At 36.9% G+C, this 82145-nt stretch carries 83 protein-coding genes and 1 tRNA gene (1 of these 84 running past the window's edge); 40 read left to right on the top strand and 44 right to left on the bottom strand.

Annotated elements, in window-relative coordinates:
- The 6 genes from M899_RS04920 to M899_RS18780 all read right to left on the bottom strand — a co-directional run.
- A partial coding sequence (locus M899_RS04920; protein ID WP_155897093.1) for a hypothetical protein occupies window positions 1-228 on the bottom strand: 228 nt, incomplete at its 3' end.
- Between the two features lie 270 nt (window positions 229-498).
- Entirely contained in the window at window positions 499-909 is a 411-nt protein-coding gene (locus tag M899_RS04915) for a hypothetical protein (RefSeq protein ID WP_021270177.1), read from the bottom strand.
- A 409-nt stretch (window positions 910-1318) separates the two neighbouring features.
- Window positions 1319-1996: an RES family NAD+ phosphorylase gene (locus tag M899_RS04910; RefSeq protein ID WP_196801726.1), complete on the bottom strand. Its 678-nt coding sequence runs from the start codon at window positions 1994-1996 to the stop codon at window positions 1319-1321.
- Between the two features lie 23 nt (window positions 1997-2019).
- The gene (locus tag M899_RS04905) at window positions 2020-2391 is read right to left on the bottom strand and encodes a hypothetical protein (protein WP_021270212.1); all 372 of its coding nucleotides are present in this window, start codon (window positions 2389-2391) and stop codon (window positions 2020-2022) included.
- A gap of 274 nt (window positions 2392-2665) precedes the next feature.
- Window positions 2666-3067, bottom strand: a complete 402-nt coding sequence (locus tag M899_RS04900) for a hypothetical protein (RefSeq protein WP_021270276.1) — start codon at window positions 3065-3067, stop codon at window positions 2666-2668.
- A gap of 69 nt (window positions 3068-3136) precedes the next feature.
- Window positions 3137-3385 carry a tyrosine-type recombinase/integrase gene (locus M899_RS18780; protein WP_369795320.1) on the bottom strand — a complete coding sequence of 83 codons (249 nt, stop codon included), beginning with the start codon at window positions 3383-3385 and terminating at the stop codon, window positions 3137-3139.
- On the opposite strand from M899_RS18780, the gene M899_RS18520 reads away from it, so the two are divergent.
- A complete protein-coding gene (locus tag M899_RS18520; protein ID WP_196801730.1) occupies window positions 3318-3551 on the top strand; it encodes a hypothetical protein in 234 nt (77 codons plus the stop codon). The genes M899_RS18780 and M899_RS18520 overlap by 68 nt on opposite strands.
- Window positions 3552-3583: 32 nt before the next feature.
- Here the strand turns inward: M899_RS18520 and M899_RS04890 are convergent, their stop codons facing one another.
- The gene (locus M899_RS04890; RefSeq protein WP_021270196.1) at window positions 3584-4141 is read right to left on the bottom strand and encodes a hypothetical protein; all 558 of its coding nucleotides are present in this window, start codon (window positions 4139-4141) and stop codon (window positions 3584-3586) included.
- A 124-nt stretch (window positions 4142-4265) separates the two neighbouring features.
- Entirely contained in the window at window positions 4266-4760 is a 495-nt protein-coding gene (locus M899_RS04885) for a GNAT family N-acetyltransferase (RefSeq protein WP_021270221.1), read from the bottom strand.
- A gap of 58 nt (window positions 4761-4818) precedes the next feature.
- On the opposite strand from M899_RS04885, the gene M899_RS04880 reads away from it, so the two are divergent.
- On the top strand, window positions 4819-5289 hold the full coding sequence (locus M899_RS04880; protein ID WP_021270289.1) for a GNAT family N-acetyltransferase: 471 nt from the start codon (window positions 4819-4821) through the stop codon (window positions 5287-5289).
- Between the two features lie 172 nt (window positions 5290-5461).
- Window positions 5462-5881 (top strand): PH domain-containing protein, encoded by a 420-nt coding sequence (locus M899_RS04875; RefSeq protein WP_021270223.1) that lies wholly within the window; start codon window positions 5462-5464, stop codon window positions 5879-5881.
- A 39-nt stretch (window positions 5882-5920) separates the two neighbouring features.
- On the opposite strand, the gene M899_RS04870 is transcribed toward M899_RS04875, so the two are convergent.
- Window positions 5921-5996, bottom strand: a tRNA-Ala gene (locus tag M899_RS04870).
- Between the two features lie 154 nt (window positions 5997-6150).
- On the opposite strand from M899_RS04870, the gene M899_RS04865 reads away from it, so the two are divergent.
- A complete protein-coding gene (locus M899_RS04865; protein WP_021270296.1) occupies window positions 6151-6486 on the top strand; it encodes a hypothetical protein in 336 nt (111 codons plus the stop codon).
- Here M899_RS04865 and M899_RS04860 read toward each other — a convergent pair whose 3' ends face one another.
- Both M899_RS04860 and M899_RS04855 read right to left on the bottom strand, forming a co-directional pair.
- A complete protein-coding gene (locus M899_RS04860; protein ID WP_021270292.1) occupies window positions 6487-7773 on the bottom strand; it encodes a hypothetical protein in 1287 nt (428 codons plus the stop codon). It abuts the gene before it with no gap.
- A complete protein-coding gene (locus M899_RS04855) occupies window positions 7773-8555 on the bottom strand; it encodes an outer membrane lipoprotein-sorting protein (RefSeq protein WP_021270186.1) in 783 nt (260 codons plus the stop codon). The genes M899_RS04860 and M899_RS04855 overlap by 1 nt, the downstream gene beginning before the upstream one ends.
- Before the next feature lie 169 nt (window positions 8556-8724).
- Between M899_RS04855 and M899_RS04850 the strand changes: the two genes are divergently transcribed.
- Window positions 8725-10098, top strand: a complete 1374-nt coding sequence (locus tag M899_RS04850) for an HAD-IG family 5'-nucleotidase (RefSeq protein ID WP_021270255.1) — start codon at window positions 8725-8727, stop codon at window positions 10096-10098.
- Here the strand turns inward: M899_RS04850 and M899_RS04845 are convergent.
- The gene (locus tag M899_RS04845) at window positions 10095-11051 is read right to left on the bottom strand and encodes a histone deacetylase (RefSeq protein ID WP_021270227.1); all 957 of its coding nucleotides are present in this window, start codon (window positions 11049-11051) and stop codon (window positions 10095-10097) included. The genes M899_RS04850 and M899_RS04845 overlap by 4 nt on opposite strands.
- A gap of 45 nt (window positions 11052-11096) precedes the next feature.
- On the opposite strand from M899_RS04845, the gene M899_RS04840 reads away from it, so the two are divergent.
- Window positions 11097-12161 carry a hypothetical protein gene (locus tag M899_RS04840; RefSeq protein ID WP_021270241.1) on the top strand — a complete coding sequence of 355 codons (1065 nt, stop codon included), beginning with the start codon at window positions 11097-11099 and terminating at the stop codon, window positions 12159-12161.
- A 5-nt stretch (window positions 12162-12166) separates the two neighbouring features.
- On the opposite strand, the gene M899_RS04835 is transcribed toward M899_RS04840, so the two are convergent.
- Both M899_RS04835 and M899_RS04830 read right to left on the bottom strand, forming a co-directional pair.
- Window positions 12167-13744, bottom strand: coding sequence for a methyl-accepting chemotaxis protein (locus tag M899_RS04835; protein ID WP_034727870.1), 1578 nt, complete (start codon window positions 13742-13744; stop codon window positions 12167-12169).
- A 106-nt stretch (window positions 13745-13850) separates the two neighbouring features.
- Entirely contained in the window at window positions 13851-14783 is a 933-nt protein-coding gene (locus M899_RS04830; RefSeq protein WP_021270217.1) for an aldo/keto reductase, read from the bottom strand.
- Window positions 14784-14862: 79 nt separating this feature from the next.
- On the opposite strand from M899_RS04830, the gene M899_RS04825 reads away from it, so the two are divergent.
- Both M899_RS04825 and M899_RS17510 read left to right on the top strand, forming a co-directional pair.
- Window positions 14863-15891, top strand: a complete 1029-nt coding sequence (locus M899_RS04825) for a hypothetical protein (RefSeq protein WP_021270303.1) — start codon at window positions 14863-14865, stop codon at window positions 15889-15891.
- On the top strand, window positions 15881-16900 hold the full coding sequence (locus M899_RS17510; RefSeq protein WP_021270285.1) for an SPL family radical SAM protein: 1020 nt from the start codon (window positions 15881-15883) through the stop codon (window positions 16898-16900). Before M899_RS04825 ends, M899_RS17510 begins: the two co-directional genes overlap by 11 nt.
- Here M899_RS17510 and M899_RS04815 read toward each other — a convergent pair.
- Window positions 16873-17796 (bottom strand): hypothetical protein, encoded by a 924-nt coding sequence (locus tag M899_RS04815; RefSeq protein ID WP_021270211.1) that lies wholly within the window; start codon window positions 17794-17796, stop codon window positions 16873-16875. The genes M899_RS17510 and M899_RS04815 overlap by 28 nt on opposite strands.
- Window positions 17797-17860: 64 nt before the next feature.
- Here M899_RS04815 and M899_RS04810 point away from each other — a divergent pair, with 64 nt between their 5' ends.
- Window positions 17861-18340 (top strand): 2OG-Fe(II) oxygenase, encoded by a 480-nt coding sequence (locus tag M899_RS04810; protein ID WP_021270226.1) that lies wholly within the window; start codon window positions 17861-17863, stop codon window positions 18338-18340.
- On the opposite strand, the gene M899_RS04805 is transcribed toward M899_RS04810, so the two are convergent.
- The gene (locus M899_RS04805) at window positions 18341-19789 is read right to left on the bottom strand and encodes a lipoxygenase (protein WP_021270282.1); all 1449 of its coding nucleotides are present in this window, start codon (window positions 19787-19789) and stop codon (window positions 18341-18343) included.
- A gap of 253 nt (window positions 19790-20042) precedes the next feature.
- Here M899_RS04805 and rpmB point away from each other — a divergent pair, with 253 nt between their 5' ends.
- Entirely contained in the window at window positions 20043-20279 is a 237-nt protein-coding gene (rpmB, locus tag M899_RS04800; protein ID WP_021270203.1) for a 50S ribosomal protein L28, read from the top strand.
- Window positions 20280-20338: 59 nt separating this feature from the next.
- Here the strand turns inward: rpmB and M899_RS04795 are convergent, their stop codons facing one another.
- Window positions 20339-21604, bottom strand: coding sequence for an acetyl-CoA hydrolase/transferase family protein (locus M899_RS04795; protein ID WP_021270305.1), 1266 nt, complete (start codon window positions 21602-21604; stop codon window positions 20339-20341).
- Window positions 21605-21733: 129 nt separating this feature from the next.
- Window positions 21734-23437, bottom strand: coding sequence for a S8 family serine peptidase (locus tag M899_RS04790; RefSeq protein ID WP_021270224.1), 1704 nt, complete (start codon window positions 23435-23437; stop codon window positions 21734-21736).
- Window positions 23438-23636: 199 nt separating this feature from the next.
- Here M899_RS04790 and M899_RS04785 point away from each other — a divergent pair, with 199 nt between their 5' ends.
- The gene (locus tag M899_RS04785; RefSeq protein WP_021270179.1) at window positions 23637-24413 is read left to right on the top strand and encodes a PilZ domain-containing protein; all 777 of its coding nucleotides are present in this window, start codon (window positions 23637-23639) and stop codon (window positions 24411-24413) included.
- A gap of 47 nt (window positions 24414-24460) precedes the next feature.
- Window positions 24461-25474, top strand: coding sequence for a DUF4340 domain-containing protein (locus M899_RS04780; RefSeq protein ID WP_021270275.1), 1014 nt, complete (start codon window positions 24461-24463; stop codon window positions 25472-25474).
- On the opposite strand, the gene M899_RS04775 is transcribed toward M899_RS04780, so the two are convergent.
- A complete protein-coding gene (locus M899_RS04775) occupies window positions 25455-26906 on the bottom strand; it encodes an HD domain-containing phosphohydrolase (RefSeq protein ID WP_021270178.1) in 1452 nt (483 codons plus the stop codon). The two genes, M899_RS04780 and M899_RS04775, sit on opposite strands and share 20 nt — an antisense overlap.
- A gap of 131 nt (window positions 26907-27037) precedes the next feature.
- Complete coding sequence (gene rpmG, locus M899_RS04770; RefSeq protein ID WP_021270268.1) at window positions 27038-27214, bottom strand: 50S ribosomal protein L33; 177 nt, start codon at window positions 27212-27214, stop codon at window positions 27038-27040.
- A gap of 152 nt (window positions 27215-27366) precedes the next feature.
- Here rpmG and M899_RS04765 point away from each other — a divergent pair, with 152 nt between their 5' ends.
- Together M899_RS04765 and M899_RS04760 are read left to right on the top strand one after the other, a co-directional pair.
- Window positions 27367-27648 (top strand): hypothetical protein, encoded by a 282-nt coding sequence (locus tag M899_RS04765; protein ID WP_021270170.1) that lies wholly within the window; start codon window positions 27367-27369, stop codon window positions 27646-27648.
- A 112-nt stretch (window positions 27649-27760) separates the two neighbouring features.
- Complete coding sequence (locus tag M899_RS04760) at window positions 27761-28024, top strand: type B 50S ribosomal protein L31 (RefSeq protein ID WP_021270242.1); 264 nt, start codon at window positions 27761-27763, stop codon at window positions 28022-28024.
- A 36-nt stretch (window positions 28025-28060) separates the two neighbouring features.
- Here M899_RS04760 and M899_RS04755 read toward each other — a convergent pair whose 3' ends face one another.
- The 5 genes from M899_RS04755 to M899_RS04735 form a co-directional block, all read right to left on the bottom strand.
- Window positions 28061-29116 carry a small ribosomal subunit Rsm22 family protein gene (locus tag M899_RS04755; RefSeq protein ID WP_021270287.1) on the bottom strand — a complete coding sequence of 352 codons (1056 nt, stop codon included), beginning with the start codon at window positions 29114-29116 and terminating at the stop codon, window positions 28061-28063.
- A gap of 41 nt (window positions 29117-29157) precedes the next feature.
- A complete protein-coding gene (locus M899_RS04750) occupies window positions 29158-30432 on the bottom strand; it encodes a citrate synthase (RefSeq protein ID WP_021270245.1) in 1275 nt (424 codons plus the stop codon).
- A 177-nt stretch (window positions 30433-30609) separates the two neighbouring features.
- The gene (pyrE, locus tag M899_RS04745) at window positions 30610-31245 is read right to left on the bottom strand and encodes an orotate phosphoribosyltransferase (RefSeq protein WP_021270172.1); all 636 of its coding nucleotides are present in this window, start codon (window positions 31243-31245) and stop codon (window positions 30610-30612) included.
- Window positions 31246-31317: 72 nt separating this feature from the next.
- Window positions 31318-32577, bottom strand: coding sequence for a sensor histidine kinase (locus M899_RS17505; RefSeq protein WP_021270251.1), 1260 nt, complete (start codon window positions 32575-32577; stop codon window positions 31318-31320).
- A 108-nt stretch (window positions 32578-32685) separates the two neighbouring features.
- Window positions 32686-33585 carry a class I SAM-dependent methyltransferase gene (locus M899_RS04735; protein WP_021270191.1) on the bottom strand — a complete coding sequence of 300 codons (900 nt, stop codon included), beginning with the start codon at window positions 33583-33585 and terminating at the stop codon, window positions 32686-32688.
- A 147-nt stretch (window positions 33586-33732) separates the two neighbouring features.
- Here M899_RS04735 and M899_RS04730 point away from each other — a divergent pair, with 147 nt between their 5' ends.
- Window positions 33733-35097 carry an HD domain-containing phosphohydrolase gene (locus M899_RS04730; protein WP_021270207.1) on the top strand — a complete coding sequence of 455 codons (1365 nt, stop codon included), beginning with the start codon at window positions 33733-33735 and terminating at the stop codon, window positions 35095-35097.
- Here the strand turns inward: M899_RS04730 and M899_RS04725 are convergent.
- On the bottom strand, window positions 35094-36434 hold the full coding sequence (locus tag M899_RS04725; RefSeq protein WP_021270272.1) for a hypothetical protein: 1341 nt from the start codon (window positions 36432-36434) through the stop codon (window positions 35094-35096). The two genes, M899_RS04730 and M899_RS04725, sit on opposite strands and share 4 nt — an antisense overlap.
- A gap of 103 nt (window positions 36435-36537) precedes the next feature.
- On the opposite strand from M899_RS04725, the gene sfsA reads away from it, so the two are divergent.
- The 4 genes from sfsA (at window position 36538) to M899_RS04705 (ending at window position 40595) form a co-directional block, all read left to right on the top strand.
- Window positions 36538-37266 (top strand): DNA/RNA nuclease SfsA, encoded by a 729-nt coding sequence (gene sfsA, locus M899_RS04720; protein WP_021270254.1) that lies wholly within the window; start codon window positions 36538-36540, stop codon window positions 37264-37266.
- 75 nt (window positions 37267-37341) lie between these two features.
- The gene (locus M899_RS04715; RefSeq protein WP_021270204.1) at window positions 37342-38235 is read left to right on the top strand and encodes a polysaccharide deacetylase family protein; all 894 of its coding nucleotides are present in this window, start codon (window positions 37342-37344) and stop codon (window positions 38233-38235) included.
- 136 nt (window positions 38236-38371) lie between these two features.
- Window positions 38372-39640, top strand: a complete 1269-nt coding sequence (locus M899_RS04710) for a hypothetical protein (RefSeq protein ID WP_021270175.1) — start codon at window positions 38372-38374, stop codon at window positions 39638-39640.
- Between the two features lie 52 nt (window positions 39641-39692).
- Window positions 39693-40595: a hypothetical protein gene (locus M899_RS04705; RefSeq protein WP_021270270.1), complete on the top strand. Its 903-nt coding sequence runs from the start codon at window positions 39693-39695 to the stop codon at window positions 40593-40595.
- Window positions 40596-40713: 118 nt separating this feature from the next.
- On the opposite strand, the gene M899_RS04700 is transcribed toward M899_RS04705, so the two are convergent.
- Window positions 40714-42135: a L,D-transpeptidase gene (locus M899_RS04700; protein ID WP_021270216.1), complete on the bottom strand. Its 1422-nt coding sequence runs from the start codon at window positions 42133-42135 to the stop codon at window positions 40714-40716.
- Between the two features lie 241 nt (window positions 42136-42376).
- Here M899_RS04700 and M899_RS04690 point away from each other — a divergent pair, with 241 nt between their 5' ends.
- From M899_RS04690 to M899_RS04680, 3 genes are read left to right on the top strand one after another with little or no spacing between them, the layout of a single operon-like run.
- Complete coding sequence (locus M899_RS04690; RefSeq protein WP_021270290.1) at window positions 42377-43975, top strand: ABC transporter substrate-binding protein; 1599 nt, start codon at window positions 42377-42379, stop codon at window positions 43973-43975.
- Window positions 43975-44994, top strand: a complete 1020-nt coding sequence (locus tag M899_RS04685; RefSeq protein WP_021270240.1) for an ABC transporter permease — start codon at window positions 43975-43977, stop codon at window positions 44992-44994. Before M899_RS04690 ends, M899_RS04685 begins: the two co-directional genes overlap by 1 nt.
- A gap of 13 nt (window positions 44995-45007) precedes the next feature.
- Window positions 45008-45871 (top strand): ABC transporter permease, encoded by an 864-nt coding sequence (locus tag M899_RS04680; protein ID WP_021270281.1) that lies wholly within the window; start codon window positions 45008-45010, stop codon window positions 45869-45871.
- Here M899_RS04680 and M899_RS04675 read toward each other — a convergent pair whose 3' ends face one another.
- Entirely contained in the window at window positions 45872-46819 is a 948-nt protein-coding gene (locus tag M899_RS04675; protein ID WP_021270194.1) for a hypothetical protein, read from the bottom strand.
- 182 nt (window positions 46820-47001) lie between these two features.
- On the opposite strand from M899_RS04675, the gene M899_RS04670 reads away from it, so the two are divergent.
- Window positions 47002-48024: a hypothetical protein gene (locus M899_RS04670; RefSeq protein ID WP_155897089.1), complete on the top strand. Its 1023-nt coding sequence runs from the start codon at window positions 47002-47004 to the stop codon at window positions 48022-48024.
- A gap of 160 nt (window positions 48025-48184) precedes the next feature.
- Window positions 48185-48403: a hypothetical protein gene (locus tag M899_RS04665; RefSeq protein WP_021270173.1), complete on the top strand. Its 219-nt coding sequence runs from the start codon at window positions 48185-48187 to the stop codon at window positions 48401-48403.
- A gap of 39 nt (window positions 48404-48442) precedes the next feature.
- Here the strand turns inward: M899_RS04665 and ggt are convergent, their stop codons facing one another.
- Window positions 48443-50206, bottom strand: coding sequence for a gamma-glutamyltransferase (gene ggt / locus M899_RS04660; protein WP_021270294.1), 1764 nt, complete (start codon window positions 50204-50206; stop codon window positions 48443-48445).
- A 156-nt stretch (window positions 50207-50362) separates the two neighbouring features.
- On the opposite strand from ggt, the gene pstS reads away from it, so the two are divergent.
- Genes pstS through M899_RS04625 form a run of 7 tightly spaced genes read left to right on the top strand, consistent with a single transcriptional unit; the run spans window position 50363 to window position 57171 of the window.
- Window positions 50363-51349, top strand: coding sequence for a phosphate ABC transporter substrate-binding protein PstS (gene pstS, locus M899_RS04655; protein WP_021270279.1), 987 nt, complete (start codon window positions 50363-50365; stop codon window positions 51347-51349).
- A 10-nt stretch (window positions 51350-51359) separates the two neighbouring features.
- The gene (gene pstC, locus M899_RS04650; RefSeq protein ID WP_021270237.1) at window positions 51360-52355 is read left to right on the top strand and encodes a phosphate ABC transporter permease subunit PstC; all 996 of its coding nucleotides are present in this window, start codon (window positions 51360-51362) and stop codon (window positions 52353-52355) included.
- Complete coding sequence (pstA, locus tag M899_RS04645; protein ID WP_021270261.1) at window positions 52352-53209, top strand: phosphate ABC transporter permease PstA; 858 nt, start codon at window positions 52352-52354, stop codon at window positions 53207-53209. Before pstC ends, pstA begins: the two co-directional genes overlap by 4 nt.
- A gap of 2 nt (window positions 53210-53211) precedes the next feature.
- Window positions 53212-53976: a phosphate ABC transporter ATP-binding protein PstB gene (gene pstB / locus M899_RS04640; RefSeq protein ID WP_021270264.1), complete on the top strand. Its 765-nt coding sequence runs from the start codon at window positions 53212-53214 to the stop codon at window positions 53974-53976.
- Between the two features lie 10 nt (window positions 53977-53986).
- A complete protein-coding gene (phoU, locus tag M899_RS04635; RefSeq protein ID WP_021270195.1) occupies window positions 53987-54604 on the top strand; it encodes a phosphate signaling complex protein PhoU in 618 nt (205 codons plus the stop codon).
- 12 nt (window positions 54605-54616) lie between these two features.
- The gene (locus M899_RS04630) at window positions 54617-55333 is read left to right on the top strand and encodes a response regulator transcription factor (RefSeq protein ID WP_021270228.1); all 717 of its coding nucleotides are present in this window, start codon (window positions 54617-54619) and stop codon (window positions 55331-55333) included.
- Between the two features lie 2 nt (window positions 55334-55335).
- Window positions 55336-57171, top strand: coding sequence for a PAS domain-containing sensor histidine kinase (locus tag M899_RS04625; RefSeq protein WP_021270218.1), 1836 nt, complete (start codon window positions 55336-55338; stop codon window positions 57169-57171).
- Here M899_RS04625 and M899_RS04620 read toward each other — a convergent pair.
- Window positions 57163-57990: a flagellin gene (locus M899_RS04620; RefSeq protein ID WP_021270295.1), complete on the bottom strand. Its 828-nt coding sequence runs from the start codon at window positions 57988-57990 to the stop codon at window positions 57163-57165. The two genes, M899_RS04625 and M899_RS04620, sit on opposite strands and share 9 nt — an antisense overlap.
- A gap of 165 nt (window positions 57991-58155) precedes the next feature.
- Window positions 58156-58446: an HPF/RaiA family ribosome-associated protein gene (locus tag M899_RS04615; protein ID WP_021270262.1), complete on the bottom strand. Its 291-nt coding sequence runs from the start codon at window positions 58444-58446 to the stop codon at window positions 58156-58158.
- A gap of 180 nt (window positions 58447-58626) precedes the next feature.
- Here M899_RS04615 and M899_RS04610 point away from each other — a divergent pair, with 180 nt between their 5' ends.
- The 3 genes from M899_RS04610 (at window position 58627) to M899_RS04600 (ending at window position 60000) form a co-directional block, all read left to right on the top strand.
- Window positions 58627-59007 (top strand): CBS domain-containing protein, encoded by a 381-nt coding sequence (locus M899_RS04610; protein ID WP_021270238.1) that lies wholly within the window; start codon window positions 58627-58629, stop codon window positions 59005-59007.
- Window positions 59008-59088: 81 nt separating this feature from the next.
- Window positions 59089-59607 carry a MotA/TolQ/ExbB proton channel family protein gene (locus tag M899_RS04605; protein ID WP_021270301.1) on the top strand — a complete coding sequence of 173 codons (519 nt, stop codon included), beginning with the start codon at window positions 59089-59091 and terminating at the stop codon, window positions 59605-59607.
- Window positions 59608-59610: 3 nt separating this feature from the next.
- Complete coding sequence (locus M899_RS04600) at window positions 59611-60000, top strand: ExbD/TolR family protein (RefSeq protein WP_021270220.1); 390 nt, start codon at window positions 59611-59613, stop codon at window positions 59998-60000.
- Here M899_RS04600 and M899_RS04595 read toward each other — a convergent pair.
- From M899_RS04595 to M899_RS04585, 3 genes are all read right to left on the bottom strand, one after another.
- A complete protein-coding gene (locus M899_RS04595) occupies window positions 59997-61136 on the bottom strand; it encodes a glycosyltransferase family 4 protein (protein ID WP_021270176.1) in 1140 nt (379 codons plus the stop codon). The two genes, M899_RS04600 and M899_RS04595, sit on opposite strands and share 4 nt — an antisense overlap.
- A 6-nt stretch (window positions 61137-61142) precedes the next feature.
- On the bottom strand, window positions 61143-62537 hold the full coding sequence (locus tag M899_RS04590; protein ID WP_021270168.1) for a lytic transglycosylase domain-containing protein: 1395 nt from the start codon (window positions 62535-62537) through the stop codon (window positions 61143-61145).
- A 98-nt stretch (window positions 62538-62635) separates the two neighbouring features.
- A complete protein-coding gene (locus M899_RS04585; RefSeq protein WP_021270222.1) occupies window positions 62636-63628 on the bottom strand; it encodes an enolase C-terminal domain-like protein in 993 nt (330 codons plus the stop codon).
- An 83-nt stretch (window positions 63629-63711) separates the two neighbouring features.
- Between M899_RS04585 and M899_RS04580 the strand changes: the two genes are divergently transcribed.
- Entirely contained in the window at window positions 63712-64734 is a 1023-nt protein-coding gene (locus M899_RS04580; RefSeq protein ID WP_021270190.1) for a J domain-containing protein, read from the top strand.
- Between the two features lie 11 nt (window positions 64735-64745).
- On the top strand, window positions 64746-66380 hold the full coding sequence (locus tag M899_RS04575; protein ID WP_021270271.1) for an adenosine/AMP deaminase: 1635 nt from the start codon (window positions 64746-64748) through the stop codon (window positions 66378-66380).
- Here M899_RS04575 and M899_RS04570 read toward each other — a convergent pair.
- Window positions 66370-67392 carry a glycosyltransferase family 9 protein gene (locus tag M899_RS04570; protein ID WP_034727916.1) on the bottom strand — a complete coding sequence of 341 codons (1023 nt, stop codon included), beginning with the start codon at window positions 67390-67392 and terminating at the stop codon, window positions 66370-66372. The genes M899_RS04575 and M899_RS04570 overlap by 11 nt on opposite strands.
- A 108-nt stretch (window positions 67393-67500) precedes the next feature.
- Here M899_RS04570 and M899_RS04565 point away from each other — a divergent pair, with 108 nt between their 5' ends.
- The gene (locus M899_RS04565) at window positions 67501-68577 is read left to right on the top strand and encodes a type IV pilus twitching motility protein PilT (protein ID WP_021270277.1); all 1077 of its coding nucleotides are present in this window, start codon (window positions 67501-67503) and stop codon (window positions 68575-68577) included.
- Here M899_RS04565 and M899_RS04560 read toward each other — a convergent pair.
- From M899_RS04560 to M899_RS04535, 6 genes are all read right to left on the bottom strand, one after another.
- Window positions 68563-69264, bottom strand: coding sequence for an RDD family protein (locus M899_RS04560; protein ID WP_021270229.1), 702 nt, complete (start codon window positions 69262-69264; stop codon window positions 68563-68565). The two genes, M899_RS04565 and M899_RS04560, sit on opposite strands and share 15 nt — an antisense overlap.
- A gap of 6 nt (window positions 69265-69270) precedes the next feature.
- Window positions 69271-69519, bottom strand: coding sequence for a hypothetical protein (locus M899_RS04555; RefSeq protein ID WP_021270234.1), 249 nt, complete (start codon window positions 69517-69519; stop codon window positions 69271-69273).
- 6 nt (window positions 69520-69525) lie between these two features.
- The gene (locus M899_RS04550; protein WP_021270288.1) at window positions 69526-71748 is read right to left on the bottom strand and encodes a carboxy terminal-processing peptidase; all 2223 of its coding nucleotides are present in this window, start codon (window positions 71746-71748) and stop codon (window positions 69526-69528) included.
- 118 nt (window positions 71749-71866) lie between these two features.
- Complete coding sequence (gene thiI, locus M899_RS04545; RefSeq protein ID WP_021270225.1) at window positions 71867-73057, bottom strand: tRNA uracil 4-sulfurtransferase ThiI; 1191 nt, start codon at window positions 73055-73057, stop codon at window positions 71867-71869.
- Window positions 73058-73069: 12 nt separating this feature from the next.
- The gene (locus M899_RS04540; RefSeq protein WP_021270280.1) at window positions 73070-74209 is read right to left on the bottom strand and encodes a cysteine desulfurase family protein; all 1140 of its coding nucleotides are present in this window, start codon (window positions 74207-74209) and stop codon (window positions 73070-73072) included.
- Window positions 74210-74292: 83 nt separating this feature from the next.
- Window positions 74293-75705 carry a sensor histidine kinase gene (locus M899_RS04535; protein ID WP_155897086.1) on the bottom strand — a complete coding sequence of 471 codons (1413 nt, stop codon included), beginning with the start codon at window positions 75703-75705 and terminating at the stop codon, window positions 74293-74295.
- Window positions 75706-75917: 212 nt separating this feature from the next.
- On the opposite strand from M899_RS04535, the gene M899_RS04530 reads away from it, so the two are divergent.
- Both M899_RS04530 and M899_RS04525 read left to right on the top strand, forming a co-directional pair.
- Complete coding sequence (locus M899_RS04530; RefSeq protein ID WP_021270219.1) at window positions 75918-76307, top strand: hypothetical protein; 390 nt, start codon at window positions 75918-75920, stop codon at window positions 76305-76307.
- A gap of 43 nt (window positions 76308-76350) precedes the next feature.
- Window positions 76351-76626 carry a barstar family protein gene (locus tag M899_RS04525; protein ID WP_021270286.1) on the top strand — a complete coding sequence of 92 codons (276 nt, stop codon included), beginning with the start codon at window positions 76351-76353 and terminating at the stop codon, window positions 76624-76626.
- Here M899_RS04525 and M899_RS04520 read toward each other — a convergent pair.
- Window positions 76619-78022 carry an aminotransferase-like domain-containing protein gene (locus M899_RS04520; RefSeq protein WP_196801725.1) on the bottom strand — a complete coding sequence of 468 codons (1404 nt, stop codon included), beginning with the start codon at window positions 78020-78022 and terminating at the stop codon, window positions 76619-76621. The genes M899_RS04525 and M899_RS04520 overlap by 8 nt on opposite strands.
- A 106-nt stretch (window positions 78023-78128) precedes the next feature.
- Here M899_RS04520 and M899_RS04515 point away from each other — a divergent pair, with 106 nt between their 5' ends.
- Window positions 78129-79106, top strand: coding sequence for a YceI family protein (locus tag M899_RS04515; protein ID WP_021270256.1), 978 nt, complete (start codon window positions 78129-78131; stop codon window positions 79104-79106).
- A gap of 39 nt (window positions 79107-79145) precedes the next feature.
- On the opposite strand, the gene acnA is transcribed toward M899_RS04515, so the two are convergent.
- The gene (acnA, locus tag M899_RS04510; RefSeq protein WP_021270283.1) at window positions 79146-81812 is read right to left on the bottom strand and encodes an aconitate hydratase AcnA; all 2667 of its coding nucleotides are present in this window, start codon (window positions 81810-81812) and stop codon (window positions 79146-79148) included.
- 150 nt (window positions 81813-81962) lie between these two features.
- Window positions 81963-82145, bottom strand: the 3' end of a protein-coding gene (locus M899_RS04505) for a response regulator transcription factor (RefSeq protein ID WP_021270208.1). 492 nt of this gene lie beyond the right edge of the window; the window shows 183 of its 675 coding nt (coding positions 493-675); its start codon lies beyond the right edge, outside the window; the stop codon is at window positions 81963-81965.

Raw genomic sequence — 82145 nt, 5'->3', positions numbered from 1 at the left:
ACCAAAGCCGATACTTCTGCATGCCTGTATTTTTTCAATAGTTGCATTAGAATTAATACATCTATTAACACCACCTGCATTATCGTATCCAATAGCACCACAAAGGTTAATCTTCTCAACAGATGCATTGCTAAATAAACATGCTTCGATATCCGATCCAATATAGCCAATATTTGCACAAGCTAAGTACTTCTCATCTGAGATTCCATTTCCTAAAGCTTGTGACATGGACTGATTTGAAAAAAGCAAAATAACTACAAGTAAAAATAATTTCATATACTCTCCCTTTTTGTAAAAAGCTGACGCTACAACACAAAAGAAGAATCGTCTGTTAATTGTATGAACATCTCTGAACACTTTTTGTCTAAAAAGTACCAAAATTTATTCAAAAAAATTTAATGAATGTATTTCTAGCAAGTTAAAAAGATGAAGCGATATATTAGTACCATGACCTCAATTCAGCTGAATTCTAGGCCATGGTACTTGTTCTGCATATATTTAATTATTAATTTCTACTTCTAGAGCTGGTCTATTCACACATGAAACTTTACCAATATACTTCTGGTAGTTGTACGGACCTGAATTAACTTGCGTATCGAATATTGTATTCTTCATATGAGCATAAAATTCATGCTCTTCGCCCAGCATATATGCTCTATAGCTAACAAGAGTCTTATATCCAAGAGCTGCACAAATTTCATCTGCCACTCTATAAACTAATTGCTCTCCTCCCAAACTTTGAGTACCAAGAAAATAAGCTTTATCTTCGATCACAATTTTAGGGTTGATGAAAGTTGTAATACCATTTCCACTTTCTAATTTTTTGTCCACTTGAATGTACATCATCGAAGCTTCGGCCGACATAATGATTGATGAAAGTAGTGTTAGGCCTAGTAGTAAGTTTTTCATTTTCTATTCTCCATTTGAATAAGGTGTTTTTAAAACCTAGTTGTTATCTGTTGATGTGGCAGATATAACGCACAGGCCCGTGGCGCGATACATAAATTTAATTAAAAAACTAGAGAATTTGGAATAATGAAATTAACATTAAGCCATAAACGCTTGATTATATAGAATTTTTCAGACTTGAAAAATATTGTCTTTAGCTCAAAATATTTATAATTATCGGCCAAGGGAATCGGCTGAGTCCTCGTTAGAACAGAGCTTTCTCTCTAAAAACTTGAAATAAAAATTGGATGAAGATTGCTCTACCTCGTTTCCAAAGTAGAAATGGTGGAAAGAACTAAAAGCCTTTAATTCCGGCCACCTATCTATAAATATAGCCTTACATAGCAAACTACAGAGATGAAGAGAGATTTTAAATAGCTCCAAGTAACTGCATTTTCTCTTCGGGAATCTCTTTATAATTCCCAACGATTTGCAAGCTTGAGCCCTTTACAAGTTTATCAGGGAATATACACAAGCACTTATTCCCTTTTGACCGAACTGATTCGTATAAAAAGCCTTCAATCGGAAGAACTCTCAAAACATCTGAAAGATATTGAGTATAGAATTTAATATCGATGTTATTAAACTTCTTCCATTCTTCATGAAAAAGAGTTTTATCAATTTTGTAGTTGGTTGATAATTTTTTAGTGTCTGATAGGTCCAGCACCAATTGAAGTTTAACATTAACGCCAAAAACAGTAGTCGCATTAAAATAATTTGGGAACTGAACTTCATTCAAGGCCACGTCTTGACTCTCGCCTAAGTAAATTGTGGGTTGACCTCGAGTCCCAAATCTAGAATCACTTAAGAGTGAGCCTGTAAAACTAAGTGGCTCTTTAGAATAATCAAATGAAACAGCTCTTACCCAATTGGAATCTTTAATACTAATGCTGCTAGCGCCTGAAAGTTTCTCTTTGGATTTTTCAGCCATGGTCTCAAACAAAGATTCAATATCTTTGCTTCTTGACTGTATTTCAGACAAAGCCTTTGCTATTGTCTTCTCTTGTTGCGTCTTTTCTTGAGAAAAAGCTTTAAGCACATCTCTCACAAATTCTCTTTGCGAAGGCTTGCTCATGCTCCCATCGCCTCACCGTATTTAATTTCCTGTAGGTTCCTTAAAACAGCTTGCGCATTTTTTTTATCTATTTTCATAAACTGTATAGGGCTAAGTCCCCAGTATTGATCTTGAGACTCATGAAGCCATCTTTTAATTTTAGCTTCATCACCTTCAAGTAATTTCCAAAGGACAGTATAAATAGTTACGAGTTCACTTAGCTTCACTCTTGTTGAAGATGAAACAGGCCCCTTCCTACTTAATAGGCTTTTACTGACCCCTGAAATCTCAGAAAAAAGGTCTCTTGTAATTCCAAATGCATCTACAAGCTTAGGTAGAGATAATTCAGAACCCTCATAGATAGGTGCTGTTGAAAATTGTAATGCCATAACTTCTCCTCCATTGGAGTTCTTATCGACTATTATAGCACATTTATTAAACCTTTCATGCGTTTTATTTGCATTTTTTATGCACACAAAAAGCAAGATCATCTATTTAATTGAAATTACTATCATTTAAAACTGATCCAAAACTTAGATTGTGTAAGTTAGAATTGTTAAAGGTTCTAATTAAGCTTTTAAATACAATCAGTTAGAAACTATGAAAAGATTATCTTAAAATCAATACATAGTGAGTTTTTGATAAAATTTTAAATCTATGGAATTAAACACTTTCACATTTTATAAATATAATGAATCGATCCTTTGAGCTTTTACTAGAGATTATGAGTGAATTCTGATTTTTTTCACCCTTCATACAGCTTACAGATATGTTTGCAACCACGTCATTTTTACTTCTATAACAACCAATTGACCTAAAATAAGTAGCCTTTCCAGTTGCTACATGAGTTGCTCCCCATCCATTTGAGACATCGCAAGAAATTTTTTCAAAATTGATATCCTTTATCACTCCTTCTGGAACAGTTTTGCACACTTCAACATCTTTGGATGAAAAGTCTGTAAAGCACACCTTCCACAAACCAAAGAAGTTATTTTTTACTTCTTTTGAAAAGCTAGAACTAGAAAAAAACAAAAAAAGGATAAAAAATAATATTTTAATCTTCATAATGATCCCCTATCTAAAAGAAATTAAAAAAAAATGGATTTGCATTTAATACAAACCCATTCTAAATCACTAACAATATAAAGTAAGTACATTCTTTATATTATTTTCAGACGGCAATACGTCCAACGCCTCAGCCACGCCTCGAACATCCACCCCAGACATTCTGAGGTAGATTTGAAAGGTCTTAAGAACACTCCATCCCCCCATTCTCATGACCTTCAAAGGCTCAACGCCAGTTGAAAGTAAGTGGGTGGCAAAGCAAGCTCTGAGCGCATGGAATACGACTTCTTTTCTTATCCCAATTCGCTCAAGAAACATTCTTAAAATCTTCCTCCTTGGCGATTTTTCCATTCCTGAAATTGAGGGAGCATATGTCGCTCATTACGACGTTCTCGTCGTCGATGTCACCCCATTCAAGGCCATGAGTTCGACGCTTCTCATTCCCGCTAGAACCGTAAAGACCCAAATGGAATCACCCTCTTAAATATGTATTTAACAGGGGCAACAAAAGAATCTTTAAAATAAATTTAAAAACGTCTGCTCCTTTATTTTATTGATCAATTTTAGTCTCTTATCAATAAACTTCATCCTGTCATAATTTGGTCGATGCAAAGAAAACAATTTCAAAAACTTTTCACCTTCAACTATAAACTTATTTAGGAATACTTTAAAATTACAAGAAGCCCTAAATTCACCATCAAAATAAAAGCTAATCATATCATCTTTTTTATTAAGCTTTAAAACTCCATTAGTCTCTCCAAAAGAATATTCGAATACATCAAAAGATCCTCTTGATAAAATACCATCTATTAGGAATAACCACAAAACATCGAGTTGTTCGGTATTTCGAAAATCCAACACCCTTACGCCATCAACCATAAAGACAATTGCTCCTTCTAAATATTCATAAATATAATGTTGCGGTATACTCTTAGCATCTTCAAAAAGTATAAAGTTTTTTGCGTAATCCTCATTATATTCATAGACGACAGTATTGCGCCTAACTTCTTTGACGGATAATGCATAGGAGTAATCACTAGAAATTTTCACATATGTTTGGATGCTTACACTCATAATATATATTTTCTACCAATTCGGAACAATGACCTCAATATAGATCTGCAATAAATTAAAACAAGGTCATCGTTCTTAAATAAATAGAACATAGTTCAATAATGCTAAAACGGCAGGCAAAACACTAAATTAAATGTAAAATCATAGGATATGATCTTACAGGATAACCACCTATGTTTACAAACCTCTCCCCACCATTGTCTACAAAACCCATTTTTTTATAAAAATTGTAAGCTGTAATCGTAGAACCTAATTCAATTGTGTGAACACCTCTATTTTTAGCAAAGTTAATCATTTCGAGCAGAAGAATCTTGGCAAATCCCTGGCCGATGATCTCAGGAGTTAAATAGAGAGCATTAATATATCCATATTCCTCATTTTCATTTCGAAGAAAGACAATATGTCCCAAACCAAGTATGGATGAATTACTATCAATGACCCAAACATCTTCTTCCTGAATAGCCCTCACCCAACGATCTCCAAGAGGACGATATCCCCATCCTCTTATCTCTTCCTCCCCATGATCTATTACGCAAATTTCACGAATTGATCTCATATGGGCTTCATGGATCTGGGCTTCTTCACCAGGTTTTGCTTTTCTAATAATTGTGTTCATCATAAACTAATTGTAATCAAGAAATTAACTTAATCAAGCAATTCAATTTCAGTAGAAAAATATGGAATATAGAAATCTTAAAAGTACTGATTATCAAGAATTCTCTACGTTAAATAGAGAAATTCAAGAGATTCATTATAAAGCAGAACCTGAAATTTTCAAACCCTCAAAAGAAATAATCACTGTTCATGAATATGAGAAAATCATGAATGATCCAAAGAGAAAAGTTCGATTAGCATTTTTAAATAATAAAGTAATTGGCTATTATATGTACGAAATTTTAGACAAAGAAGAAAATTATTATAGATACAAAACACGAGAATTATATATTCACCATTTTGGTATTGGAAAAGAGTTTCAAGGCAAAGGACTCGGTGAACAAATGATTCAAGATATAATACTTTTTTCTAAGTCTGAAAATATATCATTATTAACAATAACAGTTTGGACCTTTAATCAAATTGCAAAAAAGTTCTATCAAAAGAATGGGTTCGATGTATTTCATGAAAAAATGAGATTAAAAACAAACTAATCTAACTTTTTTTTTGAAAAATTCCAATTCGATACCAAATACACTAAAACAAATCATCCCTTCATGATAATTCTATAACATCGACTACAATTCTTGTTATAATCTACTTAGTATTTTGATCCGACACATTTTAGATCAAGATTTCTTAACTCTCATACCAAAAGAGTAGAAAATGAAATTCAAAAGCAAAATAGACTATTCCATTCTAATCGTAATTCTCACACCAGCTCTCTACTTCCTCTATGAAGTTGGGAAAAAATACGTAGAAGCAAATACTATTAACTACGGTGGGATTATTACTTTTATCATCTATAGCGCTTTAATATATACGGCCTATTTAGGGACTTCCTACTCTATTCAAAATGATAAGCTGATCATCACGGCACTTTTTTTAAAAAGCTCATTCTCGATTGCCGAGATCAAAGAGATTAGAAAAACCAAGACCATTCTTTCTGCGCCAGCTCTCTCGCTTGATCGAATTGCAATCACATTTGAAAATTACGACAGGTTGGTTATTTCTCCACGAGATTTGGAAAAATTCATACGAATGCTGAGGGAAATTAATTCAAAAATTGAAGTATCTTTGGATTAAATAAGACTATTCTGAATTTAGGTCATAGTACCTAAAAAATGGTGGACCCTAGCGGGATCGAACCGCTGACCTCTACGCTGCCAGCGTAGCGCTCTCCCAGCTGAGCTAAGAGCCCTTATTGAATTGGTCTTAAGAAATTACTGAAATCTCTGAGCTTTGACAACATTTTTCTAATAAAAAAGAATAATTTTCGGCCAACACGATCCTAATTTGACGGACTTAGGAGCGATCAGTATAAGTTGGCCAACATCAAAAACATTGGAGAATGAATGAAAGCACTTCTTATGACTCTTATGCTAACTTCACTAAACACTATGGCACTTGATCTTAACGAGAGAGCGCTACAATGCGAAAGTAAAGTTGCTCGTTTCTATGAGTACAATGGTTCAAGATCAGATCGTCCAAAAGAGATCAGATCAGGAGAAGTTCTTCTTGCAGGAAATCCACTTCTTAATACTTTCGGAAATGTTGTGACAACATTTGATGCAGACAAAATCGTTTATGAAGGTCACGGATCTTTTTACAGCGGTTATTTTATCGACGCAATTATTGTAAACCCAAGCAACTGTAAAGTTGAGAAGATCTACAATATTTACGGCGAATAATTAATAGAAATATCTCAGATTAAAACTGAGATAATGATCGTCCTTAAGGGCCCTTAGACCAAAGTTATCTGTCTCTTGGGCCCAAATATATCTGCCAGCAACTTCATAACGAATTCTCTCATTAAAGCGCCTTGAGAATTTGGTCGACACAACACCCTCTTCTCTCCCAGAAAGATCACCAAGAATAAATGTATAGAACTCAGTTCCCGCAATATCGTTGAGAGCGTATCGAAAGCCTAGCGCCAAATCATCTTGAAAAGGAATGGCCATTTTTTGATATGAATTTTTCTCAAAAATAATTTTCTGCCACTCTGCAAATAGAGTGACATCATGACCATTTTCTAGAGAAATAAGATATTCGAGTCCAAGGGCCCCTTCCATATAGTTCTCTGGAGCAAACAACAAAAATCGTGCCCCATCGTAGAGAAGGGCCTCTTTAGGTTTAGAAAAATCGTGATAAACACTTTCAAATTTCAGCAAAGTACCAGAGATTTCCCCGACAAGAGAAAATCCATAATCTTGAACCTCATATAAGTGAGGCACAATGGCCTTTGAGTTTTTTGGCAGTAGCATGGGAGAAGTGATGTAATCATCAAAAAGAAATAAAGGATGATTGCGGTCAATATGCTTGAAGTAGAAAAAGCTTAAATCAAAATCAGAAATTTTTGTATTTGCCTTAACACCATATTGAGGATGAAATCTCTTATTGGTAATGATCTCATCTTCAGTGGCCACTTTATAGGTGTCAAATGTACGATCATAACCAAAACGAGACTTGGCCCCTGGATAAATATTTTTTTCGACAAGAGGAAAGTAGTAGAAGCTCAACGAAGAAGTGAGAGAATAGAGACCATACTCTAAAGACATCTCTCCTCTTTTTTCTAGACGTTCAAAATCACCATCAAAGTTGCGTGAATTTAAAATATCTGTTGGATGAAATATTTCAAGAACTGAGAAGTTATAAACTTTGTAACCAAGAGAAAGTTTCATTACTTCAGAAAAACTTTTTTCAAGATACAAATCTTCAATCGAAAAAAAGCGACGTTTTTCATCGAGAGCATCAAATCGGCCAAAGGCACTTAACTTATAAGAAAAGTTTTCATTTGTGTTCTCAAGATAAAAACGCCCATAGGCCGAAAGGTTATAATCTTCTTTTTCAGTCCCCGTAGAATTGGCAACATTTTTGGGAAAATAGCGATTCTCAAAACTAATTTCACCGCCTAAATCTGCAATGGCGCTGTTTGCTAAAAATACCGCAAAAAGAGTTATATGAAAAAACTTGTTCATTATTTTAAGGCCTTCTCAGTTAATTCACTCTTGGAAATATTTACTCCAACTTTTCTATCACTCCACTCAAAAATTGATTCTTTTTGAGTCTGAACATTCTTCATTGTAATTCTATTGGCCTTATGAAAAGTCTTTGCTCCAACTTTGTAATCTTTAAATTCAAAAAACTCAGAAATTTTTAGAAGTTCATTTTTGCGATCAAAGTATTCTATTTTTCTAACAGAATAATTTTTTTGATCTACATAGATTATTTGCTTCGAATAACCACTCTCTTCCTTAGACACTCGCTGGACAACGTGATTTTTACCTTCATCGCGAAGCCAAGTGAAGTTATACTTTTCAATATCCTGACTTCCTAAATCCTCATAACTGAATTCACTCCCCATAAAAGAAGAATAGCGAGATGATGAGCTAATTCTTTTCACCCTTTTTATGGCCGGAAGATACAACCACTGCTTATCGCTTTCATTTTTAAAAGACCACGTAAGCATCTTTGTACCTTTAACATCCAACGGGCTTAGAAACTCTGATAAACTCCAATCGCCGTCACCTTGGATTTCAAGCACCTTGCCAGTCATCTTTCTTTCGATTTTTTCTTTATGTGCGTTAATTAAGGTCATTGTCATAGAGCTTATTTCTCCTTTATAACCTTCAGAGCGCTCTTGCATTATCTTAGCGATCTCTAAACCTTTTTCGCTAGGTGTCTTAGCGAAAGTTTGCGCCAAGTTAGGAAAAATACTAACGTAAGAAAAAATGAACAGAAATTTGACAAGGTTTTTCATAAGTTCCTCTTAAAATTTAGATTAGCTTTATCTTACATAAGGAAAACTCTGCTTGGCCAGAATTTATGAGTGTGTTAAACATTTGACTAGAAAGCACGCAGATTGATAAACTAGTCTTTCTCCCCAAAATGAATAGAGTTTTTGGGAGTCATTTTTTAAGGAGTAAAAATTGAGAGTTTTTGTAAACAGAACATTAAACATGAAAAAAATCAAAGCAATCGGCTTTGATATGGACTATACGCTAGTTCGCTATAAAACAGAAAACTTCGAGCGTCTTGCCCACAAAGAAACTTTAATCAAAATGGTTGAAGTAAAAGGTTATCCAAAAGAACTTCTAGACCTACCTTTTGATTTTAATCTTGTTATTCAAGGTCTTTGTATTGATAAGATGAGAGGAAATCTTCTTCAGACAAATCGTTACGGCAAAGTAAAGATTGCACGTCACGGAACAAAAGATATCCCTTTCAAAGTTCAACAACAAGTTTACGGTAACCAAGTTATTGATCTAAACGACAAGATGATTCAATCCCTTGATACAAACTTTTCTGTATCAAATGGTATCATCTACTCACAGCTCGTTGATATGAAAGAACAAGGTTTCGATATCCCAGATTACGAAACACTTGCTCACGATATCAAAGAGGCCATTGATATTTGTCACTCTGACGGCTCTATTAAAAATAAAGTTCGCGACAATATCAGCGATTACATTATCCAAGACCCAGAGCTTGTTATGCTTCTTGAGCGTTTTAAGCGTTTTGGGAAAAAACTTATCGTCATTACGAACTCAGAGTTTCACTATTGTAAGCTTCTTCTTGATTACACTATTACGCCTTTCCTAAAAGAACATAAACACTGGTCAGAGCTTTTTGAAATCGTATCTGTAATGGCGAGAAAGCCCCGCTTTTTCACTTACCAAAACGACTTCTTAATCGTTGATCCTAAGACTGAACTTATGAGTAACCTAGAAGGAAAAATCGTTCCAGGTGTATACCAAGGTGGATGGGCAGGAAAACTTGAAAAAGACCTAGGTCTTGATGGTGATGAAATCCTTTATCTTGGAGATCATATTTACGGTGACGTTCTTTCAATTAAAAAGACATTTAACTGGAGAACGGCCCTAATACTTGATCCTCTAGAAACTGAGATTGAGGCCATTCACAATAGCCGTCCTATTCAAAAAGAAATCGATGTTCTTATGGATAAAAAAGAAGATCTTGAACATCTTCTTAATACTCTCGATCTTCAAAAGAATGAGGGTGCGACAATTGATAAAGATGAAGTAAATAAGTGCTACATGGAAATCGATAAAGTGAACTCAAAGATTTCTGAACTTCTTGAGAAATACCGTCAGCATTTCAACCCATATTGGGGAGAGCTTATGAGAGCTGGTCTTGAAGAGAGCCGTCTTGCTGATCAAGTTGAGAAGTATGCCTGTGTATATATGACGAAAGTATCTGATCTTCTTCAATACTCTCCACGCACATACTTCAGACCAATTAAGAGAACTCTAGCTCACGAAATTGACGAAGTTAAAAACTAGAGGAATCTTTCCTTTATAAATTGTTCATAAATTTCATAGCTTCTTTTACCATATCCCCCGGCCATCAAATAACACTGGGGGATTTTTTTTGTCTTAAAAAAATCAAATAGTATTAAATCACGGGCCAGCATTTGCTCTTTCGTAAGTTGAATCAAAGAAGCACTTTCCAATTCATCGTGTTCGTAGGGGTCTGCACCATCGGCAATCACAACAAGATCAAATTCATGCTCTTCACAGGCCTTCTTCAGTGCGGCCGCCAGTTTCGTTAAATAGGACCCCTCTTCACCAACATCAAATTCAACATCCATATCACTTGGAATAAGCCATGGGTCTCCTTCGCTAGCGTCATCCAATGGCCAGCCACGCTTCATATGTAGACTTATCGTATAGATGGTTTCATCACCAAAGCACAATTGGGCCGTACCATCTCCTTTGTGAGCATCAACATCGACAACTAAGGCCTTTTTAATTTTTTTATCCTTTTGCAATTTTCTAATACCAATCACAATATCATTCACAAGGCAAAAACCGCGTCCACCAAAACTCATTGCATGGTGCATGCCTCCGCCTAAAAAGTAAGTGGCGCCTTTATCCAGAGCACTCTTCATAGCATAGTGACTTCCTCCACATTGCATCAACACGCGGTCCCTAAGCTCACTTAAAGGAAATTTTGCACTTGTCGGATTATATCGGTGATACGTACCATCAGCACGAACTAACTCATAGGCCTCCATCAAAAGAAGCTCAAGCCTATCCTTATCAAAAAGCCCAGATATGTAATTTTCAGTATGGGCCAAAAGAAGATCTTCTTTAGTGATTGAAGAAAAGTTATCAGTATTTGTAGAAGCTATTCCAAGAGCATCGACAACCTTTGAACTGCGATCATCCACAATAGGAATCTCAATTCCAAAATCAGTAAAACGTTGATCCATTTTGCTGTTATAGATGATCACTTTTTGCCCTTTGTTACATCGAATTGCTAAAACTATACTATTTATATGAAACAATTTACCATTTTGACTGCTATTTTACTATCCTTTGCCACTGATGCTGCAAGCACAACAAGAAATAGTATTGGTCGCTATATTCTATTAAGAGATCGCTCATTGACTGATAATCTCTTTTTCAATGGCCCCCATCAAGATTATTTTAAGATGCGTACAAATATAAGCTCTGGTCTTAAAGACCTTATCGGAGATATTAAATCAGGTACCGACAGTAGCACATCGAGTTCTCAAAAAACGACAAATGTCCTTTCTATTTTGAATAAGAATATTAACACTGAAAAGTTCATTGATATTGGACTTGAGTTGAATATTCCTCTACCAAGTTTTAAATATTCACGCTTTACTTTCTTGCCATCACTCTTTGCTTCTGGAACCTTAGGTGGGCTTGTCACAGTGGCCAATAAAGTCGATGGAACAAATCCTAATGCTGATATTTATCTCAATAAAGAAATTCGCTATGGTGTTGCCAGCACACTTTTGTGGAAAAATCGTTTTAACGAATCACTACAAGTGGCCCTTTACAAAAAAAGTGTCTCTGATCTTTTCATTTCAAAAGATGCCACTTCTATCGCCACAGGTGGATCGTTAGTCGAAACGAGTGAGCTGAAAGACGAAGACAATTCATACTCTGTGGATTTTTCATATAAGAGGGAGAACGAAAAGTACGCTCTCATAATTGATCTTTGGGATTTAAAACTCATGAAGGCCTCGGGTTCTAAGGAAAGTAGAATTGGAAACACTCCCTTTCTCCACACTCGTTATGATTTCAAAAATGATTCTACAGGAGCATTTAAATTCACTCCGTTTCTAGGGGCCCACTACAGAAAACGTCATACAATAGCAGAGTCGCTCTATCTTGGAACGAATATCGCCTATCAAGGTCATATACCGGTTTCAACAATTTTTAAAATGGATAATCAGTTTTTAACATTTCTGCCGAGAATTGAGTTTAGACATTTTCATTTTAGTTATGGGTTGAGGACTCCTTATAGGAATCCTCAGGATGATATTTGGGTGCCGACAATACATTCGATTCATATCGGCATCCCGTTTTAATTGACTTAAGATACTTTCTTTTCGTTGCCTATTACGACGGCCCTAATATCTCTTGTTAGTGTCGATACCTTATTGGCCTGGCTTTTTAATCGACCAGAAATATCTTTTATCGTTTGAGCTTTGATATTATTCTGTCTATTAATATCTGTAAGCTGATTCATGGCCTCATTGATATTTTCTATTCCCAGCCCTTGTTCTTTTGCCGCTTCAAAAATTTCATTTGCAATATCATTAACCTCTCGAGAGTTTTCTAAGATTCTCTTTAAAATATTAGTACTCTCATTCGATTTTGATATTCCATTTTCAACATTATATACGGTCTCTTTGATTGAGCTTTCAACCATATTTGATGTGGAATCTAAATTATCCCTGATCTCTTTATCACGAACCACAACCATGTCATTAATCTCGTGAGCGGCCTTACCACTATTCGTTGCCAGACTTCCGACTTCTTCTGCAACTACCGCGAACCCTTTACCATGATCCCCTGCTCTGGCCGCTTCAACGGAAGCATTAAAAGAGAGAAGCTTCGTTTGAAATACGATGTCATTTATCACTTTTGTTTTATCAGTAACTTCTCCGATGAAGCTATTGAAAACTTCTGTAATCGATTTATTAGAAGTTTGAATTGTATCAATGAAGTTTTGATTCTTTTCTTGGATTAAGTTCATTGCTCTAATGAGTTCAACGTTCACAGAAGTTGCTTCTTCCGCAATTTTATAATTCACCTGTGTTTTATCAGTTGATACTTTTACCCTTTCAATCGAATTACTAACCATCGTTTTAATTTCTTCACTGGCAGCGCTTGTTTCTTGAATGGCAGCTGCTTCTGAATTACTCAGGTCATTTAACTCATCCGCTTGTTTTAGTGACTCATTGATTAATTTCTCTGTTTCAATAACAGAGTGATTCAATTCCATTGTCATTTGCGCTAAGGCCTTTCTTATAGAATAAACGTAAAAAGCTACCGCGCAGATAAATAGTATTACAAATAAAAAGGCCGTAATGAGAAGAGTATTTCCAAGTGAGCGATGAAACTCTGCTTTATCATTAGTTCTATGTTCTAAAAGATTAAAAAACTCATTAATGGGCTTCATGATAAAAGCAACATTCGAATGATAATCATCGTTAAACATAAGCTTAATAGGCATGGTCTGACTTACCTCACCTTTAATGGCCCCCATCGCTTTTTCTTCAATTGAAACAAGTTCATTTGAATTCTTTGCTGCCTCATCAAGCTTTGCAAGCTCATCTTTTGAAAAGCCTAATTCAATCATTTTTTGTCTTAGATTAACTTTTTGACCTTCTTCATTTGGAATCTCACCATTTCTCATTTTAATGACATCCCAATACATCTTTTCATACTTCTTATCGCCAGTGGCAACAAAAGTACGTGCAAGTCTTGTAAGATCTGCAGAGCTTTGTCTTAGAGCATCTGCTACGAGATATGAACTATATCTTGACTCAAATGATTCATTTAATTTTTTCTGATTAAAAGAAAGACTTAAAACGGAAACGACTAAAAATGTCGCACACACCACGATAGACACCACGATCAACTTGAACTTCTTATCCAAACTCATACACACCCTTTGTTAATTAAACCGTGCGTACTATTTCGTTTTATAAATGAAATTCATAAGTAAAAAGAATTCATTAAGAATGATCTATTCCAATAAAAATATTTAATTAGATTTCACATTCTAATGCGGCAAATTCTATCAGTTCTTTAGCGGGTAGATTGTTAATAGATTTTAATAGTTGTTGAAGTTGCTCTGAATTTCTTGCTCCACAAAGAACTAAAGATACTTCTTCATATCTAAGGTTGTGTGACAGTGCCATTTCTAAAAGTGAAAAGCCTTGTTCTTCACCTATTGTCTTAAGTCTTTGCGCTAATTGATATTTTTGATCTTTCTTTTGCGACTTCCACCATGGGGCCCATGAACGACAATCACTTTTATCAAAAGTTCTTTTTTCATGAACGCGACCAGTGAGGATTCCTTTATCCAGAGTTCCCCAACTCATAAAATCGATATTCTTATCTTTGAGATAGGGAAAAATTTGTGTGACGACATCACGATTAAAAAAGTTAAGTTCAGATTGTACCGCCTCAATTTTATCAACTTCAAAGGCCTTTTCACACTCTTCAACATTAGTATTACAAAGTCCGATATGATGAATTTTTCCTTCATCTTTAGCACGCGATAAAACTTCCATTGTTTTTCTAATATCAACATTTTTATCAGGCCAGTGAATCATATAAAGATCGATATATTCTGAATCAAGAGTTCTAAGTGATTCTTCAATCATCTTTTTTGCAGTGGCTGGATCATTAGTCATATTAACACGTCTATTGTCGTGCCAAGTGACTCCACACTTAGAAATAATTTTTACTTTTTCACGATTTTTTTTAAAGGCCAATCCAATTCTTTTTTCGGACTCACCAAAACCATAGATTGGTGCTGTATCGAAAACGCGAATTCCAGAATCGAAAGATTCTTCTAACAAAGATATAGCATTTGATTGGGAAATCTCCCCAAAGCCATAGCCCCCACCTTCTCCAGAAATACTGGCGCCCCCAAAACCTAATGGGATAGGACTCCAATCTCTTAAAATTCCCATACTTTAAACCTTAAAACGAAATGGATATGGCCACTTTTAACTCATTAAGTTATTGTTGGCCACAACTAGGAAGATTAAATTGAAACTATTGACGCTGGCCCATCGCGCCGAGGCCCACACATTCTTTAAAGAACTTAAACTCAGTGCAGTTGCCGAGGTTGATGGCCTTTATCAAGATGACAATATTTTTCTTCTCATTACTGGCGAAGGTAAAGAAGAGGCCTTGGCCCAAGTGTCTTTTGTTCTAGGTCGATTTCCAGAAATAACAGATGTTTTCAATACTGGGTTATGTGGTGCACTTGATCCAAACCAAGAAATTGGCAGCACTCATTTTATTCGCACAATTTACTGCGAAAATGACGGCGAAATGATCTTTAAGTCCTATACAACAGTTGATAAAGGCCTTGATATCATCACTTCTAATAAACGCGTGTTAGAAAAAGAATATGCAGACCACTTGGAATGCTTCGCCCCTCTTGTCGATAGAGAACTATGGGCAATTGCTCATGCTTGTAAACTCTTTCATAAACCACTGCGATCAGTGAAACTTGTAAGTGATCATGCTAATGGCAATGAAATTTGTAAGATGGTACGAGACAAACAAGAAGAGTATGCAGAATATCTTTTTGATAAAATGATGCCTCTTTTAAGTGATTCTCTCGTTCAAAAAATAGAAAGTCCTGAAAACGATATTTTTTCGAAGGCGCATTTTTCTTTATCAATGCAAAGAAAATACAATTCAACACTTCATTCTCTAGAATTGAAATACAATTTCACTGAACAAGATGTCTTCAATGAAATTAAAGTCAATGAAATCCTAGAGGAAAATTGGGCCCCAAAAAGAAAGGCCTTGGCCATTTTGGAAAAAATGAATGCCCTTTTAAGTCCCTATAAAATAAAATTAGAAGAAAAGACTAAGATTTTTCTTTCGCCTTTATCAAAGTATGACATTGTCGCAAGACCTGATAAAGATTTTGATAATGTAAAACTCCAATTTACTTTTACGGCCACAAGCTCTGAAGAATTAGAGCTCAAACTACACGCTCTTAAAAAAATTGACTACAACCAATATAAGTCAATCATCTTCGGAGAAGATGATGTTTTCTAGAATTTTTGTTGAAAAGAATCTTCAAGAAAACACAAGAGTTCAAGCTATACTTGAGCGTTTTTCAAATGTGCCCGTCAAAGAAATCGATAAAGTAGAAGATGTCTTTGGACGTGTGAAGAAGCCCTATTTACAAAAAAGAGATAATCTCAATTTATTTTTAGGTGAAAAGAAAGGACAACTCGTAAAAGAGGCACCTGATGCCTATGGTCTTAAAGGCGATCCTCATTACTATTTCATTCACGCCTACAATTGTATTTATGAGTGCAACTACTGTTACCTTCAAGGTTATTTTAATTCTCCAGATATTGTTCTTTATATGAATCACGATGACATCGCAAAAGAGATTCTTAAGACGGCCTCTATTGCCCTTGAAAGCGATCCAAATTGTACACCATGGTTTCACGCTGGAGAATTTAGCGATTCCTTGGCGCTCTCCCATATTACAGGTGAAGTTCCTTTTTATTTTGATGTCTTTAAAAACCTTCCCCAGGCCATGCTGGAACTGCGAACAAAATCGGCCAACACAAAGGCATTAGAAGAGGTTGTGGCCCTTCCCAATGTGGTCATTTCCTTCTCTCTTTCTCCTGCTGATAAAATTAAGAAAAATGATTTAAAAACGCCTTCATTAAAGGCCAGACTTGCGGCCATTAAAAGACTCTATGAACTTGGTCATCCAATTGGTATCCATTTAGATCCCATTATCTATGACAAAGATTTCTTACAAAAATATGAAGAACTCATTACACAATTAGCTCATCATATTCCTCTCGTTGATATTGAATATATTTCAGTTGGCGTAGTCCGATTTACTAAAGACGTCTATCAACAAGTGAAAATGAACTACCCAGATAGCGAACTCTTGGCAGAAGAACTTATTAAATCCGACGATGGAAAAGTTCGCTATTCCAGACCTATGCGATTTTGGATGTTACAAAAAGTGAAAGAGGCCCTAGTGGGGGCCGGTGCGATCGATAAGAAAGTTTATCTTTGTATGGAAGAGCTAGACTGAGTTCTCATCATATCATCTACAATTGAAAGAACCTGATCCGAATACGTTTCATACTGTGTTAGATAGTCTTTTAACAGGCCATAATTTTGTTCATAAGTTGAACGTCCGCCGAATTGATCCATAAGCGTAATTTCAAATTGAGAGATATCTTCCATCAAAGAATCCATATCACTTGTAAATTCTGGACCAATAAATTTTTCAGCCTCTAATGATTTTAAAAGTCCTAAAGAAAGTTGAACGGCATCGGGCATTCCTCTGTTGGCCGCAATTGTTTCTCTAATATGTTTCAAAATAAGAGCAGACATTGAGGCCTTTAATTCTGGTGACCATTTCTGACCAGCAGCGGCCTCCATGACAGTTTCAAGAAAGTTAAAGATACGAGAATCGAAACAAATCATATATGTTTCTACACGACTTTTATAAGCAACTGGATCTATTTTAACATCGTTATAAACAATCTTTTTCAACTGGGCCATTGAGTCTGTGGCCTCTTTTCTTTGTAAAACATTTTTTAGAACATCTTCAACAGTAGCAAAAACATTTTGTGGAGACTTATAGAAATCGATTTCAGGATCAATATAATTATTGTCTTTGAAATAAGAATCGGCCTCTTTAGAACAATCTTTAGCACGTCTTTTTAATTGGATTTCCAAACGGTTGAGTTCATACAGATCCGCCTTTACTGCCTCATCTGCATTTGAGTTCGCGATGGCCTTAACCTGCTCTTTTAAGTCTTTTTTTGCCTCTTCTGAAATAGGTGCATTTTCAATTTCGACCTCGCTCACACCATAATGGTCTCTAAGTTGATCTGGGACCAACGTAAATTTATAAATCCCATAAATGAGGACCAAAACCAAAGCACCAAGAGCAAAAAACTTTAGCGAGTTATTTTTCATTTACATCTTTCTTCTTTCAAATTAGTAGTTAACTCAATATTAATGGAACTTCACAGAAATAACAATGCACATCATTAAAGATCAAGAGCTCCTAAAGAACGGACATCTCGTTAAAACATTTCCCATGGGAGATGAAGTTATCTTAATGATTAAGAAACAGGATTATCTTGAATTGGACCGTTGGATCCAAGAAAAGTTACAAAAAGATGGTGCTCTGTTCAATGAACTCTATCAATACGCAAACTTCAATTCTATTGAACATATAATTGCCAAACGAGAAGCACAAACTGACGAGGAAGGAATTTGGCATTGTGATGGTTCTCGCAACCTGGCCTTTACTCTCTCACTTAATCTCAATCCTAATCATATTGAGGGCGGCGAGCTTTTCTTTCGTAAAAAAGGTGAAGAGCAATATCTAACTTTCACTCCTCCTCAACTAGGTACCCTCATTATTTTTTGTACAGGTATGAATGGTTTTGAGCATCGTGTTGGTAAGGTCACAAAGGGAGAGCGCCTAACCTTTGCAGGCTGGTGCTCCCTTTAGTTAGTATTGAATACTCGCTGCAATTTCATTTAACGGAATATACTTTAGACCTTTGCTGTCTAATTTCTTTTCTAGCTCAAGAAGCTGCGATTTGAATTCGGTCACAATCTTTTTATACTCTTTATTGTGATCACCAGTGAAATCATAATCACAATCAATAAGCCTTGTTACGTTTGTTGGGCCAAAAAACATTTTCATACACATTAAGTACTTCATCTGATCTATCGTCGTGACAAGATTTTTGCGAGAGATCATAGCATCACCTTTTTTTGGTGGGGACTGGCGCAGTCGAACGGGAATTTCTTGAACTGATTGTTGGGCATAATTGTAATGATCAATGGAATGGCCAATAGTCACACTCCAAATATAGCTTGTGATACATTGATAAAAAGTATCTCCTTTAAAAATGTCCTTTCCTTTTGGAAATCCCGGCACATGATGGGCAATGTAATCTGCCCAATTCAACACGTGAACGTCATCGCTTTTAACATTTTTTAAAACAGATTTCACAAAGGAATAAATCACTTCATAGTAAGCATTTTGAAAATCTCCATACTTCCCATAAACTTTTGGTGGCGTTAGAGGAAAATGATAAGGTGGATAGCTCTCGTTGCCTGGAATACCTCTAAATCCCTCCACAAGTAAGTCCCTAAGACCTTCATATGCTCCAGGATAGGGAGCATAACTCATCCACTTTTTATTGCGTATCACAGAAGTTTTGAATGTGAGAACGGCATTTTCCAACATCAGTGTAAACCGTAAATGAGGTTTTAGAAGTTTGAAAAGAATATGTTTCTTTGGTAGGGCCGTTTTTGTAATAGCATTTATTGAATCCAGTGGAAAATGCAAGTTGGGATGAACAACTAAAGTCGCGCATATTGCTCCACCTTGAAGTACAAAATACTTTGCAAGCTCCCACGCCTGCCCATCTTCTGGCGTTAAGAGGGCCTTTGTTTTAAAAACATAAATCCCTACGACTTCATATTCTTCATGACCTACTTCTCTCATGAGAGTCTTAGTTGGACAAACGTAGAGACCTTTATAAGCTTTTACTGTTCGCACTGCTTGTAAATCTGTAATGACATAACTCTCTCCTTGTTTCATAAGCTCTTTGAAGTTTTCATAATCTTCTTCATCAAGTTTTGGAGTGATAAACTTGCTCATCATCGTGTTGGTTAAAATCTCATGAAACTTTTGGTCACTCACTGGTTTTAGACCACCCATAAAAAAGGCTTTTAAAAACATCCAAGGAGTCAGCCCCAAAGAGACGACATAGCGAAGACCCACATGAAACCACCAATCCAACTGTTCAACAAATGGCAGATGGATGACGGCATAGGCCTCGCCGTGAGGATGATCGGGGGAAGGCTGTGGCCACGGGCCTTTTCGGCCATATAAATAGTCATCAGGTCCTAGTTCTTCATTACGAAATAGTGGTCCAAAGTCCATTTTTACTCTCTTTTTTTAAACAAAATTTAATTCATTCATTTTGCCATCCCATTTTTTATAATCAATGGACTAAAAATGACCCTATCAAAGGTCGTGAAATTAATACGTTACAATTCTTGTGGCCAAAAGCTCTTGTAATATCTATTATTTTTAGGTCGGCCCTTGCTAAAAGGGAGGGAAAAGTATATATTTTCCAACCTGTACGCTTACTTAAAGTTGAGACAATTTTATATATTTCAATGAGGATGGATTTATGGCACGTGTATGTGATTTAACAGGAAAGAGAAGACTTGTTGGTAACAAAGTTTCTCACGCAAACAACAAGACAAAAATGACTCAAAAACCAAACCTTCAGACAAAGAGAATCTTTGATCCTGAAACTGGTGAAACTGTAAAACTTAGACTTTCTACAAGAGCAATCAGAACTCTTGATAAAGTTGGTTCACTTTCTAAATTCATCAGAAAGTACAAGCACCTTTTCGAAGCATAAGATTTTAATTAATTGCTTAGATATTAAAAGGCCCACTTTTTAAGTGGGCCTTTTTAGTTTTAGAGCATTTTTTTGATTTCAAACCACTGTCTCTCAAGACCTTCCCTATCATCAGGGTGAGCAACTTTAATAAGCTCTTTTGCCCTTTGACCAAGAGTCTTTCCGAAAAGATCAGCGATACCATATTCAGTCACAATATAATGTGCATGAGATCTTGTTGTCACAACACCTGCGCCAGTTCTTAACATAGGAACCAACTTTGGCATCCCTTTAGCTGATCGAGATGTAATCGCTATAATTGGTCTACCCCCTTCAGATAAAAAGGCCCCTCTCATAAAATCCATTTGCCCACCAACACCAGAAATAATTCTCGACCCAACACTATCTGCACATATTTGTCCTGTAAGATCAACTTCAACAGCACTATTGATAGCGACAACTTTTGGATTCTTACGAATCACTGAGGGGTCATTCACAAAGCTTGAAGCGAGTTGAATGACTGTTGGGTTGTCATCAATAAAGTCATAAAGCTCTTGTGAACCAATAACGAATCCCGAAACAGTTTTTCCAGGATAAATCTTTTTATATTTATTTGTCACGGCCCCAGACTTTAATAATTCAAGCACACCATCCGACCACATCTCAGAATGGATCCCTAAATCTTTATGGTCTTTTAAATAAGTACAAACGGCATTAGGAACGTTTCCAATTCCCACTTGGATAGTTGAGCCATCTTCAACGAGTGAGGCCACTTGCTTACCAATAGCAAGCTCCTCAGCAGATAAAGGCTTACACTTGCTTTCGTATATAGGACGGTCAATTTCAAGAGCAAAATCTATTTGCGATGTATGAATGAAACCATCTCCATGAACTCTAGGCATCTTCTTATTAATAAGAGCGAATACTTTCTTCGCATGTTTAAGAGCACTCAATGTAATATCCACACTTACACCAAGAGAACAATAACCATGTTTATCTGGTGCTGAGACTTGAATAAAGGCTGCATCAATAGGTCTGTTGCTATGACGAAGGTAATAACTTGCCTCAGATAAAAAGCATGGCAAGTAATCAATATTTTCATAATTGATATGCTTTCTGATATTGCTGCCACAAAAAATATTTGTCATTGAAAACTTGTCACCCAAGTCTTCAAAAAGATGCTCATAACTTCCTTCTGTATGAATTTGTACAAGTTCAACTTTTTTATCGATGCCCACAAGCATATCTAAAAGTTCAAATGGCGTGGCCGCCCCACCTTGAACAAAAACTCTCGCTTCATTCGGAAGTTCACTGTGAATAATTTTATTTGATGAAATACTTTGCATAACCATTCCTTTTTTTATGACAAATATAATTCTATCACGGACCAGGAACCATGACTTGTATCAATTTTTTAGGAAATAAAAAAGGCCCCGAAACTCGGGGCCCTCTTTCTTATTTGGATTTCAGACTAATTAGTACTGAACTTCTACTTCTTCAATTTCAAATCCCCAGCCTTGAACTGAACGATCTGATGTGAAACGTACTTTCATAGTATCACCTTCAACGTACATTGATTTTACGCCTTCAGCTTTACCAGAAACTTTATCAGAAACAGCGCCATTAGCATCCATAACTGTTAGGAAGTCGTATCCTTTTTCAAGGTCAATTTTCTTAACAACTAGTCTAACATACTTAGCACCTGGGAAAGAAAAAGTTCTTTCTTCAGATGAGTTTTCTGCGTAAGGGTGAGTTGATTCCCAAAGGTCAACAGATACTACTTGCCAATCTTCTGGCTTAGGCTCTTTTCTTTCTGGTCTTGTATCAGTTAGAAGGTTGTAAGCATTTAGACGACCACCATTAATAGTTTTCCCTCTAAGAGCTGGAACTGGATCTGAAGTCATCATAATTCTTTCTCTAACTGCAGAAGGATTCATTCTTCCTTCATGAGCAATTAAAAGACCAATTGCACCTGAAACATGTGGAGTCGCCATCGACGTCCCAGAGTAAATATCATAACCACCGTTTTTAACAGTAGAAAGGATATTGTGCCCTGGAGCCGCGATGTGAACAGTTTGAGCACCATAGCAAGAGAAGCTTGCAAGTCCGTCATGCGAAGTTGAAGCTGCTACTGAAATTACGTTTGGTACTTCATAGTTTGAAGGATAGTGTGGTCTTGAATCGTTATCAGTACTTGAGTTACCTGCAGCTGCTGTGAATACGATTCCTTTTGCGTTTGCTCTTTCAATTGCTTCTTGAAGTGCTTGTGAGCGTCCGCCCCCACCCCAAGAGTTTGACATAATATCAACGTTCAACTGAGTTGCGTAATCTATTGCTTTGATAGCAGCTTCAGTAGAACCTGAACCTGAATCACTTAAGAACTTAACTGCTACGAATTCAACGTCGGCCATAACACCAGCAACCCCTAGGTCATTGTGTTCAGCACCGATTGTTCCTGCACAGTGAGTACCGTGAGAGTGACCGTCCATTGGATCACCATCATTATTAGCAAAGTCATATCCGTGAATATCGTCAATGTATCCGTTACCGTCATCATCAACACCTGGTTCACCATTTAACTCAGCCTCGTTAGTCCACATTTGGTTAACAAGATCAGGGTGTCTGTAATCAATACCTGTATCGATAACTGCAATTCTTACAGCTCTATCACCTTTTGTGATTTCCCAAGCCTTAAGAGCGTCGATATCGGCACCGGCAACACCATTTCTTGATGAAGGATCATTAGATCCAGTATTTTGAAGACCCCATAGTTGACCAAATTTTGGATCAGCTGGAGTATAGCTATACTCTTCATTTAAGTTCGTAGCAGTATAAATCATTTGATCGACATCAAATGCTTCTTTAACTGGCTTTACGATATCATAGATATAGTTTGGTTCAGCGTATTCAATTTCAGGATTGTCTTGAAGAAGTTTCTGAACACCATCAATTGATTTTTGTCCTGGGAACTTAACAACAAAAAGATTTCCAGAGCTCAACTTGATTGTTCTATCAAGTTCAACACCAAGACTTTCGATACCATTAAAAAAACTTTTGTTGGCCGAGTCTTTTAGTTTAACAATTAGCTCACCCGGTACATACTTTACAGAGTTTGCTTGAGCAGGGGCCATCATGGCCAAAGCTGACAGTGATGCGCCAATTAAAACGCTTTTTCTCATAGGATTCTCCTTCCTTAAATAATTCCCGTTCTGCTTCATCATCCTGAATCCACAGCTAGATTCTTACTAGAGCTATTAACCCATTAAAATAAGAGATATGTATTTAGCGTAAGGCCAATGGCGTCAAAAACTGAGAGGGCATTTTTTGCCAATAAACTCTAAGCTCCCGAAAACTGAAAGTGTGTGAGAAAATGTTAGAATGATACACGGAAGCTCAAACGACCCAGTTTTAATTAAAAAAATCGCTCTTAAAATATGGCGCCTTCGCGATGAATTGGAAGCTGTCATTGAAGAGAGAATTAAAAACATGCCTGAAGGTGAGAATCGCCCTAACCTAGATGATTTGTATGTTGAATACAAAACACAAGGTCACGTTGGTGATAGCACAACCCAAGAAATGTCATTAAAAGATGCGTCTGAGCTAGATGATTCAGGTGAAGCAGAGATGCTTGCGGCCATGCAAGGTGGTTCTGATGAAGAAGAAGCGCCTGAAGCTGAAAGTGTCACTACTGGAGATAGACCTCAATTAAAGATTATCACTTCTCCAGAAACAACGGACGATGGAAACGTCATTATTCGTCAACGCTCTCCTCTTTTACCAGAGAATAAAATCTATAAAGGAAGAACAATTCTTGCAGAAATAAACATGAATGAAATGTATTTTTTTGCGAGTGAAAACTTTCTTGTTGGTCAATCTGTTGTATTAGAATTTTTAATTCCAAAAAAATTCATCGTTAATGCCGATATTATTTATTGCCGTACTTTTAACATGAAAAGTCGCATTATTAGTCAAAATAAAATGCCTTTTAGAGTCGGAGTTAAATTCACCTTCTTAAAAGAGGGAGAACGCACTCTACTGCGCCAATTTGTTGAATCTATTGAACCTGATGTACCGGCCCCTGTAGAGAAAGAATCAAGCTCAGGTGGAGATGGTGACGAAGACCTATTTGAAGGTCTAGATGATATGGAAATCTAGTGACGAAGCCCTAATCAGGCGCTATCCTTATTAGATAAGGATAAATTATGTTACTAAATCTTCAATTAAATAAGAGTTCTATCTCAACATGGGTTTTATCGTTTTTTGCATTCGTACTTGTGATTGCTGGTCTTGCTAGTGAATTTTTCCAGGCCCCTGTATCAACGACAAAAGAACTTGAAAAATACCGCCAACTTTTCAATAAAGAACAACTTCAAAATGTTAGAGAGCTAACTTTTACAAATAATATTGGTAGCTTCACATTAAAAAATGAAGGCCGTTGGATTCTTACAGAACCGCGCCATATTGATGCTAATAAAGAAGTTATTTCTAAGATCATTGCGACAATTCAAGAATTAAAAATCAGAAAGATTTATCCAAAAGATGCGATTAATATTTCAAACTTCTCTCTTGATACTCCTTCACTGAGTGTATCGTTCAATATGGGAGATGATGTTAAGCACTTACAATTTGGTCTAATCAATCCTATCGATAGCTCTACATACGTTACTCTTGATGATATTGATGCCATTTATCACGTTGAGAATAGCGGTCAAGATCTTGAAAAGCTCTCTTTATCGGATTTCGTTGACTCGAGAATTTTTACAGCGAAGGCCAATGAAATCACTTCTATTAAGCTTTACCGTCAAAATGAAAAAACACCAAGAGTTCAATTAAATATTGAAGATGGTTTATGGAGAGATTCAAAAAACCAAGTTAACAATGAAACGGTTGAATCATTTATCTCTGAAATGCTGGCCATTAAAAGTAGTATTATTCTCGATAGAAAAACAGATGATCTAAGAGAGAAAGTGACAGAGGCCATAAACAATCCTCTTTATCGCTTAGAATTTACGAATCAAGACAATGAAATTATTCACTATGAAATTTCATCTATCGTAAATACTCTACCCGATCTAAAAATTGAAAAAAGACAAAACTTCATCATTAAAGCGTCAAACCGACAGCACCCGTTTCTAGTGAACAAAAGCTTTATTGAAGTCTTCAATAAAAATCAAAGACAATTTCCACCATTATCAATTAAGAAGCTTTTTTACTGATAATCTTAGAATTCGAAGGGAGTACGCTTACTTCCTTCTGAATTTTAGCAGGATCAACAAATACGCGAATAAAATTTTCTACAATATTTGAATTATAGCGAGAAACCATTTCTGGGTTTGTTAGAATCTTTTTAAGTGCATCAGTAGGTTTAAGTTCATCATCCAACATATAATGAACAAAATCATCGGCCAGTTTAACGATATTAGCGAGCGTTAAAATCTTTGATCCTTTCTTGCCATGAGGAAATCCTGTACCGTCATAACACTCATGGTGTTGAAGAATGATTTGCTTTACAGAATTACTGATATAGCGATTTTGCTCAACGATCTCAACTCCCCACTCAGGGTGCATTTTATATTGTTCAAATTGTTCATCACTCATATCAATTGGGCTCATGCTACAAAGCTCTTTAGGAAGACGAGTCTTACCTATGTCGTGAAGCAGACAAGCAAGTGCTGTGGCCTCAATTGTAATTTGAGACTGCCATTCAAATTGCTTAATTATAGCTGTGGCATAAAGGCTTACGAGAAAGCTGTGAGTAAAAAGATTGGGGTCACTATTTTCCAGATCTTTTAAAACTTTGTAGAGCTCTTCTTGTTTTTCAACAAATCTAAAAATGGTAGCACAAACTTCTTTTCCTTGTTCAATAACTTGCGGTTTTACACCTTGGGTATGAACTTCTTGAACAAATTTATCTCCGACATTCTTAAGCATCGAAATTTTTTGTGATCCAGGAATGGCCTTATTCCCTAATATTTTTTTAGTCAGATAGTTATTATATTGAATGAATTTTCTTCTATCACTATTGTGAAAAAAGAGTTCCTTTACGCCTTTATCATTTTTATATTTATCAATTCTCTCTTTGGTGAATGCATCACCAGCATGGAGAATTTTAACGTATCGACCACTGTCGAGACGAATAAAAATATCAAAGAGAACGGCCTTAGTAGAATAGAATTCATCAATTTTTACAGAAGTGAACTCTTCATCTTTCAAAGCGACTTCAACTTCTGGACTCGCCCCTTCTTTTTTTGGAAGATTACTTACAAGATCACCCAAGCTCTGATGTCCTTCTAAAACATCGCGAAGTGCATTGATCTCAAAAGGCCTAATAAGAATTTCAGTCGCACCAATTTTTTTCAATTTCTCTTCATCGTAAGTACCCGATGAAATAATTGAATCGTTATCTAAAATGAGAACAACTTTCTGAGCGGGATAATTAGTTCGGATGAATTTTAATACCTGAGAGCCGGCGTGATTTTTAACATCCCAGTTAATTAGAACTGCAAAGTACTTGTCGTTATACAAAGCGAGCTGGGCATCTTTACCGTTATTGACAGACTTGACCTCATAAAATTGAGACGTCAAAAATTGATTGGCCGTATCTAGCCATTCAGGGTCATGATCAACGAGTAAGATTTTTAGTGCCAAGATAAACCTCTAAAAGCATTTTAACACTAATCTTTATCGGCATTTCCCAAGCAAAAATTTAAGGAATAATAGACAAAAAAAAAGGCCCAAGAAGAACTTGGGCCTTATATCTCAACTTTAAAGTAAGAAGATTACTTAATTTCTTTGTGAATTGTGTGTCTTCTCAAGAATGGATTGTACTTCTTGATTTCAATTCTATCAGGTGTCGTCTTTTTGTTTTTTGTTGTAGTGTAACGTGAAGGTGACTTTCCTTCTTTTCTTGCTTCTGTACACTCAAGTGTTACTACTACTCTAGGTCCTTTAGCCACAACTGCCTCCAATATATCTTATTTAATTTCAGTTAGTTATCTTAAAAATCAAAACAATAGTCCAGACAAATTACTAAATTCCCATTGGCATGACAACTAAAAATTGATAAAACCTGAAAAAAAGTTGGCCACACCCATCCTCTAGGAGCCCCATGAGCACAGTGATTAACTCAACTAATTGGAATTATTGTCACTTCAAAAGTGCCAAGCTGAAGGCCCAAATAACTTTTGGTGCTGACTGGATCGACAATACTTGCCACGAGCTTTACTTTATCACGGTTACCGATCATGATGAGGTGGAAGTTTTCCAAGAATCTTATCAGGACTTCAAAAATGCCCAAGAAGAGCTTCATAAGCGCTACGGTCATTGGGAGTTTGTAGATTTGTCGAAAGCGGCCAAGGCAGAGGGTTGCGACAGCTGCGCTGCTCACTAAAAATTGCGGCCGAATGCACAAAGGCATTGACATTAGGCCAAAAATTAGCGAAATTCCTAGGACTTTGACAATTGAATCATTGTATTAAGCAATGTAACAAAATGAGGTTTATATGAAACAAGGTATCCACCCAGAATACAGAGAAGTTGTATTCCTAGATGTTTCTTGTAACGAGCAAATCATTACAAGATCAACAATCGAAACTGATCAAACGACTACAGTTGACGGTAAAGAGTATCCACTAGTAAAGCTAGATATCTCTTCTATGTCTCACCCATTCTATACTGGTAAGACAAAAATTCTTGATACAGAAGGACGTATTGAGAAATTCAAGAAGAAATTCGGAAATTCTTACGCTGCTCTTAAAAAGAAATAAGATCAAAAATAAGGCCTTCGCAAGAAGGCCTTTTTTTTATTCTTCGTCGACGATCAACTTCACTCGAAAATGATTCTCACCTAATTGCTTATCGATCTCGAAATTAAATCCAATACCAACACTCTCCTTCTTCAAAGACTTTTGCATTGATTTAGAAAGTGATCTTTTTTGAATTTCAAATTTCGCAAGTTTATTCTCTCCTTCTTGAAAAAAACAAACTTGCCACTCAAATGAAAATTTTGTCTCACCAAGAAATCGAAATAAACGGGCCTGTACTTTTTGATGGCGCATTTCTTCTTTACCATAGACATGAGCAATCATTGGCATAATTTTGCGATCGAGCTCAATAAGCTGTGATAGACGCTCTATTGAAGGGTCATGAGTCATGCGAATAACTTGGTGGCACCATTCAATATTTCCCGCTTCAATGGCCTTTTTAACAGGACAAGGGCCAGAGTTCATACACGGATACAAAGCAGAGAAATTCTTATCAATTAGATAATCTCTAATTTTTATGGCCTCTTTAAAAAAATCAGAAGTACCTGGTTCAATAAATAGAATTAAATCGGGTTTATGAATTTCTAGCATCTTTTTAAGTGACTCAAATCCAATTTCATTAAGACTATTTCCAAAAAAGAAAGCTTTCTTCTTATTTGAAGGAACAACAATTCCTGAATAGTGAATACGATTTTCTGGATGATAGTGATCGAGAACTTTCTTGGCCTGATTAAGCATAAGCTCAGAACTATCGACAACGTGGACTTCACCTTTAAATGCCTCATTGAAGTAGTCCAAAAACGCCAAAGAATAAGTTCCTGGCCCTGAGCCAATATCATAGAAGTCATATTCACATAGAGTACTCTTTAATTCTTCGGACAATGAATCTAAGACAAAAGAAAGCTTAGGATGATTCGTCGGCAAATAGAAAGCTGTATATGCACTGACAAGAGATTCATCAAGAACATACTCTTTAATCTTCTCTCTTTTACTTGTGAAGTTTTGACTAATGAGTTTCAACTTCTTTATAAGCTCACTTTCTTTAATAGAACTATTGAGAAAAAGTGGTCTCAACTCCTCTAGCGAATAAGTCATTTACATCCCCAAAAAAAAAAGGGCCCGAAGGCCCTCTTTAATTATCTTTTATTCATTTCAACGTAATCGCGAGCTGTCTCACCAGTGTAGATCTGACGTGGACGAGAAATTCTCGCACCTGATTCACGTAGTTCTTTCCACTGAGCTAGCCAACCAGGAAGACGTCCAAGAACAAACATTGCTGTGAACATATTTGTTGGAATTCCAAGCGCCTTGTAGATGATCCCTGAGTAGAAATCTACGTTTGGATATAGCTTTCTTTCTACAAAGTATGGATCTTTAAGAGCTTCTTCTTCAAGACCTTTTGCAATCTTTAGAAGAGGATCGTTTACATTAAGTTTAGTTAGAACTGTATCACATGCTTTTTTGATGATCTTAGCTCTTGGGTCAAAGTTTTTATAAACTCTGTGACCAAATCCCATAAGACGGAAAGAGTCGTTCTTATCTTTTGCTTTCTCAAGGAACTTCTTATAGTCCCCACCATCATTTTGAATCTCTTCAAGCATTTCAAGAACTGCTTGGTTCGCTCCACCATGTAGAGGTCCCCAAAGAGCATCAATACCTGCAGCGATAGTTGCAAAGATATTAGCGTGAGAAGAACCAACCATTCTCACAGTTGATGTAGAACAGTTTTGTTCGTGATCAGCGTGAAGAACAAGAAGGATATCTAGAGCATTAACAACTTCCGGATCGATTGCATCGTTAGAGTTGAACATCATGCTTAGAAAGTCTTCTGAGTAGCTTAGAGCTGCATTTGTAGCTTTTGGTGCTTTACCAACAGACTTGCTAAAGAAGTAAGTCATAGCAACTTTTACTTGTCCCATTAGTTGAGCAATCGATTTATCTTGTTCTGACTTAGAAAGCTCTGCCCCAAGAAGTTCTGGGTAAAAAGCAGTAAGAGCAGAAACCACAGAAGAAAGAACACCCATTGGGTGAGCATCTTTAGGGAATGCATCAAGAATTGTTTTAACTCCAGCTGGAAGCTCAGAGTTGTCAGCAATTGCTTTATCAAAAGCTTTTAATTCAGCTTCAGTTGGTAGTTTTCCATTTAATAGAAGGTAAGAAACTTCTGTGAAGTTAGACTTCTCAGCAAGTTGCTCAATTGGGTAACCTCTGTAATGAAGAATACCTTTTTCACCATCTAGGAATGTAATAGCAGATGTACATGAACCCGTATTACCGTAACCACTATCAATAGTTACATAACCAGTTTCACCACGTAGTTTTGTGATATCGACGGCCTTTTCTCCTTCAGTTCCTTCGATAACTGGGAACTCAAAGACTTTTCCATCTAGTTCAAATTTGGCATTGGACATAAATCCTCCACATATGGGTTTTAAAAATTAAACGATAAGAATCTTAGATTTCTTCGTGTGACATTTACCTGTGTATGAACTGGATTTTATCACACAAGACAAAGATTTAACGGCTGGCCTGAGCTTACGCTTATCTCTACAGTTTGTCGTTATTAGGTGCGTCTAACTAACTGGAATTTATAACGACTCATGCCATCCCGCAGGATCTTTTTGCCAAGCGCGTAGCAGCTCAACCTCATCTTTGCCTATTTTTCCAAGAACACATGCCGTATCGGCCAAATGGGAAAAATTTGTTAGAGAAAAAAGGTCAAGATTTAACTTTTTTAGAATATCGCGAGACTTCGCCATTTCATAATCGACAATGCTTAGACATCCAACAACATTCAAACCTGCATCCACGGCCCCTTGCACGGCCTTCTCCAAGCTTGAGCCCTGATTGACGAGATCTTCAATGAGTAAAACTTTTTGACCAGGAATAAAGTCCCCTTCAACTTGGTTTCCTTTACCGTGACCTTTGGCCTTGTCTCTAATATAGATCATTGGTAAATCAAGCTTACTAGCAATAAAAGCAGCATGAGGAATCCCCGCAGTTGCGAGTCCTGCCAATTGATCAAATTCCAAATTCTTTTCTTGGATTAATTTTACGAATGCATCAATGATAATGTTGCGCTCTTTTACATGGGAGAGGACTTTGCGATTATCGCAATAAATTGGTCCTTTCAAACCGGAAGCATAGGTAAATGGATCTTTTGGTTTTACTTGAACACAACCAATTTCAAGCAAGATTTTTGCAACTTCGTTTGCAATGCTCATGAAGACATCTCCTAAAAGTAAAAGTCATCTTCAATTTAACATCGCACTCAATTAATGAAAAGCGGATAGATTTTATTCGTATTGCAGCATTGGGAGATCAATGACAAAACGCACATTCTCGCAATCGGAATCAATAAAAAGATCACCATCGTGTCTCTTCAAAATTTCGCGAGAAATACTAAGTCCTAAACCTGTCCCTTTACCTGGACCCTTGGTAGAAAAGAATGGCTCCATAATTTTTTGTGCAACATCATTATCGAGGGCCTCTCCTGAGTCGGTAACAAGAATCTGGCAGCGGCCATTGCCTTGAGCACTAGTTATCTTGATCCAACGCTCCCCTCTACTTGCTTCAAGAGCATCGTAGGAGTTGTTTAATAAATTTGTGAGAACTTGAACGATTTGACCCGGTCGACATTCTACAGGAAGTTCATCTGTAAGAAGATCAATCTCTAGATTTATTTCACCTAGGCGAATCTTCTCTTTGGCAAAATCGAGAGTGTTATTAACGATCTTATTTAAACAAGTCACCTCAAACTCATCCCGACTTGAATCGCGCATGATCATTTGCAGACCTGTGATGATACTATTGATACGCTTAACGTTGCGACCAATCATAGATGAATACTCTTTTAATTTATCTAAATTAAACTCATCTTTCTCGATCATTTGTTCAATTTTTGAAGAATAACCATAGATGACAAACATCGGATTATTGATCTCATGAACAATTCCTGAAGTCATCTTTCCAAGGGTCGCCAGTTTTTGCACCTGTTCGTCTTGGGTGGTATTATTGTTTAAATTCTCATGCCTATAAAAATGCATTTCAATTAAACGAGCGATAAAAAGAAGGACTTTTTGTTCAACTTCAGTGTTCACTCTTTCATTATAAACATCATTGATTCCTACGAGAGCACACATTTGCCCATGCTTAAAGACTGGGGCCAGTACAGTGGTCTTTACATTTGTTCCCCTATAAAAATCAGTAAGAGAATTATTCATGTGATTAATTTCAGTTTCAGTCGCGGTAAAACACAACCCTTTACTGAACTTATCGAAGTACATGGCACTCGTATCTTGAAAATCGAGACGAATCATTTTCTGATAACGATGGCTAGGTTGAACAGAGCTATCGCTAGTGTGCTCAAAGAACTCATCAACAATAAAACCTTCACTGCCGTGAAAGTGATATTGAATCATAAAAAATCTTTGTGCATCTAGAGAATCGCAAATATCTGCAGCGATCTTATCTAATGCCATTGTTGAATTGACTTCATCATTAAAGGCTTCAGAAATTTTAATGAGAAGCTCACCATTTAATTCTAAATTTTTCATAAATTTGACCTGTTATTTGGTCATTATAATTTATAAGTTAACATCGTCTTAATATCTGTTTAACTTATTGAATATTTATTAATGATTTAATGGTGTTTTGCCATTTTTTCAAGCTCTAAGATAGATAAGTCCCTTTAATCCTTGATCTTTTTCACGCTCTTCAAAATCGGCCCCAGAATGGAAAACTTCGACAAAAACAAGGCCTGTTGCATGTTCTTGAACCATTTTTTTGACGTCTTCAGTAGATAAAAAAGGTGAATTTGCACAGATCATCAACCATGCTCCAGGGGCGCACATGGCCTCTACGCGCTTTAAAATCTTTGGATAATCTTTTTCAAGATAAAAACTTTTTCCCTGATTACTAGGAGGATCAATGATCACACCATCAAAAGGACCAAGCTTAGTGAGCTTACCAAAAGATTTCAAAACATCATGACCTAGAAAGCGAACTTTAGTTAAGTCGATATCATTGATTACATGATTTCTTTTACCTTTAGAAAGGGCCCCTTTACTCATATCGACATTAACAACTTCATGCGCACCATTTTTAAGTGCAATTACAGATAGAGCACAGGTATAGCTAAATAGATTTAAAATCTTTTTGCCACTGGAATTTTTTTTCAAATACTGTCTGCCATTTTCAATATCAAGAAAGTAACCAATATTTTGATTTTCTTTGAAGTCCAATTCAAATTGAATATCTTCCCAATGGGCCACATGGGAAAGTTCATTTCTCATACGCCAAGGCTGAACTCCCTCTTTAGCATATCTTTTTTGAAGGAAGATATTTTCCTGACAAAAACTCTTTGAAACAAGCTCCATTAAGTCATCAATAGATTCTTCTTCCTTAAATAAAGTCACAAGAATGTCATTTTTAAACTGATCAATGCAAATATGTTCTAACCCTTCATATAGACCACCTCTACCGTGGAAAATACGACGGGCACGATCACTTGGACCAAGTTGTTTAATTTTATTTTCTATTGGAGAAAACTTAATATCTGACACAAATTATTCCCTTATTACTAACATCGCTATGGGGTAAATTTCCTATTTTCAATTCTTTACTCTAGTGAGCTTAAGTAATCAAATCTTTTGATCGAATAGTGGTAAAATGCCTAATTATCAGTAGATATAAACAAAAAAGGGACAAATTTGAAAGTATTGTTTGTTTGCGATGAGAAAGATGACTGGAATTATTACCGCAATCTCTTCGCAGGTAATTTTAGTAAAATTGAAGTCGCCTTCTCCCTCGATAAAGAAGACGCTCTTGATAAGCTCAACTTTGAAGGGCCTTTTGCCCTAATCATTGTTGATGCCAGCTTAAAAGGTGAAGAGCCTAGTGACATCGCCGATGCCGTGGTTGAAATTGCTGGTGAAAGACCAATCATGTTCATAGGAGAGAAAATTCACATCAGTTCCAGAATTCGCCCAAACCTATATGAAGACAACGATATAAACGAGATTCTGATCAAACCATTTCAACCTGAAGATTTCGTGGCCACAGTTCAAAAAGGTCTTGAATGGGTAAGACAGGAAGAATTTGAACAAAGTATTATCGAACTTGATCGTTCAGAAGTTCTTCCTATGAGAATTAGAAACTTCTATCTCTTTGATAAAGTTCCCTATGAAGTTTACTTGGAACTGACCTCTACAAAATTTGTAAAAGTCCTTGGAAAAAATAAAAAATACTCGCAGGCAGATATCAATGCCTATGCAAAAAGAGGTATCAAGCAACTCTATCTTTTTAAGAATGAATATCTAAAACTTCTTGAAGAAGGAATTAAAAAAGTTGTTTTTGTTCTCAAACAAAAAAATAAGCAAAGCCCAAAAGTTTTGATGGCCGCCCAAATAAAAGGCGTTCTCTTAGTTCATCAATATATTAAAAGTGTTGGTGTAACGAAATCCCTTACTGAGCTTTGTTCAGAAATTATCGAGACTACAAGTATCGTTTTTAGAAGTTATCAAAAAATTAAAACACTTCTGAATGATTTTCCATTCAATCAGTATGACACTGCAGAGCAAGCGGTTTTCACTTCTTACCTCTGTGAAGCAATGCTCTGTGGGCTTGGATGGGCCAGTGATACATCAAGAAAAAAACTAGGTCTAGCGTCAATTCTCTACGATTCTATGTTGACCAATGAAGACCTCGCAAAAATTAAGGCCCTTGATGATAGAAATCTTTTAATGTTCACTGAAGATGAGCAAATTGAATACAAAGAACATCCACGTTTGGCGGCAGAAATGGCGCGCCAATTTCAAGGCTATTCTGATGTTGACTTTATTATTGTTCAACATCATGAAAGGCCCAAAGGAGATGGATTTCCCAATCGCCTGACTTCAAATAAGTTAACTGCGCATAGTTGTGCTTTTATTTTGGCCACCGCATTTTCAACTCGCCTTGCTCTCCTACCAGGAGAACAAGGGAATCATTTAAAAGTTTTTAGAGAAATTAAAACGCTCTATAACGTTGGAAATTTCAAAGAGCCACTAGATGCTCTTCAAAGAACGACTTTTTAGAAAGGAAAGTCTTCGAGAGTTTCAATGATTTTAATATAAGTGTGCTTAGGGAATTTTTCTTTAAGCTCACTTATAACATCGGCCTTGTTCGCCTTTTTCCCCTCTTCTTTAAGCGCTTTTAAAATATACTCTGTAAAGGCCTCGGCAATAATGAGAACTTTTGCCAATGGAGAAATATCGTCTTTATAAGTAATCGCAAAACCAAGTCCATTAGTTGTTCCATGATGCTGACGGATAATGGCATCAACTCCCATGGGTGCTTTTGGAAATTTTGCCACAGCTTCTGCCGCCTTTGCAGCATGGGCCAGTACAATTTCTTTTTCTTCGTCAGATAAACGCTTATCAAGCACCAATTGATCTTCATAAGCAAGGTCAGGAAACTTTGTATAAATTTGTCCAAGATAGAGATCGTGGAAAAAGAGTACGAATTTTAATTTGTCTTTATGAGCATTTGAGCCCCAAGAAATATTCGATAGAATAAAGTCAGAAACAAAGGCAGCGATAATTGAATGGGCATATAAAAAACCAGACTTATTTTGCGTCAGTAAAATTATAAGGCCCTTTAGATCAGGAACTTCTGTCACCACTTCTTGCATCATATTCATACATTCATTTGAAAGGGCGACAACCTCTTTAGTTGGTCCATTTTTATCAAAGAATGCCTGGGCAACCGTTTCGAAACCTTGTTCTGCGACATCAATTTTTTCTAATGTTGCATTACCATCACGCTTTTTATGAAGCTCTTTAATAATTTTTTGAGTCGCATTATTAATGAGCAATAATCGATCACTAGCATGAACGTAGAAATTTGAAATATCTTTATCAACGTACTTTCTAATCTCGGGCCAAATTCCTTGATCCTTAGTGAAAATTAAATTGAAATTCTCATCAGATTTTAGATACACATCGCAAGGAGATTTCTCAAGACTAAAAAACATTCGAATTGAAAAGGGAAACATTTGCGGAACATCGAGCAAGGCCATATCGCGGGCCTTTACACCCAACTTTTCTGCACACAAGCGAATGAGTGCTTGCATATTCATTGGATCACCAATGACATTTACTTCCTCGGGCACATCTTCTTCACGCCCCAGAATAATGCATTCACTATCAATATCATTTTCTAAAATGTGTTGGTAGATTAAAACACCTGCGTGATCTTCACCGATGGTATTTTGACAAATAACGACATTAAAATGTTCACCAGAATCGAGAATTTCAATTCCTTCATTGTGGTGAGTACAGACCTTCGTTTCACTATTCACATACACTTGTAGGTTTGCTACATAAAGAGCACGCAAAAGGTCGTTGTCGCTAATCAATAAAACTTTGTGCATATTTTCGGATCCCAAATACTAAATTATAGTATTTCCAAATTTTAACAAAGAATAGCGTACAATCCCACCCCTATTTTCAATTATTTATATATGAGAGGGCCAAATGAAATTTGATAAACCCATAGTTAAAGGCACGTTTTTAAAACGATATAAAAGGTTCTTAACTGATATTGAGCTCACCGAAGATCACAATGGGAATAAAATCGGTGAAATTATCATTGCCCATACGGCAAATACTGGAAGCATGAAAACTTGCGTTGCCGAGGGCTGGCCAGTTCTTTTGAGCTTTAATGACTCTCCTACACGTAAACTAAAATACTCACTGGAGCTTACTCACAATGGAAAAACTTGGATTGGCGTCAATACCTCAGTCCCAAACAAAATCTCATTAGAGGCCATTGCAGACGGCACCATTTCTGAGTTGCAAGATTATGAAAATATCAAACCTGAAGCAAAGATTGGTGAAAGTCGTATCGATATCTATTTATTTGATGGCGATAAAAAATCACCGACTAATGAATGTTATGTCGAGGTAAAAAATGTCTCTATGATTGAGGGAACTACTGGTGTTTTTCCCGATGCTGTAAGTGAGCGTGGCCAAAAACATTTACGAGAGTTGATTTCTTTAAAAGAAAAAGGCATCCGTGCTTGCATGCTCTACATTATTCAACGAGAAGATGTTGAAAGTTTTGCACCAGCAAAATCCATTGATCCTGAGTACGCAAGACTTCTCAAACTTGCTTATGACAAAGGTGTCGAGATTCTTCCTTATAGATGTAGGGTAAGTGAAAAAGGCGTTGAGGTTGAAAAGCTTCTGCCTTTTCAATTGTAATTTGTACAGGCCTAGTGGTGTCGCCCATAATCTATGGTAAAAATCCATAAATTTCGCATAATTCGGGGGGAAAGTGTGAAAAAGACGATTATCGGGCTATCATTGCTAGGGGCCTTAACAGCTAGCGCAGGTTTTACTGACAAACAATTTCCAATAGATTCAAAGAACTACAGACCAAAAGTTGATACTGGTTTCGACCAATACAAATCATCATCTCTTAAAGGGACGAAAAAAATCGTGCTTACTTTTGATGATGGTCCACACGAAACAAGAACACCTCGCCTTCTCGATATTCTTAAGAAGAATAACGTTAAAGCGACTTTCTTTGTATTAACTAAAAACATCAATTCTAGAACAATGCCAATTGTGGAGAGAATTCTTCAAGAAGGACATATTCTATCAAGTCATGATCACGACCATGAAAATAATAATTCAGAGTCGGCAGATGAATTTAGAGCTGAATTAAGTGAGTCAGTATCACTACTTAAAAATATTGAAAGGCTTGCAGGCGTTTCCCAAAACAATGCTTATTATAGATTCCCATACGGGGCCTATGGGGCCAATAGTTTTTATCACCACTTCAATGTAATGAAAGATGTTTCAAACGATCTTTTTGCTGAAAACTGCATCAACTTCGCTTTTTGGGATATTGATTCAGAAGATTGGATGCAAGACCTCTCAAGCGAGCAAATTGCTTCAAATGTTCTTGCTCATATCGTTGGTGGAAAGGCCTACAAACACAAGGCCAAGAAATCAATTTTTGGTAACGTGAAATATAAAATTGAATCCTATAACATTTCAAGCCCAAGAGGTGGTGGTGTTGTGCTTATGCACGATATTCACGATCGCTCCCTAGAGGCGGCCGAGTTGATTATCAAGAAATCAAAGCAGCTGGGAATTCAAATCGTACCTTTAGATACGGTTAAAGAATATGCCTACGGGGCCAAAGATTGTCGTTACTTAAGATAGTAATTTTAGGGCCTTAGGGCCCTTTTTTATTTGCCATTCGTATTTATTTCATGGTTTCCAAACACTAATTGACGCAAAGCAATATAAATTATAGATTTTCGCCCAAATACATCAACCAACAATCGGAGTTGCTACTATGAAGCTACCTCAATTGAGCGCTACAATTATGGCCCTTAGTTTAATGGCCGCCTGTGGGAATGATAAAGAACTAACTATCAACTCACCTAAAGTTCAAAACAAGACAAGTCTTGCACAAATGGCAGACAGTGCGAGCTCTAACGAATCTTTTGCTCCTTATGCTACAAGAGTCACGATTCTTGATAAAATGACTTTTGCCTTAAGCCCAGGACAAAAACTTGATGGTCCACACTTTTTAAATACTGAAGAAGGTAGAAATAAGTACGGATCAGTTTATCTTTCGACACTCTTACAAGAGGCGCACAAAGTTGCAGCTCCTTATCTACAAATGGGTGACGAAAAGGCCTACTATTCATTTATGGTTCTAGCTCTTACAGTTCCTTTACATGAAGGTCTGTGGATGCATTTTGTAAGAACAACAGATGAGGCCGGAGTTTGTAATCCTTATGCACAAAGTGGAAAAACGCTAATTGCACCTAAGGAAGAAGACTACTATGCAATGAGTGAAGAGCAACTTGAAAAAAGAAAAGAAGAAGTTCTTCAGACATATTTGAATTTCTATAAGTCTCTTAAGTCAGGTTCAAGGCCATTTCTTGCAAATTGTAATGATCTAGCTAATCAAACGGACATCATGCACATCATTCGTGGATATGATGGTTCAGACGTTGGGGCCATGCAATTAAGTATCAGATGGCACTTGGATGAATTCTTTGCAAAAGAAGAATACAAGAGTCTAAGAGAAACTTTTAAATACGGTCTAAACTTCATATATAAAGATTCATTTTCTCAATTGTACAAAGTTGCAACAATGGGAAAACCACAATCTAATTTTGAAAAAAAGCTTTATAAGAACGCGAAGAAATGTCTTTTTGATGGTGGACTATTCAAGAAGAAAGAATTCTCTTATGAAAACCTAATTCGTGGTTCATGGGCAGGAAAGTATAATTCAGGAAGTGTATTCAATGCTTGTCGTTTTGACAAAAGAGACTCAAAACATGACATTGGCTTCATGAAAAACTTAAATAAAGTTTACAATTTTTTACTTAAAGATAAAGTTGGTTACATGAATGACTTATCATTCAAAGTCGATGCAAATGTGAAAGGTGCTTTAGATGAAATCATTTGTAACTACAACAATAAAGTTTCTAATGTCGCTAAAAACGTTGAAAATAAAGACGAAAAAGAGCTTTTAGAACGAGAAGTCGCACTGAAATGTTCAAGTGTTCTTGCTAAAAACAATAGAAACTTGAAAATCCTTCTAAAATAGAAAAAAATAGAAAGGTGGACAATGAAGTCCACCTTTTTTTTGCGACTATTTTATGAAAAAATGGATTTTACTTTTAATTGTTATTTCTATTGCTGGCCTTATTGTATTTAAAAATAAATCAAATCATGCCACGGCCAAAGATCATCTAAGCGAAGATGAGCAAAGCACACCTAAAGTTGAACTGAATATCCCAACACACAAACATCAAGATGAAGACCCATTAATGGGTAAAAATGCTGATGCCAATGATATGGTGGCCATCGAACAGGCCGATCTTGCGATTACAGACCTTAAAGTCTGGAAGGATATGGCGCGCTTTGATCAAACCATTACAGAGCTTGAAAATGAACACGGCCTAGAGGTTTTGGCGGCCGAACTTCCGGCCATCGCCACTCACCTAAAGTCTTGTTTACAAAAAGACCTCTGTGGCATCAAAAAACGCCCTGAGGAAGATTATTTTGACGAGACCAATACAACGGCTCACCAATTGCTTGGCAGAAGCTTAAAACTCATGACAGAGCTTTTAAAAGAAGGTCATTCGATAAACATGTCAAAAGAAGAACTACTCTCCCTTTTTGATCTAGAAAGTCCAAAAATCGATACGAGAAGTGTTGAGCTATATCTTCTGAAGGAAGAAGATGAAAGGGATCTTCTCCAAAAATCAAAGGATATCACACCAGAAGGTTTTTCAACCTTAATGAATACCTTAATCGATAATCCAGACAAGAAACCCTTGGCCCTTGCAGAGTTAAACGATAGACCAGATCGTTTTTCAGGCCTATCAATAAGCAATATGCTGGAGAAAATGAACCCTAACGCCGTTGTTTCTAATGAAGTATCGCAGCTTATTTCAAGTGTTTGTAAGAGAGAAAGTGACTTCGGGGAAGTGCTTTTTAATATGATTACCTATAACCTTAAGCGCGTGGCCTCAGATTGGGATTCGTGCTCTAACTAAAAGTATTTTTGAGATGTTAATATAAAAAAAAGGGCCCTGAATTTCAGGGCCCTCATTTATTTAGGGGTATTTCTAATCTTAACCTGGAGTTTGTCCCTCTCCCAGTAAGGCCAGAATCTTATTTTTGGTATGACTTTTTCTTCACTTCAGGGTCATCAAAAGAAACTCTATCAAGTGAAATCTTATTCTTGTTTAAGATCATGTATGATGGTGCAACTTCATCGCTAAATCCACCAACTCTAATCTTATTTTTTTCCTTATCAGGGTTAACCGGGTGCTCGTAGTTATAAATAAGACCAGCATCGATAAAGTAAACACCTTTCATTAGGTCTTTTTCTACTTTGTACACGTTTCCTGAACCCGCTACGTTTGCTCTCCAACCCCAAAGCTTCTTAGCTGGTGAGTAGTAAACTAGGTTTGGATACATATCGTACTCATAAGTACCTTGCTCTAACCATTTGTCTTGAGGAACACCTCTGTCTAGAACTTTCTTCTCATCAATTGAATAAGCTTCTTTAGTTCTATCGGCAGTTAGGATGTAATCCCATGCTCCTGTTCTTTGTGTATACTTAGTTCTATTTCCATCAAGAAGTGCTTCACGAGCGTAAATCTTAATGAATGGAGTTCCTACAGGAAGAAGCTCTCTTAAGTATGCAATCGACTCATTATCAAGTCTTGAACAACCATGACTTCTTGGATCCGAGAATACGTTTGCAAGAAATCCTTTAGTTCTATCAATGAATTCTTTCTTATTTTGACCCCAACCAATAGTACCGTGTGTCCACTGACTATCGTGATTAGGACCCACTAGAGCAGCAAACCAACCGAAAGCACCTCTAACCGATGGGTTTTCGTAGCTCTCTGGCATATACTTGCTTCTTGTCCAGCTCAATACACCTTTATCTGCAGAAGGTACTTCTGGGAAACCTTCTTTCCACCATGCTGGGTAAGCTTTTGATCCATCTTCATAGAACTTTACCCATTCAGTAACACGGTAAGAACCTACTCTTGTACGAGTGTTTCCTTCTTTAGTATCTTCACCTACAACCATTTCTGTTTCAAAAACCATTTTGTGGTTACAAAGATTAGTTTCTGAACATTGTTTTTCATATACTCTTAGTCTTTCAGTCGCTAAGTTTTGAATAACGAAGTATTTCCCTTCGAAGTTCTTATAATCAACGCGTCCAGCACTTAAGTACTTATAGCTAACAAGGAATTCTTGTCCTTTAATTTGCTTGTTTGATCTATCGTAGTTCCATGATTTGATAACTTTTACTTTTACATAGTCATCAGTTCTGTCAGTAAGAAGGTCTAGAACAATAACCTTATCAGAACGGCTTAGGAAACCCTGAGCTGCCTTAGATTCATCTCTTACAGTTAGATTGTTTGTTGAATTAAAGTATTCTTGTCCAACAACGAGTTCTTCTTTAGAAGAGTTTGCAATTTCTTCCGAATATGCAGCTGTTGAATAAAGTGTAGATGCTGTGGACAAAGTGATTGAACTTAACGCCAATAAGGCATTTAACGTAGCTGTTTTCATTTCTACCCCCCGATAAAGTGAAAACATTTTTGAATTGGCGACAAAATAGAACGGCCAGAAAAAAAGTGTTAACAAAAAATACGGCTCATGTATTTTTTATATATTCAACGACTTCACGCACTGCCGCAGACAATTCGGCCACAAAATTCCAAGAACTTAACCCAAGACAGTTGTCTTTATGTGTTGGGCCTGTCAAAATATATTATTCACACACATTGCATGAAAACATGGAGAGAGATCAATGCTTCACAAATCTTTAATGACACTTTTTGTGGTGAGTTTGCTTTTTTCTTGCTCAAAAGGAAAATCAGACAAATCTACATTTGTTTATTGTTCAGAAGGAAGTCCTACGGCCTTCAATCCACAAGTAATTACAGATGGAACATCTGACAACGCCTCAGCACAAACTGTTTACAACAGACTTGTTCAATTCAAGTACGGAACAACTGATATTGAACCAGGTCTCGCAACTGACTGGGAAATTTCAGAAGACAAGTTGATCTACACTTTTAATTTAAGAAAAGGTGTAAAATTTCACACGACAAATTTCTTCACACCGACACGTGAAATGAACGCTGACGATGTTTTATTCTCAGTAAATAGAATGTTTGATGCAAGTAATTCATACCATAAAGTTGGTGGTGGAAACTATGAATACTTCAACGGAATGGACATGGGTGGAATTCTCAAGGAAGTAAAAAAACTTGATGATTATAAAGTTCAATTTGTTCTAAACAAACCAGAGGCTCCATTTCTAGCAAACGTTGCCATGAGTTTCATGAGCGTTCTTTCGAAAGAATACGCTGATAAACTTGAGGCCGAAGGTAAAAAAGAAAATATCGACAACTATCCCGTTGGTACAGGCCCTTTTGTTTTCAGAAATTATGTAAAAGATAATCTTATTAAGTTTGATGCTTTTGCTGATTATTGGGAAGGCGCTCCTAAAATTTCTAAATTGGTTTTTGCCATCACTCCTGATGCAAGTGTTCGCTATCAAAAACTTAAAACTGGTGAGTGTCAGTTTATCACTGAACCTTCACCAACAGATCTTCCAGCAATGAGAGAGAATCAAGATATTTCAATTGTTCAAGATGCTGGTTTAAATGTTGGGTATCTTGCCATGAACACAGAGAAAAAACCTTTCGACAATGTTCTAGTAAGAAAGGCCATCAGCATGGCGCTTAATAAGGCCAATTACATTGATGCCATTTATCTTGGGAATGCAAAGGTTGCGAAAAACCCAATGCCTCCAACTATTTGGTCATACAATGATGAAATTGCTGACACTGAATACAATATCGAAAAGGCCAAGGAACTTCTTGCAAAAGCTGGGTACCCAAATGGATTCACATCTACACTTTGGACACTTCCAGTTTCAAGACCCTACAATCCAAATGGAAAAAAGATGGGTGAACTCATGCAAGCGGACCTTGCAAAGATTGGTATTCAGATTGAACTTATCTCTTATGACTGGCCAACATACCTGAAGAAATCTAGTGCAGGAGAGCATGAGATGCTACAAATGGGTTGGACTGGTGATAACGGAGACCCTGATAACTTCCTTAACACACTTCTAGGTTGTTCAGCAGTTGGTGCCGGTTCAAACTATGCTCGCTGGTGTGACAAAGACTTTGACAAAGTTGTTAATGAAGCAAAACTTTCAACTGATTTGGCGAAGAGAACTGAGCTTTATAAAAAAGCACAAGTCATCTTCAACGAAAAAGCACCATGGGCGCCAGTTGCTCACTCAATTGTTTTCAGAGCAATGAGAAGCAACGTTTCAGGATACAAAATCGATCCTCTTGGTCATGACATCTTTAAATACGTAGAGCTTAAATAATGTTGACTCACTTTCTAAAAAAAATGCTTTCTCTGATCCCTACTCTCGTAGGGATCTCTATCATCTCATTTTTTCTCATTCGCTTAATTCCAGGTGACCCAGTTCTTCTTCTTGTTGGAGAGAGAGGGGCAGATCCTGAAGTCTATATGCAAATGAAAAAGAATCTTGGTCTTGATCTTCCTATCTATCAACAATACTTCCACTATATCGGAAATGTATTTCAAGGAGATCTAGGAACATCTATTGTTTCAAAAAGGGCCGTGACAGAAGAGTTTTTTGGCCGCTTCCCTGCAACGCTTGAGCTAGGTGTATGCGCCATGGTCTTTGCCATTTTAATAGGTATTCCACTAGGAGTGATTGCAGCGGTAAAGAGAAATTCGCCACTAGACTACATTCTTATGGGAACTTCTTTAACTGGTTACTCGATGCCTATTTTTTGGTGGGGGTTAATTCTCATTTTGATTTTCTCTGTTCAGTTAGGAATCACTCCTGTCTCAGGTCGAATTGATGTTATTTACGACATCCCACACCTCACAGGATTTTACTTAATTGATACACTCTCACCTACAGTGATTAATGAGGAGGGTCTTATGCCTTTCTTTTCAGCACTAAAACACTTAATCCTGCCCTCTATTGCCATGGGTACTATTCCTTTAGCAATTACGGCGAGAATGACAAGATCGAGCATGCTCGAAGTCTTGGGTGAAGATTTTATAAGAACGGCCAAGGCCAAAGGTCTTTCATCTACTCAAATTGTTATTCATCATGCACTAAGAAATGCTTTGATACCGATTGTTACAGTTATTGGACTTATGTTTGGTAGTATTATCACTGGGGCCATTCTTACTGAGACAATTTTCTCATGGCCAGGAATTGGTAAATGGTTAGTGGCAAGTATTACTTCAAGAGATTATCCGGTTATTCAAGGTGGACTACTCTTTATCGCATCAATGATTGTATTCATTAATGCGCTTGTAGATACTCTCTACCTTCTTATTAACCCAAAACTTAGACAATAAAAGGTGCGCACAAATGGCCATCAAAATTATAGATAAAGATTTTTTTAACAGATTGAAAAAGAATAAAGGCTCAATGGCCGGACTCTTTATCATTACTTTTTTCTTGTTTCTCGCAATCTTTGCACCTTTTTTAAGTCCGTACAACTTTGATCAAATTAATGAGGGGGCCCTTCGCCTCGCTCCTTTCTCATCTCATGGTGAACTAAGTTTTCTGCTTGGAACTGATGACCTGGGAAGAGATCTCTTCACGAGGCTCATCTTTGGTGCAAGAATTTCATTATTCATTGGTTTTGCAGTCGTTATTCTTTCTGTAACAGTTGGTGGTCTTCTAGGACTCATCGCCGGTTACTATGAAGGATACATTGAAAGAACAATCATGAGATTTGTAGACATTCTAATGGCATTTCCAAGCATTCTTTTAGCGATTGTTGTTGTATCCGTGATGGGTCCAGGACTATTAAATGCTATTGTTGCCGTTAGTGTTGTTTCACTTCCAAGCTTCATTAGACTTGTCAGAGCTAGTGTACTCATTGAAAAAAGCAAAGAATATGTCCAAGCATCGCGCTCATTTGGTGCCAGTGATTTTAGGATCATGTTTATTGAGATTCTTCCAAATTGTATTGCACCAATGATCGTTCAGGCCACTCTAGGCTTTAGTGATGGGATTTTAAATGCTGCAGCTCTTGGATTTTTGGGCCTTGGTGCTCAACCCCCTACTCCAGAATGGGGGATTATGCTTGCCGACTCAAGGGCCTATATTGAAGGGTCACCTTGGTTAGTAACACTACCAGGTCTTTGTATTCTTATTTGTGTTCTTGGATTTAATCTTCTAGGAGATGGTCTTAGAGATACACTCGATCCAAAACTTAGAAAGTAATTAAGCGGCCCTGGCAACACTATCTACTCGAATCTCTTCGAGTAGATATTCTTCAATTTTACTAGTTGCCTTGGCCAAAATAATATCTGGTCTATAAATCTCATTTTGAACAACCATACTCTTATAAGGAATGAAAATAAAAAAGTCAGTTCCATTAGATGTCTTTGCTGACTCATTGTTGCCAAATGAATTTAAGATATTGTGATCCACTGTAACTTCTATCAACTCATCTTCATTAATAATTGAAAAATCAATTTTAGAAAAATGCTTGATGAGATCTTTTGCCCCAGCATTAAAAGTCTCTTTAAATGGATGTAAATTCATCTTAAGTACAACCATTTTTGAATCAAAGACGTTGGTGAGATTTTTTTGACCAGTAATTTTAAAAACGGCCCCATGTTTTGAGAGTTGATATAAATTCATCTCAAAAGATTTAAGCGGCGAATTATCTGCCATTCCCATAACAGGAATATCCACTCCAAGTCGAAAACTTCTTAAAGGCATATACTGTGAAAGGATTCGTAAATAGACAAATTTTTCATATACGTCTTTATTAAACCAGCGCATAGAATGAAGAGTGACGTAAGGTCCAGAAATAGACTCCATAGAAACAAGAGTCTCTGCATGGACGTCAAACCAATTATTTCTCATGCGCGGATCAATATAGCCTTTATAGAGATCATACAATGATACTTCGTAGCGCTCTCTTTTCATCGAAAGCCATACCTTTTGATCTTTAAGTGCTTCAAGCTCCGCTTCAAGGGCCTTTAATCTCTTAGTTTGTTTTTTGTTTTTATACAGCAATCCTTTTTGATACTCACAACTTTGGGCCCAATTCGCCCAATGAAATGATAAATTACCATTTGCCGTAAGGTTGTGCTTACCGACCAAAGGTCCGCTGTCTAAGTACTCTTTAAATGTGATTTCAGTGAATTGATTTTTATCCATATTCTTTACTCTAGTGAACTTGTCGGCTATTGCGAGTAAAGCTTGAGTTAAACTAAAGTTAATGAATAATATCAAAAACTTATGTCATTTTATCAGATATCGGCGCTTTAAAGGTTTTTTTGAAAAGTGCCGAGAAAAAAAGTCACTCTTACTTAAATACACGAAGCTATTATAATAAAACAATGACTGCCTTAAACTCATTACATCAAAGTGCCCTTGATTATCAGCTCTCGCCAATTTCAATTCGCGAAATTATAAACTTGAGCTCAAGTCCATGTGATATTTACGTTATCGATAATAACGGCCTGTATATCGAAATTCTGCGAAAGAATACTTACATCGATAATGATGTAATTAAAGATCTTTTGAAAAATAAAATGGTTCATCTCTTTGTCAAAGAAGAGCAAAGACAAGATTTAATTGAAGTTCAGCAACAAAACTTAAGATTGATTGCAAGATCACTGTCGATTGGAAATGCTGTTGATAATGGTAAGAAACTTATTAATCTTCTTACAATTAATATGCGCTATTTGTACGAATATCCAATGGATGACAATATTTTAAATCTTCAGTATCAAGGAGCGCAAAACCTCTTTCGTTTTCTTTATGAGCACTCCTCTATTCATGAGCAGCTCTATCTCGATTTTTTAAAATTTAAGCACCACTATATTTTTGCACAACCATTTTTAAGCTCATTATTTTTATTGGGTGTTCTTAAGATGTCTCACCTCTTTTCTGAAAAAGAAATCGAAGGACTTTTCATTACCAGTTATTTTAAAGATGTTGGAATGTCTGCAATTCCCATCGAAAAATACGACGAAAAAGAACTCAGTGAAGACGATAAAAGATTGTTAACAAGACATGCCGATCTTTCAGTTGAAATACTTCATGGTCGCCTACCTCTTTCTCCAAACCATTTTAAAATTATTGAAGGCCATCACTCTTTTTCAAAGCTCGATTCCGAGCTAGGTCCAATGGGAATTGGTAGTAATCTTGTGATCTCTGGAATTGAGACAGTGTTTGTTTCCACCATGGATATCTTTACTGCAATGACATCACCAAGGCCTTATCGAGAAGCAACCTCACTATTTGAAGGGCTTGAGATGATTAAGAAATTGATCAGTGAAGAGTACCCAAATGAGTTTAGAATTATCGTTACTTATTTCAAAAATTTCTTCGCAAAAACAATGAAAAAATCGGGTTAAGTGGTCCTATTTCCTGGTCCCACTCCCGAGTATTCTGTTCCAGTTTAAATTATTTTACATTTCGTTTTTAGTATCCCATCATAAATTTATGTCGCAAAGGAATGCAACAATTTGAATTTATATATATGTCTAAATTTCAACATAATTCTAGGGAGGGAATATGTTACAACAAGAAATTAGTCCATTAACGGGTATTATCGCAGAAGATCTTGTCGTCATTGACTTCGGTGAACACGAAGGGAAATCAGTACTTGAAGTGAACGATACAAATCCGGAATTTTACGATTATCTTCTTGAGAAAAAAAATGATGGAAAGTGTACTATCCGTCGTGCAAAAAACAAAACATTCTATCTCTACGTAACAAATACACTTATGTAATAAAAAAAGGCCAAGTTAATCTTGGCCTTTTTTATTGTGTTATTTTCCGACTGCGTAGCCACGTCCCCTAATATCGGAAACACCATGAAGTGTTTCGCCATTTTTAGCGACCGCCTGAATTCGACATCCATAATCTTCAAATTTCAACTGATGTTCCATTCTCATTAGAGACTTTACCGTTTTTTCAGGAAGTCCTTTTTTCTCAACGAGAATTTCATCCGGTTGCCATTGATGATGGTAGCGAACAGCATTTACTGATTCATATAGCGGAAGTTCGTGCTCAATAAAGTTTAAAATTGTCAAAGCAGTACAAGTTAAAATTCTTGTTCCATTTGGAGTCCCAAGAGCTAATAGTGGCTCCCCCTTTTTAAAGACTATTGTTGGCGACATTGAACTCAGTGGTCTTTTTTCTGGCTCCACTAAATTCTTATCAGAACCAACGGCCCCAAATAAATTTTGCACACCGGCCTTGGCAGAAAAGTCATCCATTTCATTATTTAAAACAATTCCTGTTCCGGGAACGACAACACCTGAACCAAACAGACCATTAATTGTCTGAGTCGATGCCACAACATTTCCTTCGCCATCCATGATTGAAAAGTGAGTTGTTTCATCATGTTCATTTTTCACACTTAGCTTTTGATACAAGAAAGGATCTAAATTTCCGGCCCACATTTTATTGAGCGCCCTACTTTCAGGAATTGTATAACGTACATCTTTTGCATACTTCTTAGACGTTAGCCCCATAACTGGAACTTCCACGAAATCAGCATCTCCCATATATCTTGCTCTATCAACAAAAGAGGCCTGCATTGCTGATGAAACGAGGTGAATCGTCTTTGGGTGATGTGGTCCATATTCTTTTAAATTATCTTTTTCAATAATATTCAAAATTTCAACAACGTGAACTCCACCAGAGCTTGGAGGAGACATTGAGAAAACTTCATAGTCTTTGTAAGTTGAACTCACAGGTCTTCTGACAACTACATTGTATTTTTGTAAATCTTCTTTCGTGAGAAGACCACCTAGTCGTTGATTTTCTGCGATGATCTTATTGGCAACATCACCTTTATAAAAACCATTGGCCCCATATTTTGCAATTTTAGAAAGTGTCGTCGCTAAATCTTTTTGAATAAGAAGATCTCCCTCTTTTAAGTACTCTCCCTTTTTGTTGAAAAAGATTTTTTTAGAAGCACTAAATCTTCCAAGAATTGGAGCGCGAAACTCTAGCGCCTTAGCAAGTTCTGGATAAACTTTGAAACCCTTATTTGCCAATTCAATGGCGGGGGCCATTACTGTGTTAAGAGGAAGCTTTCCAAAACGATGGTGAAAATCGACAATTCCGGCCACCATCCCAGGAACTCCTGCGGCGTAAATCCCATCAATAGATTTCTTGGCCATGACCTTGCCATCTTTATCTAAGAACATGTCTTGCTTAGCATTGATTGGTGCTTTTTCTCTGAAGTCATAGGCCCAAGGGTTAGAGCCTTTATTCTTTTTAGCATCGTAGTACATGAGAAAACCACCACCACCAATTCCAGTTGATTGAGGTCTTTCAACGGCCAAAACAAAAGAAGCGGCGGCCGCGGCATCGGCAATACTTCCGCCCATATCGAACATTTTTTTGGCAGCTTTTGAAGAGTAAACTCCCTGAGTCGTAATCATATATTTTTGGCCTTTGGCCTCATGGGCCTCACGCGTCTGACCCGCTCCAGGGTCGGCCAAAATAACTTGAGTCTCAAGAGTATTTTGACTATGGGCACAACCTGCTAAAATTAGAAGAATCACCAATTTTTTAAGCATAAGAACTCCTTGTAAATTCCCTATTATTAAAACAGGCCCCCAACCATACGGCAACTAATAAACGTCCCATCAACTCCTAACAAATCCCTAACAATAATTCTGGAGTATTTTGCTATAACATGGAGGAAATCTAACTAACCACACAGGGGATTAATTATGCGTAAACTATTTGTTGGGTTGATGGCCTTCATTGCCATGAACACGATGGCCGCCACACAAATCAACGGAGCAGGAGCAACATTTCCTTATCCACTTTATTCAAAATGGTTCAGTGAATACTCAAAAGAAAATAAAGATATCCAAATCAACTATCAAGCAATCGGCAGTGGTGGTGGAATCAGACAACTTATCCAAGAAACAGTAGACTTTGGTGCTTCGGATGCTCCAATGAGTGACAACGATAAATCAAAGGCCACTCGTCAAATTCTTCAAATCCCTACAGTTCTTGGTGCCGTAGCAATCTCTTACAACGTGAGTGAAGTTACTGCTAATATCAAGCTTGATGGTGATACTCTTGCAAAGATCTTCTTAGGAGAGATCTCTAAGTGGAACGATCCAAAGATTGCAGCTTTAAATGAGGGACTTAAACTTCCTGCAAAAGATATTCTTGTAGTTAGAAGAGCAGATGGTTCTGGAACAACTTCAATTTTTGCTGATTATCTTTCAACTGTATCTAAAGACTGGGAAACTCAAGTCGGTCGTGGAAAAACTCTTAAATGGCCAACAGGAATTGGTGCCAAAGGAAACGATGGTGTAACTGGTGCCATTAGTCAAAATGACGGCGCTATCGGTTATATCGAATTGGCCTATGCCATCAATAACAATCTAAAAGTAGCTGCTCTTAAGAATAAGGCCGGTGAATACAAGCTTCCTACTGTTCAAGGTGTGTCCCTTGCGGCCGCAAAAGTTAAGAGCATTAGCGAAGTTACAAACTCAATCGTTGATGCAGATGGAAAGGGTGTTTACCCAATTTCATCTTTTACTTACATCCTACTCCCAGTTAAGGAAAAAGATGCTAAGATTGTAGAAGTTAAAAAATTTCTGAAGTGGGCCTTATCAAAAGGTCAAAATTTCGCAGCTCCTCTTCACTATGCGCCTCTTCCAAAAAGACTAGCGCTAGAGATGCTAAAAGAAATTAAATAGGAAGAAATTTTTGGAGCTTGATATTATAAACGACTCACAAAAATCAACGGCAAAGAGTGAATCTCTCATTAGGACGCCCTCTTTGCCCCTAATTTCTTACAAAGGCCAGGACAAGCTGGCCCTTTTCTTTCTACGCTTTTGTGCACTTTCTATTTTCGCCATTCTCGTCCTCATGATTGGCCTGCTCTTTAAGATGGCCATGCCGGCCATTTCAATGTTTGGTTTGGATTTTATTACAAGCTCGGACTGGAATCCCGTTGAGGACCAATTCGGTGGGCTCGCCTTCATTTACGGAACAGTAACAACAAGCTTCTTGGCCCTTATCATTGCAACACCTCTAAGTATTGCCATGGCCATTTTTATTTCTCAAATTTTAAAAGGTGCGCTCTCAAAAGTTGTCTCAATGATTGTAGAGCTCATTGCCGCAGTCCCAAGTATTGTCTTTGGACTATGGGGCCTTTTCTACTTAGCGCCTTGGGTGAAAAGTACGTTAACTCCCTTTTTAAAAAATACACTGGGTTTTCTTCCTCAATTTCAGGGACCAAGTTTCGGTATTGGAATTTTGAGTGCAAGTATCATCCTTGCCATTATGATTACTCCAACAATCACATCAATTGTGAGAGAAATCTTCAATTCAGTTCCCCAAATTAGAAAAGAAGCGGCCCTAGGTCTTGGGGCGACTAAATATGAAATGATTCGCATTGCTGTACTTCGTCCTTCCCTTTCGGGAATATTAGGAGCAGTTGTTCTTGGACTTGGAAGGGCCTTAGGTGAAACCATGGCCGTTGCCATGATTATTGGTAACAATCCAACGATTTCAAAATCACTCTTCTCGCCAGGAGCAACAATGGCCTCAGTTATTGCCAATGAATATGCTGAAGCTGAAGGAGATCTTCACCTCTCAGCGCTTTGTTATATTGCTCTTATTTTATTTGCCATAACCTTTATCGTTAATCTCGCTGCCAGAACAATCATTTGGCACAACAATAGGAGATCGCAAAAATGAGATCTCCAGAAACTTATTTTAAAATTAGAAAACTTAAAAATTCACTTTTTCATCTCGTTGTTCTTATAAGTGCAATTTGTGTAATGGCACCCTTATTTATCGTTGTGGCGTTTCTCCTGCAAAAAGGGGCCAGTGGATTTAACTTGGACTTTTTTACAAATATACCTAAACCAGTTGGAGAAATTGGTGGGGGGATGAAACACGCCATCATCGGTACAATGATTATGGTATCTCTTGCATCACTCATTGCTATTCCCATCGGTCTATTAGGTGGAATTTTTCTCTCTGAATTCGGTAAAGGAAAAATAGCAACACTGCTACGCTTTGCAACTGATCTACTAACAGGTGTTCCTTCAATCGTTATAGGTATCTTTGGATACCTTTTAGTTGTTATACCTTTTAAAAGTTTTTCAGCTCTGGCCGGGGCACTAAGTTTATCTTTAATCATTTTACCTATTGTCATTAGGTCAACAGAAGAAATTTTAAAGCTCATTCCAAATCATTATCGAGAAGCTGGACTGGCACTTGGATTACCACGTTGGAAGATGATTCTTTTTATTATCGTAAAAGGTCACCTCTCTCAATTATTTACAGGAATTATTCTCGCAATTTCTAGAGCAGCAGGAGAAACGGCCCCACTTCTTTTCACGGCGTTCGGAAGTCTTTATCTTTCGTACAACGTTAAAGCTCCTATGGCGAGCTTACCTGTACAAATTTATAATTATGCCATCTCACCTTATAAAGATTGGCAATCTCAGGCCTGGACTGGGGCCTTTGTTCTCATAACACTCGTTCTTGGACTTAATCTCTTTGCAAGAACAGTTTTTGGAATTAAAAAGCTAAGAAGGAAGTAACGATGAATCAAGATATAATTCTCGATGTAAAAGATCTCAATGCTTGGTTTGGAAATTTCCATGCCGTTAAATCAATTTCTAAGAGTTATAAAAAAAACACGATCAACGCCATTATTGGTCCATCGGGCTGCGGTAAATCAACTTACCTGCGCTGCTTAAATCGAATTCATGAAGAAGTCCCTGGAGCAAAAGTATCAGGAGAGGCCATTATTGATGGTCAAAACATTTTTGATCCCAAGGCCGATCCAGTTGAAGTTCGTAGGAAAATTGGCATGGTATTTCAAAAACCAAATCCGTTTCCGGCCATGTCTATTTATGAAAATGTTGTTATTGGATTAAAACTTCAAGGAATAAAAAAGAAAAGTTTCCTTCTTGAGCAGGCCGAAAACTGTTTAAGAAAAGCTGCTTTATGGGATGAAGTCAAAGATAAATTGAATAAGGACGGCATGAGTTTGTCTGGAGGACAACAACAAAGACTCTGTATTGCTAGAACTCTTGCCGTAAATCCACCCGTTGTCCTTATGGATGAACCCACATCAGCACTTGACCCGATCGCATCAGCAAAGATTGAAGACCTCATGAGTGAACTAAAAAAAGAATACACAGTTATTGTTGTCACTCACAATATGCAACAAGCGGCCCGAATTTCAGATTACACAAGCTTCTTTGTTCTAGGAGAGCTCATTGAGCATAATCTCTCATCCGAAATTTTCACTAGGCCAAAAATGAAACAAACTGAAGACTATATCACTGGCCGTTTCGGCTAAGGGAGAATTTGTGAAGATTTCAAGTTCTGATATTAAAGAAATGGCGGCCAATATGGCCAAGCTCGTAGAAAAGTCATTGATAATGTCTATGGAAGTAGACATGGCCCTCAGTGATATTCTTGAGATTGAAAGAGAAGTGAATAATTATCATAAAGAAATAGATGATGCTGTATTCAAGTATCTTGCTCTTAAAAATCCTCACGCAAAAGATCTTCGCATCGCTATTGCTGTGATGAAAATGAATTCCGAGTTAGAAAGAATTGCTGATCAATCAGTGAGTATAAAAAGATATTCTAAAAAGTTTACGAATGAGTACAAACTAATTTCTGCACTTTTTAAAACTGTGTTATCAAACTATCAAGATAGCTTAACGGCCTTTGCAAACTCTGATGTCAGACTTGCAAGTGAAGTCATTAAATTTGATGAAAATATCAATGAAATTAATCGTGATGTCATTTCAGAATCCATAAATCAAATCCAAGAAGGAAAAATCGAAGTCGATGAAGCCCTTGCAATTATGCGTGTTTCAAAAAACCTAGAACGCATTGGAGATCACATCACAAATATTGCCGAAGATATCATATTTCTTGAATCAGGAGATGATATCAGGCATAATCCGAATCAATAATTTGGGGGATAAATGAGACATATTTTACTTGTAGAAGATGAACAAGATATTAGCGATTTGATGAAGATTCAGCTTCAGGCCCTCGGTGAAAAAGTCACAGTGATTGCCGATGGTGCACAAGCACTCAACTTCATCCAAACTTCAGATGAAAAGATTGATCTTTTTATCCTCGATAGAATGCTTCCAAATGCAAATGGTCTAGAGATTTGTAAGTTTCTAAGAATGTATCAAAAAACGAAGCTTTCCCCAATTCTTATGGTTACCGCTTTAACAAAACCGGAGCAAATTGTAGAGGGTCTTGAAGCTGGCGCTGATGATTATGTCACAAAGCCATTTGATACAACGATACTAATGGCAAGAGTGAGATCACTTTTAAGAAGGAGTGAATATATCACGACGCCTGACCAAGAAACACCAATCAGTGGAAACATCTTGGCCATAGATAACTTAAAAGTTGATACTGTTCAATGTAAAGTGTGGCTTGAAGGAAGTGAGATTGAACTGACTCTTTCTGAGTACAAACTTTTATGTACATTTATGAAAGAGCCTGGAAAAGTCATGACAAGAAATCATCTTGTCAATGAAATCCAAGATGGACCTGTTCACGTAACAGACAGAACTATTGATACACATATCTTTGGTTTAAGAAAAAAACTTGGAAACTACTCTAAGTTAATTGAAACAATTAGAGGTATTGGCTACAGAGTGGCCAGTGATTTTAAGGCATAAGTATGATTGATGGAAAGGACACTTTAACAAAAGAGCGAAGGCCTTTTCAAAAATTGCCGTGGAAGTATTTCAGAAAGCTTGCGCTTGCACAAATTATCACGGCAACTCTCATTATTCTTGCGACAGCGGGAGTTGCCAGATATTACTTAAAAATTTATGTTAAGAATCAGGCCATTGAACAGCTTTCAAATTCACTAAATTTAATCAAACAATCTTTTTATTATAGCCACCTTGACCCCGCCATTTGGTGTGGAGAACTAAGTGCGCCAAATGGTAATCGTGTCACAATTATTGATCTGTCTGGTAAAGTCGTTTGTGACAATAAGGTCAAGCTTGAAACTCTTGATAACCACAAAGATCGTCCAGAAGTCCAAAAGGCCATCAAAGACACTTTTGGAACGAGTATTCGCTATAGTGATAGTATGCGATCAGAGCTTATTTATGGCGCCATTCGCCTCATAAATTCTGAGCAAAAAGAGTTTATTCTTAGACTGTCTTTTCCTCTTACAAAATTAAGTGATGCTCTTTTTCAAATGGATAAAACTATTATCCTCTTTTTGCTTCCACTATTAATTGCAACTTCACTACTAGGATTATATGCCAGCCTAAAGGCATCGACGCCGCTAAGAGCACTCCTTTCTAAGATTGCCAACGCTGATACCCAAATCACTGACCAAAACAAAGAGTATCAAGATGAATGGGAACTATTAGAAAAATCAATCGATATGGCCCAAGGTGATCGCAACAAACTCTCTTACAAACTTAATAGAGAGTATACTATCAAGACAAGTCTCTTAGAGTCTATTTCTGAGTCTATTCTCGCTGTAAAAACAGATGGGCGTATTCTTTTTGCCAATAAGAACTTCATTAAAAATTTCTTACCAATTGAAAAACTAGATATGGGTCCTGATTCAATCAGAAAAGGAATCCTCTCTGACTATTTTAAGCAAAATGAAATTGAGAAGATGCTTAGAGAGAGTCAAGAAAACCAATCAACTCTTCATCTCAATTCTTTAAAGCTGAATATCAAAGGCAATAAGCACGAAGCCTACTTTGATATCACGACTTCACCTATTACACTTTCCAAAGATAATATCTATGGAGTTGTTTGTGTTTTTAGAGAAGTTACAGAAAGAATCCTTACTGAACAAATGAGAGAAACTTTTGTGGCCAACGTTTCTCACGAGGTAAGAACTCCTCTGACGGCCATGAAAGGCTATGTACAAACTCTTAAGCAATTCGGTTTAAAAAACGAAGATCTTGCGATTGAGTGCATGAATAAGATTGAACACAATAGTGATCGATTAACTCACTTATTTAGTGATATTTTAAACCTCTCAGTAATTGAATCACGCGGTAAAATTACTAAAGAAGATATTCCTTTAGAAGAAATTACTGATAATGTTATTTGTAATGTTAGACAATCTTTTAGGGAAAAAGACATTAAAGTACAAACTCACATTGAAGCGAGTACTCTTCATGCAAATGGCGCTCTTGTTGAACAGGTTCTCACAAATCTTCTAGAAAATGCTTATAAATACATTCCTATGAGTGGTGAAATCAATGTCATTTGGAGTGAAGTTAAATCTGCCAATCAAAACGGTGTGACTTTAATTGTGAGTGACAATGGACCAGGAATTGAGGACAAGCATTTATCCAGACTCTTCGAAAGGTTTTATCGCATTGATGAATCTCGCAATAGTCAATCTGGAGGAACAGGACTTGGACTTTCTATTGTGAAGCACATTATGGCCAAGCATAAAGGAACGATTAATGTCGAAAGTACATTAGGTTCTGGCACGAAATTTATTGCTTATTTTCCACAGAAGTTAAGATAGAAGTCTTGCGACTCGCTCTGGTGATTTGTTTACGAGTTTGAGCATATCAAGTGTAGCACTTTTAATAATATCATCTTTCGCACGGTTACTGGCCTCAGCTGCAATATCAGCGTCGCGAATTTTAGAGCGAGAGGCCTGCGTATTTTCATCATGAATTTGTAAACTATGTAGTGCCGAATCCATACGATTCATAGCACTTCCAAGTTTGGCCCTACTTGAAGAAACTTCTCCAATCATTTTATCAATTGAACTAAATGAAGTTCTAGCACCTTCTTTGGTTGTTATATCAACATTGTTAAGGCCAAAGTTATTTGAAGAGGCCAAAACAGATTGAAGATCGTAAGAAATACGATCCTCTTTTGAATTATTCCCTATACCAATTTGAATGTCGTAGACGCTACCTTTACCGTTTATAACATGGTTTCCATTGTATTTAGTAGATGACGTCAGTCTTTGAATTTCTTGCTTTAAATTTGAAAATTCTTTGTTTGCGATCATTCTCTCGTGAGGTCCAACTGTATCGTTGGCCGCTTGCATAGCAAGCTCTTTTAGACGTCCACCAATATCGTGAAGAACACTAAGTGTCCCCTCTGCAACTTGGAGAAGAGAAATACCATCATTTACATTTCGTTGGGCTTGTTGATTGGAAACAGTTCTAGCGCGCATGCCTTCAGATATGGCAAGACCAGCGGGATCGAAGGCCGCTCTATAAATGCGGTCTCCACTAGAAAGTTTAATGTTCTCTTCCTCTTGCCTATTGACGACTTGACCAAGTCTTCGCTGTGCAAGCAAAGAGAGCGGATTTGTACCAACCTTCATTTTCTTCCTTGAAATGAATTGCTCTAAAAGTTTGAGAACTACCTTGTCCTCAAGATTGCCTATCGGAAATATTTTCCTCTTATTAAGAAAAAAATTATTGGAGTGAATTACTCCCTTTAAATGACTAAGGCCCTCGTCATGCGAGGGCCTTCAAGGCAGGCAGGGTTATAGGTGGGATGCTTTTTTAGATTTGAGTTCACGGATAACATTTCTCAGCTTCTCTACCCCAAGAGCTGCTGATTTATAAACGTTGTTCGATTTAACACGAACAAATTTATCAACACCATGTCCTTTATAGTGGAGTGAAAAGATATAGTTCTTGCCATCCTTAGCGACGACACAGTCTACATCTTCATTACCTTTAAAAAATCGTTTCATATTATTAAGTTTTTCCATAACAAATTGATCAAAAGCTAGAGAGTGATCCACTTGATGGTAGGCCACATGAACTTGCATATATCCTCCTTAGCGGAAGGTACCATTTCCTTCCTTTCACACTTAATATGATAGTGTTTTTTGAAGTCGCAAGGGCCGTTAGTTATCTATTTTTAAGATGAATTCTATCCACATCTTTGTTGATTTAGATCATGTTCAAAAAGATGATCTAGAGCTAAATTATTTAAAAAGGAGTATCTAATGAAACTGATTAAAGAATATATGACACCTTCACCACACTCGATTGTGTCGACACAAAACTTACAATTTGCGTTACAAAAAATGCATGAACTCAACGTTCGCCACCTCCCAGTAATGGAAGCGGGCAAGCTTGTTGGCATGCTATCTGAGCGAGACATTCGCTTCATTGAATCATATGAAAAAACTGATTTAGAAAGTTTACGAGTTAATGATGCTTTCTCAGATGATCCCTACACTGTTGGCCCAGATGCGTCTTTAAAAGAAGTTTGCCAAGAGATGGCCGAAAGAAAAATTGGTTCAGCAATAATTGTCGAAAAAGGTCAACTTCTAGGTATCTTTACTTGGATTGATGCACTCAGCGTAATCTCAAAGCTTATTTAATCTAAACAATGGCAATTCCTGTGAATTGCCATTGTGCCAAAAGTAGTTAAAATAGTTAGTGAAACTAAATTAGGAGTAACGATGCGTATTATTGACTACATCAACCAGGGCGGGGCCATTATGTATATCCTTCTCGCCCTTAATATTATTGGCTTTGCCATTATGCTTTCAAAATTCTTTATTCTCTCAAAAGAATCTAAGGCCACTGAAACTACAGCAGATGAACTTGCTAAAAAAGTTCTATCAGATATGAATGGTAAAGACTCAAACTCGATTATTGAAATCGCAAAACAAGAGCTTTCAACATATATCTCAAATATGGAAAGAGGCATTAACACAGTTAAGATCATCGCTTCAATTTCTCCTCTTCTAGGTCTTTTAGGGACTGTATTAGGGGTTCTCATTGCCTTTAGAGTCATGTCTCAAACTGGTCTGAATAATCCTTCATCATTTGCTGAAGGGATCTCGCTGGCCCTAATCACAACTGTAGGTGGGATGATTGTTGCAATTCCTCACTATATTGGTCACAACTACTTATTAAGTATGATTGACCACCTTGAAACAAATTTAGAGCAAAAAATTATTAAAAAGGTTTTATAAAAAATGAGAAGAAGAACTCGTGAAGCAGAGTCTCCAGACATAACACCACTGATTGATGTGGTCTTTCTTCTTCTTATCTTTTTTATGACTTCTACTGTATTTAAAAAAGATGAGCTTGCCCTTCTTTTGAATCTTCCTAAAACAACGAAGGGAGAATCTCAAGAGGCGCAAAAAGAAAATGTCTATATTGAACTCTCAGAAAATGAAGTGGCCTACAATGGTGCAAAAATGTCTTTAGAAGATGTTGAAGCGAAACTTTCAGCAATTGAAAAGAAGGATACACCAATTGAGCTAAGGGTTGATAAGGATGTTCGTTATGAGCGTGTTGTTAAGCTTCTAGACAAGCTAAAAGTTAACAACCTCGCCAACATCTCACTGATTACAGAAAATTAATTCTTAAGGGCCATTTCATAGATGGCCCTTAATTCTTTTGTACTATTTTCCAAATGAAATTTTTGAACATATTGATTGCCAGAAATGATCTTGCTCTGTCTCAAATCTTCATTGCCCAACATCTCTTTTAAACCAACCTCTATTGATTCCGTTTTATAGGGATCAATAAAATAAGCATCTGGCCCTACAGTCTCAGGAAAACAACTACCCGTTGAAACAACCACAGGTGTATTTGAAAATAGAGATTCTATTAGCGGAATTCCAAATCCTTCAAAAAATGAAGGAAAGCAAAAAAGTTTTGCCGCTTGATAAACTCCAGGCAGATCCACATAACTGACTCCAGATATGACATGAACACGAGAACCTAGATTATGTTTTTTGATAAACTCAAGAATCTCTTCTTTATAGCTTCCGCCATTTCCAACAAGAACGAGATCTTCACTGATATCATTCTTTATATTATTAAAGGCCTCGACTAAGGCCAAAGTATTCTTTCTTTTTTCAATGGCCCCAACATTTAAAATAAAATTTTCCGGCAAATGATATTTCTTTTTAACTGCTGAAATCTTATCTGCAGTAAAAGCTGAATAAAAATGCGGATCACAGCTTTGATAGTGAACAACAATTTTCTTTTCAGGAACTCCCAAAAAATCGATAAGGTCCCTCTTTGTCTGTTCACAAATGGCCACAACAACGTCTGCTCTTTCCACTGCACTTAAAAATTTTCTTTTATAAACTTGTCTATCTACCCATGGAAAGTATTGGGGATATCTCATAAAGAGTACGTCATGCATTGTCACAATACTCTTTAAATTTAATTTCTCGATACCACTTGGCAGTTCATGACTTAGACCATGATAAATATCGAGATCATTATTTTTTAGATCATTGGCCAAGAAGAAGGAGCGCCAAATTGAAGGTATTTTTTGTGAGATTTTACCTAGCGGAAGATGGATTTTTAAATCCTCATGCTTCAAAGACCAATCAATTATTCGTTGATCTTTGAAGGCCGGTGTATAGAGATGAAGTTCATCTTGGGGGTAATATTGTGTCAGACCATCAATCAGAAGGCGGCTATAATTGCCAAGCCCTCTGAAATTATGAAATGCTCTTTTTGCGTCGAATCCAATTTTCAAGTTTGCCTATCCTTGAGGGATAGATAATTCCTGCCCTCGATAAATTGTCATATCTTTTAGAGAATTTATTGTAACAATCTTTTTTACACTCGTCTTGAATTTGCGCGCAATTTTATAAAGGTTGTCGCCATTTCTCACCACATATTTTTTGGCAGATACTGAGTCATCTGGCATTACAAGTTTTTGCCCTTTGTAAATGAAACTTCTTGTCAGACCATTGGCCGCCTTAAGCTCACGAATAGTTGTCCCAAATTTCTTTGCTATAGAGTAAAGAGAATCTCCTCTTTGTACGTAATAATACTGATCAGATCCTGAGGCAACTTCACGGACAGTTTCAACTTTCTTTGATCCTCTAAAGCTCTCCGCAAGAGTCGTTTTAGTTTTAGGCACAACGACACTTAACTTCCCTCTTTTTGTTCCTGCATAGTAATGAAGGATATCAGGATTTAATTTTTTCATATCATCTAAAGATACGCTTAAGTGCTTACTTAATTTTCTTAAATCAACTGGTTTACCAATTTCTACAAGATCAGAATGTTCATAAATCGTTTCAGGGCTTGTTACGGCCTTTAAATTATATTTATGCGGGTTCATGAAAATTTCACGAGCGGCCGCAACTTTTGGTACATAATAAATCGTTTCCTTAGGAATCAGTTTCTTTCTTACGAGTTCCTTATAATCTCTCGTATTCCCTTTTCTTATGGCATTAATAATACGGTACTCTCCTGCATTATATGCACAAAGGGCAAGTTCCCAAGAACCAAAAATATTGTATAGATCTCTGAAGTAACCGGCTGCGGCCACTGTCGATTTATGAATATTTCTTCTTTCATCGATATGCTTATCAACTCTTAGTCCATAGCGTTTTGCTGTTCCTTTAATAAATTGCCATGGGCCAACTGCTGAAGCGTGACTTTTAGCGTGATTGTTAAATCCACTTTCAATAAAGCCGACAAAGAAAAGATCTTCCGGTAGATTATGATCTTTGAAAACCTTTTGGGTAATCTCTTTATAACGATCCCCATTTACCATGAAACGAGTGAAGCGCTCAGGACTTTTCTTACTAAAGTAATTAATCCAAAAAGTGAAAAGCTCGTCTGAGTAATCAAGATGAAGCTCTGAACGAGGATCAAAAGTAGAACTCTTTGGCCCTTCCGATTCATCTATAGATAAGGCCTCCGTTGTATCTTCACTTTCACTAGAATTTGCAAGAAGTGCGGCCTTATCTTTTTCTTCAGCATTTTTCAAGGCCAACTTTTCTTTGATTGGAGAAATGGCCTCATGAATAATTTCACGCAACTCCTGGTGAGTAACTTGTGAACTGTTCATTTCCTTGCGAGTAACAAATGAAGAACATGAACCTAATAGGATACATGCACTCATAATATATAACTTCTGCAATTTTTGCTCCTTAATCGAAATAAATCTTTCTTACTATTTTAATGAGGTATGGGGTCAGTTCAAGGTGAGACGAATATGCCCCCGACTCACCTTGTTGACTAGTGTAGATGTGAGAAGAATAAGCGACCTTTTTCTTCTGTTACTAAATTGAACGGATCATTTTTAATCAATAAACAACCATCTAGATCTAAGTAATCGGCACCTTGGCAAATGGGAAAGGTTTGTGAAATCCCTAACGAACTCTCAACCATACAACCAATCATTGTTTTAAGGCCTAGCTCTTTTGCTCTTCTCATCTGCTTTAAGGCCTGAAAATAACTTCCGGCCTTCATTAATTTTATATTCACGCCATGAAATCTCTCTGCATAGTATTGAGATACTTCATGATGAGTCAAAGATTCATCTGCAAAAATCATAACCGGAGACTTTTCTTTTAAAGAAAGTGCCTCATCATGATTATCGGCCTTCAAAGGCTGCTCTAAAAAGCTGATTCGTTCACAATCAATTTGAGCGAGAAAGGCCAAGACTTCGTCAGCATTTTCAAAAGCTTCATTAGCATCCAAGCGTAATTTACCCGGATAATTGCCAAGAATAACTTGAACGGCTTCTACACTACTTTTATCAATTTTTATTTTTAATTCATCAAAGCGCTCAAGCTTATATTCATTGATAAAATCTGCAAGTTTTTCAGTTTCCATAATTGGAATTGAAAAAGATGTCTTAATTTGCGTCACGCTATTAGTGCCAAGTAATCTATACTTTGTCAGATCACTAATCTGAGAAATATAGTCAACGAATGCCGCCTCAATTCCAAATTTTAAAGAATAAGAAATATCTAAGCTTTTTAGAAATTTTGTTAATTCTTCGATTGAATCGAATTTTTGAGGCTTCTCTTTGAGAAACTGGGTAAATTCTTGGAGGATTTTCTCTCCATCCTCTCCGTAACGAATATTTGGAGCGACTTCGCCTTTGGCCTTAAAGTCTCCCTCTTCTACTTCAATTACATAGTTTGTTTTTTTTGTACTGGTATTTCTTGAAATCTTCCAATCAAATTTAAGTTCAAGCTCGATAGGTCTAATGTTCCACTTCATAGTCACTCTTTGTATTTTTGGATATCATTAGATTATTCTAATAGCTTTTTGCAACTGTTAAAAGTTGGGTATTGTTGGCCAGTATGAATATAAGAATTGACGTAATTGTAAACTTTATTGCTCTGTCTATCTTTGCATATATCCTTTCAAAGACATTATTGCCTGCTCTCTATGAATGGTTCTATGAAAAAGTCACAGGACGCCCCTTAAAGCGAGATGTCGATCTCGATGAACTAATTATGAAAAAGAAGAATATGCTGCAAATCAACAGCGGTATAAACTCTCCAGCGACTAAGCAAATTACTTCTAAAACTGATGCTAGTGATATTGTTTCAACACTGAAAACATTTTCTGCCGACCCTAAGCATAGCGAAGATGTAAAAAAATCTCTTGCGCTATTTGATTCCCTTCAGTGGGGAGATAGTCAGGAACTTAGAGAATGTGCCAAATCGATTGAAAGAGAGATCGGTTTAAAAATTCAAGCAAGTGAACTGTGTTCTAATTTAAAAGAAATTCTGCAAAATAAATTTTTAGAAAATTTTAAAGAAAGGCCTCTTTCGTTTAAGACAATCATTAGTATTGTAAAGATATATTCAGTTATTAATGCTATAGAAAAATCGATGGTGCCTAGTATTTGGACTAAAGAACTCTATTCAAACGATCTAGATATTAAAAACGCGCTAATAATCCATCTCTATTACGTAAAAGAGAAAAGAGAAGAGGCGTATAAGCTCTATAGTGAAGTGAATCAAATTAATGACAATACAGGAATGGCCTCAAGCCTTGCCTACTTAAAATGTATCCAAGCGCTAGCTCCTTCATACACTTTAGCATCACTAAAAGAAGCACTTAGAGAACATATCTTTATTCTTAAGGCCATTGGTCATCTACCAGAACTCAATAAAAATGACCGAGATAGTGCTTTTGCACTTTTGATGCTTGATAGCAGTGCAAGTAGTGAAGATATTAAACGAAGATATAAAAAATTAGCAAAAACTTTCCATCCTGATGTACTCTCAGGACATGGGGTTCCCAGCACTTGTATCGAGCGGGCCTCAGAGAACTTTTCCAAAATAAAAAACGCTTACGAGTTCCTCATTAAATAAAGGTTAAAACTATGCCAAAACGCGATCAAATTGTAGAACAACTCTACGAAGAATTAGTAAAAGTTATTAGTGAAACGAATGGGATTTCACTTTGGGATACACTTGAGCTTCTTCAGCATGCGCCAAGTATCATGAACAATCCGGCCATGGCAAAACCAATTTCAGAATTTCATAGACTTCTTGTTGGATTCCATAGCGATGAAGTTGAAATGGATACTTTACTAGGCCACCCTCTTTCTCAATCTCTCTTTAGTTTTTTTAAGGCCTTTCCTCTTCCTTATCATGAAGAGCATATTCATCTAACTGGTTCTTTAAGTGCGGAGTTTATCTATCCACGCTTAAAAGTTCTCTTAGAAGGAAAGAATAAGGCAATCTATGAAAAAAAGATTAAAGAAGTTTATGGAGAAGATAGTATTCCAATTAATTCAGTTGAAGATGTTGATAATCTAATTCGCCTTAAAGAAGGTGAACAATTTAAGCAATATCTAAAAATTCTCTATCTTCCAAAATTAATTTTAAATTCTAAAGAGGCCCACTACGAAGCGGCCTATCACATGGCCCGTGATCTTTACGAAAAATATAATGTTGGACGCATTCGTCTTAAGTTTACACTATCTCGTTCAACAGGAATTGAAAGTGAACAAATTCCAGGTCTAGACGAGATTACAGAACAAGATGTCGTGTACGGTCTTTACGATGGATTCATGGCCTTTAAAAAAGAAAATCCATTCTTCGATTTTATTCTTTCACCTAGCTTTAGAAAAGAACTCGATTTCTATGATAAAGAAAATTTTAAGTCGAAAAAAGAGCATTTTATTGCACAGGTCGATAGTATTCTAGACATCATCGCCAATAGACCAGAACTTAAAAAATACTTATGTGAAGTTGATACTGTTGGTGATGAGAAAGAGCTCTATAGAAAAGTACATTTCGATGAACTTAGAAGTGGGCTAAGAAAACTTCAGTACAATGGATTTAGCATCCGTTCTCACCATGGTGAGACGTGGAAAACTTTAAGAAAGGGTGTCCAGTCAGTGGATAACTCTATGAACATCTGGCATATCGATACTCTTGAGCACGGATTAAGTCTTGGGATTAACCCTAACTTCTACTTTCACCGTCTCTTCCAAAGAGTTATGGATAATAATAAAAACTCTAAACCCATAACTCCGGGTTCTTCTGAGGAATCAGAAATCTTAGATATGGAATGGTATGACCAAAGCGTTAAAGAAAAACTTCTAAAAGGTATTCCTATTAATGCTGAGGAAGAAATTCAGTTTATAAAAACAAAATTCCATGCTGCAAGAGAAATTGAGCATTACCAACACGATGTTCTTAACAGAATGATTCATAAGCAAGTTTCACTTGTTGCTCTACCGACATCAAATTTAAAACTCACTGGATCATTCCCAGATTATAAAGATCACCCATTTTCATGGTGGGAGAAAAAAGGTGTTCATCTAGGAGTTGGTACAGACAACTACATCACCCTATCGACGAATTATATCCAAGAGCTATTGATTCTCTTATTCTCTGATCCTTATAATTTAAAAATCACAAAACTTCTGATGGTTTCGACCAAAGAAAGTAGAAGACCCTATATCAGTCATCTGCTTTGGGAAATGAGAAAAAAACTTAATTCTTAAAAAATGAAGTCACTAATTGGGCCACTCTCTGTGGCCCAATATCAACCATGCATTTTTGATAAACATCCATAGAACACTTGCCTCTTCCATCTTTTGTACAAGGTCTGCAAGGAAGATTGACATCAACAATTTGAATCAAAGGACTAGTTGGAAATCCAAAAGCTGTTGGCCCAAGTAGAGCGAGTCCTTTTTTACCTAGAATATCGGCCACGTGAATGAGTCCCGTATCAGCACTCACAAGTCCACTAGAGAGTTTTACTAGATAAGAGCTTTCCATAAGAGATAATTTACCTGCAAGATTAAAAGTCCTGTTTGGCGCAATGGCCGCAAGATCTTCACAAAAATGATCCTGAGGTCCACCCAAGATTACAAGCTTATGATTGGGAAGTAATTTTATTAGTTCGGCCCAATGATCAAGAGGCCATCTTTTCATTTCCCATGCGGCTGATGGTGCAAGAGCAACAAACTCATTGGCCATAAGACCCTTCTCATTCAAGATTTGGTGTACCTTACTTTTTTCACTTTCCGCAAAATTCCAATCATGACATAAAGACGATTCATCAAAATCTACTGCCCATTTCTTTAATGGGGTAAGAAATGAAATCATTCCGCGATAGGGTTTAGGAAAATAATTTTTACGAAACTTAAAAAGCATAATACGCTTGAAGCGCTCTTTACTTCTTTTTAAAAAATGAGGTGATGAAAAACGACATCTTAAAATGAGTGAAACTATTAGAGATCTAATATTTACATGAGCGTCATATACATGAGTAAAGCGCTCTTTTCTAAGCTCGAGGGCAAGTCTAATAAGTCCACTAAGCCCAACTTTTCGATCAAACGACCAAAGCTTATCAACACTAGGATTATGGGCCAAAAGTCCGGCCATATCTGAACGAGTTAGCCAGTGCACCTTCCCTTCAGGGAATTTTCGATGCAAGGGGGCCAATGTTCCCATTGCTTGAACAATATCTCCAAAACTAGAGAATCGAATAATTAAAATCTTTTCGGCCATGCTCAGATTATACATGACAAAATTTGAAACGTACATTTTCAAAACGTTAGTCATTTGATGCTTTGAATCCACTGGGTTTGTATGTAAAATATTTCTAAGGGGAAGGTCATGCCATTTAAGAAAGAACATTTAGCCAGTCTAATTCAGGTCGCTATTGATAATAAGGCCAGTGATATTCATATACGTGAAGGAGAAGCTCCTGCGCTTCGAATCAAGGGAGAACTTTATCCCGTAAAATCGAACCGACAGTTCACTTACAAAGATATAGAAGATATTAGCCGCATCGTAGGTGCGTTGAAAAAAATCGACGACAATCTCACCTCAATAAATGAAGTTGACGGGGCCTATGAAATAGAAAATGTTAGCCGTTTGCGCTATAACGTCTTTCGTTTTGCCGATCGCTACGGGATTATCTTTAGAATTATCAATATGAATATCCCGACCATCGCTGAGCTCAATCTTAGCTCTACCCTTTATCAAATTTGTGAAAATAAACGAGGTCTGATCTTAGTCACGGGTGCAACAGGGTCTGGTAAAACCACAACCTTGGCCGCTATGATTAATCATATCAATGAAAATAAACAGGCCCATATTGTGACGATTGAAGATCCTATCGAGTTTCTTCACCCTCAGAAAAAATGTCGTATTTCACAAAGAGAAATAGGAAAAGATACTCCCGATTTTATGAGCGCCCTTCGCTCGGCCTTGAGACAAGATCCGGATATCATTTTAATTGGTGAGCTTCGTGATGCGGAAACAATTTCTACGGCCCTTAAGGCCAGTGAAACTGGTCACCTTGTTATTGGAACTGTTCACACTAAAAATGTAATCTCAACAGTGGGCCGTCTTATTTCAATGTTTCCCCAAGAAGAACAAGAAGAAGCAAGAAAAAGAATTTCAGAATCACTACAGGCCGTTATTTGCCAAAGAATTTTGAAATCAAATTCTAAGCAAGGAGTAGTCGTCGCCCAAGAAATCTGTATTACAAGCCCAGGGGTTCGTGAATGTATTCTTGGAGAAGAGCCTCTAGCGAGATTGAACAATATCATGGCCAAAAGCCATGGATGCCAGACATTTGATGGTCATATTATGAAACTATATCAAGATGGACTTATCTCAAAAGAAGTGGCCCTTGAAACAGTTAGCTCACAATCTGACTTCCTACAAAAACTAATAGTAGAATAACGAAGTTCCGCTTAAATAATCATGAAGCATTCTTCTTTTACCACCAATAAAGTAAAAGAGAATGCCAATGATACTGAGAACAGAAATGGGTTTTACAAAAACCTCACGCCAAATGATTTGATAAAAGTGTACAGGCGCTTCATCGCGAGACATAACAACAATTCTGCAAAGTTTCTTACCAATGCTCTTTCCAGTGAATGTCGTAAAAAGAATGACAAAAATAAAATAGGCCACTAAGAAAAATGATAGGCCAATAATATACTGATCCCCATAACTGCGAATATCTTGTGGGATAATATGAATGAGAAATCTAGGCATTTTAAAGAGCATCTTATCGTAAATAAATAACGCTCCAACAACAACTAAGCAAAAGCAAATATCAATGATAAAGGCCTTCGCCCTTGTCACAATATCTGGCCCCAAGGCATGATCATGAACAGATTCATTGGCCGCAATTTCTTCGGCCTTCAACCTTCTTGCATCCTCGGCGCGACTGATTTTTTCACTCACACGAGAATAATCAAGATCAATTTTATCACTTTTTTTTACTAAAGACTTTTTAAGGTCTTTGGGTGTCTGTGCCTTTTTAGCGATTTTTTTGACGACTTCCTTGTCATTTTGATCAGAAGTATCGGCCTTATCTACATCAACCTTGAAATCCCAATCATCGCGTCCACTTCCACCCATTACAACCTACTTTAAAGATTTGATTCTTTGAACAACAGCTTCAACATCTTGACGGGCCTTATCACATTTGACCTTCCATTCTTCGTTATCAAGATTGCTGTTCATATCCAGGATCAGTTGCCCGTGAACTTTTGTTTTATCGTTAAATTCCTTTAACAATTCCACGGCCAACTTCTCATCGTCTAACTCCTCAAGAATTAGCATAATTTCATTGAGGTCATTATTTTCAACATACGTTTCAATTTTCTTTGTCATTTACTTCTACTTTTCAACAAGCCCACTTGCGACTCTAAATTCTTTAACGGATTGGCCTGAGAGAATATCAGAAACGATATCCATTGTCTCTCTTAGCTGAACATCTTTTCTAAGAGTTTTTACCCAATCATTTTTTCTTTGTTCAAAGTCGTCTTTCCAATGCTTTTCATCACCTGGTTTAATCTTCTCATGGGAACGAAGAGATGCTTCAAAGTTTGAAACTTGAATTTCATTGAATTCAGGATTTACTTTTAATTCTTCGATGATTTTTTCATTTTTCTCTTCTTCTTTTCTGAACTTATCAAGATTTAGAGTAAATGCCGTATCATTTTTACGTTTCGCAAGATAATCGATATTTTCTTGAATTTTCTTAAACCACTTATCTTTAGACACACGATCTTTTGATTTTTTCGTTACTTCTGGAACATTGTAAGAAAACTTATTCCAAGTTGTGTAATCTAGGGCCTGAACTTTATCCCATGGCAAAGAGTATTCTAAATCTTGTTCTCTGTTTTCTGCATAAGATAATGGATCTGGAAGAATCACATCTGGAGTCACACCTTTATACTGAGTTGAATCTCCATTTACTCTGTAGAACTTCTGAATAGTAATTTTCATGGCCCCCATCATAGGAGCAAAGCGAGACAGGAATGGCCCTTGATTTAAATTATAAACCGCTTGAACTGTTCCTTTTCCGTGAGAGAACTCTCCCCCAACAATTAGTGCACGTTTATAGTCTTGCATAGCTCCCGCTAAAATTTCAGATGCTGAAGCACTAAAACGGTTGATCATAACAACAAGTGGACCATCGTACTCGATCCCAGGATTTGTATCGGCCTTAATTTCGTTTTCACCACGGCTATCACGAACTTGAACAATAGGTCCTTCTTTGATGAAAAGACCTGACATTTCACGTGCATCTTCAAGTGCACCACCACCATTATTTCTTAAGTCTAAAATAACAGCGTCAACTTTTTGGGCCTTTAAACGGCGTAGTTCTTGTCTAACATCTTCTGTACAATTAATTTTTTGATTTTCAAAATCTCTATAAAATTTTGGTAAATAGATGTATCCAACTTTTTGCTTAGAACCTTTAATTTGTAGTACCGAAGACTTTGCGTAAGATTCACCGACTTGAACGACATCACGTACAATTGGAATCACTTTTCTTGTCCCATCGGCCTTTTTAACAGTTAATCTAACTTCTGTGTCTTTCTTTCCTCTAATATAGCGAACAGCATCTTCTACTCTCATTCCAACAAGATCAACTGGTTCACTATCACCTTCAGAAACACTAACAATCACGTCTTCGACTTCAAGACCTTTTTGTCTCCACGCTGCTCCACCAGGAACAATCGTAACGACTTTAATATAGCCCTCATCTTCTTGTAATACAGCACCAATTCCCTCTAACTGACCAGAGATATCAATGTCAAAATCTTCTTTTGCTTTAGGTGGAAGATAAGTTGTGTGCGGATCATAAATAGTAGCTAGAGAGTTATAGTATTTCTCGAAGTAGTCACCTCTGTTTTCTTGTAACTGTCTTTCAAAAAATCTTTTGTACTTTTTATTAACAGACTCATTGGCCTTTTCACGCATTTGAGCATCTGTTAAGATTTTCTCTTCTTTGTTCTTTTTAGCTTTTTTATCTTTTTCAGACTTATCGTCTTTCTTACCTTTGTTTTTTACAAGATCTTCTTGATCTTCTGAAATGGCAATATAACGAGTTAGCACAGAATGCTTAAACGTCTTTCTCCACTGGTCTTTAAGGTCTTTTTCGCTCTTAACAAATTCTTTTTTCTTCGGATCAACTTCGATTGTTTCATCCTTTGAAAAATCAAATCCTTTTTTGAAAAGCTCTTCCCTATAACCATCGGCCTCTTTAATTCTCTTCGATAAAATTTCGATTGTTTTATTTACGAGTTGGTGATCACCTGTCTCCATTTGATCATCCATTTTAAACTGATACTTACGAAGCTCTTTTACATCGTCAGCTGTTAAAAATTGCTTTGCATAGTCGACTCTTTTTAAGAACTCTTCAAAGGCCTTAACTGATACGCTGTCATCTATGTCCATTCTTTTATAGTGGAAGTTCTCTAGAACCTTTTTAATGATTTGACCAACAAATTGCTCTTTCTTCGGGTCTGGTGTCATGTCCGGTTTTTTTTCGTTGGCATAACTTTGAGAAAGAACAGACAGCATTAAAAGAGGTATAAAGGATTTTTTCATTTTTGCTCCGATATGGTTATCCTACCTATTATAATAGGAGTTCATGAGGATTCCATAAAGGGCAAAAATGAGTCATTTCATAATTTTACAAAAAACTGACAGAAACACTTAAATATTTTTACGAGAGAATTTCACCTTTTGGATTGAACTTATAAATCTCTGCTTCATTTAGTGCTTTTTCTAAAATTTCCGTCACATCGTTATTCTCGATGAAATGCTCCCAGTATTTTAAATGTGGGCGAATTACTGGGTGCTTCGGTGCAAAAAGTGCACACGCATCATCATGGGGAATAATTGAAATATCATGAGTTTCAATCTGTCTTGCAAGATCGAGGATCTCAAGTTTGTTATGACCTACTAGAGGTCTCAAAATAAGATGCTTAGAGGCCTTATCGAGAGTGGCCATATTAAATATTGTTTGACTAGATACCTGACCAAGAGCATCTCCTGTACATAGAGCATCAGCGCCAATTTTATCGGCCAGCATACTGGCAATTTCCATCATGTACTTTCTAAATAAAAGAGTTCGATAATCTTCTTTGCAATGTTTTGAAATATGATTTTGTACGTCACCAAATGGGACAACATAAAGTCGACATCCATTTTGATAGCGAGCAAGAACTTTTGAAATTGAAATAATCTTCTCTTTAACTTCCTCACCAACAAATGGGTAGGCATAGAAGAAAATAAACTCTTGGCGACAACCTCTTTTGGCCATCATGTAACTGGCAACAGGAGAATCAAAGCCGCCAGAGAGTAAACTGACAAGATGACCACTTGTACCAACTGGTAAACCACCAGGGCACTGGATTGTTCTTGTTGAAACAAAAATATCTTCATCAAGAACTTTTAGATCCACAATAACTTCAGGCGTTCTAATATCTACTGAAAGATTTTTATATTCTTTCAAAATTTCTCCACCAATATGTTGGCTAAGATCCATAGATCCCATTTTGAAAGATTTATTCACTCTTTTTGATACAACTTTAAATGTTTTTTTCTGGCCTTCTAGTTTATCAAGTTCACGACGAACTGCTGGCATAATTGCTTGAACATCAACTTCAACAGTTAGAGCAGGAGTAAATGAAGTCAAACCAGGTATACAAGAAATACCTTTAATAAGTTCTTCGGTAGCTTCATTTTCTAATCTTAGAACAAGGCGATGCTGCTCATTGCGAAGAGAGTACTCACCCACGTGATGAGATTTCACAACAGACTTCACATGATTTTTAAGGGCCTTAAAATAAAGTGGTCTATTTTTTCCTTTAAGCCATAACTCTGCAACGTTCAAAACCAGTGTCTTATACATTTATGTCCCCTACTACTTAATGAGCATTCTGATATCGTCAATGACTGACGAAAAAATTGAAATAAAATTGTTAAAATCCTCATCTGTCGTCATGTCTCCAAAAGAAACTCTCATAAAAGACTTATGATCCGATACAGCGATACCTAGAGCATCATATGTCGGATTCTGTCCTTTAATTTTTGACGAGCAAGCAGATGAGCTTGAAATATAAACTTCTTTCATCTCGAGATGACGAAGAAGGATATCACTTGAAATGCCTCGAAAGAGCATACCTATTACATAGGGAGATGTATCTACATGAGAAAATGGAAAGGCGATATTTTTATGAACACCTTGCATTTTTTCTCTAAGCCACAAATTCCATTTTTTCGCTTTGGCCAACTTTTCTTCGCGATTATCTAAAGACCAATTTGCTGCAGCTAAAAATCCATTTATTAATGGATATGATACTGTTGAAGAGCGCAGTCCGCCTTCTTGTCCACCACCAATAAGCATTGGCCTAATCTCTACACCTTCACGCAGATAAAGGGCCGCACAACCTTTAGGCCCATATGTTTTGTGAGCTGAAATGGAAAGCGAATCAATCATACTATCTTTAAGTGTAAAAGGAATTTTACCAAAACTTTGAACAGCATCAACATGGATGTGACATTTTGGATTGATGGCCTTTATTTTTTTACTTAAATCAAACACATCAGTAATGACTCCACTCATATTATTCACATGAGTGAAAACGACCAAAGAAGTCGTTCCATCGATCATGGCCAAAAGTTTTTGTTCATCAACAACACCATGACTATTTAAAACAAAATGACCAATATTGTGATTCTCGCCCAGATGCTCAACAACTTTAACAGTGCTAGGATGATCAGCTGGAGAATTTAAAATTGTGGCCTTAGGTCCTAAATTCAAACCTTGTAAGACCATATTATTGGCCTCAGTGGCCGAGGACGTAAAAATAAGTCGACTTCCCTTTTTCGCCCCAAGAAGTCCGAGAAGTTCTTCTCTTTTAGCTTCTAATTTTGCATTTAATTTTTTTGATAAAGTGTAGGCCGCGTGAGGATTGGCAAAATCATTTTGAAAAGATTCGTTTAGGGCCGCTAAAGCATTTTCGCACACCGGCGTCGTTGCGGCATAATCAAAATAAATCATACAATTCTCCGGGAATCAGGACCCTGACTATGCAAAAGCTTGCCCCTCTTTGTCAAACGGATATTGGGAAAAACAAATTACCTTTACGCCTTTTTGAGCCTAAAGAAAAATCGTGTATTTTCACAGTCCGTATCTAAGTGGAGCTGGCTGCCCTGCTGCTCGATAATGGTACGCGAAATACTAAGTCCTAGCCCTGTCCCTTCCCCTTGATTACGAGTAGTGAAGAACGGATCAAAGATTTTATCACGGATCTCAACAGGAATCCCTTTTCCACTGTCCATGACAGCAAACTCAATATCCTGTCCTCTATCTTCAACTTGAATCTTAATCCAGCTATCCGGTCTCTCGACAATCTCCTTAAACGAGTTGTTCAAAAGGTTGATAAGCACTTGGCTGACTTGAATTTCACGACACAAGACCTGCTGAGACATCAATTCATTATTAACTTGAACAGAAAGATTAACGCCATCGTTTCTAAATTTTTCAAAACACAGAGTCGTGGCATCATGCAATATATGATCGACTTTTACCGGCATTAATTCATCGTCATCTGCATTGCGTGCAATTTTCTTAAGTCCTTGAACAACATCAACAACACGTCTTACTGTTGCTTTGATTTTATCGTTCATATTCTCAATTTTAAGCAGATCAGGTTGCTCTAAAGTCAATGAGCGCTTAATGAGATCTGAAGAACTTGAAATAATCATTAATGGATTGTTGATCTCATGAGCGATCCCACCGGCCATCTCACCTAAGCTTGCCAGACGACTTGCATTTTCAGCATAGGCCTTTTGCCTTTGAAGCTCGACATCTTTTTTCTCGATATCTTCTTTCATCTTGGTATTGAATTCTATAATCACGTGATTCATCTTTTCAATAGAACTGTGAAGCATGTCCAACTCATCGTAGGTGCTGCCTTCAAGATCTCTTTTAGGAATGACATATTCTTCCATAGATTTTTCATCATAATTCTTAAAGAACAGTGAAAGCTTAGTTAGATCTTTTAGAATGAAACGATTGATAATCAAGATAATGATAAAAGAGATCATCAATGTTTTAAGGGCCTGAGTAAGAAAGATATAGATGATTTTTGTCTTTAAACGGTCGTAGATATTTTCTTCTGTTAAAACGATTAAAAGTTTTCCAAGATGCTTCTCACCTTCAACTGTTAAATGCGTAAGCTCAAATTCTCTTTTGCTGGTAAATGATTTTTTATAGGTCTTTTCTTGAGAGACAAGTTTGTCACCATTTTCATCAAAGACGGCCACTTCAACAACGTCATTGATTTTCATAATCCCATCAATCTGGGCCTCAACCTGTTCAAGGTTAATATCCCAAAGAGAGCGGCCAAGGCTTGATACCGTACTTTTTCTAATCTGCTCTACGGTGATGTCCATCAAATCTGTTTCGTTTTTATAATCCAGATAGAGTGAGAAGAAAGTAAAGACTGTTGTGAGCATGGAACTTGTGAGCAAAATCCACAAGAGTATTTTCACACTTAAACTTTTAAAAGGTCTGGTAGAAGACGCTTCTTGCACTGGGACACCTTTTTTAAACGGACAGAATCTATTGTAACTGAAAACTTAGATCCTGTTCCACTCTTTTACACTACAATCATATTGTCTATTATTTTGACATTATTTCACCTTATTGTGGCAAAAATAGTGGCATATGGCCTGCAAAGTTTTACATAAAAACGAGGATAAAAATGAAAACATTTATAGCAGTTCTTTTATCTCTATTTTCTCTTAAGATTATGGCCTTTACTGAGGTCTGTAGTTCTTTTGGAGAAGGCCGTGTGGCGAGACTAAAACACTCTATCACTTTAAACCTCGAAAAAGTGGACCTTACCATCGCCCATAATGAAGAGAACTTCGATAAAGGGCAGATCCAAAAATACTTACGACGCATTGATAACGACATCTCGCGTCTGCGCACCCTTGAATCTGAGAAGGTTTGCCCTTCTCTTAAAAAGGCCACACGCTCGGCATTGATTGAGGCCGAGAGCAAACAAAAAGACCTTGAAAACTTTGTCCTCGGGCTTGGGCCAAGGCCTGTTCCAAAACCCATGGCCGATATCGTTTTCCAAGAAGTCTAGTTTCGCAGTTGACCATCACTATGAACCCAAGTAAAAAAGTGCCATGAAACGTGAAGTAGAAATTATGGGCTCTATTTTGTACTCGCTTGATGATTTTCATCGTGAAGTTGAGCAACTTTTGAGCTTCCCCCATTATTATGATAGGTCAATGGACGCCCTGTGGGAGTGTCTGACCCATTATATCGATCCCAATATTCGTATTAATTGGATCAATCATGAAATGAGCCGTAAACAAATGGGCAATGACTTTGAGCGCGTCGTTTCCTTGCTTCAAAGTGCGGCCGCTGATATTTACGAATTCGAATTCGTTCTTAATTAACACTCATCTGATTAATAAGTTCGCAAACCCGTGCGATGGCCCTCTTGACTTCAATAGTCAGTTCTAAACCACAATTAATTCTAATGTGATGTTGATACTTACTCTGTCGCGAAAAAATAAAACCTGGTGATATAGCTATATTCTCGCTCATTAGCTTCTTATAAAGAACAAAACTATCAATATGCTCTCCAAGATCTAGCCAAAGAGAAAACCCTCCCTTTGGCCTTGAGATATGAACTGAACTTGGAAGGTTCTTCTCTAAAATTTTTGAGACTGTACTGATATTTTTGGCGAGAACACTATTAATTTTTCTAAGATGCCTAGAATAACTTTTATTTTTTAAAAATAATTCTACCGCCCTTTCTGTGTGAGCACTCGCAGAATAAGTCGTCGCAAGTTTTAATGGAATAAGTTCATTGATATTTTTTGCTGAACTAAATATCCAACCAACCCTAAGCCCTGGACCTAGAGTTTTAGAAAACGTCCCACAAGAAAGGACGATATCCTTTGAATCATACTTTTTTAAATTGCTTACAAACTCTCCACTATGCCCTAGCTCACCATAAGCATCATCTTCAATTATGGTCACATTATATTTTGCACAAAGTTTCACAAGACCTTTTTTGAAAGCTTCACTAACACTCAGACCAGTCTTTTGTTGAAAATTACATTGGATAATAAAGACCTTTGGACGTTTCGTTTTAAAAAGTATTTCTAGAGTTCTTAAATTCTCTCCTTCAAATTCAGTAACCCTAAGTGAGAGTGTTTCAATACAATTGAGAGTCCCAAAAAAGCAAGGAGCATGAATCACGACTTCATCGCAAGCTTTAGTTTTTAGCATCAACGATAGAAAAAGTGCCTCCGTTGCACCTTGGCAAATGAGAATATTGTCAACATCAGCGCTCATTCCCCTAAGTCTCAATCGTTTGGCAATTTCGCTACGAAGGCCTTCATCACCAGGAGGATAACTATAATGAGAATCAAGTTCATGAAAAGAGTTTTTTCTGCCGCCAACTTCTGAGAAAATACTTTTCAGAGGGAATAATTTTGGAGTTCTCAGTGCTGTCCCAAGACCTACAATCTCACTTTTTCCTTCCATTTCTAAAAGGTGTCGTAAGACATCACGAGGAGCCAATAATGAGGCCTCAACTTTGGCCAATGCTTTTGATTGATTTTTAAAGGCCTTTACAACGACAAATCCCGACCTCGGCCTTGAAGTTATTAGACCCTCTTTTTCAAGTTCAATATAGGCCTTCAGGGCCGTTTCAACAGTACAATGATATTTCTTTGCAAGATCCCTCAATGAAGTGATCTTTTGCCCTATACTGAAGTTACCGCGACGAATCTCTTCGCTAACCTCTTTCGCTATAATTTTATATAGAAGCTCTTTTTTCAAGGCCTTCTCCATCTGTAAGGGTTCCTTTTACACTAAACTGTAACTGTCCCCCATGTGTCATTAGAGGCATTATTAGAAATAATAATCTAAGAATAGGACCCCTTAAATGAGAATTCAATTTCTGTATTTTATCACATTTCTTCTCTGTTCTACGAGCTTTGCTGAAATTTATAGCGTGAATAAAGAACATTCGGCGATTAAGTTTAATGTTGCTTATATGAAAATGCTAACAGTTGAAGGAAAATTTCTAGACTACTCAATCCACTACAAAATGGACGGAAATAAAATTTCTGACATTGAAGGTAGGATTGCAACGGATTCAATTTCTACTGATGATAAAAAAAGAGATCAACACTTGAGAGATTATGATTTCTTTTATTCAAAGAAGTATCCCTATATTGAATTTCACTCACTAAATTCCATTATTGCTCTTGAAGAACAAGAGTTAATATTAGAATTAAAAATTAAAGACAAAGTGAGAAAAGTCCCAGTTAAGATAAATTATTTGGGTGAAAAAAGTGATCCTTGGACAAAGGCCCAGGGTCATTACTTTTCAGGATCATTCAAAATAAAGCGCAGTGACTACGATATTACATGGAATAAGAAATTAGATGGAAATGATCTTCTTATAGGTGAAGAAGTAACAATTAATTTGCAATTTGAGGCCTACAAAGGTGGTAAGCGTCCTGCCTTCTCTCGTTTTTTTAAAGAGAGAAAAAAACCAATTGGAGAAAAAGTCGATCAACATGAGGCCATCGTCCTTGATCTTCCAAAAACTCAACCACTTCCAGTCGTTGTTACAAAAGATGTTCAACAACATGTGATGACTGACTCAATCGATACAACAACAACTGAAATCGTATTAAACGTAGTCGTTGGATTTATCATTTTCAGCTTATGTATTGCCGGAGGAATCTTACTCCAATCAAAAATTTCTAGATTTTTTGAAAAAAGAGGTGCGAGTGACACTTTTTGCTACCTAAGCTCCTCCACTATTGTCATGGTCATTTTAATCATCGTTTCCGTCTATACGGCGCCCTATATGGGACACGGTGAAAATCCACTACTAAAATTCTTTAAATAAAAAAAAGGCCCCATTAACGGGGCCTTTCTTTTTTAAAGATCATTTATTCAGATTTCTAAGAACATATTGAAGAATTCCGCCATTTTTAAAATAGTTCAACTCATCAAGAGTATCTATTCTTGAATTCAACATAACCTTCGTGGTCTTGCCATCCTCATGTGTTATTGTCATTTCCACTTGTTGCTTGGGAGCAAGTTCTCCTACTGGAATGAGATCAATTTTTTCGGTTCCGTTAAGACCTAAAGTCTTTCTTGTCACTCCTTGAGGAAATTGTAGTGGCATCACTCCCATTCCTATAAGATTTGATCTATGGATACGCTCAAACGACTCTACAATTACGGCCTTTACACCTTGAAGATTTGTTCCTTTGGCCGCCCAGTCCCGTGAAGATCCTGTTCCATACTCTTTACCTCCAAAGATAACGAGAGGCGTACCTTCCATTTTATACATCATAGCGACATCGTATATTGAACCTTGTTCACCTGAAGGAATGTGTTTCGAATAACCGCCTTCAACTCCATCAAGCATTTCATTTTTTATACGGATATTGGCAAATGTTCCTCTCATCATAACTTCATGGTTTCCACGACGTGAACCATAAGAGTTAAAATCAATTGGTGTAACACCTCTTTCAATCAACCACTGACCTGCTGGAGAATCTTTTTTGATATTTCCAGCTGGAGAAATATGATCTGTAGTTACTGAGTCACCTAACACTGCAAGGACAGATGCATTTCTAACTTCATACTTATTAATAATTCCATCTTTGATATTTTCAAAAAATGTTGGATGAGCAATATATGTTGAACTACTATCCCATGAATAGAGTTCACCTTCAGGAGCTTTTACAGCTTTCCACTCTTTATCACCGTCAAAAACATTGGCATATCGTTTTTGATACATCTGTGAAGAAATATGTTTTAAAACAACTTCTTCAATTTCTTTATTAGTGGGCCAAATATCCTTTAAAAAAACATCATTACCATTTTTGTCTTTTCCTAATGAATCCTTAGAGACGTTAACATTTAGGTTTCCAGCTATCGCATAAGCAACAACCAATGGAGGTGAGGCCAAGTAGTTCGCTTTCACATCTGGAGAAATACGCCCTTCGAAATTTCTATTTCCTGATAACACAGAGGTCGCAAGAATATTATTTTCATTAATAGATTTAGAAATAGGACTCGGCAATGGACCTGTATTTCCTATACAAGTTGTACAACCGTAACCAACTAGATTAAAACCCATATTATCGAGAAACTCTTGCAATCCTGATTCAACAAGATAATCAGTTACAACTTTTGATCCTGGTGCAAGGGAAGTCTTGACCCATGGCTTACTCTTAAGTCCAAGTTCATAGGCCTTCTTTGCTAGAAGTCCAGCAGCAACTAAGACTGAAGGGTTTGAAGTATTTGTACAAGAAGTAATGGCCGCGACAACAACATTTCCGTGTTTCATCTTATAATTAGCACCTTCCACATCAAATTCTTGATTCATCTCCTCTGCCTTATAGCCAAAGCCAGTGACAAAGGCCTTGCCAAAAGATTCTGCGGCAACGGTAAGTTCAACTTTATCCTGAGGTCTTTTAGGACCAGACAGACATGGGGTAACTGTTGAAAGATCAAGTTCAACAATAGATGTGAAAACAGGATCTGCATCTGTGGCCTTCGCCCAAAGTCCTTGCTCTTTTGCATAGGCCTCAACAAGAGCGACCGTTTCCTCGGAGCGACCAGAAAATCTTAGATAATCAATTGTCTTTTCATCTACTGGAAAAAAACCACAGGTAGCACCATATTCAGGGGCCATATTGGCAAGTGTTGCTCTATCAGCAAGCGATAGAGCACTCATACCTGGTCCATAGAACTCAACAAATTTATCGACAACACCATGTTTACGTAGGGCCTCAACAACATTTAAAACGAGGTCCGTCGCAGTAATTCCTTCATTAAGTTTTCCTGTCATTTTAAAACCGACAACTTCAGGAATTAGCATTGTGACAGGTTGTCCAAGCATTGCGGCCTCTGCCTCAATACCTCCAACACCCCATCCTAAAACAGAGAGACCATTAATCATCGTTGTATGCGAGTCTGTTCCAACACAAGTGTCTGGGTAGGCCACTGTTTCACCCGAATCAGAATTTGTCCAAACAACATCTGCAAGGTATTCAAGATTTACTTGGTGAATAATTCCAGTCCCCGGAGGCACAACACGAAAATTTTTAAAGGCCTTTTGACCCCACTTAAGAAAATTGTATCTCTCAGCATTTCTATCGTATTCAATTGCAACGTTTTGATCGAAGGCCTCTTTAGTCCCAAAATGTTCAACCATCACAGAGTGGTCAATGACAAGATCCACAGGAACAAGTGGATTAATCTTTTGAGGATTTCCCCCTAGTGTCTTCATAGCATCTCTCATGGCCGCAAGGTCCACGACTGCAGGAACTCCAGTAAAATCTTGCATAACAACGCGGGCCGGATGATAAGCAATTTCATGTGATGATTTTTTTGTTTCGGCCCATTTGTCCAGGGCCTCAATATCACCCCATGTTACACTTTGACCATTTTCATTTCTAAGAAGATTCTCTAAAAGAACTTTTAGAGACTTTGGAAGTTTATCTACGTTTTTAAGTCCAAGGGACTTGGCCTCATTAAGTGAATAGTAAGAGTATTTCTTACCACCAACACTAAGATCCTTTTTTACTTTACTCATAATGACGAACTCCTAGATTACATAAATTCTATTAGTCACAATTATTGATTTCGCAATTTGTATAGAAATTATATAGGAAAGGCGGAATTAGTTACACTATTCCGCCATCTTTTTTAGTAAGTTTTCGTCATTATTAGTTGAGCTTCTTAATCAGATTCGATCAGAGAGAAGTGACCACTTTCCACCACCATCTGAGCGAATCATGTAGCCAAGATCGTGAAGTTTACGTCTAAGGTTATATAGGTGAACATCTACTGTTTTAGGGTGTACATTTGTACTTTCCCAAACTTTTTCAAGAATATCATTACGAGAAATACAACGACCTGGTGAGTC

The organism is Bacteriovorax sp. BSW11_IV (assembly GCF_000447755.1).
Lineage (GTDB): Bacteria > Bdellovibrionota > Bacteriovoracia > Bacteriovoracales > Bacteriovoracaceae > BSW11-IV.
Note: the sequence above shows the minus strand (reverse complement) of the source record. Positions and strands in the feature narration are given on the sequence as shown.

Bases quoted from the DNA above. Each gene is read 5' to 3' on its own strand.
- M899_RS04915 (WP_021270177.1), bottom strand. From the start codon at position 909: ATGAAAAACTTACTACTAGGCCTAACACTACTTTCATCAATCATTATG.
- M899_RS04905 (WP_021270212.1), bottom strand. From the start codon at position 2,391: ATGGCATTACAATTTTCAACAGCACCTATCTATGAGGGTTCTGAATTA.
- M899_RS04900 (WP_021270276.1), bottom strand. From the start codon at position 3,067: ATGAAGATTAAAATATTATTTTTTATCCTTTTTTTGTTTTTTTCTAGT.
- M899_RS18780 (WP_369795320.1), bottom strand. From the start codon at position 3,385: ATGTTTCTTGAGCGAATTGGGATAAGAAAAGAAGTCGTATTCCATGCG.
- M899_RS04890 (WP_021270196.1), bottom strand. From the start codon at position 4,141: ATGAGTGTAAGCATCCAAACATATGTGAAAATTTCTAGTGATTACTCC.
- M899_RS04885 (WP_021270221.1), bottom strand. From the start codon at position 4,760: ATGATGAACACAATTATTAGAAAAGCAAAACCTGGTGAAGAAGCCCAG.
- M899_RS04880 (WP_021270289.1), top strand. From the start codon at position 4,819: ATGGAATATAGAAATCTTAAAAGTACTGATTATCAAGAATTCTCTACG.
- M899_RS04875 (WP_021270223.1), top strand. From the start codon at position 5,462: ATGAAATTCAAAAGCAAAATAGACTATTCCATTCTAATCGTAATTCTC.
- M899_RS04865 (WP_021270296.1), top strand. From the start codon at position 6,151: ATGAAAGCACTTCTTATGACTCTTATGCTAACTTCACTAAACACTATG.
- M899_RS04860 (WP_021270292.1), bottom strand. From the start codon at position 7,773: ATGAACAAGTTTTTTCATATAACTCTTTTTGCGGTATTTTTAGCAAAC.
- M899_RS04855 (WP_021270186.1), bottom strand. From the start codon at position 8,555: ATGAAAAACCTTGTCAAATTTCTGTTCATTTTTTCTTACGTTAGTATT.
- M899_RS04840 (WP_021270241.1), top strand. From the start codon at position 11,097: ATGAAACAATTTACCATTTTGACTGCTATTTTACTATCCTTTGCCACT.
- M899_RS04835 (WP_034727870.1), bottom strand. From the start codon at position 13,744: ATGAGTTTGGATAAGAAGTTCAAGTTGATCGTGGTGTCTATCGTGGTG.
- M899_RS04830 (WP_021270217.1), bottom strand. From the start codon at position 14,783: ATGGGAATTTTAAGAGATTGGAGTCCTATCCCATTAGGTTTTGGGGGC.
- M899_RS17510 (WP_021270285.1), top strand. From the start codon at position 15,881: ATGTTTTCTAGAATTTTTGTTGAAAAGAATCTTCAAGAAAACACAAGA.
- M899_RS04815 (WP_021270211.1), bottom strand. From the start codon at position 17,796: ATGAAAAATAACTCGCTAAAGTTTTTTGCTCTTGGTGCTTTGGTTTTG.
- M899_RS04810 (WP_021270226.1), top strand. From the start codon at position 17,861: ATGCACATCATTAAAGATCAAGAGCTCCTAAAGAACGGACATCTCGTT.
- M899_RS04805 (WP_021270282.1), bottom strand. From the start codon at position 19,789: ATGGACTTTGGACCACTATTTCGTAATGAAGAACTAGGACCTGATGAC.
- rpmB (WP_021270203.1), top strand. From the start codon at position 20,043: ATGGCACGTGTATGTGATTTAACAGGAAAGAGAAGACTTGTTGGTAAC.
- M899_RS04795 (WP_021270305.1), bottom strand. From the start codon at position 21,604: ATGCAAAGTATTTCATCAAATAAAATTATTCACAGTGAACTTCCGAAT.
- M899_RS04790 (WP_021270224.1), bottom strand. From the start codon at position 23,437: ATGAGAAAAAGCGTTTTAATTGGCGCATCACTGTCAGCTTTGGCCATG.
- M899_RS04785 (WP_021270179.1), top strand. From the start codon at position 23,637: ATGATACACGGAAGCTCAAACGACCCAGTTTTAATTAAAAAAATCGCT.
- M899_RS04780 (WP_021270275.1), top strand. From the start codon at position 24,461: ATGTTACTAAATCTTCAATTAAATAAGAGTTCTATCTCAACATGGGTT.
- M899_RS04765 (WP_021270170.1), top strand. From the start codon at position 27,367: ATGAGCACAGTGATTAACTCAACTAATTGGAATTATTGTCACTTCAAA.
- M899_RS04760 (WP_021270242.1), top strand. From the start codon at position 27,761: ATGAAACAAGGTATCCACCCAGAATACAGAGAAGTTGTATTCCTAGAT.
- M899_RS04755 (WP_021270287.1), bottom strand. From the start codon at position 29,116: ATGACTTATTCGCTAGAGGAGTTGAGACCACTTTTTCTCAATAGTTCT.
- M899_RS04750 (WP_021270245.1), bottom strand. From the start codon at position 30,432: ATGTCCAATGCCAAATTTGAACTAGATGGAAAAGTCTTTGAGTTCCCA.
- pyrE (WP_021270172.1), bottom strand. From the start codon at position 31,245: ATGAGCATTGCAAACGAAGTTGCAAAAATCTTGCTTGAAATTGGTTGT.
- M899_RS17505 (WP_021270251.1), bottom strand. From the start codon at position 32,577: ATGAAAAATTTAGAATTAAATGGTGAGCTTCTCATTAAAATTTCTGAA.
- M899_RS04725 (WP_021270272.1), bottom strand. From the start codon at position 36,434: ATGCACAAAGTTTTATTGATTAGCGACAACGACCTTTTGCGTGCTCTT.
- sfsA (WP_021270254.1), top strand. From the start codon at position 36,538: ATGAAATTTGATAAACCCATAGTTAAAGGCACGTTTTTAAAACGATAT.
- M899_RS04710 (WP_021270175.1), top strand. From the start codon at position 38,372: ATGAAGCTACCTCAATTGAGCGCTACAATTATGGCCCTTAGTTTAATG.
- M899_RS04705 (WP_021270270.1), top strand. From the start codon at position 39,693: ATGAAAAAATGGATTTTACTTTTAATTGTTATTTCTATTGCTGGCCTT.
- M899_RS04700 (WP_021270216.1), bottom strand. From the start codon at position 42,135: ATGAAAACAGCTACGTTAAATGCCTTATTGGCGTTAAGTTCAATCACT.
- M899_RS04690 (WP_021270290.1), top strand. From the start codon at position 42,377: ATGCTTCACAAATCTTTAATGACACTTTTTGTGGTGAGTTTGCTTTTT.
- M899_RS04685 (WP_021270240.1), top strand. From the start codon at position 43,975: ATGTTGACTCACTTTCTAAAAAAAATGCTTTCTCTGATCCCTACTCTC.
- M899_RS04680 (WP_021270281.1), top strand. From the start codon at position 45,008: ATGGCCATCAAAATTATAGATAAAGATTTTTTTAACAGATTGAAAAAG.
- M899_RS04675 (WP_021270194.1), bottom strand. From the start codon at position 46,819: ATGGATAAAAATCAATTCACTGAAATCACATTTAAAGAGTACTTAGAC.
- M899_RS04670 (WP_155897089.1), top strand. From the start codon at position 47,002: ATGACTGCCTTAAACTCATTACATCAAAGTGCCCTTGATTATCAGCTC.
- M899_RS04665 (WP_021270173.1), top strand. From the start codon at position 48,185: ATGTTACAACAAGAAATTAGTCCATTAACGGGTATTATCGCAGAAGAT.
- ggt (WP_021270294.1), bottom strand. From the start codon at position 50,206: ATGCTTAAAAAATTGGTGATTCTTCTAATTTTAGCAGGTTGTGCCCAT.
- pstS (WP_021270279.1), top strand. From the start codon at position 50,363: ATGCGTAAACTATTTGTTGGGTTGATGGCCTTCATTGCCATGAACACG.
- pstA (WP_021270261.1), top strand. From the start codon at position 52,352: ATGAGATCTCCAGAAACTTATTTTAAAATTAGAAAACTTAAAAATTCA.
- pstB (WP_021270264.1), top strand. From the start codon at position 53,212: ATGAATCAAGATATAATTCTCGATGTAAAAGATCTCAATGCTTGGTTT.
- M899_RS04630 (WP_021270228.1), top strand. From the start codon at position 54,617: ATGAGACATATTTTACTTGTAGAAGATGAACAAGATATTAGCGATTTG.
- M899_RS04625 (WP_021270218.1), top strand. From the start codon at position 55,336: ATGATTGATGGAAAGGACACTTTAACAAAAGAGCGAAGGCCTTTTCAA.
- M899_RS04620 (WP_021270295.1), bottom strand. From the start codon at position 57,990: ATGAAGGTTGGTACAAATCCGCTCTCTTTGCTTGCACAGCGAAGACTT.
- M899_RS04615 (WP_021270262.1), bottom strand. From the start codon at position 58,446: ATGCAAGTTCATGTGGCCTACCATCAAGTGGATCACTCTCTAGCTTTT.
- M899_RS04610 (WP_021270238.1), top strand. From the start codon at position 58,627: ATGAAACTGATTAAAGAATATATGACACCTTCACCACACTCGATTGTG.
- M899_RS04605 (WP_021270301.1), top strand. From the start codon at position 59,089: ATGCGTATTATTGACTACATCAACCAGGGCGGGGCCATTATGTATATC.
- M899_RS04600 (WP_021270220.1), top strand. From the start codon at position 59,611: ATGAGAAGAAGAACTCGTGAAGCAGAGTCTCCAGACATAACACCACTG.
- M899_RS04585 (WP_021270222.1), bottom strand. From the start codon at position 63,628: ATGAAGTGGAACATTAGACCTATCGAGCTTGAACTTAAATTTGATTGG.
- M899_RS04580 (WP_021270190.1), top strand. From the start codon at position 63,712: ATGAATATAAGAATTGACGTAATTGTAAACTTTATTGCTCTGTCTATC.
- M899_RS04575 (WP_021270271.1), top strand. From the start codon at position 64,746: ATGCCAAAACGCGATCAAATTGTAGAACAACTCTACGAAGAATTAGTA.
- M899_RS04570 (WP_034727916.1), bottom strand. From the start codon at position 67,392: ATGGCCGAAAAGATTTTAATTATTCGATTCTCTAGTTTTGGAGATATT.
- M899_RS04565 (WP_021270277.1), top strand. From the start codon at position 67,501: ATGCCATTTAAGAAAGAACATTTAGCCAGTCTAATTCAGGTCGCTATT.
- M899_RS04560 (WP_021270229.1), bottom strand. From the start codon at position 69,264: ATGGGTGGAAGTGGACGCGATGATTGGGATTTCAAGGTTGATGTAGAT.
- M899_RS04555 (WP_021270234.1), bottom strand. From the start codon at position 69,519: ATGACAAAGAAAATTGAAACGTATGTTGAAAATAATGACCTCAATGAA.
- M899_RS04550 (WP_021270288.1), bottom strand. From the start codon at position 71,748: ATGAAAAAATCCTTTATACCTCTTTTAATGCTGTCTGTTCTTTCTCAA.
- thiI (WP_021270225.1), bottom strand. From the start codon at position 73,057: ATGTATAAGACACTGGTTTTGAACGTTGCAGAGTTATGGCTTAAAGGA.
- M899_RS04540 (WP_021270280.1), bottom strand. From the start codon at position 74,209: ATGATTTATTTTGATTATGCCGCAACGACGCCGGTGTGCGAAAATGCT.
- M899_RS04530 (WP_021270219.1), top strand. From the start codon at position 75,918: ATGAAAACATTTATAGCAGTTCTTTTATCTCTATTTTCTCTTAAGATT.
- M899_RS04525 (WP_021270286.1), top strand. From the start codon at position 76,351: ATGAAACGTGAAGTAGAAATTATGGGCTCTATTTTGTACTCGCTTGAT.
- M899_RS04515 (WP_021270256.1), top strand. From the start codon at position 78,129: ATGAGAATTCAATTTCTGTATTTTATCACATTTCTTCTCTGTTCTACG.
- acnA (WP_021270283.1), bottom strand. From the start codon at position 81,812: ATGAGTAAAGTAAAAAAGGATCTTAGTGTTGGTGGTAAGAAATACTCT.